Source organism: Kitasatospora sp. NPDC058046 (assembly GCF_042885595.1).
Classification (GTDB): domain Bacteria; phylum Actinomycetota; class Actinomycetes; order Streptomycetales; family Streptomycetaceae; genus Kitasatospora.
In genome coordinates, this window is sequence record NZ_JBHVRS010000002.1 from 333,773 (window position 1) to 416,647 (window position 82,875).

General features: G+C 73.1%; 74 protein-coding genes and 2 pseudogenes (1 of these 76 running past the window's edge). 47 read left to right on the plus strand and 29 right to left on the minus strand.

What is annotated here, in order from left to right; all coding sequences use genetic code 11:
- A protein-coding gene (ppgK, locus tag ACFVU7_RS05730) for a polyphosphate--glucose phosphotransferase (RefSeq protein WP_074001336.1) crosses the window boundary here: on the plus strand, positions 1-61 show its 3' portion. Its footprint begins 686 nt before the window's first position; only the last 61 of its 747 coding nucleotides appear in the window; the start codon falls outside the window, past its left edge; its stop codon occupies positions 59-61.
- A 24-nt stretch (positions 62-85) separates the two neighbouring features.
- Here the strand turns inward: ppgK and ACFVU7_RS05735 are convergent, their stop codons facing one another.
- Positions 86-751: a DUF6542 domain-containing protein gene (locus ACFVU7_RS05735; protein WP_388044468.1), complete on the minus strand. Its 666-nt coding sequence runs from the start codon at positions 749-751 to the stop codon at positions 86-88.
- Between the two features lie 164 nt (positions 752-915).
- Between ACFVU7_RS05735 and ACFVU7_RS05740 the strand changes: the two genes are divergently transcribed.
- From ACFVU7_RS05740 to ACFVU7_RS05765, 6 genes are all read left to right on the plus strand, one after another.
- Positions 916-1,305: a VOC family protein gene (locus ACFVU7_RS05740; protein WP_375874162.1), complete on the plus strand. Its 390-nt coding sequence runs from the start codon at positions 916-918 to the stop codon at positions 1,303-1,305.
- Between the two features lie 84 nt (positions 1,306-1,389).
- Positions 1,390-2,463 (plus strand): redox-regulated ATPase YchF, encoded by a 1,074-nt coding sequence (gene ychF / locus ACFVU7_RS05745; protein ID WP_049658400.1) that lies wholly within the window; start codon positions 1,390-1,392, stop codon positions 2,461-2,463.
- A 541-nt stretch (positions 2,464-3,004) separates the two neighbouring features.
- Entirely contained in the window at positions 3,005-5,011 is a 2,007-nt protein-coding gene (locus ACFVU7_RS05750) for a hypothetical protein (protein ID WP_388044469.1), read from the plus strand.
- Positions 5,012-5,352: 341 nt separating this feature from the next.
- Positions 5,353-5,736: a helix-turn-helix domain-containing protein gene (locus ACFVU7_RS05755; protein ID WP_388044470.1), complete on the plus strand. Its 384-nt coding sequence runs from the start codon at positions 5,353-5,355 to the stop codon at positions 5,734-5,736.
- A gap of 496 nt (positions 5,737-6,232) precedes the next feature.
- Positions 6,233-6,700: a DUF4241 domain-containing protein gene (locus ACFVU7_RS05760; protein WP_388044471.1), complete on the plus strand. Its 468-nt coding sequence runs from the start codon at positions 6,233-6,235 to the stop codon at positions 6,698-6,700.
- Positions 6,701-7,350: 650 nt separating this feature from the next.
- Entirely contained in the window at positions 7,351-8,589 is a 1,239-nt protein-coding gene (locus tag ACFVU7_RS05765) for an IS110 family transposase (RefSeq protein ID WP_388044472.1), read from the plus strand.
- Positions 8,590-8,624: 35 nt separating this feature from the next.
- Here ACFVU7_RS05765 and ACFVU7_RS05770 read toward each other — a convergent pair whose 3' ends face one another.
- Together ACFVU7_RS05770 and ACFVU7_RS05775 are read right to left on the minus strand one after the other, a co-directional pair.
- Positions 8,625-9,287 (minus strand): HAD-IA family hydrolase, encoded by a 663-nt coding sequence (locus ACFVU7_RS05770; protein WP_388044473.1) that lies wholly within the window; start codon positions 9,285-9,287, stop codon positions 8,625-8,627.
- Between the two features lie 76 nt (positions 9,288-9,363).
- Positions 9,364-10,505, minus strand: a pseudogene (locus tag ACFVU7_RS05775) (dihydrofolate reductase family protein).
- Between the two features lie 165 nt (positions 10,506-10,670).
- On the opposite strand from ACFVU7_RS05775, the gene ACFVU7_RS05780 reads away from it, so the two are divergent.
- The 19 genes from ACFVU7_RS05780 to ACFVU7_RS05870 all read left to right on the plus strand — a co-directional run bounded on the left by ACFVU7_RS05780 (position 10,671) and on the right by ACFVU7_RS05870 (position 37,423).
- Complete coding sequence (locus tag ACFVU7_RS05780; protein ID WP_388044474.1) at positions 10,671-11,489, plus strand: methyltransferase domain-containing protein; 819 nt, start codon at positions 10,671-10,673, stop codon at positions 11,487-11,489.
- A gap of 318 nt (positions 11,490-11,807) precedes the next feature.
- Positions 11,808-13,202: a DUF4190 domain-containing protein gene (locus ACFVU7_RS05785; RefSeq protein ID WP_388044475.1), complete on the plus strand. Its 1,395-nt coding sequence runs from the start codon at positions 11,808-11,810 to the stop codon at positions 13,200-13,202.
- Between the two features lie 168 nt (positions 13,203-13,370).
- Positions 13,371-13,565, plus strand: coding sequence for a hypothetical protein (locus ACFVU7_RS05790; RefSeq protein WP_049660479.1), 195 nt, complete (start codon positions 13,371-13,373; stop codon positions 13,563-13,565).
- Positions 13,566-13,648: 83 nt separating this feature from the next.
- A complete protein-coding gene (locus tag ACFVU7_RS05795; protein WP_375874156.1) occupies positions 13,649-14,140 on the plus strand; it encodes an NUDIX domain-containing protein in 492 nt (163 codons plus the stop codon).
- Positions 14,141-14,279: 139 nt separating this feature from the next.
- Positions 14,280-17,039 carry a SpoIIE family protein phosphatase gene (locus ACFVU7_RS05800; protein ID WP_388044476.1) on the plus strand — a complete coding sequence of 920 codons (2,760 nt, stop codon included), beginning with the start codon at positions 14,280-14,282 and terminating at the stop codon, positions 17,037-17,039.
- A 228-nt stretch (positions 17,040-17,267) separates the two neighbouring features.
- Entirely contained in the window at positions 17,268-19,868 is a 2,601-nt protein-coding gene (locus ACFVU7_RS05805) for a SpoIIE family protein phosphatase (protein WP_375874154.1), read from the plus strand.
- A 93-nt stretch (positions 19,869-19,961) separates the two neighbouring features.
- Complete coding sequence (locus ACFVU7_RS05810; RefSeq protein ID WP_388044477.1) at positions 19,962-21,785, plus strand: ABC transporter family substrate-binding protein; 1,824 nt, start codon at positions 19,962-19,964, stop codon at positions 21,783-21,785.
- 353 nt (positions 21,786-22,138) lie between these two features.
- Entirely contained in the window at positions 22,139-24,043 is a 1,905-nt protein-coding gene (gene typA, locus ACFVU7_RS05815; RefSeq protein ID WP_117489405.1) for a translational GTPase TypA, read from the plus strand.
- Positions 24,044-24,474: 431 nt separating this feature from the next.
- Positions 24,475-26,118 carry an ABC transporter substrate-binding protein gene (locus ACFVU7_RS05820; RefSeq protein ID WP_380777417.1) on the plus strand — a complete coding sequence of 548 codons (1,644 nt, stop codon included), beginning with the start codon at positions 24,475-24,477 and terminating at the stop codon, positions 26,116-26,118.
- A 140-nt stretch (positions 26,119-26,258) separates the two neighbouring features.
- Positions 26,259-27,185: an ABC transporter permease gene (locus ACFVU7_RS05825; RefSeq protein WP_049654878.1), complete on the plus strand. Its 927-nt coding sequence runs from the start codon at positions 26,259-26,261 to the stop codon at positions 27,183-27,185.
- Entirely contained in the window at positions 27,178-28,122 is a 945-nt protein-coding gene (locus tag ACFVU7_RS05830; RefSeq protein WP_117489407.1) for an ABC transporter permease, read from the plus strand. Before ACFVU7_RS05825 ends, ACFVU7_RS05830 begins: the two co-directional genes overlap by 8 nt.
- A 20-nt stretch (positions 28,123-28,142) precedes the next feature.
- On the plus strand, positions 28,143-29,192 hold the full coding sequence (locus tag ACFVU7_RS05835; RefSeq protein WP_380777418.1) for an ABC transporter ATP-binding protein: 1,050 nt from the start codon (positions 28,143-28,145) through the stop codon (positions 29,190-29,192).
- Positions 29,185-30,201 carry an ABC transporter ATP-binding protein gene (locus ACFVU7_RS05840; protein ID WP_074001353.1) on the plus strand — a complete coding sequence of 339 codons (1,017 nt, stop codon included), beginning with the start codon at positions 29,185-29,187 and terminating at the stop codon, positions 30,199-30,201. The genes ACFVU7_RS05835 and ACFVU7_RS05840 overlap by 8 nt, the downstream gene beginning before the upstream one ends.
- A 203-nt stretch (positions 30,202-30,404) precedes the next feature.
- Positions 30,405-32,030, plus strand: coding sequence for an ABC transporter substrate-binding protein (locus ACFVU7_RS05845; protein WP_049654867.1), 1,626 nt, complete (start codon positions 30,405-30,407; stop codon positions 32,028-32,030).
- A gap of 115 nt (positions 32,031-32,145) precedes the next feature.
- Positions 32,146-33,072 (plus strand): ABC transporter permease, encoded by a 927-nt coding sequence (locus tag ACFVU7_RS05850; RefSeq protein WP_049654864.1) that lies wholly within the window; start codon positions 32,146-32,148, stop codon positions 33,070-33,072.
- A 76-nt stretch (positions 33,073-33,148) separates the two neighbouring features.
- Positions 33,149-34,063, plus strand: coding sequence for an ABC transporter permease (locus ACFVU7_RS05855; protein ID WP_074001556.1), 915 nt, complete (start codon positions 33,149-33,151; stop codon positions 34,061-34,063).
- A gap of 16 nt (positions 34,064-34,079) precedes the next feature.
- Positions 34,080-35,132: an ABC transporter ATP-binding protein gene (locus ACFVU7_RS05860; RefSeq protein WP_388044478.1), complete on the plus strand. Its 1,053-nt coding sequence runs from the start codon at positions 34,080-34,082 to the stop codon at positions 35,130-35,132.
- Positions 35,122-36,216 carry an ABC transporter ATP-binding protein gene (locus tag ACFVU7_RS05865; protein WP_074001356.1) on the plus strand — a complete coding sequence of 365 codons (1,095 nt, stop codon included), beginning with the start codon at positions 35,122-35,124 and terminating at the stop codon, positions 36,214-36,216. The genes ACFVU7_RS05860 and ACFVU7_RS05865 overlap by 11 nt, the downstream gene beginning before the upstream one ends.
- Before the next feature lie 157 nt (positions 36,217-36,373).
- Positions 36,374-37,423: an ABC transporter ATP-binding protein gene (locus tag ACFVU7_RS05870; RefSeq protein ID WP_388044479.1), complete on the plus strand. Its 1,050-nt coding sequence runs from the start codon at positions 36,374-36,376 to the stop codon at positions 37,421-37,423.
- A 13-nt stretch (positions 37,424-37,436) separates the two neighbouring features.
- On the opposite strand, the gene ACFVU7_RS05875 is transcribed toward ACFVU7_RS05870, so the two are convergent.
- From ACFVU7_RS05875 to ACFVU7_RS05895, 5 genes are all read right to left on the minus strand, one after another.
- A complete protein-coding gene (locus ACFVU7_RS05875; protein WP_117489416.1) occupies positions 37,437-39,149 on the minus strand; it encodes an ABC transporter family substrate-binding protein in 1,713 nt (570 codons plus the stop codon).
- Between the two features lie 165 nt (positions 39,150-39,314).
- Positions 39,315-41,774 carry a peptidoglycan binding domain-containing protein gene (locus ACFVU7_RS05880; RefSeq protein ID WP_388044480.1) on the minus strand — a complete coding sequence of 820 codons (2,460 nt, stop codon included), beginning with the start codon at positions 41,772-41,774 and terminating at the stop codon, positions 39,315-39,317.
- A 244-nt stretch (positions 41,775-42,018) separates the two neighbouring features.
- On the minus strand, positions 42,019-42,477 hold the full coding sequence (locus ACFVU7_RS05885; protein ID WP_220450057.1) for a DUF6113 family protein: 459 nt from the start codon (positions 42,475-42,477) through the stop codon (positions 42,019-42,021).
- Positions 42,474-43,382 (minus strand): N-acetyl-1-D-myo-inositol-2-amino-2-deoxy-alpha-D-glucopyranoside deacetylase, encoded by a 909-nt coding sequence (gene mshB, locus ACFVU7_RS05890; RefSeq protein WP_380741176.1) that lies wholly within the window; start codon positions 43,380-43,382, stop codon positions 42,474-42,476. The genes ACFVU7_RS05885 and mshB overlap by 4 nt, the downstream gene beginning before the upstream one ends.
- Before the next feature lie 31 nt (positions 43,383-43,413).
- Positions 43,414-43,608 (minus strand): DUF2304 family protein, encoded by a 195-nt coding sequence (locus ACFVU7_RS05895; protein ID WP_049658010.1) that lies wholly within the window; start codon positions 43,606-43,608, stop codon positions 43,414-43,416.
- A gap of 313 nt (positions 43,609-43,921) precedes the next feature.
- Here ACFVU7_RS05895 and ACFVU7_RS05900 point away from each other — a divergent pair, with 313 nt between their 5' ends.
- The 4 genes from ACFVU7_RS05900 to ACFVU7_RS05915 all read left to right on the plus strand — a co-directional run bounded on the left by ACFVU7_RS05900 (position 43,922) and on the right by ACFVU7_RS05915 (position 49,250).
- Positions 43,922-46,075: a prolyl oligopeptidase family serine peptidase gene (locus ACFVU7_RS05900; protein ID WP_388044481.1), complete on the plus strand. Its 2,154-nt coding sequence runs from the start codon at positions 43,922-43,924 to the stop codon at positions 46,073-46,075.
- A gap of 195 nt (positions 46,076-46,270) precedes the next feature.
- A complete protein-coding gene (locus ACFVU7_RS05905) occupies positions 46,271-47,260 on the plus strand; it encodes an ABC transporter ATP-binding protein (protein WP_380741174.1) in 990 nt (329 codons plus the stop codon).
- The gene (locus tag ACFVU7_RS05910; RefSeq protein ID WP_049658004.1) at positions 47,257-47,979 is read left to right on the plus strand and encodes an ABC transporter permease; all 723 of its coding nucleotides are present in this window, start codon (positions 47,257-47,259) and stop codon (positions 47,977-47,979) included. Before ACFVU7_RS05905 ends, ACFVU7_RS05910 begins: the two co-directional genes overlap by 4 nt.
- A gap of 8 nt (positions 47,980-47,987) precedes the next feature.
- Positions 47,988-49,250 (plus strand): sensor histidine kinase, encoded by a 1,263-nt coding sequence (locus ACFVU7_RS05915; protein ID WP_380741173.1) that lies wholly within the window; start codon positions 47,988-47,990, stop codon positions 49,248-49,250.
- A gap of 17 nt (positions 49,251-49,267) precedes the next feature.
- Here the strand turns inward: ACFVU7_RS05915 and ACFVU7_RS05920 are convergent, their stop codons facing one another.
- A complete protein-coding gene (locus ACFVU7_RS05920) occupies positions 49,268-50,686 on the minus strand; it encodes a cell wall metabolism sensor histidine kinase WalK (RefSeq protein ID WP_117489424.1) in 1,419 nt (472 codons plus the stop codon).
- Positions 50,687-50,689: 3 nt separating this feature from the next.
- Entirely contained in the window at positions 50,690-51,355 is a 666-nt protein-coding gene (locus tag ACFVU7_RS05925; protein WP_049657347.1) for a response regulator transcription factor, read from the minus strand.
- A gap of 143 nt (positions 51,356-51,498) precedes the next feature.
- On the opposite strand from ACFVU7_RS05925, the gene murJ reads away from it, so the two are divergent.
- Genes murJ through ACFVU7_RS05940 form a run of 3 tightly spaced genes read left to right on the plus strand, consistent with a single transcriptional unit; the run spans position 51,499 to position 53,788 of the window.
- The gene (murJ, locus tag ACFVU7_RS05930; RefSeq protein ID WP_387821820.1) at positions 51,499-53,103 is read left to right on the plus strand and encodes a murein biosynthesis integral membrane protein MurJ; all 1,605 of its coding nucleotides are present in this window, start codon (positions 51,499-51,501) and stop codon (positions 53,101-53,103) included.
- Entirely contained in the window at positions 53,100-53,420 is a 321-nt protein-coding gene (locus ACFVU7_RS05935; protein ID WP_049657348.1) for a hypothetical protein, read from the plus strand. The genes murJ and ACFVU7_RS05935 overlap by 4 nt, the downstream gene beginning before the upstream one ends.
- Positions 53,421-53,434: 14 nt before the next feature.
- On the plus strand, positions 53,435-53,788 hold the full coding sequence (locus ACFVU7_RS05940) for a hypothetical protein (RefSeq protein WP_117489428.1): 354 nt from the start codon (positions 53,435-53,437) through the stop codon (positions 53,786-53,788).
- A gap of 30 nt (positions 53,789-53,818) precedes the next feature.
- Here ACFVU7_RS05940 and ACFVU7_RS05945 read toward each other — a convergent pair whose 3' ends face one another.
- Together ACFVU7_RS05945 and ACFVU7_RS05950 are read right to left on the minus strand one after the other, a co-directional pair.
- On the minus strand, positions 53,819-54,310 hold the full coding sequence (locus ACFVU7_RS05945; RefSeq protein WP_388044482.1) for a GNAT family N-acetyltransferase: 492 nt from the start codon (positions 54,308-54,310) through the stop codon (positions 53,819-53,821).
- A complete protein-coding gene (locus ACFVU7_RS05950) occupies positions 54,307-55,248 on the minus strand; it encodes a MerR family transcriptional regulator (protein ID WP_388044483.1) in 942 nt (313 codons plus the stop codon). Before ACFVU7_RS05950 ends, ACFVU7_RS05945 begins: the two co-directional genes overlap by 4 nt.
- Positions 55,249-55,312: 64 nt before the next feature.
- Between ACFVU7_RS05950 and ACFVU7_RS05955 the strand changes: the two genes are divergently transcribed.
- A complete protein-coding gene (locus ACFVU7_RS05955; protein WP_074001368.1) occupies positions 55,313-55,942 on the plus strand; it encodes a response regulator transcription factor in 630 nt (209 codons plus the stop codon).
- A 41-nt stretch (positions 55,943-55,983) separates the two neighbouring features.
- Here the strand turns inward: ACFVU7_RS05955 and ACFVU7_RS05960 are convergent, their stop codons facing one another.
- Together ACFVU7_RS05960 and ACFVU7_RS05965 are read right to left on the minus strand one after the other, a co-directional pair.
- Positions 55,984-56,856 carry a transglutaminase family protein gene (locus ACFVU7_RS05960; protein WP_388044484.1) on the minus strand — a complete coding sequence of 291 codons (873 nt, stop codon included), beginning with the start codon at positions 56,854-56,856 and terminating at the stop codon, positions 55,984-55,986.
- A 98-nt stretch (positions 56,857-56,954) separates the two neighbouring features.
- On the minus strand, positions 56,955-57,809 hold the full coding sequence (locus ACFVU7_RS05965; protein WP_375874140.1) for a GNAT family N-acetyltransferase: 855 nt from the start codon (positions 57,807-57,809) through the stop codon (positions 56,955-56,957).
- 289 nt (positions 57,810-58,098) lie between these two features.
- Between ACFVU7_RS05965 and fdxA the strand changes: the two genes are divergently transcribed.
- A complete protein-coding gene (fdxA, locus tag ACFVU7_RS05970; RefSeq protein WP_030061559.1) occupies positions 58,099-58,425 on the plus strand; it encodes a ferredoxin in 327 nt (108 codons plus the stop codon).
- Between the two features lie 20 nt (positions 58,426-58,445).
- Positions 58,446-59,594 carry a succinyldiaminopimelate transaminase gene (gene dapC / locus ACFVU7_RS05975; RefSeq protein WP_074001371.1) on the plus strand — a complete coding sequence of 383 codons (1,149 nt, stop codon included), beginning with the start codon at positions 58,446-58,448 and terminating at the stop codon, positions 59,592-59,594.
- 125 nt (positions 59,595-59,719) lie between these two features.
- Here dapC and ACFVU7_RS05980 read toward each other — a convergent pair whose 3' ends face one another.
- Both ACFVU7_RS05980 and ACFVU7_RS05985 read right to left on the minus strand, forming a co-directional pair.
- Positions 59,720-60,538, minus strand: coding sequence for a hypothetical protein (locus ACFVU7_RS05980; protein WP_380745404.1), 819 nt, complete (start codon positions 60,536-60,538; stop codon positions 59,720-59,722).
- A gap of 302 nt (positions 60,539-60,840) precedes the next feature.
- Entirely contained in the window at positions 60,841-61,914 is a 1,074-nt protein-coding gene (locus ACFVU7_RS05985) for a hypothetical protein (protein WP_181970669.1), read from the minus strand.
- A 122-nt stretch (positions 61,915-62,036) separates the two neighbouring features.
- Between ACFVU7_RS05985 and dapE the strand changes: the two genes are divergently transcribed.
- Positions 62,037-63,113: a succinyl-diaminopimelate desuccinylase gene (dapE, locus tag ACFVU7_RS05990; protein ID WP_388044485.1), complete on the plus strand. Its 1,077-nt coding sequence runs from the start codon at positions 62,037-62,039 to the stop codon at positions 63,111-63,113.
- A 111-nt stretch (positions 63,114-63,224) separates the two neighbouring features.
- A complete protein-coding gene (locus ACFVU7_RS05995; protein ID WP_049655631.1) occupies positions 63,225-64,034 on the plus strand; it encodes a TIGR00730 family Rossman fold protein in 810 nt (269 codons plus the stop codon).
- Between the two features lie 130 nt (positions 64,035-64,164).
- Here the strand turns inward: ACFVU7_RS05995 and folP are convergent, their stop codons facing one another.
- A complete protein-coding gene (gene folP, locus ACFVU7_RS06000) occupies positions 64,165-64,977 on the minus strand; it encodes a dihydropteroate synthase (RefSeq protein WP_074001558.1) in 813 nt (270 codons plus the stop codon).
- A gap of 181 nt (positions 64,978-65,158) precedes the next feature.
- Between folP and ACFVU7_RS06005 the strand changes: the two genes are divergently transcribed.
- Positions 65,159-65,599 carry a DivIVA domain-containing protein gene (locus ACFVU7_RS06005; RefSeq protein ID WP_388044486.1) on the plus strand — a complete coding sequence of 147 codons (441 nt, stop codon included), beginning with the start codon at positions 65,159-65,161 and terminating at the stop codon, positions 65,597-65,599.
- A complete protein-coding gene (locus ACFVU7_RS06010; RefSeq protein WP_380745398.1) occupies positions 65,596-66,189 on the plus strand; it encodes a DNA-3-methyladenine glycosylase I in 594 nt (197 codons plus the stop codon). Before ACFVU7_RS06005 ends, ACFVU7_RS06010 begins: the two co-directional genes overlap by 4 nt.
- Positions 66,190-66,227: 38 nt before the next feature.
- Here ACFVU7_RS06010 and ACFVU7_RS06015 read toward each other — a convergent pair whose 3' ends face one another.
- A complete protein-coding gene (locus tag ACFVU7_RS06015) occupies positions 66,228-67,028 on the minus strand; it encodes an enoyl-CoA hydratase-related protein (RefSeq protein WP_388044487.1) in 801 nt (266 codons plus the stop codon).
- A 297-nt stretch (positions 67,029-67,325) separates the two neighbouring features.
- Between ACFVU7_RS06015 and ACFVU7_RS06020 the strand changes: the two genes are divergently transcribed.
- A complete protein-coding gene (locus ACFVU7_RS06020) occupies positions 67,326-67,493 on the plus strand; it encodes a DUF3117 domain-containing protein (protein WP_074001376.1) in 168 nt (55 codons plus the stop codon).
- Positions 67,494-67,619: 126 nt separating this feature from the next.
- On the opposite strand, the gene ACFVU7_RS06025 is transcribed toward ACFVU7_RS06020, so the two are convergent.
- Positions 67,620-68,252 (minus strand): O-methyltransferase, encoded by a 633-nt coding sequence (locus ACFVU7_RS06025; RefSeq protein WP_049655642.1) that lies wholly within the window; start codon positions 68,250-68,252, stop codon positions 67,620-67,622.
- A 287-nt stretch (positions 68,253-68,539) separates the two neighbouring features.
- On the opposite strand from ACFVU7_RS06025, the gene sigE reads away from it, so the two are divergent.
- From sigE to ACFVU7_RS06045, 4 genes are all read left to right on the plus strand, one after another.
- The gene (gene sigE / locus ACFVU7_RS06030; protein WP_049655634.1) at positions 68,540-69,271 is read left to right on the plus strand and encodes an RNA polymerase sigma factor SigE; all 732 of its coding nucleotides are present in this window, start codon (positions 68,540-68,542) and stop codon (positions 69,269-69,271) included.
- 122 nt (positions 69,272-69,393) lie between these two features.
- Positions 69,394-70,275 (plus strand): zf-HC2 domain-containing protein, encoded by an 882-nt coding sequence (locus tag ACFVU7_RS06035; protein WP_375874135.1) that lies wholly within the window; start codon positions 69,394-69,396, stop codon positions 70,273-70,275.
- A 160-nt stretch (positions 70,276-70,435) separates the two neighbouring features.
- Positions 70,436-70,876, plus strand: a complete 441-nt coding sequence (locus ACFVU7_RS06040; protein WP_375874134.1) for a sec-independent translocase — start codon at positions 70,436-70,438, stop codon at positions 70,874-70,876.
- Positions 70,877-71,098: 222 nt separating this feature from the next.
- The gene (locus ACFVU7_RS06045; protein WP_049654115.1) at positions 71,099-71,767 is read left to right on the plus strand and encodes a hypothetical protein; all 669 of its coding nucleotides are present in this window, start codon (positions 71,099-71,101) and stop codon (positions 71,765-71,767) included.
- A gap of 68 nt (positions 71,768-71,835) precedes the next feature.
- Here ACFVU7_RS06045 and ACFVU7_RS06050 read toward each other — a convergent pair whose 3' ends face one another.
- From ACFVU7_RS06050 to ACFVU7_RS06065, 4 genes are all read right to left on the minus strand, one after another.
- A complete protein-coding gene (locus ACFVU7_RS06050; protein ID WP_049654113.1) occupies positions 71,836-72,996 on the minus strand; it encodes an Mrp/NBP35 family ATP-binding protein in 1,161 nt (386 codons plus the stop codon).
- Between the two features lie 56 nt (positions 72,997-73,052).
- Complete coding sequence (locus tag ACFVU7_RS06055) at positions 73,053-73,709, minus strand: DUF1003 domain-containing protein (protein WP_079271870.1); 657 nt, start codon at positions 73,707-73,709, stop codon at positions 73,053-73,055.
- Positions 73,699-74,997 (minus strand): magnesium transporter MgtE N-terminal domain-containing protein, encoded by a 1,299-nt coding sequence (locus ACFVU7_RS06060; protein WP_049654112.1) that lies wholly within the window; start codon positions 74,995-74,997, stop codon positions 73,699-73,701. The genes ACFVU7_RS06055 and ACFVU7_RS06060 overlap by 11 nt, the downstream gene beginning before the upstream one ends.
- 128 nt (positions 74,998-75,125) lie before the next feature.
- Positions 75,126-75,665: a hypothetical protein gene (locus tag ACFVU7_RS06065; RefSeq protein ID WP_049654123.1), complete on the minus strand. Its 540-nt coding sequence runs from the start codon at positions 75,663-75,665 to the stop codon at positions 75,126-75,128.
- An 85-nt stretch (positions 75,666-75,750) separates the two neighbouring features.
- Between ACFVU7_RS06065 and ACFVU7_RS06070 the strand changes: the two genes are divergently transcribed.
- Complete coding sequence (locus ACFVU7_RS06070) at positions 75,751-76,719, plus strand: DMT family transporter (RefSeq protein WP_388044488.1); 969 nt, start codon at positions 75,751-75,753, stop codon at positions 76,717-76,719.
- Positions 76,720-76,779: 60 nt separating this feature from the next.
- Here ACFVU7_RS06070 and corA read toward each other — a convergent pair whose 3' ends face one another.
- A complete protein-coding gene (gene corA / locus ACFVU7_RS06075; RefSeq protein WP_049654109.1) occupies positions 76,780-77,901 on the minus strand; it encodes a magnesium/cobalt transporter CorA in 1,122 nt (373 codons plus the stop codon).
- Between the two features lie 484 nt (positions 77,902-78,385).
- Between corA and ACFVU7_RS06080 the strand changes: the two genes are divergently transcribed.
- Positions 78,386-79,027 carry a suppressor of fused domain protein gene (locus tag ACFVU7_RS06080; protein ID WP_079271871.1) on the plus strand — a complete coding sequence of 214 codons (642 nt, stop codon included), beginning with the start codon at positions 78,386-78,388 and terminating at the stop codon, positions 79,025-79,027.
- Between the two features lie 90 nt (positions 79,028-79,117).
- Here the strand turns inward: ACFVU7_RS06080 and ACFVU7_RS06085 are convergent, their stop codons facing one another.
- From ACFVU7_RS06085 to ACFVU7_RS06105, 5 genes and pseudogenes are all read right to left on the minus strand, one after another.
- Entirely contained in the window at positions 79,118-79,978 is an 861-nt protein-coding gene (locus ACFVU7_RS06085; protein WP_388044489.1) for a PHP domain-containing protein, read from the minus strand.
- Positions 79,979-80,028: 50 nt separating this feature from the next.
- Positions 80,029-80,667, minus strand: coding sequence for a DUF6758 family protein (locus tag ACFVU7_RS06090; RefSeq protein ID WP_063780222.1), 639 nt, complete (start codon positions 80,665-80,667; stop codon positions 80,029-80,031).
- A 308-nt stretch (positions 80,668-80,975) separates the two neighbouring features.
- The gene (locus ACFVU7_RS06095; RefSeq protein WP_158077673.1) at positions 80,976-81,134 is read right to left on the minus strand and encodes a hypothetical protein; all 159 of its coding nucleotides are present in this window, start codon (positions 81,132-81,134) and stop codon (positions 80,976-80,978) included.
- 396 nt (positions 81,135-81,530) lie between these two features.
- Positions 81,531-82,412, minus strand: coding sequence for an alpha/beta fold hydrolase (locus ACFVU7_RS06100; RefSeq protein ID WP_388044490.1), 882 nt, complete (start codon positions 82,410-82,412; stop codon positions 81,531-81,533).
- Between the two features lie 128 nt (positions 82,413-82,540).
- Positions 82,541-82,875 (minus strand): annotated as a pseudogene (locus ACFVU7_RS06105) (hypothetical protein); the annotation flags it as partial.

The window sequence follows — 82,875 nt, forward strand, 5'->3', positions numbered from 1 at the left end:
GCTGCGCAACGACGCGGGCATCGTCGGGGCCGCCATGGCGGCGGCCCGGGCCGAGGGCTGAGGGGCGCTCGCGCGGCGCCGCCGCTCAGCGGGAGCGCTGGATCCGGCGCTGGGCGACGAACCGGGCGAGCACGATCAGCGCGGCCAGCCCGGTGCCGGAGAACAGCCAGCCGGCCCGCAGCGCCAGCCCGGTCGCCAGCGAGACCACCTGGGCGGTGACGCCCGGGGAGCCCACCGGTTCGAGCAGCAGCAGCGCGAGGGCGAAGGCGATCGGCCCGCTGATCGGTGCGGCCAGCAGGTCGGCGTAGCGCACCCGGACGGCGAGCTGGAAGCAGACCACCAGGTAGCCGAGGCCGAACAGCCAGCCCAGGCCGTCGAACAGCAGCCGGTCCACGCCCGCCACCGCGAGCGTCGCCAGGACGGCGACCAGCCCGGTGCCGATGGCCGTCAGCCGGGTCGGCCGGCCGGTGCGCCGCCGCCCGTACAGCGGCTCGTCGCCGCGCCCGCGCAGCGGCAGGCGCAGGCGCGGCCGGGGGGCGGCCGGGCGCGCGGCCGGGCGCGCGGCGGACGGGCCGGCCGAAGGGCGCGGGCGGGAGCCGGGGGCGGGTCCGGAGGGGGCTCCGGCGGTCTCGGGAGCCCGGCCTGGACCGGGGACGGCGGCTGCGGCCGCGCCGGTCGGCGGACGGCGTCTGGGCCCTGGCGGCTGGGTACGGATGCTCTGCTCCACCCGCCCAACGTACGGTCCGATCATCGCCACACTGTGTAATGGACCGTTCAGGTCTTGTCCCGTGTCTCCGGACGGAGTACTGATGTGATCGTCACTCAGGTCGTCGCGCAGGTCGGCTGACCTGCCCGATCGAGTCGGCACACGACGACCACCGGATCCGTTCACGGGTCTCTCCACGGGGGAACAGCATGACCGATTTCACCTTCGAACGGCTCGACCACGTCCAGCTCGACATCCCGGCCGGCGCCGAGGACGAGTGCCGCGCCTTCTGGTCCGGAGTGCTCGGCATGACCGAGCTGGCGAAGCCGCCGGTGCTGGCCGCCCGCGGCGGCTGCTGGTTCCGCGGCGGCGGGGTCGAGGTGCACCTGGGCGTGGCCCCGGACTTCCGTCCGTCCCGCAAGGGGCACCCGGGCATCCTGGTCCGTTCGCTGGACGCCCTCGCCGACCGCCTCGCCGCGCACGGCCACCCGGTGACCTGGGACGACAACCTGCCCGGCCACCGGCGCTTCTACGCCGACGACAAGCTGGGCAACCGGCTGGAGTTCCTGGAGCCCCGGGCGGCGCCGACCGAGGAGTGAGGCGGAGCGGGGGCTGCCCGTAGACTTGGGGGTCGGCCCGTACGGTGCCGACCCAACTCCTCCAAGCCCACGGGACTGCGCTTCATGTCGCTCACGATCGGAATCGTCGGCCTGCCGAACGTCGGCAAGTCGACCCTGTTCAACGCCCTGACCAAGAACGACGTGCTGGCGGCCAACTACCCGTTCGCCACCATCGAGCCGAACGTCGGCGTGGTGGGCGTCCCGGACGCGCGGCTGGCCAAGCTCGCCGAGATCTTCGGCTCCCAGCGCATCCTCCCGGCCACCGTCGACTTCGTCGACATCGCCGGCATCGTGCGCGGCGCCAGCGAGGGCGAGGGCCTGGGCAACAAGTTCCTCGCCAACATCCGCGAGTCCGACGCGATCTGCCAGGTCGTGCGCGCCTTCACCGACCCGGACGTGGTGCACGTGGACGGCAAGGTGTCGCCCAAGGACGACATCGAGACCATCCACACCGAGCTGATCCTGGCCGACCTCCAGACCATCGAGAAGGTCCTGCCGCGGCTCCAGAAGGAGGCGCGCCTCAAGAAGGACACCGCCCCCGTGCTGGCCGCCGCCGAGGCCGCGCAGGCGATCCTGGAGACCGGCAAGACCCTCTTCGAGGCCGGCTTCGACACCGCCCCGATCCGCGACCTCCACCTGCTGACCGCCAAGCCCTTCCTCTACGTCTTCAACGTGGACGAGGCCGAGCTGGCCGACGAGGACTTCAAGGACGCCCAGCGCGAGCTGGTCGCCCCGGCCGAGGCGATCTTCCTGAACGCCAAGATCGAGTCCGAGCTGATCGAGCTGGACGACGCCGAGGCCCTGGAGCTGCTCCAGTCCATGGGCCAGGAGGAGCCCGGCCTCGCCACCCTCGCCCGGGTCGGCTTCAACACCCTCGGCCTCCAGACCTACCTGACGGCCGGCCCCAAGGAAACCCGCGCCTGGACCATCAAGAAGGGCGCCACCGCCCCCGAGGCCGCCGGAGTCATCCACACCGACTTCCAGAAGGGCTTCATCAAGGCCGAGGTGATCTCCTTCGCCGACCTGGTCGAGACCGGCTCCATCGCCGAGGCCCGCGCCAAGGGCAAGGCCCGCATCGAGGGCAAGGAGTACGTCATGCAGGACGGCGACGTCGTGGAGTTCCGCTTCAACGTCTAGTCGAAGTGCGGAAAGGCCGCCTGACCTGCGACGGAGCGGGGTGGGCGGCCTTTCGGTCCGCAGGGGGTCCGCAACTTTGCCAACTCCAGCCAATGCGACACCGGTGCAGCGCTCGCTCTCCCCGGCGATGGGAGCCTTCCTGGTGCGGCGAGGCTGGCCTATCGGCGCCGGGGAGTCGTGAGGCCCGCCGCCCATGGAGCTGTGTCGCTGATAGGTGGCAGGGGGCGACATTATCCTGCTCAACTACTCGCCTGGCAAACTTTTCTGAGTATGTGTCACCCCTGCTGCTAGCGTCTTCGGTCAGCGACAGCAGCAGGCTCCAACTCCCCACCTCGTCCTAAGCGATGGGCGGCAACGCTGGCGGGTCACGTCGGTACGTCTTGGGGGTGCGACCCGAGTGGGCTGATGCCGCCTCGGACACACCGGGCCTATGCCCGGGCGAGCCGAGGGGGAGAGCGGGGAACAGCGGGACCGATCTCCTCAGATGGCCAGAGCGTCCGGGCCACTGTCCGGACATGGAGACGGAGATCGGAGACCACTGATGGAATCGCCGATTGCAGCGGGCGAGACCGTACTTCCCCGCCCGGTTGAGGTGTTGCCGACGCCTGCGCTGGCGTCCGCGACACGGAAGCTCGCCGACAAGCTCATCGAGCGCTTCAAGATGCAAGATCCTGCCGCCCTCGCTCTTGCGCAGGCCGCAGTCGATCCTTCGGCAGCCCGCCAGGCAGCGGAATCTCCTGAGCGCTTGCCGGTGCCGGGTGGGGTCATCCTGGCTATTCGCACTGAGGTATGGGCGCGCAATATTCTCCCCGATCCGCGGAATCCCCGGACGGGGCCGTCGCGACGGCATCCAGTGTCGGACCTGGTCGGCAAGGGTGAGGGCACGCGCTTCCGCCCACTGGCGGAGTCGATCGCAGCGCCGGGCAGCCGGCCCGAGCTCTTCCAGAAGCTCGCGAACCAGGAACACCTCGCGTGGGCGGCGCAGCAGGCCAAGGAGTATGTCCTTGATCGGAATGACTGGCGAGATTCCATCCGCAACCAGGGTGTGATGACCGAAGTGTGGCTCGCTGCCACGACGTTCCAGCACGAGGACGGTACGCCTGATGTGACCGTGCCGGTCACCGCCGAAGGGTCGAGCCGGGTGACGTCTGTCCATGACCTGCTCGACCTCAGGTCTGCCGACGTCCCATATACCCGGGACACGACGAAGTTGCGCTCCCACATCCGTAAGCTCAACGAGCAGATTTTCGCGGCGGATGATCCGGAGCAGGTCGACTCCGAGGCGGCGGTCAGGGCGCGCTGTCAGAAGCTGCCTGCCCTGCTCCTGGTCGGCTTCGAGCCGAACAACGGGACCACGGCTGACTTCGGCGTCGCCGTGAAGTCGCTGGTGGCCCTGCGGCATGTGGACTACCCCAAGCCGTGGGGGGAGGCCGCGGAGAACGAGGCCCTCGCCGATGCCGTGGTGGACGAGATTGAGCGACGGGGACTGATCACTCCGGGCAAGGCCGAATGGCTCCGAGGAGCCCTGACGCCCGACCAGGCGAAGGCCGCAGGCTTCAGCGCCGACGCGGCCGTGCGGGCGGCCGCGATCGTGCGGCTGTTCGCCGAGCATGATCAGGGCGTCCACTCGGCTGTCCGGGTTGCCATCACTGGTCAGAGCACGCGTAAGAACATCACGACGAAGCTGCTGCTTGATGTCTCCTCGTCGCTGGTCATGCGCTCGGTTGCCGAAGAGGACGACCGTAAGCGGGAGCGCATGCGGAAGTACCTGAAGTCGGCGTTCTCTGGTGAATTGGCAAGGGAATGGGAGGCCACCTTCCGGGAGGCAGACGCGCTATCCGCAGCAGCCCTCGTGGAGGTGCAGAAGGGGGAGCCCGGTGCAGCCACCCGAGAGCTTGCGGCGCGGAGCGCCTATCCGCTTGTGGTCAATGGGCAGCTCGCCGGGGACCGTGGCACCCGCAGCAACGATCAGCCCGACCGCCGCCACCCCGGAGAGGTGATCGACCGGATGCGCAGCAGTACTCACGGCGTTCACCAGCTGACGCAGACGCTGTACGACTTCTCTGCGGGACGTAGGACCCGCAAGGTTGATGAGGACGGACAGGTCGTCTGTAACGCCGATGGCCGGGACATCCTCGTCACCGATGCGGACCTGCGACGCACATTCCCGCCTGCCGGCGCGGGGCCGTCGCTCCTTCCTGCCCCGGAGAACCCGGCAGAGCTTCTCGGCAATGCTTTGCACGGCCTGGCAACGGCGGTTCAGGCACTGGCCACCGCCGTCAAGAAGGTCGAGGCGGTCCAGTCCGATGACGGAACCCGGGTGATCGACTCGCTGGGCGCCGACAAGGGCGACTGTGAGGCGTGGCGGAATGTTCTACAGGACGTCCTGTTCAAACTTCCGGTCTGGCAGCAGCGGAGCATTCAGAGGCACGGTACGAATGCCGATGATTCCAACGATCCGGATGACGATTTTGAGGACGACGAACTCGTCGACGACTCCGACGATGGGGTGTTCGACGAGGAAGCATTGGCTGACGTCGACGACTAGCGGTCGCGTGGTGCCGCTCGGATCACGAGGGCGGCACCACCCCGTACACCTGATGCGACACGGGTGATCTGTGCAGCACACCTTCCCAGTGGGATAGGGCGGCAACGCCGACTCTGCGGGCTACCAGCTCCACGGTCGGTACGTCTTGGTGCTGGCCGTTGCTCCGATGCCGCTTGCAGTCACGCCGGGCACAGTCCGGAAGGCATCAAGTGGGTGCGCTGGGCGCTTTCCTGCTCACCCTGGTCAATTTCTCGTGGTCGGATGCGGCCGCGGGCTGAACGCTTGGGTGAGGCACCGCCTTGCAATTCCTTCACGGCCGTGAGCGAGATCTTCTGGCCCTGATGCAGTCGCGCAACAAGTTGGACATTTCCCAGGCCGCGTGCAGGGACTCGGACGTCGACATCTACCACCCATCGGACCAGCAGATGCCCGATGCGGGCGTTCTGGATGAATGCTCCCGCTGCATGGTTCGCCTGGAGTGTCTTGCGCTTGCGCTGCGCACGGAGGACCCGGAAGTGCGTTCCGGGTGGTACGGCGGATTCGGCCCAGAAGACCGGGACGCAATTGCTTTGTCGCTGACGGTGCCTGGCGGTGGCCAGGCACCGTCGGAACCTGTCCTTACGGCCAGGCGCCTGGTCAATGACGGCTGGCGCATCAGCGACGTCGCGGAACTGCTCGGCTGTTCGCGTCGAACCGTGCAGCGCTATCTGCACTCGGTTGCATGAGGAGGGGGCCTGCGTCCGAGGATGCCACCGCATGCCAACCAAGAATTGCCTGTTCAGGGTCTTGGGCTCAACGTCTGGCGGTGACGTGTCGGTGCCGGAGGCTAGCGTCCAGCTACATGGTCGGCGTCCTGGGGAACAGCCTGGGCGAGTGGCTGTTGCCTGATCGACTACTGCGAGAGTGGGGCCTCCCATGCCGCTTCCTGCTCCTGGCGTGGCGCGCCTGTTCACGGTTGGAAGTTCGTACGACTGTGGCCGTGGACTGACGGCCGCTGTGACCGCGCTGCCTGAGGCCGCATTGTCTCTGCCCTCGGGCCAGGTCGCGGCCTGCGACCCGTTCATCGAGTTGGGCCGGGATGTGGGCAGTTCACCGCCGAGGTGGATCCGGGCACCTACCCGGTCGCGCTCGCGGTGGTCGAGGTGACCCGCGCTGATGCTCCCGAGTTCAGGGATGAGCGGGTCGCTGCCGCATGGCTGCGGATCAGCGACCAGCGGACGGGTGGAGCGGACGCTTGCACTAACCGATGGTCAGGCCGTCGCCGACCTGGGTGTCACGGAGTTCTTCGGATACGGTGTCGACGCCGGAACGGGTTGTTTCGTCGATGCCGCGGTCACCATCCCGCTCGGTGACCTGCTCGGTGAGGACGGCGACCTGCCGGTCGACGCCCTCTTCGGTGACGCCGATTCCATGGCACTCAGCCCGGTCGTGCTTGCTGATCCCGCGACCGGCCACAACTGCGTTGCGCCCCCGTCGGGTTGGAGCGACGGGACCTACCCGACCAGGGCCGGTCGGAGTGCTGGCGGCGAGGTCACCGGCTTCGTGACGGAGTTCTTCGTGGTGCCGCAGCCGGGCCGTGGGTCGGCCAGGTTCCCTCTGAACTGGAGCAGCGGCTGTTCGAACGCGCTGAGAGCCGAGAGCCCTATACGGAGCTCTTCTACCTGCCCGGAGCGGAGGCCGGATCACTGACTCTCGGAATGGCGCTGTGCGTGCAGCGGGCCGGCGATTGCTTGCTGACGCGACCGGTCTTCCTGCCCGCCGATGCCATGGACGACGTCTATCACCAACTGCCGGCGGAAGCGTGGGCCATTTTCTGATCACGGACGGCCCCACGTGGGGCGATGCCCACGCCCACGTTGATCGCATCGGGCGAGGTGCCCGGTTCGCAGACAGTCCGCAGGACACCCGATTGCGACCGTCGCGGGTCATCGCTGGCCAACCAAGAAGCACCTGGTCAGAGGGGTGATCGGCGTCCCGTCGCGGGTCAGGATCAGCCTTCAAGCATTCCGCTTCAACGTCTGACGGCCGACCGCCGCCGCGTACCCGGACCGCCCGGGCCCCGTGTTCGTACGGGGCCCGGGCGGTCCGGTGTTTCCGGGGTCAGTAATCCGAAGCCCTTTCGGGCTCACCCCGATGGGTGAAAATCTGGTTGGGACCGTCCGGTGGACGTCGTGTCGCCTTGGCGCGTTCCGAGCCCGGGGGTCAGTAGGACGGTGGGAGCCCCATCGACAGGCACCCGGAAGTGTTGCTCCGAGCACGCGTATCAGACTCTCCAGCCTGCCAGGCTCCCCCGGGCGGTCCCGCCTGCGCGGCCTGGACCTGGAGGGGACGGCGAGACGATGGACGTGATCCACGAGCGATGCGCCGGGATCGATGTCAGCAAGACGGACGTGAAGGTGTGCCTGCGGCTGCCGACCACCGGCAAGCGGCGTCGCAGCGAGGTACGGGTGTTCTCGACCATGACCCGTGACTTGCTCGCCATGATGGACTGGCTGCTGGCCGAGGGGGTGACCCTGGTCGGCATGGAGGCCACCGGCGTGTACTGGAAGCCGGTGTTCTACGTGCTGGAGCACGAGGTCGAGTGCTGGCTGCTGAACGCCCGCCACATGAAGGGCGTCCCCGGCCGAAAGACCGACGTCGCCGATTCCGAGTGGATCGCCAAGCTCCTGGAGCACGGCCTGGTGCGGCCCTCGTTCGTGCCGCCGCAGCCGATCCGCGAGCTGCGGGACACCACCCGCTACCGCACCGAGGTCGTGCGCGAGCGCACCCGGGAGATCCAGCGCCTGGAGAAGCCGTTGGAGGACTCCGGGATCAAGCTCTCCTCGGTCGTCTCCGACATCGTCGGAAAGTCCGGGCGGGCCATGCTGGAGGCACTCATCGCCGGCGAGCGCGACCCGCTGGTCCTGGCCGAGATGGCCATGGGCAGCATGCGCGGCAAGCGCGAGATCCTCGCCGAGGCCCTGCGGGGCCGGTTCACCGACCACCACGCGTTCATGGTCCGCGCGATGCTCGACCGCATTGACGGCTGTATCGAGGTGGAGGCCCGGCTCAGTGAGCGCGTCGACGCTCAGGTGCGGCCCTTTCGCCGCCGGATCGAGCTCCTGATCACCATCCCGGGCATGAGCACCCGGGCTGCGGAGGTGGTCCTCGCCGAGATCGGCGCGGACATCGCGCGCTTCCCCAGTGCCGCCGACCTGGCCTCCTGGGCCGGCGTCTGCCCGGGCAACCACGAGTCGGCCGGCCGAAGCAGCAGCGGCAAGACCCGTCACGGCGATCCCTGGCTCAAGGGCGTCCTCGGACAGGTCGCCTCCGCGGCCTCCCGCTCGAAGGACACCTACCTGGCTGCCCGCTTCAAGCGCATCGCCTCCCGGCGCGGAAAGAAGCGGGCGCTGGTGGCGCTGGAGCACTCCGTCCTGGTCGCCGTCTGGCACATGTTCACCAGCGACGCCGAGTACCACGACCCCGGTGGCGACTACTTCCTCGAACGCACCGGCAAGACCAGGCAGACCCGACGGCTGGTGAGCCAGCTCAACCAACTCGGCTATCAAGTGACTCTCCAATCCGTCGAGGCTGCCTGACCTTCAAGAGAGGCCGGGAGAGGGGGATTTTCGTATCAGCCGATGGTGACGGTGAGGAGGCCGTCGGGGGCGGCGGTGACGGTGACGGTGGTGAGGGTGTCGGCGTGGGCGTCCGGGTGGTGGGGGAGGGCGCGCGGGCCGACGCCGACGACGCGGACGCCGGCGGCCTTGGCGGCGGCGATGCCGGCGCCGGAGTCCTCGAAGGCGAGGCAGTCGGCGGGGGCGAAGCCGAGGTCGGCGGCGCCCTTGAGGAAGCCCTCGGGGTCGGGCTTGCTGGCGCCGACGGACTCGGCGGTGACCAGGACGGACGGCAGCGGGAGGCCGGCGGCGGTCATCCGGATCCGGGCGAGCGCCAGGTCGGCGGAGGTGACCAGGGCGTGCGGGAGGCCGGTCAGCGAGGCGAGGAAGGCGGCGGCGCCGGGCACCGGGACGACGCCCTCGGTGTCGGCGCGCTCCTCGGCGAGGATCCGCTCGTTGTCGGCCAGGTTGAGCTCGGCCGGGCGGTCGGGCAGCAGGAGGGCCATGGTCGCGTGGCCCTGGCGGCCGTGGGCGACGGCGAGCACCTCGGCGGGGTCCAGGCCGTTCCGCTCGGCCCAGCGGCTGAAGCAGCGCTCGACCACGGCGTCGGAGTTGACGAGGGTGCCGTCCATGTCCAGGAGGAGGGCGCGGGCGGTCAGCCGGACGGGGGCAGTGGTCATGGGGCGGCTCCTCGGGGAGTGTGGCGACGGGAGAGCCGGAGAATGCGAGCTCTTTGTTTCTCGATGATACAAAAGATCATCCGAGCAGGTGGGCATTGACCGCCCGGGCCTCCTCGGCCAGCTCCGACAGCTCCACCACCTCGACCCCGGCCGCCGTCAGCAGCGCGGTGCCCTGGCAGTCGGTGACGAACAGGTCCGGCTCGCGCCAGGCGACCACCACCCGCGGCACGCCCGCCGCGAGGAGCAGCCGGGCGCACGGCATCGGCCGCGAGGCGCGCTGCCCGCAGGGCTCCAGCGAGCTGTAGACCGTCGCCCCGCGCAGCCGCGGGTCGCCCGCCGGGAGCTTGGCCAGCGCCGTCTCCTCGGCGTGGTCGTGCGGGTCCGCCTCCCGGCTGTAGCCCTCCGCCAGCACCGTGCCGTCGGCGCCGACGATCACCGCGCCGACCGAGAAGGCCGTCTCGGACGGCGGGCAGCGGCGGGAGAGCTCGACGGCCCGGCGCAGGTGGTCGAGGTCGGTGGAGGCGGACTGGGTCACGGCGCGGGCTCCTTCGGGGCGTACCTGAGCAGGACGACGTCGCCCACGGTACGTGCCTCCAGCAGCCGCATCCGCCGGGCCGGACCGCCCGGGAACGCGGCCGGGCGGACGAACCGGGGCGCGTCGGCCTGGCCGACCAGCAGCGGGGCGACGGCCAGTTGGAGCTCGTCCGCCAGGCCCTGGGCCAGGAACTGGGTGTGCACGCCCCCGCCGCCCTCGACCATCAGCCGGCGCACCCCGCGGGTGCCCAGGTCGTCCAGCACCGCGCCGAGGTCCACCGCGTCGCCCAGCGCGACCACTTCGGCCAGCCCGTCCAGCCGGGGGCGCAGCACCGCCGCCCCGGCCTCCGTGGTGTAGGCGAGCCGGGTGCCGCCGGTGTGCCAGAACCGCAGGCCGGCGTCGAGTTCGCCGCTCGCGCTGAGCGTCACCTTCAGCGGGTACTCGGGCCGGCCGGCCGCCAGCCGGGCGGCCCGGCGCCCGGGGTCGTTGACCAGCAGCCGGGGGTTGTCGGCGCGCAGCGTGTTGCCGCCGACCAGGATGGCGTCGGCGGCGGCGCGCTCCTCGTCGACCCGGTCGAAGTCGGCGGCGTTGGAGAGCAGCAGCCGGTCGGGGGAGGCGTCGTCGAGGTGGCCGTCGAGCGAGACGGCGGCGCTCAGCAGGACGTAGGGGCGCGGGCCGGGCATGGGTGGGGACCGTTCTGTCGGGGGCGCCTCCACGGTACGGCGGCCGGGTGCGGCCCCGGCCCATAGCGACCGGAATGCGAGACGGATCTTCTCGCCATCCGGGACGAGGAGTAGCGTCGGGGGTGTCGCGGAGCACCGCGGCCGACCGCGCCCAGGGGGGACCTCATGACCGGACCGCAGCCCGCCGTCGTCTACACCCACGGCCATCAGGAGGCCGTGCTGCGCTCGCACCGCTCCCGCACCGCCGCCGACTCGGCCGGCTACCTGCTGCCCGAACTGCGGCCCGGCCAGGCCCTGTTGGACGTCGGCTGCGGTCCCGGCACGATCACCGCGGACCTGGCCGCGCTGGTCGGCCCGCAGGGGCGGGTGGTCGCGGTGGACGCCTCCGCCGAGGTGCTGGAGCAGGCCGCCGGACACGTCGCCGGGCGGGGGCTGTCCAACGTCGCCTTCGAGTGCGCCGACGTGCACCGGCTGCCGTACCGGGACGGCGAGTTCGACGTGGTGCACGCCCACCAGGTGCTCCAGCACGTGGCCGACCCGGTGGCCGCGCTGCGCGAGCTGCGGAGGGTGACGGCGCCGGGCGGCGTGGTCGCGGTCCGCGATGTCGACTACGCCTCCATGACCTGGTTCCCGGAGGCGCCCGCGCTGGACCGGTGGCTGGAGCTGTACCGGCGGACCGCCCGCGCCAACGGCGGCGAGCCGGACGCCGGCCGGCGGCTGCTGTCCTGGGCCCGCGCCGCCGGTTTCACCGAGGTCACCGCGAGCTCCTCCACCTGGACGTTCGCGACGCCCGAGCAGCGCGCCTGGTGGGGCGGGATGTGGGCGGACCGGGTGACGGGCACCGCGCTGGGCCGGACGGCGGTCGGGCTGGGCTTCGCGGAGCAGGACGAGCCGGAGCTGATCGCGGACGGCTGGCGGGAGTGGAGCGCCGCCGGGGACGGCTGGTTCTCGATGCTGCACGGGGAGGTCCTGGCCCGCGGCTGAGCGGGCGGAGGGCGGCCCGGAAAGGTCGGGCAGGTGTTCGGAAAGATCGGGTAAAGTCGCGCGACCGTTCAGATCGGGCCCGTGAGGGTCCGTTCGGGTCCGAGCCGTGGCGCGGAGCCATGGTGCCGAGCGCCGAGCCGATGCCCGCCCCGGTGGGTTGGGGGAGTCCACGTGTCCAAGCCTGAGTCCGAGCCGCCCGTCCCGGGGCCGGAGCCGGAGCCGTCCGCGGCCACGGGAACCGACGCGGGCACGGGCGCGGATGCTGGCGCGGGGGGTACGGACGCGACGGAGGCGCCGGCGGCCGGTCAGGACCCCCGGGTGGACTTCCGCAAGGCCGCCGCCGAGCCAACGGGGCCGGCCGAGCCGACGAACCCGGCCGAGCCCGCGAGCGCCGCCGAGCCGGCGGGCCCCACCGCCCCCGCCGCCCCCGCCGACCCCTGGGCCGCCCCCGACCTCTCCGCCGGCCCGTCCGCCGCCCCGGCCCCGGCCCCGCAGGCCGTCCCGCCGTCGGCCGCCCCGCCCCAGCCGCCGCACCCGCTGCCCGCCGGGGGCTGGGCCTCCGTCACCCCCGCCGCCCAGTCCGGCTTCCAGCCCGGCCACCCGTACGCCCCGGCCCCCGGCCAGGGCCCGGCCGGCGCGCCCGGCCCCGGGTTCGTCGGCCCCGGGTTCGTCCCCGGCCCCGCCCCGACCAACGGCTTCGCCGTCGGCTCCCTGGTCACCGGCCTGCTCCTGGTGGCCCCGGTGGCCCTGGTGTTCGGCGTCCTCGCGCTGGTCCAGATCAACCGCCGCAAGGAGCGCGGCTCCGGCATGGCGGTGACCGGCCTGGTGCTCGGCACGATCGGCACGGTGCTGATGGCCCTGCTGCTCGGCGCGGCCGACTTCAGCTCGGCGCGGGCCGGCCGCTCCGGCCTGCCCCCGAAAGCGCCGGCCGGTTCGGTGCACTGGTCCGACCTCAAGGCGGGCGACTGCTACGACTCCCCCCAGGGCGGGTCGACGGCGGACGGGGGCGGCGACGAGACGGTGTACTGGGTGCACCGGGTGGCCTGCACCGAGCCGCACCACGGCGAGGTGGCGGGCACCGCCGACCTCCTGCTCGGCGCCGGCGCCTACCCGGGCGAGCGCGCGGCCCGCGAGTCGGCCGGCCGGCTGTGCCGCCAGGTGCTGAGCGGCTACGCGCTCGACCAGTGGGCCGTCCCCGACGGCATGGAGGACGTCTACCTCTACCCGACCGAGAAGAACTGGGCGTCCGGCTCGCGGTACGTGACCTGCGCCTACGAGGACCGCGAGGACCGGCACCGGGGCACCGTCCGCACCGACCGCAGCCACCTGACCGCGCCCCAGCTGGCCTACCTGGAGGCCGCCCGGACCTTCAACGACGACTACCTGGACCAGCCGGAGCGGGAGGTCGCCGAGGCCGAGGCAGACTACCGGGCCTGGGCGCGCCGGGTGGCCTCCGCCTCCCGGACCCAGGCGGCGGTGCTGGCCAGGACGGGGGTGGCCTGGCCGGCCGACGTCCAGCCGAGGATCGCCAAGCTGGCCGAGGCCAAGTCGCAGGCGGCCGCCGCCTGGGACGCCGCGGCCTCCGGCACCGACCTGGCGGGCGACCTCCGCAAGGCCAGGGCGCTGGAGGCCAGGACGACGCCGACGGCCCTGGAGATCCGCCGGGGGCTGGACCTGTCGACCGGGGAGCAGGCGCCCGACCTGCGGGTCTGAGCCGTCCGGAGGCGCGGTTACCGGCCGTTGACCGGGCCCGTACCTGCCGGTAACCCGCTGGCCGTACGGTCGTGGGCACGTCCCCGGCCCGACCCCCACGCGAGCCGGGGACCAGCCCGTCCGCCCCGGGGCGGGCCGGCCCGGGGGAGCCCCCGGTACCCTCCGGCCATGGGTACCCACCGGGTGATGCGGCAGGACGACAACGGCAACCGCTTCCTGGTCGCCAAGGACCTCGACCGGGCGGAGGCCCGGCGGCTGGCCGCCGAGTTCGAGGCCCGCGGCCACAAGCAGCTGTACTGGGTCGAGGAGGACGGGGAGGCGGCCCGGCCCGAACCGGCGGACGGGACGGTCCGCAACGCCTGAGCCCTCCGCGGCCCCGAACCCTCCGCAGCACCTGGGCCCTCCGCGAACGCCCGGGCCCGACCGCAGACCGTAGGGTCGGGCCCATGGACGCGACCCACGACCCCGCCCCCGCCGCCCCCGCCGCCGCTCCGCCCCGGATCGTGGTCGGCGGTGCGCTGGTCCACCGCGGCCGGGTGCTCGCCGCCCGGCGCAGCGCGCCCGAGGCGGTGGCCGGCCGGTGGGAGTTCCCCGGCGGGAAGGCCGAGCCGGGGGAGACCGAAGCGCAGGCGCTGGAGCGGGAGCTGCTGGAGGAGCTCGGCGTCCGGGCGCGTGCGCTGGTCCGGCTGCCGGGCGCGTGGGCCGTGCGCCCCGGCCTGGAGCTGCGCTTCTGGGCCGCCGAATTGCTGTCCGGCGAGCCGCGCGCACTGCAGGACCACGACGCGCTGCGCTGGCTGGGCCCGGACGAGCTGGACGCCGTGGACTGGATCGACCACGACCGTGACGTGCTGCCGCACGTCGCCCGGCTGCTCGCGGGCGCCCCGGCGGGCGCCGCCGACAGCGCGTCGGCGGTGGGCGACGCGCAGTCCGCCGGGTAGGTCAATCGGACAAGACGACCCGGGGGCCGGGATAGCCTGGATGCTGCTGGGTATGTCACTTTTCGGCACTATTCGTCACCATCGGTGAGCCGTCCCCAGCCGGCGACGCCGATCCCGACCAGAGCCGGAGGCCCCGTCGGTGTCGAGTACCGGGAACGGCGGCGGGGGAGAGCGGCGGGCAGGCTCCGCGGGGAGCGCCGCCGCCCGCGCCCGACTGCGCCGCGCCGCCCGTCCGGCCGCCCCCCAGTCGCCGGCCGCCCGCCGCCGGGGCACCGTCGAGGCCCCCGACACCGCGCGGCCCGACACCGGACGGCCCGACCAGCCGGCGCCGACCCTGGCGGTGGCCGAGCCGGGTACCCGGGGCGGCCTGCGCGGACGCCCCGCCCGGCCGTTCCCCGGCGGTCCGGCCGATGCCACGGGCACCCCCGGCACGCCCGCCGGCGGCAGCCTGCTGGACATGCTCAAGGTCGCCATCGCGATCCTGGACACCGCGGGCCGGGTGGTGCTCTGGAGCCCCGCCGCCGAGGAGCTGCTCGGCTGGCCGAACGAGCTGCTGGTCGGCCGCCGGATCGACGAGCTGATCCCCGACCGGGAGCAGGTCGCCCGGATCCGGGGCGCGATCCAGGACACCCTGCGGCACGGCCGCTGGGCCGGCTACGCCGAGCTGCGCGACCGGGACGGCGCCCCGGTCGCCGTGGACGCCCGGATCTCCCTCCTGGTGGACGGCGACGGCACCCCGTTCCTCCAGGTCAACATGGCCGAGGCGGCCGCCGTCCAGGCCGTCGAACGGGACCTCGCGGTGCGCGACGCGCTGTTCGAGCAGTCCCCGCTGGGCATCGCCATCATGGACACCGGCCTGCGCTACACGGCCGTCAACCGGACCCTCGCCGAGATGAACGGCGTCGCTCCGGACGACCACGTCGGCCGCACCACCGGCGAGACCCTGCCGGAGCGGGCCGCCGACGAGATCACCGCCATCCAGCGCCAGGTGCTGGCCACCGGCGAGCCGGTCATCGACGTCACCCTGGCCTCCCCGGTCACCACCCGGGCCGGCTACCGCTCGATCTCCTACAGCCGGATGACGGACCGCTCCGGCCGGGTGCTCGGCATCTCCGGCACCGTGATGGACGTGACCGAGCGCTACCGGGCGGTCGCCAAGGTCGAGCACGCCCGGCGCCGGCTCTCGCTGCTCAACGAGTTCGGCTCCCGGGTCGGCGACCTGCTGGACGCCTCCCGGATCGCCCAGGAGCTGGCCGGCTCGGTCGTCCCCCGGCTGACCGACCACTCGGCGGTGGTCCTGCTCCAGGCCGTCGCGCACGGTGACGACCTGCCCCGGCACGGCCACGACCGGCGCACCTCGCTGCTCCAGCTCGGCACCGCCTCCGTCCAGGACGGCCCCGAGGTGGACGTGATGCTGCGCCGCGGCGCCCGGATCACCTTCGCCGAGGAGTCGGTCTGCGGCCGGGTGCTGCGCACCGGCGTGCCCGAGCTGCTGTCCGGCGCCGACCAGCTGGACGACGTCACCTACCCCGGCGACCCGAAGATGCAGGCCGCCCGGGACCTGGGCGTGCACTCGATGCTGGTCGTGCCGCTGCGCGCCCGCGGCATCGTGATCGGCCTGCTGCTGGTCAGCCGGGCCGGCTACCGCGAGGGCTTCGACCGGGACGACCTGGCCTTCACCGTCGAACTGGCCGACCGGGCCGGCAGCTCGCTGGACAACGCCCGCCTCTACGCCCGCGAGCGCACCGCCGCGCTCACCCTCCAGCGCACCCTGCTCCCGCAGCAGGTCCCGCAGCCCACCGGCGTCGAGGTCGCCTACCGGTACGTGCCCGGCAGCAGCGGCACCGAGGTCGGCGGCGACTGGTTCGACGTCATCCCGCTGCCCGGCGACCGCACCGCGCTGGTGGTCGGCGACGTGATGGGCCACGGCCTGCGGGCCGCCGCCACGATGGGGCGGCTGCGCACCGCCGTCCGGGTGCTGGCCGCCCTCGACCTGCCGCCGGACGTCCTGCTGCGGCACGTCCACGAGCTGGCCGACGACCTCGCCCAGGGCCCGGACGAGGCGCTGCTGGCCACCTGCGTCTACGCGGTCTTCGACCCGGCGACGGCCCGGCTCACCGTCGCCAAGGCCGGGCACATCCCGCCGGTGCTGGTGGTGCCGGGCGAGGACGCCGCGGAGCCGACCCGCACCGGCGGCCCGCTGCCCGGCGGCGCCGGCCGCATCCTCGACCTGCCCTCCGGTGCCCCGCTCGGGGTGGGCGGAGTCCCGTTCGAGTCGGTCGAACTGAAGATCCCCGAGGGCAGCCTGCTGGCGCTGTGCACCGACGGCCTGGTCGAGTCCCGGGACAAGGACCTGGACGTCGGCCTCGGCCGGCTGGTCACCGTGCTCCAGGGGCCGCACGCCTCCATCCAGGCCGCCTGCGAGGCGGTGCTGGACACCATGGAGCAGGGCCGGGAGCCGGACGACGTCGCGCTGCTGCTGGCCCGGCTCGGCCACGGCCAGGCCGGCACCCCGACGGCGGGCTGGACCCTGCCGGCCGAGCCCACCGCCGTCTCCCGGGCCCGCCGGCTGGTCCGCGCCACCCTCGTCGAGTGGGGCGTCGAGGAGCTCACCGACACCGCCGAACTGCTGGTCAGCGAGCTGGTCACGAACGCCGTCCGGTACGCCAGCGCCCCCATCGGGGTGCGGCTGACGCTCGGTGAGACGCTGCTGGTCGAGATCTCCGACCCGCTGCCCGATCCGCCCCGGGAGCGGCACGCGGCCGAGGCCGACGAGGGCGGGCGCGGTCTGGAGCTGGTCCACCGGCTGGCACTGCGCTGGGGTGCCCGGGCCGAGGGCATCGGCAAGGTGGTCTGGTTCGAGCAGGCGCTGCCGGGTAGTGAGCCCGATGGATCGTGAGCGGAACGAACAGCAGGGGAGCGGGGTCGCATATGCCATCGGGCGCTCAGGGGGAGCGCGCGCTCCGGAAGGGGGCGCGAGCGTGGCATTGTGGTTGCGCGGGCGGTAGGACAAAAACCTTCGCCCGATCTGATGTTGTGATGTTGAGGGCGTGTGAACGTACCCCTCGATGATGAATACTCGGTCTTCTCGACATCCGGACGGTCGCGGGTTGGAGGGGTCGGTCCGTTGAACAGCACTCCGGCGCGGAGCGTGTCGCCGAGCAGCAGCGGTCATGCCGCTGTACCCGGGCAGGCCGGTTCCGCGCACCTGTCCGTACCGGACGGCGCGGTCGCCGGGCGCGGCCACCACCCCGTCGCCGAGGATCGCGCCTGGGGCGCCGGCGACCCCGGCTCGATCTACGACTACATCCGGGTCGCCACCTTCGCGATCGGCCCCGACGGGCGGATCAGCCAGTGGAGCGAGCGCGCCGCCGAGTTCTTCGGCATCCCGGCCGCCGAGGCCGTCGGCGCCGACCCGGTCACCACCTTCGTCCCCCGCGAGCTCTGGCAGCGCGGCCGGGCCCGGCTGGAGCGCACCCTGGCGGGCGAGGAGTGGGTCGGCACCACCCCGTACCGGGACGCCGACGGCGGCGAGGGCCTCGCCGAGCTCTACCTGATGCCCGACAGCGCCCTGCCCACCGCGGGCGCCACCTGCCTGGCCGTCGACCTCGGGCGGCTGCGCCGGATCGAGACCGACCTGGCCGCCTCCGAAGCCGTCTTCGGGCAGACGCCCACCGGCTTCGTGCTGTTCGACGACCGGCTGCGGCTGCAGCGGGTCAACGACGCCTTCGCCTCCGGGATGGGACTGGTCCCCACCGACCTGGAGGGCCTCACCCCGCACGACCTCTTCCCGCCGTCCGAGGCGGACCGGCTCACCGCCGCCCTGCGCAAGGTCGTGGCCACCGGCGAGCCCGTCTTCGACCTGCGCTTCCACGGCGCCGTCCCGACCCGCGAGGGCAACCGGCTCTGGGCCGTCTCGCTGTACCGCCTGAACGGCTCCGCCGGGCAGACCATGGGCGTGGCCGGGCAGGTCTCCGACGTCACCAGCCGGCACGTCGCCGAGCGCGAGGCCGACGGGGTGCGCCGCAACCTGGCCCTGCTCAACGAGGCCAGCGCGCACATCGGCTCCACGCTCGACCTGGAGACCACCGCCAAGGAACTGCTGGACGTCGTCGTCCCGCCGTTCTGCGACCTCGCGACCGTCGACCTCTACACCGCGCTGCTCTCCGGCGAGACCGTGCCCAGCGCCGGCCGGCTCGGCGACACCGTGCTCACCGACGGCAGCGGCGAACTGCGCCGGGTCGCCGTCTCCAGCGTGGTCGGCGGCGCCTCCTCGGTGCTCGGCTCGGTCACCGGCCTGCCGATCGCCGAGGCCGGCGGCACCCTCTGCTACCCGCGCCGCTCCCCGCACGCCCGGGCGCTGCGCACCGGCCGCAGCGTCGTCCCCGAGCCCGGGCGCGACCCGCTGCTGCGCTCCACCCTGATCGTCCCGCTGGTCGCCCGCGACCAGGTGCTCGGCCTCGTCCAGCTCTCCCGGGCGATCGGCAGCGAGCCCTTCGACGCCCGCGACGTCGCGATCGCCGAGGAACTGGTCGCCCGCGCCGCCGTCTGCATCGACAACGCCCGGCTCTACCGGCGCGAGCACGAGCGGGCGCTGATCCTCCAGCGCAGCCTGCTGCCCCCGGGCAACCCGGCCGCCAGCGGCCTGGAGATCGCCTGCCGCTACCTGCCCAGCAACAACAACACCGAGGTCGGCGGCGACTGGTTCGACGTCATCCCGCTGCCCGGCAACCGCACCGCGCTGGTCATCGGCGACGTGATGGGCCGCGGACTGCGCGCCGCCGTCGCGATGGGCCAGCTGCGCACCGCCGTCCGCACCCTGGCGATGCTCGACCTCGACCCCGCCGAGGTGCTCGGCGCCCTGGACGAGATCGCCCGCGGCCTCGGCGACGACTCGGTGCCGGCCGGCCCGCCCACCCCGTACGGGCGGCTCACCTCGACGGCCGACGAGGAGGCCCGCGAGGTCTACCTGGCGACCTGCGTCTACGCGGTCTACGACGCCGTCACCCGCCGCTGCGTCTTCGCCAACGCCGGCCACCTGCCGCCCGTCCTGCTCAGCCCCGGCGAGAGCTCCCGGATGCTCGACGTGCCGCCCGGTCTGCCGCTCGGCGTCGGCGGCGAGCCCTTCGAGGAGGTCGAGCTGACCCTCCCGGACGGCGCCGTGCTCGCGCTCTACACCGACGGCCTGGTGGAGAGCCGCAAGCACCAGCTGGACGAGGGCCTGCGGGCCTTCCGCTCCGCGCTCTCCGACGGGGGCAAGGGGCTGGAGGACCTCTGCGACCACGTGCTCGGCGAGCTCAACCCGCACCACGGCGAGGACGACATCGCCCTGCTGATGGCCAAGGTGCACGCCTTCCCCGAGGACGCCGTCGGCAACTGGTTCCTGCCGCCCGAGCCCACCTCGGTGGCCAAGGCCCGTGAGCTGGCGTGCAGCTGGCTGCTGGCCCGGGGGCTGGACGAGCTGGTCGACACCACCGAGCTGCTGGTCAGCGAGCTGGTCACCAACGCGCTCAAGCACGGGCGGGGCGAGATCCGGCTGCGGCTGCTGCGCGAGCGCGGCCTGGTCTGCGAGGTCTGGGACGACGGCTACGCGCAGCCCCGGCAGCGGCGCGCGCAGGAGACCGACGAGGGCGGGCGCGGTCTGCAGCTGGTCAGCCTGCTGGCCGAGCGCTGGGGCAGCCGGCGCACGCCCAAGGGCAAGATCGTCTGGTTCGAGCTCGGGCTGTAACGGCCCGGAGCGGTGGGCCGGACGGGTGCAGTCGCCCGGCCGCCCGCCGTGTCGGCACGGGCCGGGCGCCCGGGGCGGCGTTCGATGGCCGCCATGCGCGTCCGCCAGCTCACCGCCGCAGCCGCCGCGCTGCTGCTCGCCGCCGGTCTCGGCGGCTGCTCCGACGACCCGGGCCCCGCCCGCACCCCCGCCGCCGTGCCCGCCCCGGCCGAGCCCACCGCCACCACCGGGGACGTCGGGCCGGTCGACCGCGCCGCCGTCCGGGACGGCGGCACGCTGCGCTGGGCCCTCGACCGCGTCCCGGCCACGCTGAACGTCTACCAGGGCGCGGCGACCGCCGACTCGGCGCTGCTCGCCCACGCGCTGTACCCCTCGCTGTTCCGGCCCGACGAGCACGGCCGGCTCGCCCCCGACCCGGACTACCTGGAGGGCGCCGAGTCCACCCCGCCCGGGCAGTCGCCGCAGGTGGTGACGTACCGGCTGAACCCGCGCGCCGTCTGGAGCGACGGCACCCCGGTCTCGGCCGCCGACCTCGACGCCCAGCGGACCGCGCTGTCCGGCCTGGACCCCGCGTACCGGGGCGGGCGGGCGGCCGGGTACGACGCCGTCGAGTCGGTCGCCCCGGGCGCCGACCCGCACGAGGTGCGGGTGACCTTCCGGCGGCCGTACGCGGAGTGGCGCTCGCTGTTCGGGCCGCTCTACCCGGCCGCCGAGACGGCCACCCCGGCCGACTTCGACCGGGCGCTGACCGGCGGCGACCGGCCGAGCGCCGGGCCGTACACCCTCTCCCGGTACGACGCCGAGCGCGGGACGGTCACCGTGGTGCGCAACCCGCTCTGGTGGGGCGAGCCGGCGAAGGCCGACCGGATCGACTTCCTCGCCTCGCCGCCCGAGCAGCGGCTGGACGCGCTGGACCAGGACCGGCTGGACGTCGCCCCGCTCACCGCGGCGGTGGACCGGGCGGTGCCGGCCCCGGCCGCCGATGCCTCCACCGCTCCCGCCTCCGCTCCCGCCTCCGCCTCACCCTCTGTCGCGCCGCCGCCCGAGGCCGCGCCCGAGTCGGCGGCGCTGGCGCTGCGGCGGGCCGAGTCGCTGCCCGGCGTCACCGTGCACCGGGCCGCCGCGGCCTCGCTCACCCAGCTCACCCTCAACGCCGAGCGCGCCCCGCTGACCGACCCGCTGGTGCGCCGGGCCCTCACCCGGGCCGTCGACCGGCAGCGGATCGCCGCCGCCGCGCTCACCCCGCTCGGCCTGCCCGCCGCACCGCTGGGCAGCCACCTGCTCGCCGGCGACCAGGAGGGCTACCGGGACAACAGCGGCGCGGTCGACCAGGCGGACCCGGGCCTGCTGCTGGACGAGGCGGGCTGGATGCGGCCCACCGGCGGGGGCGTCCGGAGCAGGGGCGGCAAGCCGCTCTCCCTCTCGCTGCTGCTCCCGGCCGGTTCGGCGACCGCCAAGCGCACCGCCGACGCGCTCACCGCCGGCCTCGGGGACGCCGGGATCGCGGTGCGACAGGTGCCCGTGCCCGCCGAGTCCTTCGTCGGGGAGCACCTGGCGGCCGGGGACTACGACCTCGCGCTCTTCTCCCGGCCGGTCGGCGCCAGCCCGGCGAGCGAACAGCGCCCCGCCTACGCCAAGCCCCGGCCGGACCCCGACGGCGTGCCGGACCCGGGCGGCAACTTCGGCCGCGGCGGCACCGAGGAGATCGACCGGCTGTTCGACCGGGCGGCCGCCGAACCGGACCCGGCGGCCCGGCTCGACCTGCTCCAGGAGGCGGACGTACGGATCTGGCAGCTCGGGCACTCGGTGCCGCTCTACCAGCGGCCGGAGCTGGTCGGGGTCCGGACCGGGGTGGTCGGCGCCGGCGCGTACGGCTTCGGGTGGCCGCGCTTCCAGGACGTGGGCTGGGGCGGGTAGGGCTTCCCCGGCGGGGCGGCGCACGGCGTCGGCGGACGCCTCCCGGAGACCGCTCCGGGGGCGTCCGCCCGGTGCGTGGGCCGGGCCGTCGGAGCACGAACGGAAGGGGGCCGGAGCCCGGTCGCCGGGTGGGCGCCGTGTGATCCGCCTGTGATCTTGATCCCCTGCGACCTGCTCGTTTCTGCTCACCTGGGCGCTTCCCCGTACGATAGGAGGAAGCCGAGGCATGTCGATATGCCCGGCGGGTGGACCGGTAGTAGCAGGCGGAACGGGTGGCAGCGGCCGAAAGGGCCGCAAGTGCGCGTCTCGCGGCCGGGCGCCGTAACCCACGATTCCGGGAGAATCCGCTAGGCATGCCCACGCGCAACGACATCCGTAACGTCGCCATCGTCGCCCACGTCGACCACGGCAAGACCACGCTGGTCGACGCCATGCTCAAGCAGGCCGGCGCCTTCGCAGCCCACCAGCAGCTCGATGACCGGATGATGGACTCCAACGACCTGGAGCGCGAGAAGGGCATCACCATTCTCGCGAAGAACACCGCGGTCAAGTACCACCCCAAGGATGGTGGCGCGCCGATCACCATCAACATCATCGACACCCCGGGCCACGCCGACTTCGGTGGCGAGGTCGAGCGCGGTCTGTCGATGGTGGACGCGGTCGTCCTCCTGGTCGACGCCTCCGAAGGCCCGCTGCCGCAGACCCGGTTCGTGCTCCGCAAGGCGCTCACCGCCCGCCTGCCCGTCATCCTCTGCATCAACAAGACCGACCGTCCGGACTCCCGGATCGACGAGGTCATCAACGAGACCTACGACCTGTTCCTGGACCTGGACGCGGACGAGGACCAGATCGAGTTCCCGATCGTCTACGCCTGCGCCCGTGACGGCGTCGCCTCGCTGACCAAGCCGGAGAACGGCACCGTCCCGGCCGACAGCACCAGCCTGGAGCCGTTCTTCTCCACCCTGCTGGAGCACGTCCCGGCCCCCGGCTACGACGAGGACGCCCCGCTCCAGGCCCACGTCACCAACCTGGACGCCGACAACTTCCTCGGCCGCATCGCGCTGCTCCGCGTCGAGCAGGGCGAGCTGCGCAAGGGCCAGACCGTGGCCTGGATCAAGCGTGACGGCTCGATCCAGAACGTCCGCATCTCCGAGCTGCTGATGACCGAGGCGCTCACCCGCAAGCCGGCCGAGGTGGCCGGCCCCGGTGACATCTGCGCCGTCGCCGGCATCGGCGAGATCATGATCGGCGAGACCCTGGCCGACCCGGAGAACCCGATCGCGCTGCCGCTGATCACGGTGGACGAGCCGGCCATCTCGATGACCATCGGCACCAACACCTCGCCGCTGGTCGGCCGCGGCGGCAGCGGCAAGGGCGCGGACGCCAAGGCCGGCGTCAAGGTGGACCGCAAGGTCACCGCCCGCCAGGTGAAGGACCGCCTGGACCGCGAGCTGATCGGTAACGTCTCGCTGCGCGTGCTCGACACCGAGCGTCCGGACGCCTGGGAGGTGCAGGGCCGCGGTGAGCTGGCGCTGGCCATCCTGATCGAGACCATGCGCCGCGAGGGCTTCGAGCTGACCGTCGGCAAGCCGCAGGTGGTCACCAAGCAGGTCAACGGCAAGACCCACGAGCCCGTCGAGCGCCTCACGGTGGACGTGCCCGAGGAGCACATGGGTGCCGTCACCCAGCTCATGGGCATCCGCAAGGGCCGGATGGACAACATGTCCAACCACGGCTCGGGCTGGGTCCGGATGGAGTTCGTCGTGCCGTCCCGCGGCCTGATCGGCTTCCGTACCGAGTTCCTCACCAACACCCGCGGCACCGGCATCGCGCACTCGATCCACGAGGGTCACGAGCCGTGGTTCGGCAACCTGACCACCCGCAACAACGGTTCGCTGGTCGCCGACCGGGCCGGTGTGGTCACCGCCTTCGCGATGACCAACCTGCAGGAGCGCGGCGTGCTCTTCTGCGAGCCGGGCACCGAGGTGTACGAGGGCATGATCGTCGGTGAGAACTCGCGTGCCGACGACATGGACGTGAACATCACCAAGGAGAAGAAGCTCACCAACATGCGCTCGGCGAACGCCGACGTGGCCGAGTCGATCGTCCCGCCGCGCAAGCTCTCGCTGGAGCAGTCGCTGGAGTTCTGCCGCGAGGACGAGTGCATCGAGGTGACCCCGGAGACGGTTCGCATCCGTAAGGTCGTCCTCGACCAGAAGGACCGCGGTCGCACCGCCTCGCGCGCCAAGAAGGCGTGATCCGGACGCACTGAACGGCCATTGGCCGGAATGATTCGCCCCCCTTTCCCATGGAGAGGGGGGCGAACTTTTTCAACTACTCCAAGTTGTCGGGGCCGCTATTCACGGAATAGCGCTCATCACACCCAGGTGTCCGCTGAGCGGACGTGACAGTTCGTCATCCGTGACGACTGTCCGTTTGGTGCCTGTCTGGCTATGTCTCAAATGTCCGGTTTTCGAAACTTACCGACTGTTCATGTGACCTAATTGAGATCGTCACTGGTCACTTTCGTGTCCGTGCGTGACGGATAGTGGGTGCAGTCAGGCTCGGGTCAAGGGTGAACGCGCAGGGGTGCGCGCCGAAACCACGAGCGCGGACGGCACAGCGGGTCCGGTGGGAACCGTTCCGCAGTGCCCTCCTCGTTGCAACGTCGAATTCAGGAGGCACACCGATGCGCGGTGCGAGCCAGGCCAAGTGGGTTGTCGCAGCTGTTGCTGTCGCCCTCGCTGCGACTGCGTGCAGCAGCAGCGACTCCTCCGGGGGCAGCTCCGACAGCGCTGCGGTCGACCCGGGCGCCAGCTTCAGCTACCAGAGCGCGGAGCCGCAGCGCCCGCTCCAGCCGGCCAACGCCATGGAGAACCAGGGCGGCCGTATCGTCAAGCAGCTCTTCAAGGGCCTCGTCGACTACGACCCCGCGACCGGTGCGCTGCGCAACCAGGTGGCCGACAAGATCGAGACCACCGACGCCAAGAACTACACCGTCACGCTGAAGTCCGGCTGGACCTTCCACGACGGCACCCCGGTCACCGCCAAGTCCTTCGTGAGCTCCTGGAACTGGTCGGCCAACCCGAAGAACAACCAGATCAACTCGGACTGGTTCTCCGACATCGTCGGCTACGACGCGGTCCACCCGGACAAGGACAAGGGTGACCCGACGGCCACCGAGATGTCCGGTCTGAAGGTCGTCGACGACACCCACTTCACGATCGAACTGTCCACCCCGGTCTCGTACTTCACGTACAAGCTCGGCTACTCGGCCTTCTTCCCGCTGCCCGAGGGCTTCTTCACCGACCCGGCCGGCTACGGCCAGAAGCCGGTCGGCAACGGCCCCTACAAGTTCGTCTCGTGGGAGCACAACAAGGCCATCACGCTGGCCGCCTACGACAAGTACACGGGCATCGACAAGCCGAAGAACGGCGGCGTCGTCTTCCGGAACTACACCGCCGGTGAGGCCGCGTACAAGGACCTGATGTCCGACACCCTGGACGTCCTGGACCAGGTCGACTCGACCGACCTGCCGAAGTACAAGGACGACCTGGGCAAGCGCGCGGTCGACCAGCCGCAGGGCGCCATCCAGAACATCTCCTTCGCGCTGTACCAGGGCGACTGGAACGCCCCGGGCAAGGAGAAGGTCCGTCAGGGCCTCTCGATGGCGATCGACCGCGACACCATCACCAAGACCGTGCTGAACGGCAACCGCATCCCCGCCGACTCGTTCGTGGCGCCCGGCGTCATGGGCTACAAGGCCGGCACCTGCGGCGACGCCTGCAAGTTCAACCCGGAGAAGGCGAAGCAGCTCATCACCGAGGGCGGCGGCGTTCCCGGCGGCAAGATCACCATCCTGTACAACTCCGACGGCAGCCACAAGGAGTGGGTGGACGCGGTCTGCAACTCGATCCGCCAGTCGGTCGGCGTCGAGTGCCTCGGTGACCCGAAGCCGGACTTCAAGACCTCGCGTGACCTGGTCACCAGCAAGCAGGTCCAGAGCATGATGCGTACCGGCTGGGTGCAGGACTACCCGCTGAACGCCAACTTCCTGCGCGACGTCTACGGCACCGGTGCCGCGGCCAACGACGGCAGCTACTCCAGCTCCGAGTTCGACAAGCTGTCGAAGGAGGCGGACGCCGCCACCACGGTCGAGAAGACCGCGGAGTACTACCAGCAGGCCGAGGCCGTTCTGGCCAAGGACATGCCGGCCATCCCGCTCTGGTACTACAAGACCAGCTCCGGCTACTCCAAGAACGTCCAGAACGTGAAGTTCAACTCCTTCGGCGACCCGGTCTACACCGACGTCGAGGTCAAGAAGAAGAAGTAATCGGTCGGCACCGCCTGACCCGGTGACAACGGCCGGTGCCCGTCCATCCCCACAAGGGCGAGGACTGGCACCGGCCGTTGGCACGCCGACTTATCTCTTGCCGGGTTGACGGGCCCGGCAGAGTCATACATGGAGGCACGATGGGGCGCTTTGTCGCAAGGCGACTGCTCCAGATGATCCCGGTGTTCCTCGGAACGACCGCACTCATCTTTTTCATGGTGCACTTGCTGCCCGGTGACCCGCTGGCAGCGCTGTGGGGCGACAAGGCGCCGGACCCGGTGCAGCTCGCCGCGCTGAGGCACCAGCAAGGCTTCGACAAGCCGCTGGTCCAGCAGTACCTCGACTACATGGGGAAGCTGTTCACCGGTGACTTCGGCACCGGCCTGGACGGACGCCCGGTGCTCGACAAGATCACCGAGGCGCTGCCGGTCACGGTCCAGCTGGCGCTGTTCGCGTTCGCCATCGAGATCGTGCTCGGCATCGGGATCGGCCTGTACGCCGGTCTGCGCCGCGGCAAGCTCTTCGACAAGGGCGCCCTGGTCATGACCCTGCTGCTGATCTCGATCCCGGTCCCGGTGCTGGGCTTCATCGTTCAGACGGTCTTCGGGCAGAACCTGAAGTGGGTCACCCCGACCGTCCAGGACAGCAACGACATCACCCAGATGGTGCTGCCGGCCGTCGTGCTCGGCTCGCTCTCGCTGGCCTACGTCGCGCGCCTCACCCGCACCTCCATCGCCGAGAACATCAAGGCCGACTACGTCCGCACCGCGGTGGCCAAGGGCCTGCCGCGGCGCAAGGTGATCGGCACCCACCTGCTGCGCAACTCGATGATCCCGGTGGTCACCTTCCTCGGTACCGACCTCGGCGCCCTGATGGGCGGCGCCATCGTCACCGAGGGCATCTTCAACGTCCAGGGTGTGGGCCACGCGCTCTACCAAGCGATCAACATGAAGGAGGGCTCGACGGTCTCCGGCTTCGTGGCCTTCCTCGTGATCGTCTACCTGGCCGCCGGCCTGATCGTCGACCTGCTTTACGCGGTCCTGGACCCGAGGATCCGTTATGCCTGACCTGACCGAGAAGAAGACCGCCGGGAAGATCCCGGCCCAGGGCGGCGCCGCCACCGCGGCCGCCAAGCCCGAGAAGCCCCGCAGCCTCGGCTCCGACGCCTGGCACGACCTGCGGCGCAAGCCGATCTTCGTGATCTCCGCGCTGCTGATCCTGCTGCTGATCGTCATCGCGATCGCCCCCGGTCTGTTCACCTCGGTGGACCCGCGGGCCGGCGACCTGCGCAACCACTACCTGACGAAGCCGAACTACGGCCACCTCTTCCAGGCGGACTGGTTCGGCTACGACCTCCAGGGCCGCAGCATCTACGCCCGCGTCGTCCACGGCGCCCGCGCCTCGATCATCGTCGGCATCTGCGTCACCGCCGGTGTGACCATCATCGGCGGCCTCACCGGCATGCTGGCCGGCTACTTCGGCGGCTGGGTCGACACGATCATCTCCCGGATCACCGACATCTTCTTCGGCATCCCGCTGCTGCTCGGCTCGCTGGTGGTCCTGAACGCCTTCACCTCGCGCACCGTCTGGAGCGTGGTCTTCGCGCTGGTCGCCCTGGGCTGGACCCAGATGACCCGTGTCATGCGCGGTTCGGTGATCACGGTCAAGCAGGCCGACTTCGTGACGGCCGCCAAGGCGCTCGGCGCCGGCACCTGGCGGATCATGTTCAAGCACATCCTGCCGAACGCGGTCGCCCCGGTGATCGTCGTCGCCACCATCGCGCTCGGCGGCTACATCGCCGCCGAGGCGACGCTGAGCTTCCTCGGCATCGGTCTGCAGGACCCGACCATCTCCTGGGGCATCGACATCTCCTCCGCCCAGAAGGTGATCCGGACGGCGCCGTTCGCGCTGTTCTTCCCCGCCGGAATGCTGAGCCTCACCGTTCTGGCGTTCATCATGCTCGGCGACGCGGTGCGCGACGCCCTCGACCCGAAGCTCCGTTGAGAGAAGAGGTGACGACCCCGATGACCACCGTGATCGAGAACGACCAGAAGAACGACCGTCTCGAAGTTGGCACTCCTCTTCTCGAGGTGAAGGACCTCCACGTGGAGTTCCACACCCGGGACGGTGTCGCCAAGGCCGTGAACGGCGTCAACTACTCCGTCGCGGCCGGCGAGACGCTCGCCGTGCTCGGCGAGTCCGGCTCCGGCAAGTCCGTGACGGCGCAGACCATCATGGGCATCCTGGACATGCCCCCGGGCAAGGTGACCCAGGGCCAGATCCTGTACCGCGGCCAGGACATGCTCACGATGAGCAACGAGGAGCGGCGCCGGATCCGCGGCCGGAAGATCGCGATGATCTTCCAGGACGCGCTGTCCGCGCTGAACCCGGTGCTCTCCGTCGGCTACCAGCTCGGCGAGATGTTCCGCGTGCACCAGGGCGCCTCCCGCAAGGAGGCGAAGGAGAAGGCCATCGAGCTGATGGACCGGGTGCGCATCCCCGCCGCCCGGGAGCGGGTGAACGACTACCCGCACCAGTTCTCCGGCGGTATGCGCCAGCGCATCATGATCGCGATGGCGCTGTCGCTCCAGCCCGACCTGATCATCGCGGACGAGCCCACCACCGCCCTGGACGTGACCGTCCAGGCCCAGGTGATGGACCTGCTCGCCGAGCTGCAGGCCGAGTACAACATGGGTCTGATCCTGATCACCCACGACCTCGGCGTGGTCGCCGACGTCGCGGACAAGATCGCCGTGATGTACGCGGGCCGGATCGTGGAGACCGCCCCGGTGCACGAGCTGTACGCGAACCCCGCGCACCCGTACACCAAGGGCCTGCTCCGCTCCATCCCGCGCCTGGACCAGAAGGGCCAGGAGCTGTACGCGATCAAGGGCCTGCCCCCGAACCTGCTGAAGGTTCCGACCGGCTGCGCGTTCAACCCCCGCTGCGACGTCGCCACCGACCTGTGCCGCACCGAGATCCCGGCGCTGCACCACGTCACGGACAAGGACGGCAAGGAGCTCACCGGCCGCCGCAGCGCGTGCCACCTCTGGAAGGAGACCCTCCATGGCTGAGAACATCCTGGAGGTCAAGGACCTGGTCAAGCACTACCCGCTGACCCAGGGCATCCTCTTCAAGAAGCAGGTCGGCGCGGTCAAGGCGGTCGACGGCATCTCCTTCGAGCTGAAGAAGGGCGAGACGCTCGGGATCGTCGGCGAGTCCGGCTGTGGCAAGTCCACGCTGGCCAAGGTGCTGATGAACCTGGAGCGGGCCACCTCCGGCCAGGTGCTGTTCAAGGGCGAGGACATCTCCACCCTGCAGGGCGCCGCCCTGAAGGCCGTCCGCCGGAACATCCAGATGGTGTTCCAGGACCCCTACACCTCGCTCAACCCGCGCATGACGGTCGGCGACATCATCGGCGAGCCGTTCGAGATCCACCCCGAGGTGGCGCCCAAGGGCGACCGCCGCAAGGCCGTCCAGGACCTGCTGGACGTCGTGGGTCTGAACCCGGAGTACATCAACCGGTACCCGCACCAGTTCTCCGGCGGCCAGCGCCAGCGCATCGGCATCGCCCGCGGCCTCGCGCTCAAGCCCGAGATCATCATCTGCGACGAGCCGGTCTCCGCGCTGGACGTGTCCGTCCAGGCGCAGGTGATCAACCTGCTGGAGCAGCTGCAGGGCGAGTTCGGCCTCTCCTACATGTTCATCGCGCACGACCTCTCCATCGTCCGGCACATCTCCGACCGCGTCGGCGTGATGTACCTGGGCAAGATGGTCGAGATCGGCTCGGACGAGGAGATCTACGAGAACGCCACCCACCCGTACACCCAGGCGCTGCTCTCCGCGGTGCCGGTGCCGGACCCGACGGCGCGCGAGTCCCGCGAGCGGATCATCCTCACCGGGGACATCCCCTCGCCGGCCAACCCGCCGTCCGGCTGCCGCTTCCGCACCCGCTGCTGGAAGGCGGAGGAGCGGTGCTCCGAGGAGGTCCCGCTGCTCGCGGTCCCCTCGCTGCTGGAGGGCGCGGCCGCCCACGAGTCGGCCTGCCACTTCCCCGAGGTCCGGGAGCAGGCCGCGGCCTGATCCCCCGGTAGTCGCAGGAAGGGCTCGTGGCGTTCGCGCCGCGGGCCCTTCCTGCGTTCCGCCGGTCCCACGCCGCGTCGTCCGGCGCCGCGTCAACTCGGCAGGGGGTCACCGCACCCGTCCGGGTGCACCTGACGCGCGCCGTCGCCGGGGCGCGCTTCTCATGGGGTGTGATGCGAAACACACCCTGAGGAGGGACCTCCATGCCCGTAGCCGCCCGTGCTCGTTGGGTCCTCGCCGTTGCGACCTCCGTGGCCCTGGTGGCCACCGGCTGCAGCAGCAGTAGCGGCGGAGGGGGCAGCGGTTCGTCGGACGCCGGCAAGTCCTTCAGCTACCAGAGCAACGAGCCGCAGAACCCGTTGCAGCCGGCCAACGCGAACGAGGTCGGCGGCGGTCGCATCATCCAGAACCTCTTCAAGGGGCTGGTCGACTACGACCCGAGCAACGCCAAGATCCGGATGCAGGTCGCCGACAAGATCGACACCAGTGACTCGCAGACCTTCGACATCACGCTGAAGGACGGCTGGAAGTTCCACGACGGCACCCCGGTGCACGCCCAGAACTTCGTCGACGCCTGGAACTGGGGCGCCAGCCCGGCCAACAACCAGATCAACAGCTCCTGGTTCTCCGACATCGAGGGCTACCAGGACGTCCACCCGACCTCCGGCCAGCCCACCGCGGACAAGATGTCCGGGCTGACCGTCACCGACGAGCTGCACTTCACCGTCAAGCTGAGCCACAAGGTCTCGTACTTCGAGTACAAGCTCGGCTACATCGCCTTCTCCCCGCTGCCCGAGGGCTTCTTCAAGGACCCGGCCGGGTACGGGCAGAAGCCGGTGGGCAACGGCCCGTACCAGTTCGTCAGCTGGTCGCACAACAACAACGTGGTGACCAAGTCCTTCCCGGACTACCAGGGCGTGGACAAGCCGAAGAACGGCGGCATCGTCTTCAAGATGTACACCACGTCCGAGGCCGCCTACGCGGACCTCCAGTCCAACAACCTGGACGTGATGGACCAGGTGCCGCCGTCCGCGCTGGCCACCTACAAGAGCGACCTCGGGGACCGGGCGGTGGACGCGCCGCAGGGCGCCATCCAGAACATCGGCTTCACGCTCTACCAGGCCGACTGGGCGTCGCCGGACAAGGCGAAGGTGCGCCAGGGCCTGTCGATGGCGATCGACCGCGCCACCATCACCAAGACGGTGCTCCAGGGCTCCCGCAAGCCCGCCACCGCCTGGGTGGCCGAGGGCGTCGAGGGCTACAAGGACGGCGCCTGCGGCGAGTTCTGCACGTTCGACGCGGCCAAGGCCAAGCAGCTGATCCAGGAGGGCGGCGGCGTCCCCGGCAACAAGCTGCTGATCACCTACAACGCGGACGGCGGCCACAAGGAGTGGGTCGACGCGGTCTGCAACTCGATCCGGCAGAACACCGGGGTCGACTGCCTGGGCGACCCGAAGCCCGACTTCAAGACCGCGCGGGCCGCGATCACCGGGCACACCCTCAACGGCGCCTTCCGCACCGGCTGGGTGCAGGACTACCCGTTGAACGCCAACTTCCTGGCCGACGTCTACCGCACCGGTGCCGCGTCCAACGACTTCGGCTACAGCAACCCGCAGTTCGACGACGCGGCCACCAGGGCCGACGAGGCCGCCAGCGTCGCCGACACGGTGACCGGCTACCAGCAGGCCGAGGCCGTGCTGCCGAGCGGGATGCCCGCCATCCCGCTCTGGTACTACCGCACCAACTCGGGCTACTCGACCAAGGTGCAGAACGTGAAGTTCGACTCCTTCGGCAACCCGGCCTGGACCCAGGTCGAGGTCAAGGGCTGAGCCCCGAGCCCTCGCGCCGGCCCCGCCCTCCCCGCACGGAGGGCGGGGCGCGGTCTCTCGGCCGACCGGTCCGGTCGGCCGGGCACCCAGTCGGACACCTAGGAAGGAGGCTCGGATGGGCAGTTACGTGCTGCGTCGGGTGCTGCAGATGATCCCGGTGTTCTTCGGCACCACGCTGCTGATCTTCCTGATGGTCTACACGCTGCCCGGCGACCCGGTGGCGGCGCTGTTCGGGGAGAAGGCCGCCGACCCGGCCGTGGTCGCCAGCATCAAGCACACGTACTACCTGGACCAGCCGCTCTGGAAGCAGTACCTGCACTACATGGGGAACCTCTTCCAGGGGGACTTCGGCACCAGCTTCACCGGCCGTCCGGTCACCGACATCATGGCGGACGCCTTCCCGGTCACCATCCGGCTCGCCCTGATGGCCTTCGTCTTCGAGATGATCGCGGGCCTGGCCCTCGGCCTGGTCTCCGGCCTGCGGCGCGGCAGCGTCGCGGACACCCTGGTGCTGGTCTTCACCCTGGTGGTGATCTCGATCCCGGTCTTCGTGCTGGCCTACATCGCCCAGACGGTGTTCGCCACCAACCTGGGCTGGGTCACCCCGACGGTGCAGGACAGCTACGACCTGACCCAACTGGTGCTGCCGGCCGTCGTCCTGGGCTCGCTCTCGCTCGCGTACGTGGCCCGGCTCACCCGGACGTCGATCGGCGAGAACCTGCGGGCCGACTACATGCGCACCGCGGTCGCCAAGGGCCTGCCCCGGCGCACCATCATCTCCCGCCACCTGCTGCGCAACTCGCTGATCCCGGTGATCACCTTCCTCGGCACCGACCTCGGCGCGCTGATGGGCGGGGCGATCGTCACCGAGGGCGTCTTCAACGTGCAGGGCATCGGCAACGTCCTGTACCGGGCGGTCAACCAGAAGGAGGGCCCCACCGTGGTCGGCATCGTGACCGTCCTGGTGATCATCTACCTGGTCGCCAGCCTGCTCGTCGACCTGCTCTACGCGGTCCTGGACCCGAGGATCCGCTATGCCTGACATCCACGACGAGGACTCGTACGAGCCGCACCCCAAGCCCGGGGTCTCGCGCCTCGACTACGCGGGCGAGCAGGGCATGGCGGTCGAGCAGGAGACGTTAGTCGAACCGGACGTGGTGAAGCGGGAGGAGGCCCGCAGCCTGTGGGCCGACGCCTGGCGGGACCTGCGCCGGCGGCCGATCTTCCTGATCTCGGCGGTGCTGATCGTGCTGCTGGTGGTGATGGCGGTCTTCCCCTGGGCGTTCACCTCCGCGGACCCGCGCAAGGCCGACCTGGTGAACGACTACCTCAGGCGGCCGAACTGGGGCGACGTCTTCGGGGCCGGCTGGTTCGGGTACGACGCCCAGGGCCGGTCCATCTACGCCCGGGTGGTGTACGGCGCCCGCGCCTCGATCACCGTCGGCATCTTCGTGACCGCCGCCGTCACCCTGCTCGGCGGGCTGACCGGGATGGTGGCCGGCTTCTTCGGCGGCTGGGTCGACGCGCTGCTCTCCCGGATCACCGACATCTTCTTCGGCATCCCGCTGCTGCTCGGCGCGCTGGTGCTGCTGAACGCCTTCGCCACCCGCACGGTGTGGAGCGTGGTCATCGCGCTGGGCGTGCTCGGCTGGACCCAGATCGCCCGCGTGATGCGCGGGGCGGTGCTGACCGTCAAGCAGGCCGACTACGTGGTGGCCGGCCGGGCGCTCGGCGCCGGGACGGGCCGGCTGATGTTCCGGCACATCCTGCCGAACGCGATCGCCCCGGTGATCGTGGTGGCGACGATCGCGCTCGGCGGTTACATCGCCACCGAGGCGACGCTCAGCTTCCTCGGCATCGGTCTGCAGGACCCGACCATCTCCTGGGGCATCGACATCTCCTCCGCCCAGAAGGTGATCCGGACGGCGCCGTACGTGCTGTTCTTCCCGGCCGCGGCGCTCTCGATCACCGTGCTGGCCTTCATCATGCTGGGCGACGCGGTGCGCGACGCCCTCGATCCGAAGCTTCGCTGAGCGAGGGGAGCGCATCGTGAGTACAGCGGTGGACACCACCGGGCACGAGCGGAAGGCGCCGTACCAGGGGCCGCTGCTCGACGTCCGGGACCTGCACGTCGAGTTCGCCACCCGGGACGGGGTCGCCAAGGCGGTGAACGGGGTGAGCTACTCCGTCGCGGCGGGGGAGACGCTGGCGGTGCTGGGGGAGTCCGGCTCGGGCAAGTCGGTGACGGCGCAGGCGGTCATGGGCATCCTGGACATGCCGCCGGCCCGGATCCCGCGCGGCGAGATCCTCTACCGGGGCCAGGACATGCTCAGGATGGGCAAGGAGGAGCGGCGCAGAATCCGCGGTCAGAAGATCGCGATGATCTTCCAGGACGCGCTGTCGGCGCTGAACCCGGTGCTCAGCGTGGGCTACCAGCTCGGCGAGATGTTCCGGGCGCACCGGGGGGTGTCCCGCAAGGAGGCGCGGGACAAGGCCGTCGAGCTGATGGACCGGGTGCGCATCCCGGCCGCCAAGGAGCGGGTGAACGACTATCCGCACCAGTTCTCCGGGGGCATGCGGCAGCGGATCATGATCGCGATGGCGCTGGCGCTGGAGCCGGACCTGATCATCGCGGACGAGCCGACCACGGCGCTGGACGTGACGGTGCAGGCGCAGGTGATGGACCTGCTCGCCGAGCTGCAGGCCGAGTACAACATGGGGCTCATCCTGATCACCCACGACCTCGGTGTGGTCGCGGACGTCGCGGACAAGATCGCGGTGATGTACGCGGGCCGGATCGTGGAGACCGCCCCGGTGCACGAGCTGTACGCCCGGCCCGCGCACCCGTACACCCGGGGCCTGCTGGACTCGATCCCCCGGCTCGACCAGAAGGGCCAGGAGCTCTACGCGATCAAGGGCCTGCCGCCCAACCTGCTGCACATCCCCCCGGGCTGCGCCTTCAACCCGCGCTGCCCGCGCGCCCAGGACGTCTGCCGGGCCGAGGTGCCGGAGCTGTTCCCGGTCGCCGAGGAGGACGGGACGCCGTTGGAGGGGCGCGGCAGCGCCTGCTTCTTCTGGAAGGAGACCCTCCATGACCGTTAACGGGTCCAGCGCACTGGGCGCGGTGGTGCCGGAGGAGGTCGCCCTCGCGCGGGAGGTGCCGCGCGGCGAGCCGATCCTCGAAGTCCGGGACCTGGTCAAGCACTTCCCGCTCACCAAGGGCATCATCCTCCGGCGGCAGGTCGGGGCGGTGAAGGCGGTCGACGGGGTCACCTTCGACCTGATGCACGGTGAGACGCTCGGGATCGTCGGCGAGTCCGGCTGTGGGAAGTCCACGCTGGCCAAGGTGCTGATGAACCTGGAGCCGGCTACCTCGGGATCGGTCCGCTACAAGGGGGAGGAGATCTCCCGGCTCTCCGGGGCGGGGCTGAAGGCCGTCCGGCGGAACATCCAGATGGTGTTCCAGGACCCGTACACCTCGCTCAACCCGCGCATGACGGTCGGCGACATCATCGGCGAACCGTTCGAGATCCACCCCGAGGTGGCGCCCAAGGGGGACCGCCGCAAGGCCGTCCAGGACCTGCTGGACGTGGTCGGGCTCAACCCCGAGTACATCAACCGCTACCCGCACCAGTTCTCCGGCGGGCAGCGCCAACGCATCGGCATCGCCCGGGGGTTGGCGCTCAAGCCGGAGGTCATCATCTGCGACGAGCCGGTCTCCGCGCTGGACGTCTCGGTGCAGGCGCAGGTGATCAACCTGCTGGAGCAGCTGCAGGGCGACTTCAACCTGTCGTACATGTTCATCGCGCACGACCTCTCCATCGTCCGGCACATCTCCGACCGGGTCGGGGTGATGTACCTGGGGAAGATGGTCGAGATCGGCAGCGACGCGGAGATCTACGACCACGCCACCCACCCGTACACCCAGGCGCTGCTCTCGGCGGTGCCGGTGCCGGACCCGACGGCGCGGGAAACGCGGGACCGGATCGTGCTCACCGGCGACGTGCCCTCGCCGGCCAACCCGCCGTCCGGCTGCCGCTTCCGCACCCGCTGCTGGAAGGCGCAGCAGCGGTGCGAGGTCGAGGAGCCGCTGCTGGTCGCGCCGTCCTGGCTGGGCGACGCGGCGCGGCACGACTCGGCGTGCCACTTCGCCGCGGAGCGGGGCGTCGAGCGGGAGTCCGGCTGACACCGGCCCCTTACCAGGGCGCGTCCTCGCAGGTGGAGGCGCGCCCTTTCCCGTGACGGAAAAGAGATCTGCCGCGGGCTCGCCAAGTACCCTCCCTTCCCTGATAGTTGCTCTGCGCCCAGCGGTGGGTGCCGCGGTGCTGAGGAGGGCGGCTCTGATGGACGCGGTGGAGGTGATCGGCGGTGGCCGGGGGAGCGTGGAGCCCGGGACGCCGCTGCTGGAGGTCGACGACCTGCACGTGGAGTTCCACACCCGGGACGGGGTCGCCAAGGCGGTGAACGGGGTGAGCTACTCCGTCGCGGCGGGGGAGACGCTGGCGGTGCTGGGGGAGTCCGGCTCGGGCAAGTCGGTGACGGCTCAGGCGGTCATGGGCATCCTGGACATGCCGCCGGGGCGGATCACCGCGGGGCGGATCCTGTTCCGCGGCGAGGACCTGCTGACCATGGGCACGGCCGCCCGGCGGTCCATCCGGGGCGGGCACATCGCGATGATCTTCCAGGACGCGCTGTCGGCGCTGAACCCGGTGCTCAGCGTGGGCTACCAGCTCGGCGAGATGTTCCGGGCGCACCGGGGGGTGTCCCGCAAGGAGGCGAAGGAGAAGGCCGTCGAGCTGATGGACCGGGTGCGCATCCCGGCCGCCAGGCAGCGCGTCGGGGACTTCCCGCACCAGTTCTCCGGCGGGATGCGGCAGCGGATCATGATCGCGATGGCGTTGGCGCTGGAGCCGGACCTGATCATCGCGGACGAGCCGACCACGGCGCTGGACGTGACGGTGCAGGCCCAGGTGATGGACCTGCTCGCCGACTTGCAGGCCGAGTACAACATGGGACTGATCCTGATCACCCACGACCTGGGCGTGGTCGCCGACGTCGCGGACAAGATCGCCGTGATGTACGCGGGCCGGATCGTGGAGACCGCCCCGGTGCACGAGCTGTACGCCCGGCCCGCGCACCCGTACACCCGGGGCCTGCTGGACTCGATCCCCCGGCTCGACCAGAAGGGCCAGAACCTGCACGCCATCAAGGGCCTGCCGCCGAGCCTGCTGGGCCTGCCGGAGGGCTGCGCCTTCAACCCGCGCTGCGACCGGGCGCAGGACCGCTGCCGCACCGAACTCCCGGCGCTGACGCCGGTCACCAGCGAGTACGGGACGGAGCTGGCGGGCCGCCGCAGCGCCTGCCACTACTGGCGCGAGACGCTGCACGGCTGAGTCCGTCCACCCGCTACTTCACGAAGCCGACGTTCTCCCAGACGATGTCGGACAGGCCCTGCGCGCCGATGTTGGCGAGGTCGGCGCGGGCCCCGTACAGCTGCGGGCGCTGGTAGAGCGGCAGGACGCCGGCCACCTTCCAGAGCTCGCCGTCGGCCTGGTTGATCGCCTCGGAGGCGGTGCCCGCGTCGGCCGCGGCGGCGGCCCGGTCGAGCGCGGCGTCCACCGCCGGGCTGCCCGCGCCGACGTGGTTGGTGCCGCCGCTCTGGACGAAGTTGGCGCGGTTGCCGCTGGCCGGGAAGGGGGTGCCGATCAGCGAGTAGGCGGCGATGTCGAAGTCGTCGCGGTTGACGTACCGGTCGAAGAACTCGTTGGCGGGGGCGGTCACCGTGGTCACCTTGATGCCGACGTCCTTGAGCATGGCGGTGGCGTTGGCGGCCTCGCTCTGGGCCGGGGTGACGCCGGCCGGGACGACCATCCGCAGGTTCAGCTCGCGGCCGTCCTTCTTCCGTACGTCGCCGTCCAGCTTCCAGCCGGCCGCGTCCAGCTTGCGGGCGGCCTCGGCGGGGTCGTAGCGGGCCAGGCCCAGGGAGTTGTCGCGGTAGCCGTTCTGGTTGGTGACCAGCAGGTGGTTGTTGAGCGGGACGGCGGGCCAGTCCAGGCCGTTGAGGTCGGCGCGGATCACCACGTCCCGGTTGATCGCCTGGAAGACGGCCTGGCGCACGGTCGCGTCGCTGAGCGCCGGGGTGCGGGCGTTCAGGGTGAGCTGGCGGAAGTCCGGGCCGCCGGCCCGGCGCACCACGGCGCCCTTGGTGTTCCTGATGACCTGGTAACCGGCCACGTCCGGGCCGTTGTTGACGAGGTCGATCCGGCCCTGGGCGAAGGCGGCGGGCATCGCGTCGGGCAGCATCGCGTGGAAGACGATCCGGTCCAGCACGGGCTTGTCGCCCCACCAGGAGGGGTCGGCGACCAGCGTGACGGTCTGGGTGGCGCGGTCCAGCTGTTCGACCTTGAACGGGCCGGCGCTGACCGGGAACCCGTCCAGGTAGGAGCTGTTGAACAGCTCCGGGGTGGAGACCCTACTGGCCGGCAGCAGCGGGGCGTTGCCGGCGCTGTTGAACATCGACTGCCACTCGGAGAACGGGCGGTCGAAGGTCATCACGGCCTGGTAGTCGTCCTTGCCGCGCTCGACCGCCGAGACCAGCTCGAAGCCGGTGCTGCTGGAGGCCTTGTAGGCCGGGTCCTTCCCGTTCAGGGCGCGCCAGTTGGCCTCGATGTCGCGCCAGGTGATCGGGGTGCCGTCGGACCAGTGGGCCTTCGGGTTGAGCGTCCAGGTGACCACCTGCCGGCCGTCCCTGAGCTCGGCGTGCGCCTCCTGCAGGTAGGCGGGGTTGGGCGTCTGGGTGCCGGCGGCGTCCGAGCGGAAGAAGGTCGGCAGCAGCGGCTTGCTGACCATGACGGTCGAGGACTCGCTGCCGTCGGCGTGGATCGGCGACCACTGGCGGGAGAACTGGGCGATCGCCAGGTTCAGGGTGCCGCCCTGGCGCAGTCGGGCCCGGTCGTGCGGGTTGATGTCGATCGCGGTCAGCTTGGGCGCTGTGGTGCCGGAGGGCAGCGCGTCGCCGCCGCCCTGGCCGGCGGTGCAGGAGCAGAGCGCCAGCGAGAGCGTGAGGGCGGTGAGACCGGCGAGCAGGGCCGTCCCGTGGCGCTGGAGGCGGCGGTGCATCGGCGTGCTCCCGGGGTGGATGTGGCGGATGGTGTGGCGTCACATCTTGCTGACCGGGAGGGGGCGTTGTCGAGGGGCGGGCCCGGATGCGGGCCCGCCCCCTGTGGGCGCGGGTTCGTCGGGAGCGGACGCGCCCGACCGTGCGGGTGTCCGACCGTGGACGGGTCAGACCACGAACTTGAAGGTGCGGTCCTTGTCGCCGGTCTTGTCGAACACCGAGGTGATGCCGTCCGCGACGTCCTGCGGGGTGATCGCGGCGACCTGGCCGTTCTTCTTGACCTTCACCTTGTCGAACGCGGTGCCCAGCTGGGCGGCGAGCGCGTCGAGGTCCCACTTGGGCACGATCTTGCCGGAGGCGTCCGGGACGAGCGTGAGCGCCTTGGCCGCGGTCTTGGGGCCGAAGTCCCAGGTCTTCGCGCCGGCCACGACGTGCACCTTGCCCGCGGCGATCTGCTTGCCGAGGCTGTCGGCGGCGGCCTGGAGGGCCTGGGTGGAGATCTTCGGCTGGGCGGCCGTGACGGCGAGGGCGATCGGCTGGTCGGGCTTGCCGTCGGCGCGGTCGCGGTAGGCCTGCTCGATCGCCTCCAGGGCGCTCGCCGACTCCACCGCCTGCCCGGCCCGGCCGGGCACGACGATCGGCTCGCCGTTGACGTCGCCGAACTTGATGTAGCCCTCCTGGAGGCCCTGGCCGGAGCCGGCCGCGAGGGTGTCCAGGGCGGCCCGGAGCTTGGCCTTGTCGACCTTGACCTCCGGGGCGACGGCCTTGGTGCCGCCCTGGAGCGACTTGATGACGTCGACCGGGTTGTAGCTGTGCTGGGCCAGGCCGTCCACGGTGGCGGTGGTGTCGAAGCTCAGCCCGGCGACCGCTGGGTCGAGGTCCACGGCCTGGTCGCCGATCTTCAGCTTGAGCGGCTGCTGGCCGGCCTTGCCGACCGACTCGTCCAGCTGGTGGATCGCCTGGTCGCGGCTGCTGCCGCCGATCTCGGCGCCGAGCACCACGGTGCCCTTGGGGACGTCGGACTGGTTGAGCATCAGGCCGGTGCCGTACGCGGCCGCGCCGAGGAACAGCACCGCGACGCCGCCGTAGACGCCCAGCTTGACCAGCTTCTTGCCGGCTCCGCCGCGCTTGGCCTTGGCGGGGGCGGCGGGCTCGGCCTTCGCCTTGGCGGGGGCCGGAGCGGGGGCGCCCTTGGCGTCCTTGGTGCCCTTTCCACCCTTGCCGCCCTTGCCCTTGCCGCCCTTGGTGTCCGTGGCGGCCTCGGGCCGGGGGCCGGGGGCCGGGGCCGGCAGCGGGGTGACCGCGGTGGCCTCCGGGTCGCCGGGCTGCGGGGCGCCGCCGGGAGCGCCCGGGAAGAGGGCGCCGGGGCCCGCCGGGGTGGCGGGGGCGTCCTGGCCGGGAGCGGTCGGGCGCTGGGCCGCGAACGGGTCGGTGCCGGTCGGTGCCGAGGCGAACAGGCCCGGCTGCGGACGGCCGTCGGCGCCGTGCGGGGCGCCGTTCCGGGGCAGGCCGGGTATCGCGGCGGGCGGCGGGGTGGTGTCGCGGATCGGCGCGAAGCCGTCGACCGAGGTGTCCTCCGGGCCCGGCTCGCCGGCCGGTCCGGCCTGCGGGTGCGGTGCGGGGGCCGGGTGGCCGTTCGCCTGGAAGTCGTTGCGCGGACCGGACTGGCGCGGGCCGCCCGCCCGGTCGTCGAGCTGCTGCCCGCCCGGCTGCTGACGGTTCCGCTGGCCGCCGCCCCGCCGGGGGAGGCCGCCCTGCTGGCCGGCGTCGGGGACGGAGGTGCCGAACGGGTCGGCGACCGGTGCGCCGAACGGGTCGGCGGTCGGCGCGAACGGGTCGGCGACCGGGGCGAAGGGATCGGCGACCGGCGTGAAGGGGGCGGCGGCCTCGTACACGCCGGGCTCCTCCACCGGGGCCTCGGCCTGGAACGGCGCGGCGGGCGCGGCCGGGCGCGGCTGCTTGCCCTGGGCGGGCACCGGGCGGCCGTTCGGGGCGCCGTTGGAGCGGGCGGCCTGGCCTGCGGCCGGGTGGGCACCCTGAGGGCGCGGCTCGGCGACGGCGCCCGGCACGGCCAGGGCCTCCGCCGCTCCGGCGGCACCGGCCGGCACGGCCTCGGGCACGGCGGCCGGGGCGGGCTCGGCGACCGGGGCCTTCTTCTGACGCGGCCGGAACCAGGCGCCGGTGGACTCCGACTCGGAGGTGGCCGGCGGGATCGGCGGGATCTGCCACTCCGGCGGCAGGTTCGGCGGGGCGGCCTGGCGGCCGCCGTCCTCCATCACACCGAGGACGGGCGAGGTCGGCGCGGACCGGTGCCGCGGGCCGCCCGGTTCGGCGGCGGCCGCCGCCGGGGCGTCATCGCCGGGGCCGTCCTCGTTCTTGACGGCGCTGCGGACGACGACCGGCGGGATCGGACGCGAGCCGGGGATGTTGATCCGGACCCGGGTGGTCAGGGTGGTCTCGGTCTTCGGACCGTCGTCCTCGCCGCCCGACGCGGCGCCCGGTCCGGCGTCCGCCCGGTCGCCGCCGGGGAGCCCCGGTGTGCCGTAGGGCGGGGTGCCCGACGGGTAGGCGTCCGGACCCGTGCGCCGGGGCGTCGGGTGGGCGTTGTCAGATTCGCGGCTGCTCAATGCTGCTCTGCTCCGGGTTCGCGGGCGGGCCGTGCGGCGCGACCGCGGTTCGTGGTCGCCGGGCCTTGACGGGGGCGGGCGGCGGTCGGGTACGGCGTTCTGCGGGACCACCATACTGGGAAGAACAGAGCGGCGAACGGCTTCGGACAGATCCTGATACGTCCGGTTCCTCCGGTATGAGAGTAAGGCCGTACGCTCCTGACTGCGCGTCGTACGCGGTACGGTACGCCGTGCACGACCGGGGTCAGCGCGGGGGGCCGGGCACCCCGGGGAACCAGCTGGTGCGGGTGGGCAGGGTGGCGCAGATCACGCCCAGCACCGAGCCGGCGAACAGCCAGGCCAGCGAGGTGGCGTTGGACCACAGCACGTTGTCGCCCTCGGGCCGGGGCACCATCAGCAGCAGCATCGCCAGGAACCAGCCGGCCGCGGGCGCGCCCGCGCCGAGCCGGGTGCCGGTGACCCGCAGGCCGGCGTAGAAGGTGGCCGCGGTCGCGGCGAGCGCCAACAGGACCCCCACCGGCGGCCACAGGGCCTGCACAAAGGATCCGCAGACCGACACCGCGACGCCCAGCAGGAAGAACAGGGCGTAGGCGGCGATCCGGGCGGCGCGCGGGGGCTGGGGCTCGGCCAGCCGCTCCTCGCGGGTGCCGAGCACGGCGGCGGCGAGCGGGCGGCGGGTCGGCCGGGCGGCGGGCTTGCTCATCGGGTGCCCTCCTCGGCGGGCGCGGCGTCGGGCGCGAGGCCGGCGAACAGGTCGTCCTCCGGCTCGCCCGGCCCGGCCTGGCCGCGCACCAACTGGTAGTACTCGGTGGTGAACAGCGGCTGGGCCAGGTCGTTGGAGAGCGCGAAGAAGGCGCCGTCCACGGTGATCTGGGTGGCGTGGGCGGTCATCGCGGCGGTCTTGCGCCCCGCCTGCGCGGCGCCGTCCAGCACGGTGGTGACCACCTCGTCGTCGACCACGCCGGGGACGTCGGCGGGCTGCGCGACACCCGGGAAGGACGCCTTGGCGGCGGCCTCGGCGAGCCCGGCCTCGATCACCGAGCGGGGCATCCGGTTCCAGTACACCTTGGCGATCCGCCAGGCCGGGCCCAGCTCCGGCCGGTGCGCCGGGTCGGCGGCCAGCTCGTACGCGCGCATCGCGACCCGGTGCGCCTGGATGTGGTCCGGGTGCCCGTAGCCGCCGTCCGGGTCGTACGTGACCAGCACCTGCGGGCGCACCTCGCGGACCACCGCGACCAGGTGGCCGGCCGCCTCGTCGACGTCCGCCTGCCAGAAGCAGCCGGGCACGTCGTTCTCGGGCACGCCCATCATCCCGGAGTCGCGGTAGCGCCCCGGGCCGCCGAGGAAGCGGAAGTCGGACACGCCGAGGGCGCTCATCGCCTCGGTCAGCTCGCCGATCCGGTACGCGCCGAGGGTGTCGTCCCGATCGGCCGTCAGGTGGGCCAGCTCCGGGGGGATCACCTCGCCGCCCTCGCCGAGGGTGCAGGTCACCAGCGTGACCCGGGCGCCCTCGGCGGCGTACCGGGCCATGGTGGCCCCGTTGCCGATCGACTCGTCGTCGGGGTGCGCGTGGACCAGGAGGAGGCGGCGGCCGGTAGTCGCGGTCATGGGAGGAAGCCTAACCACCGGCCGGTGGGGGTTAGAGCCTCAGGCCGTTGATCATTCCGGCGAGGTTGCTGGTGACCTGGCTGATCGACGGGGCGATCGAGCTGGAGGCCAGGTAGAAGCCGAGCAGCGCGCAGACGATCGCGTGCGCCAGCTTCAGGCCGGACCGGCGGATCAGGATCACCACGATGACCAGCATCAGCACGGCGGCGGAGATGTTCATGGCCATGTCGGCTCACACCCCTTCTCGGGCACGCCGCCTCCGGGGAGGCGGCGAGGGACGGTGCGGGACTGGGGGCTGCGGGCGACCGCGGTCCGGGACGGGGCCGGACGGCCGCTCGCGCGACAAGTCATACCCGATGGGTAAGGGTGGCATTACCCTCGGTGAGGCCACGCGCGCCGGGGCATCGTGGCATCCGAGGGGCGCATGGGCCGGTCGGAGGCGGTTTGGACCCCTTTGGGGCGTACTTGCCGACGATGCTCCGAACGAGTGATCAGTGCACGCCCGGGGGTGGTGGTCCGGCGTCATAAGGTCTGGTGCCATGACCTCCCACACCCCTGCCGACACCTTCCCACGGCAGTACGCGCGGACCCTGCGCTACACCGTCGGCGCGCCCCGCTCCTTCTCCGTCGCGCCCGACGGCTCGCGGGTCGTCTTCCTCCGCTCCGGCTCGGGCCGCGACCGGGCCAACCTGCTCTGGACCCTCGACACCGCCACCGGCGAGGAGCGGGTCGCCGCCGACCCGGCCGCGCTGCTCGGCGGCGACGGGGAGGACCTGTCGCCGGCCGAGAAGGCCCGCCGCGAGCGCAGCCGCGAGGGCTCGGCCGGCATCGTCGGCTACGCCCTGGACGCGTCCGGCGCGCTGGCCGCCTTCGCCCTCTCCGGCCGACTGTTCACCGCCGACCTCGGCACCGGCGCCACCGCCGAACTGCCCGCCGAGGGGCCGCTGTTGGACCCGCGCCCGTCGCCTGACGGCGCCCACGTCGCGTACGCCAACGCCGCCGGCGAGCTGCGGCTGACCCGCACCGACGGCGGCGGCGACCGGGTGCTCGCCGAGCCGGACGGCCCGAACGTCACCTGGGGCCAGGCCGAGTTCATCGCCCAGGAGGAGATGGACCGCGACCGCGGCTTCTGGTGGTCCCCGGACAGCGACCGGCTGCTGGTCGAGCGCGCCGACGACAGCCCGGTGCGCCGCTGGTGGATCGCCGACCCGGCGAACCCGGACCGCGAGCCCGCCGAGGTCGCCTACCCGGCGGCCGGCGGCGCCAACGCCGAGGTCGGGCTCTGGCTGCTCGACCTGTACGGCGGGCGCACCGAGGTGGTCTGGGACCGCGAGGCCTACCCGTACCTGGGCCGGGTGCACTGGTCGAAGGGCGGCGTGCCGCTGCTCCTGGTCCAGACCCGCGACCAGCGCGGCCAGCGGATCCTCGGCCTGGACACGGCCACCGGCACCACCGAGGTGCTGCACGAGGAGAAGGACGGCGCCTGGCTGGAGCTGTTCCAGGGCGCACCGGCCTGGACCCCGGACGGCAAGCTGGTCCGGATCTCCGACGAGGGGGGAGTGCGGGCGCTGGTGATCGGCGACCGTGCCGTGACCGGGGCCGACCTGCACGTCCGCTCGGTCGTCGCGGTCACCGAGCGGGAGGTGTTCTTCAGCGCCGCCGGCGGCGCCGAGGAGACCGACCCCGAGCCGGGCTGGATCGGCGTCGGCCGGATCAGCCACGACGGCACGCGGCTGGGCTGGGAGTCCGCCAACGGCCGGCCGTTCACCTCCGTCACCAGCGCGGTGCACGGCGGCGGGATCACCGTCCGGGCCACCGCCGAGCCCGACCTGCCCGGCACCCTGGTCACCGTCGCCCGGGACCTGCCCGAGGGCCTGGCGGTCGACGACGTCGCCACCATCGCCTCGTACGCCGAGACCCCGGCCATCACCGCCCGCCCGGTCTTCCGCTTCGCCGGCGAGCGCCGCATCCCGTCCGCCGTCTTCCTGCCCACCGGCTACGACCGCGAGCGGGACGGCCTGCTGCCCGTCCTGATGGACCCGTACGGCGGCCCGCACGGCCAGCGCGTCCTCCAGGCGCACAACCCGCACCTCAACTCGCAGTGGTTCGCCGACCAGGGCTTCGCGGTGGTGGTCGCCGACGGGCGCGGCACCCCCGGGCGCGGGCCGGCCTGGGAGAAGTCGATCGCCTTCGACTTCGCCGGGGCCACCCTGGACGACCAGGTGGAGGCGCTGCGGGCGCTCGCCGAGGAGTTCCCGCTGGACCTCGACCGGGTCGCCGTCCGCGGCTGGTCGTACGGCGGCTACCTCTCCGCGCTCGCCGTGCTGCGCCGCCCGGACGTCTTCCACGCGGCGGTGGCCGGGGCGCCGGTGACCGACTGGGAGCTGTACGACACCCACTACACCGAGCGCTACCTGGGCGACCCGGCCGAGCGGCCCGAGGTGTACGCCGCCAACTCGCTGAGCGGGTACGCGGCCGGGCTGGAGCGCCCGCTGATGATCATCCACGGGCTGGCGGACGACAACGTGGTGGCCGCGCACACCCTGCGGCTGTCTTCGGCGCTGCTCGCCGCCGGGCGTCCGCACACCGTGCTGCCGCTGTCCGGCGTCACCCACATGACCCCGCAGGAGGAGGTCGCGGAGAACCTGCTGCTGCTCCAGGTCGACTTCGTGAAGCGCTCGCTGGGCGTGTGACACCCGTCTGACCAGCGCTTTCGGCGGCCGGTGCCCCTGACGGGGGTACCGGCCGCCGGCATGACATCCGTCATGCCGAAGGCACGACGGCGGACACTGCCGCCGCCACCCGCCCGCGCGGGACTCTGAGGTGGTGCGAACAGCACCGGTCGTGACACCACGAGCGTGACACCAGCAGGGAAGAGGAGCCGGGCAATGGTTACCGAGGTGGCCGCCTTCCGCGGCGTGGGCAAGAGCTACGGGCGGGTGCGCGCCGTGGACGGACTGGACCTCGTGCTCCGACCGGGCGAGACCGTCGCCCTGCTCGGGCCGAACGGCGCCGGGAAGTCCACCAGCCTGGACCTGCTGCTCGGCCTGCGCGAGCCCGACCGGGGCAGCGTGACCCTGTTCGGCGGCGCCCCGCGGGCCGCGATCGAGGACGGCCGGGTCGGCGCGATGCTGCAGAGCGGCGGGCTGATGTCCGACGTCAAGGTGCGCGAGCTGGTGCAGCTCGCCTGTGACGTGCACCCGCGCGGCCGGTCGGTCACGGAGGTGCTGACCGACGCCGGGATCACCGAGTTCGCGGAGCGCCGGGTCGACAAGCTGTCCGGCGGCCAGGAGCAGCGGGTCCGCTTCGCCCTGGCCATCGCGGGCGACAACGACCTGATCGTGCTGGACGAGCCCACCACCGGCATGGACGTCAGCGTGCGGCAGTCGTTCTGGGCGAGCATGCGCGCCCAGGCCGACGCCGGGCGCACGGTGCTGTTCGCCACCCACTACCTGGAGGAGGCCGACTCGATCGCCGACCGCGTCCTGGTACTGCACCGCGGCCGGCTGATCGCCGACGGCAGCTCGGCGGAGATCAAGGCACGGGCCGGCGCCCGCCGGATCGCCTTCGAACTCCACGACGCGGACGGCGGGTTCGAGGAGTCCGTGCTGCGCACCCTGCCCGGCGTGCAGTCGCTGGACGTCACCGCGCGGGTCCCGGGGGTGCGGACGGTGCGGATCCGGACCGCGGACGCCGACGCCACCGCGGCCGGGATCTACCGGGCGGGGCTGTACCCGCGCGGGCTGGAGGTGGCCGGCGTGGGCCTGGAGCAGGCCTTCCTGACCATCACCGGCGAACTGGACCGCCAGGACGGCGCCCGGCGCGCCGACGAGCAGAGCACCGACGAGCCGAGCGCCGACAAGGAGAGCGTGCGATGACCACCCTGATCAAGCTGGAGATCCTGCGGACCCTGCGCAACCGGCGCTACCTGCTCTTCACCATCGCCTACCCGGCGCTGATGTACTTCTTCTTCATCAACGCCTACGGCTCCACCCAGCTGGCCGGCGGCCTGCCGGTGAAGACCTACTTCATGGTCTCGATGGCCACCTTCGGCGCCGTCGGCGCGGTGCTGACCGGCAGCGCGCAGCGGATCTCGCTGGAGCGCAAGAGCGGCTGGGTGCGCCAGCTGCGGCTGACCGCGCTGCCCGGCCGGGCGTACACCGTCGGCAAGATCGCGGCGACCGCGGTCACCACGCTGCCGGCGATCCTGGTGGTCTTCGCGGTCGGCGCGAGCCAGGGGGTCTCGCTGACCGTGCCGCAGTGGGCCGGACTGACGGCCGCGCTCTGGCTGGGCAGCTTCGTCTTCGCCGCGCTCGGGGTGGCGCTCGGGTACGCGGCCGCGCCGGACGCGGTGCAGCCGATCGTGATGATCACCTACATGGCGATGGCCCTGCTCGGCGGCACCTGGTTCCCGGTGAGCGGCTCGCTGGAGAAGTTCGCCCGGTTCAACCCGGTGTACCTGTACAACCAACTGGCCGGCTTCACCCGGCCCGGGCACTCCCTGGACACCGTCGCGGTCGCCGGGCTGGCCGGCTTCCTCGTGGTGTTCGCCGCCGCCGCGGCGGCGCTGTACCGCCGCGACACCCGCCAGGCATGATGACCGGCATGAGTGACGCGCGCCGGACCCACCGCACCGACGAACCGCCGGAGGCGGGAGCGGCGCGCGCCTCCTTCATGAACGTGCCCGGCTCCCCGGTGGAGACCAGGCGGCAGCTGCTGGTCAAGGTCGCCTGGATGCTGCTGTGGATGCTCTACCTGGCCTACCCGGCCGGCGACCTGCTGAGCGGCGCCCACACCACGGCCGGGACGGTGCTCGGCTGGTGCTGCCTGGCCGGGTTCGTGGGCGCCTACGTGCTGCTGGTGATCTTCCGCTCGCAGGCCGGGATGCGGCCGCGGGCCTGCCTGGCGATCGTCACGACGATGGTCGCGCTGGCCGTCGCCACCTCGGTCGTCCTCGGCTCCGCCTTCCTGACGCTGTTCATCTACGCCTCGGTGTGCGTCGCCATCATCACGCCGGCCCGGTACGCGCTGCGGGTGCTGATCGCCATGGCCGTGCTCACCGCCGTGGTCGGGGCGGCGATCGGGGCGGGCAACGACAACATCACCACCTTCGCGCTCAGCGCCTTCCTCTCCGGCGTCGCGATGACCGGGCTGCAGCGGCTGGTCGCCACCATGAAGGAGCTGCGCGAGGCCCGGGCCGCCGTCGCGCACCTGGCCGCCTCCGAGGAGCGGCTGCGGATGGCCCGCGACCTGCACGACCTGCTCGGGCACTCGCTGTCGCTGATCACCCTGAAGAGCGAGCTGGCCGGGCGGTTCATGGACGCGGGCAAGGACGAGGCGGCGCGGGCGCAGGTCGCCGACATCGAGCAGGTCGCCCGGCAGTCGCTGATCGACGTCCGGGAGGCGGTGACCGGCTTCCGCCGGCCGACCCTGCCGGTCGAACTGGCCGCCGCCCGTACCGCGCTGGCCGCCGCGCAGGTCCGGCTGGAGGCCGCGCCGGAGCTGGTGGACGCCTGGCCGTCGCTGGCCGAGGAGGAGACGGGCGCGCTGGCCTGGGCGCTGCGCGAGGCCGTGACCAACGTCGTCCGGCACGGCGAGGGCGCCACCGTCTGCACGGTCACGGCGGACGAGAGCTGGGAGGCGAGCGGCGAGCGCTACGCCGTCCTGGAGATCGTCGACAACGGGCGCGGGCCGGGCAAGTCCCAGCCGGGCAACGGGCTGTCCGGGCTGGAGGAGCGGCTGGCGCTGGTCGGCGGGCGGCTGGAGACCGGGCCGGGGGAGCGCGGGCGGGGCTTCCGGCTGCGGGCCTCGGTGCCGCTGCGGACGGCGCCCACTGCGGCGCCGGCGCCCGTGTCGAAGCCTCTTTAGGGCTGCCGCGCAGGCCGTCAGGCCGGGGGGAGCTCCAGGACGAAGCGGGCGCCGCGCGGGGCGTGGGCGACCCGCAGGGTGCCGCCGTGCCGCGTGGCGATGTCCGCGGCGATGGCCAGGCCCAGGCCGCTGCCGCCGGAGTCCCGGCTGCGGGCCTCGTCGAGCCGGGTGAACGGCTCGAAGATCCGCTCGCGGTCCTCCGGCGGCACGCCCGGGCCGTCGTCCCGGACCTCCAGGACGCAGCCGTGCGCGGTCCGCCGCGCGGACAGCACCACCTCGGCGGACGCGTGCCGCCGGGCGTTGTCCAGCAGGTTGCGCACCAGCCGGTGCAGCCGGATGCGGCTGCCGCGCACCGGCACCGCCTCGGGCGCGTCCACCCGCAGGGCGAGCCGGGCGCCGAGGCCGGGGCGGTACTGGTCGGCGAGCTCGCGCAGCACGGCGGACAGGTCGACGGTGGTGAGCCGGCCGGCCGTCGCCGGGTGCGCGCCCCGGGCCAGGAACAGCAGGTCCTCGGTGAGCTGCTGGAGCCGCTCGACCGAGGTGAGCGCCTCCCGGGTGGTGGCCGGCCAGTCGGTGCGGTCGGGATGCGCCAGCGACACCTCCAGATTGGTGCGCAGCGCGGCGATCGGGCTGCGCAGCTCGTGCGAGGCGTCCGCGACGAAGCGCTGCTGCTGCACGGCCGAGCGCTCCAGCCGGTCCAGGGTGGCGTTGGTGGTCCGGGCCATCCGGGTGAGCTCGTCGCCGGCGGGCGGCACCGGGACGCGGCGGTCCAGCCGGTGCTCGCCGATCTCGGCCAGTTCGGCGCGGATCGCCTCCACCGGGCGCAGCGCCCGGCTGGTCGCCGCCCAGGCCGTCAGCGCGACCAGCAGCGCGGCGGCCGGCACGCCCACCTGCAGCACCGGGTCGATGGTGTGCAGCGAGGCCTCGGCGGCGAACGGGGTGGCCAGCACGTACACCGTGAACGGGCCGACCACCGGCTTGACCGGCTGGCCGTTCTCGTCGTTCTGCCGCAGCAGCGGGCTCCAGCTGCCCAGCGCGGTGAAGGTGCGCCCCGAGTAGCGGTTGGCGGCGGCCTCCCCGGCCGGGCCGATGGCGACCCGCTGGACCGACTGCCAGTCGTCCGGCGCGAGCTTCGGTACGGCGGCGGGCGGGTCCCCGGCCAGGTGCTGGGTGGTCAGCGGGCCGCCCATGGTCAGCACCCGGCCGTCGCTGTCCAGCACGAGGTACGGCAGCCGCCCGTAGTCCGCGAGCTGCTGGCCGTGCTTGTAGCCGCTGCTGATCTCGCGGGCCTGGGCCTGGGCGTCCGCCTCGGCCGCCTCCAGCTGGGCGTCGTACATGTGGCCGCGCAGCCACCAGGCGCCGACGCCGAGCAGCAGCAGCGCGGCCAGGCCGGCCGCCAGCGAGGTGCGCAGCCGGGTGGAGAGCCTGCCGGGCACCGGTCAGGCCTCCAGCCGGTAGCCGACGCCGCGCACGGTGGTGATCGAACGGACGCCGAACGGCGCGTCCACCTTGCGGCGCAGCATGCTGACGTACACCTCGACGATGGACTCCTCGCCGTCGAAGGCGATGTCCCACACCTCGTCGACGATCCGGCGCTTGGACAGCACCTCGCCGGGGTGCTCGGCCAGGCAGCGCAGGACGGCGAACTCCCGCTCGGTGAGGGTGATCTCGGCGCCGCCCCGGCCGCAGCGGCGGCCCGCCGGGTCCAGCCACAGGTCCCCGACCCGCAGCAGCGGGCCCGGCGTCTGGCTGCGGCGGATCAGCGCGCGTAGCCGGGCCAGGAAGACCAGGTAGGAGAACGGCTTGGTGAGGTAGTCGTCGGCGCCGGTGTCCAGGCCCTCGGCCTCGTCGTACTCGCCGTCCTTGGCGGTCAGCATCAGGATCGGGGTGGTGACGCCGTCGGCGCGCAGTGCCTCGCACACCTTGTAGCCGTTCAGGCCGGGCAGCATGATGTCGAGCACGATCGCCCGGTAGGCGTGCCGCTGGGCCAGCCGCAGGCCGGTGAGGCCGTCCGGGGCGAGGTCGACGGTGTAGCCCTCGACCTCCAGGCCGCGCCGTACGGCCGCCGCGACCTGGGCGTCGTCCTCCACCACCAGAATCTCCATGCGGATCAGGATGCCACCGGCGCCGGATCCGTTCCTTAAGCCGTCTTCAGCTTTCTCAGCCCCGCTTCAGGGGCGCGGGTGCATGCTCTCGCCGTTTCCGCCGATCAGTTCGAGTCGGTGCCTGACACGGGAGGTGCCGGCGGATGACCGTACTGGAGGGTCCTCCGTTGCCCCGCCCTCCGCTGCCCGGTCCGCCGCGGCCCGCCCGGCACCGGCGGCCGCGCCGCACGCCGCCGCCCAGCCTGGTGATGGCGGCCGGGACGGTGGTCTCCCGGGCCACCGGCTTCGTCCGCTCGGCACTGCTGGTGGCGGTCCTCGGCTCGGGGCTGCTCGCGGACGGGTACAACGTGGCCAACACGGTGCCCAACCTGCTGTTCGTGCTGCTGATCGGCGGCGCCCTGAACACCGCGCTGGTGCCCCACCTGGTGCGTGCCGCCAAGGAGTCGGCGGACGGCGGGGCGGCGCACGTCGACCGGCTGGTGACGGTGCTGGTGGTCACCCTGCTGGTGCTGACGGCGGTGGTGGTGCCGGGCGCGCCGTACCTCGTGCGGGCCTACACCGCTTACGGCGGTGCGCAGTTGGACCGGACGGTGCTGCTGGCGTACCTGTGCCTGCCGCAGGTGTTCTTCTACGGGCTGTTCACGGTGCTCGGCCAACTCCTCAACGCCCGGCAGCGGTTCGCGCCGATGGCCTGGGCGCCGGTGCTCAACAACCTGGTGGTGATCGGGGTGTTCGCCGGGTACCTCGGCCAACGGTCCTTCTCCACGGCCGACGTGACCGTGCTCGGGGCCGGCACCACGGCCGGGGTGGTGGCGCAGAGCCTGGTGCTGCTGCCCTGCCTGCGGGCCGCCGGGGTGCGGCCCCGGCCGCGCTGGGACTGGCGGCAGGCCGGGCTCGGCGAGCCGCTGCGGGCCGCCGGGTGGACGCTGCTGCTGGTGCTCGGCGACCAGGTGGGCTACTGGGTGGTGACCCGGCTGTCGACCTCCGTCGGCTCGCGGGCCGCCGAGGCCGGGCTGCCGGGCGTCGGGTACACCGCGTACAGCAGCGCGTACCTGCTGTGGATCGTGCCGCACGGGGTGGTCACGGTGTCGGTGGTGACGGCGGTCGTCCCCGCGCTCACCGCCGCCGCCGACTCCCCGCGGGCCGTCCGCGCGCTGCTCGCCCGCACCGTCCGCACCATCGCGGTGGTCACCGTCCCGGCGGCCTGCGCGTTCGCGGTCCTCGCACCGCAGCTGTGCGCGCTCGCCTTCGGGCACGGGAGCACCGGCGCCGACGACGTACGGGCCATCGCCGGGATGCTGACCGCCTTCGCGCCCGGCCTGGTCCTGTACTCCGCCGGCTACGCGCTGACCCGCGTCTTCTACGCGCTCGGCGACAGCCGTACGCCCTTCCTGCTCAACCTGCTGCCGGTCGCCGCCACGGCGCTGGGGGCGGTGCTCTGCCACCGGCTGCTGCCGCTGCGCTGGGCCGTCACCGGGATGGCCGGCTGCTACGGGGCGTCGTTCCTGCTCACCTGCGCGGCCGCCGCCCTGCTGCTGCGCCGGCGGCTCGGGCCGCTGCGGGTCCTGGGAGCCCACGGGAAGCCGCTGCTGGCGGCCCTGCCGGCCGCCGCGGGCGCCTGGTGGGCCACCCGGTACGGCCTCCTGCCGGCCGCCGCCGCCCTCGCCGTCGGCTACCTCCTGCTCGCCCACCTCCTCCGGATCGAAGAACTGTCCGTCCTCACCACACGATTGCGCAGGCGCCCATGACCCTCCTCCCCAGCGACGTCGCCCGGGTCCTCGACTTCCTCCTCCCCGAGGGCCACCCCCTGCGCGCCCAGGTCCCGCACCTGCGCGTCGAGTCCCGCTGCCGGTGCGGCTGCAGCACCGCCCTGTTCGCCGGCGTCCAGGACGGCGCCCGCTCGGAGGTGGTCGCCGAGGCGGCGATCGGCTCCGACGGCGAGATCCTGCTCTTCGCCGAGGACGGCCGGCTCTCCTGGCTGGAGGTCTGCTCCTGGACCGACCCCAAGCTCACCCTCGTCGACGCCGCCCGCTACCTCGGCGGGGAACCCGGGCGGCCGGAGTGAGCGTCGTACCGGGCATGCCCACCGTTCTCATCCTCGGCTTCGACCCGCACACCGTCCCCGGCGTGGACGGAGACGCGGTGCGGGCCCTCCTCGACGCCGAACTCGCCCGCTTCACCGAGCACGGCATCGACGCCGCCGTGACCCTGGTCGCCCCCGACGACACCGCCGAACCCGCCGTCGTGGCGGCCCTCGCCGGGCGCCGCTGGGACGTCGTCGTCATCGGCGGCGGCATCCGCAAGCCCGAACCGGCGCTGCCGTTCTTCGAGGCGGTCGTCAACCTGGTCCGCCGTCACGCCCCGCAGGCGGCCGTCGCCTTCAACACCAGCCCCGCCGACAGCGTCGAGGCCGCCCGCCGCTGGCTGCCGTAGCGGGACGCCGGCCCGGCCTTCAGCCCGCGCTCAGCCGAGGTCGCCCAGGGGGCGGCGGTAGGCGAGGGCGGGGCGGTCGGCGAAGAGGAACCGGTGGCTGAGCGCGAAGCCGTTGCGGGCGAGGACGGCCTGGGAGGCGGGGTTGTCGACGGTGGTGACGGCGGTCAGGACGGTCAGCCCGTAGGCGGTGGCCGCGAGGCGGCAGGCCTCGGCGACGGCGGCCTTCGCGACGCCGCGGCCGGCGGCCGACTCGGCGATCCGGTAGCCGAGTTCGGCGCTGCCGTCGGCGAGGTCGACGAGGTTGGCGCGGCCGACCAGCCCGCCGGCCGCGTCGAGCACCACGTGGAACCGGCAGGTGCCCTCGGCCTGTTCGGCGAGGAGGGCGGCGTGGCGGTCCGCGAAGCCGGCGAAGTAGGCGTCGCCGCGGTCCGGGATGCTGCGGGCGAAGTACGCGCGGTTGGCGCGTTCGAAGGCCAGCAGGGCCTCGGCGTGGTCGGGGCGCAGGGGTTCCAGGGTGATCATCGCGCCAGTCTGGCCCGCAGCGCCCCGGTGAACCACCGGAATACCCCGGTGAGGCTCTCCGGGACGGGCCAGCCGTTGATCACCGCCAGCAGCTGCCAGTAGCGCTCGGCGCGCGGGTCGTCGGCGGTCTCCAGGCGGTCGAGCAACCAGCGCCGCAACCCGGCGTCGTCGGGGCGGCCGAAGGTCTCGGCGTAGGCGGCGGTGAGGGCGTCGAGGACGGGGTCGGCCGCGGGGGAGGCGGGGTCGGTGCCGGCGGCCAGCGCCGCACCGACCAGGGACCGTACGGTCTCGGTGAGCGCGTGGTGCAGCCCGCCGCGGTCGCCCTCGGCCCGTTCGGCGGCCTGCTGTTCGGCCATCTGCCGGACGGCCGCGCGGAAGTCCGGGTCCTGGACGAGTTCGCCGAGTTCGACCCAGGCCTCGACCTGCTCCGCCCTTGGCTCGTCCGGCAGTTCGGGCATGGCGGAGCGCATCATGGCGACGAACTCCGGGTTGGCGTCCAGGCCGCCGAAGGCCTCGTCGACGAAGTCCTGGACCAGGCGCCGGCGTTCGGCGTCGGAGAGTTTGGCGAGCTTGTGCATGAGTCCCATCTCCTCGGGTGTGGAAGCGCGTTGGGCGACGGCGAGCAGCACCGCCCGGCGCAGCCGGAGGGTGCGGATCTGCACCTCCAGCGCCTCGGCGTGTGCGGCGGCCACCTCGTGCAGCGGGGCCTCCCGTTCCAGCACCCGGCGGATCGCGGGCAGGTCGAGCCCGAGTTCGCGCAGGGTGCGGACGAGGTCCAGCCGGGCGAGGGCGTGCACGTCGTACAGCCGGTAGCCGGCGGCGCTGCGCCCGGTGGGCGGGACGAGGCCGGTGTCGGCGTAGAACCGGATGGTCTTGACGGTGAGTCCGGTGCGCCGGGCGAGGTCGCCGATCGGGTAGAGCGTTTCGCTGCCGTCCATGGGGACCACTCTGGACTCTCCCCTTACCGGAGACGCAAGCCCGCGGCCCTCTAAGGTCGTGGCCATGAACGACACTGACAGCGGGGCCTCGATCCGCGTGCTGCTCGCCGAGGACCAGGGGATGGTCCGGGAGGCGCTGGCCGCGCTGCTCGGGCTGGAGGGGGACATCGACGTCGTCGCGCAGGTCGGCCGCGGGGACGAGGTGGTGGCGGCGGTGCTCGCGAACGACGTGCAGGTCGCCGTGCTGGACATCGAGATGCCGGGGATGACGGGCATCGAGGCGGCCGCCGAGCTGCGCGACCGGGCGCCCCGGACCAAGGTGGTCATCGCGACGACCTTCGGCCGGCCCGGCTACCTGCGCCGGGCGATGGAGTCGGGCGCGGACGCGTTCCTGGTGAAGGACGCGCCGGCCGCCGAGCTGGCGGAGGCGATCCGCCGGGTGCTGCGCGGCGAGCGGGTGATCGACCCGGTGCTGGCCGCCGCCGCGCTGGCCGAGGGCGCCAACCCGCTGACCCCGCGCGAGCGGGACGTGCTGGGCGCGGCCGCCGACGGCGCGGTGAACGCGGACATCGCCCGGCGGCTGCACCTCTCCGAGGGGACGGTGCGCAACTACCTGTCGATGGCGATCCAGAAGACCGAGGCCCGCAACCGCACCGAGGCGGTCCGGATCGCCCGGGAGAAGGGCTGGCTGTAGGGCCCGTCTTCAAGCCCCCGGCGTCGGTCCGCAGACGGGGGTCAGTTGAGCCGGTGCCGGGCCGCCCGGGCCTCCTGCCGGACCTTGGCGGCGGTGTCCGGGTCGAAGGCGTCGAGGATCTGCGCGTAGGCGTCCATCTCCGCCGAGCCGCCGAGGAAGTCCCCGGTGCGGACGAGGAGTTCGGCCCGTTCCAGGCGCAGCTGGGCGGGGTGCCGGGGCAGCAGCAGGGCGAGTTCGGTGGCCCAGAGCTGGGTGCGGGCGTGCTCGGGGCGGTCGGCGGCCCAGAGCCGGATGTTGCCGAGCACCCGCAGCACGACCTCCAGCGGCTGGGCCGGGGTGAGCAGGGCGGGGGTGAACTCCGCCCCGGCGGCGGCGACCAGTCGTTCGACGTCCGCCGGGTCGAGCAGCCGCCCGCCGTGGAACGGGTCGGCCAGGACGTAGTCCTCGCCGCCGGCCGGGCCGCCCACCGCGACGATGAAGTGGCCGGGCAGCGCGATGCCGTGGACGGTCAGCCCGGCCCGCCGGCCGACCGCCATCCACACCAGGGAGAGCGTGATCGGCAGCCCGCGCCGGCGCCGCAGCACGTCGGGCAGCAGCGAGGACTCCAGCCGCCGGTAGTCCGACTGCCGCCCGTGGAAGCGCTCCCGCCCGCCGAGCACCGCGGCGAGCAGGGCGGCGGTCTCCTCCGGCCCGGTGGGCGCCCGCTCGGCGACGGCCGTCCGGACCGCCGCCGCGTGCCGCTCGAACGCGGCCTCGCAGGCGGCGAGCAGCGCGTCCACGCCCGGCGGTTCGCCGGGGTCGCCGGGGTCGGGCACCATGCCGTGCTCGGCGGCGGCGAGCAGGCACAGCAGCACCGGGTCGGGCTGCTCGGCGCGGGCGGCGGTCCGGAAGCGGTCTCTGCTCTGCTCGGTCACGGTGACGGCGACGGCTTTCGTACGGCGGACGGACAAGGCGGCGGACGGACGATCGGGCGGGGCGATCGGACGAACGGACGGACGGTACGGCCTGGCGGCTACCCCTGGGGGAGGAGCGCGTAGTGGTAAGTGTGACTGGTCGTGAAGCCGAGTCCGTCATAGAGCGCGATCGCCCCCGCGTTCTCCGCCTCGACCTGGAGGTAGCCGCCGCTCGCCCCCTCCTCGGCCGCGCGCGAGGCGAGCACCGCCATGACCGTCGTCGCCAGTCCGGCCCGCCGGGCGTACGGCTGGACCTCGATCGCGCCGAAGCAGGCCCAGGCGCCCTCGATGACGCAGCGTCCGATCGCCAGCGGCGGCTGCCCGGGGGCGCCCGGCACGGTGGCGAACCAGACCGAGGGCCCGCCGTGCAGCACCCGCCGGGCCGCCTCCTCCACCGCCGGGTCGCCGCTCACCCGCCGGTACACCGACAGCCACCGGTCGTCCGCGGTCCGCGCGAGGCGCACCCTGTCGTGCCCGGCGCCGGCCCGGGCGAGCCCGGCCAGCGGGGCGGTGCGGACCAGGGTGGGCGCGTACCCGGCGCCGAGCCGGTCGAGTTCGGCGACCAGCGCCGGGGGCGAGCCGGGGGAGATCACCTCGACGTACGCGGGCAGTCCGCGCGCCGCGTACCAGGCGCGGACGGCCGCCAGCGCCCGGGGCAGCGGCAGTCCCGGGTCCCCGAGCGCCTGGACGGAGTTGGCCCGCCGGGTGAACCCGGCGGCGGCGCGCAGCGTCCACTCGCCGAGCGGCTCCTGCTCGACGGCCGGCCAGCCGCGGCCCGCGATCCGCTGCAGTTCGACCGGCGCGGTGACCGGCAACGGGACGCGCCGGGCCGGGAACGGCGGCACGGTCTTGCCTGCGACCAGCAGCTTCTCCGGCAAGAACACCGGATCGCCGGTTCGAGGGGCGATCGTCAACCCATGATCGTCCCACGATGTGAGCACGCCGATCGAATCCCGGAACACCGGCCGGTCGTCCACGAACTCCGCGAGGCGGCGGACGGACACGCGTCGTCCCACGTCAGAGCGGTCTATCCGGACTTCCGGACGGTCGCCGACCGGGTCGTGCGTCGCCATCTGGCCACCTCCTGTGCATTTGCGGTCTCCGACCCGCGATACTAGGGGCGGGCATCGACGACGCCGCGCTCACCGCGCACGGCAGCAGAACAGAACGGGCCACCAGGCCCTTCCGAGGAGGAACGACAGCGTGACCTACGTCATCGCGCAGCCTTGTGTCGACGTGAAGGACAAGGCGTGCATCGAAGAGTGCCCGGTTGACTGCATCTACGAGGGCGAGCGATCGCTCTACATCCACCCGGATGAGTGTGTCGACTGTGGCGCGTGCGAGCCGGTCTGCCCGGTCGAGGCGATCTTCTACGAGGACGACACTCCGGAGGAGTGGAAGGACTACTACAAGGCGAACGTCGAGTTCTTCGACGACCTGGGTTCCCCCGGCGGCGCCTCCAAGCTCGGTCTGATCGAGCGTGACCACCCGTTCATCGCCGCTCTGCCGCCGCAGAACGCCGACCACTGACGATCGGTGGCACAACAGCTGTGAGTACCAACAGCACGCGCGCGCCGTTCCCGGGTCACCCGGGGGCGGCGCGCCGCGTTTCGGACAAGCTCCCCGTCTTCCCCTGGGACAAGCTGGAGCCGTACAAGGCGACCGCCCTGGCCCACCCCGGCGGGCTCTGCGACTTCTCCGTCGGCACCCCGGTGGACCCGGTCCCCGAGGTGATCCAGAAGGCGCTGGCCGCGCACACCGACACCCCCGGCTACCCGACCGTCTGGGGCCCGCTGGAGCTGCGCGAGGCGATCGCCGGCTGGCTGCACCGCCGCCTCGGCGCGGAGACCGGCCCGCAGGCCGTGCTCCCGACCGTCGGCTCCAAGGAGCTGGTGGCCTGGCTGCCGACCCAGCTCGGCCTCGGCCCCGGCGACCAGGTCGCCTACCCGCGCCTGGCCTACCCGACCTACGAGGTGGGCGCCCGGCTGTGCGGCGCCGAGCCGGTCGAGTACGACTCGGTGGACGAGCTGGACGGCTCCCGGGTGCGCCTGCTCTGGGTGAACTCGCCGTCCAACCCGACCGGCCGGGTGCTGGGCGCGGACGAGCTGCGCCGGGCCGTCGAGTGGGCCAGGGAGCACGGGGCGCTGCTGGTCAGCGACGAGTGCTACCTGGAGCTGGGCTGGGAGGCCGAGCCGGTCTCCGTCCTGCACCCGGACGTCTGCGGCGACGGCCACGAGGGCCTGCTGGCCGTCCACTCGCTCTCCAAGCGCTCCAACCTGGCCGGCTACCGCGCCTCCTTCGTGGCGGGCGACCCGGTGGTGGTCAGGGAGCTGCTGGAGGTGCGCAAGCACGGCGGCATGATCGTGCCGGCGCCGGTCCAGGCGGCGACGGTCGCCGCGCTCGCGGACGACGCCCACGTGGCCGAGCAGCGCGAGCGGTACGCGGCCCGGCGCTCGGCGCTGCGGGCGGCGCTGGAGGCGTACGGCTTCCGGATCGAGCACTCCGAGGCGAGCCTCTACCTGTGGGCGACCCAGGACCGCCCGTGCTGGGAGACCGTGGCCGAACTGGCCGGGCTGGGCATCCTGGTGGCGCCCGGCGACTTCTACGGGCCGGCCGGCGACCGCTTCGTGCGGGTCGCGTTCACGGCGACCGACGAGCGGGTCGCCGCGGCCGTGGAGCGGCTGGGCGCGGCGAGCTGACCGCGATCGCGCCGAGCTCGGCGCGCCGACCGTAGCGGGCGACCGTACGGCGAAGGGGGCCGGTGTCACGGACACCGGCCCCCTTCGGGGTTCTCCCCGAGCCGGGGGTTGTGCGGCGGCGGGGGTTACAGCGGCAGGCCGCTGAGGCTGCCGCCGCTCAGGTTGCCGCCGCCCAGGCCGCCCAGCAGGCCGCCGAGCGGGCCGAGCGCGCCGGTGAGGCCGGACAGCGGGCTGTTCGCGCCGAGGTCGGCACCGCCGAGGCGGTTGGCCGACCCGTGCTCGGCCAGGCCGAGCACGTCGGTGGCGGGCAGCTCGGCGGGCAGGGCGTGCTCGACCGAGCCGAGCGGCAGCGCGCGCTGCACCGCGCCGACCGGCAGCGCGTCGGCGACGGCGGTGCCGCCGGGGACGGCGCCGGTGAGCGTCTCGGCGCCGGGCACGGCCTGGGTGACCGAGCCCGCCTGGGTGAGTCCGCCGAGCGGGCCGGTGCCGGCGGTGGCGCTGCGGGTCTCCGCGCTCTTGCCGGTGACGGCCTCGCCGAGCTTGCCGGCCAGGGACGAGGCGACCTTCGGGGTGACCGAGGAGAGCTGGCCCGCGGTCGCCGCGGTCTGGTCGACCGGGGCGGTCAGCGAGCCGGCCTTCTCGTTGGCCTCGGGCAGCTGCTGGGCGACGATGTTTCCGGCGGCGTCGGCGGAGGCCGGTACGCCGGCGGCGACGGTGGCCGCACCCGTGGTCCCGGCGGCCTGGCCGAGCTGGTGGGTGGTGTGCTGGAGGGTGGAACCGGTGTCGGTGTTGGCCAGCTGGCCCAGCGGTGCCGCGAGGTCGCTCTTGGGCAGCAGGGCGTCCCCGCCCAGGGCGGACGCGGAGCCGGCCGCGAGAAGCGGGGTCGCTCCGGCGGCCACGACGAGCGCGGCCTGGGCGATCCGGCGCGTGAGGGGGTGAGACATGGGGCTCCTCGAAGGGGTCTGGGTCCGTCCCGTCCGCCAAAGGACCGGGCGTGGACGACCGGGCGGACGACGTTGTTACCGCTTGAGAAGCCAGAAGGTTTCGGCCGACGCAAGGAATCTTCCTGGCCGACCATCGGATCGTACGACCACAACAGCGCTGCCCGACCGGCCCGGTCGGACGCCGTCGAACCGCCCCGGTCAAGGGGAGTGACGGTTCTCCAACCGGGTTCGCCGGAGCGGGCGGCCGGTCCACCGGGGTTGACCGGAATCACCCGTCCGGCGGCAACCCGAACACCAGTGCGTCAACTCTTGTCGGCCGGGGCCAGCGTGACCTGGACGAGCTTGGTCGAGGTGCCCGAGGTCTGGTTCTGCCAGCCGTCCTCGGACTTGGACTTGCGCCAGATCTTCCCGTCGTAGGCGACCGTCGCGATGCCCAGCTGCTGGGCCTGGGCGACCGCCCAGTGGGCGACCTCCCAGCCGCTCGCCCGCTCGGCGCTCACCCCGCCGTCCGCCGCCCCCGCGTCCGGCGAGGAGGTCAGGGCGGCGGTGGCCGGGTCCGGGGTCAGCGAGACGGCGTTCTCGGCGCCCTTGATGGTCGAGGTGTAGCCGGTCGCCGGGGTCACCGTGCGGCCGAACTCCCGGCGCACCCGGTCGGACAGCACCTGGGCCCGGTCCGGCGCGGCGGCCGGGGCCGCGGTGGCGCCCGGGGTGGCGCCCGGCGCGGCCGAGGCGGAGTCCGCCGGGTCCGGCTTGGCGTAGTCGTGCACCACGCAGGAGAACGAGGCGGGCTCCCGGCCGGCCAGCGCCGAGGTGAGCAGGGTCGCCTTGGTCTCGTGCTTGGCGTAGGCCTGCGGGTAGCCGCTCTTCTGCACCGTCTGCGCGGCGTCGGTCAGCGGCATCCGGGTGTAGCCCGGGACCTTGACCAGGCCGTCCAGGAACTTGTTGGTCGCGTACACCGGGTCCGAGATCTGCGCCGGGGTGCCCCAGCCCATCGACGGCCGCTGCTGGAAGAGGCCGATCGAGTCCCGGTCGCCGCCCGCGAGGTTGCGCAGCTTGGACTCCTGCATGGCGGTCGCCAGCGAGATCGTGGTGGCCCGGTCCGGCAGCCCGCGCGAACGCGCCACCGCGGCGATCGTCGCGGCGTTGGCGGCCTGCGGCAGCTCCAGCGTGCCGTTCCCGGCCGCCGTCTTCACCGAGCACTCCTCGGACGCGCCGGGCTTGAAACCGAACCACCAGATCCCGACCACGGCCAGGCCGGCGACCATGGCCAGGCCGAGCAGCCCGACGATCACCATCAGCAGGGCGCGAAGCGGCCCGCGGCGGCGAGTGGGCTCCTCTTCGTCGCCCAGCTCTTCGCTGCTCCTTCTCCTGGCCACCGTCGCCCCTCTCGCGCCTGCACCTTGATCCGACACCGTACCCACTCGGACGGATGTGCGGCGCCTTCCGGTTGCCGTCACCCGCCTCCGACCGGACCGGGCCGCGGATTAGGCTGGCTCCCATGAGCAGCTCGAACCCGACGCCCCTGGACCTCACTCTCGACGGCGGCACGCTGACCGCCCGGCTCGTCGACATCCCCTCGGTGAGCGGCGACGAGCAGGCGCTCGCCGACGCCATCGAGACCGCGCTGCGCGGCTACCCGCACCTCACCGTGGACCGCCACGGCAACAACGTGGTGGCCCGGACGAACCTGGGCCGGGCCGAGCGCGTCGTCCTGGCCGGCCACCTGGACACCGTGCCGATCGCCGACAACCTCCCCTCGTGGGTCGAGGGCGACCTGCTCCACGGCTGCGGCACCACGGACATGAAGTCCGGCGTGGCCGTGCAGCTGCGCCTCGCCGCCACGGTGCCCGAGCCCAACCGCGACCTCACCTTCGTCTTCTACGACTGCGAGGAGGTGGAGGCCTCCCGCAACGGCCTCGGCCACCTGGCCAAGGACCACCCGGAGTGGCTGGCCGGCGACTTCGCGGTGCTGATGGAGCCCAGCGGCGGCATGGTCGAGGGCGGCTGCCAGGGCACCCTGCGGGCGCAGGTGCGGCTCACCGGCGTGCGCGCCCACTCGGCCCGCAGCTGGCTCGGGGACAACGCCATCCACCACGCCGCCGAGGTGCTCACCCGGCTGGAGAACTACCAGCCGCGCCGGGTGGAGATCGACGGCCTGGAGTACCGCGAGGGCCTGAACGCGGTCCGGATCGACGGCGGCGTGGCCGGCAACGTGATCCCGGACGAGTGCGTCGTCACGGTCAACTTCCGCTACGCGCCGGACCGCGACGAGGTGGACGCGGAGAAGCACGTGCGCGAGGTCTTCGACGGCTTCGAGCTGACCGTCACCGACTTCGCCGTGGGCGCCCTGCCCGGGCTCTCCCAGCCGGCCGCCCGGGCCTTCCTGGAGGCCACCGGCGGCCAGGCCCGGGCCAAGTTCGGCTGGACCGACGTCGCCCGGTTCAGCGCGCTCGGCGTCCCGGCGGTCAACTACGGCCCCGGCGACCCGAACCTGGCGCACAAGCGCGAGGAGTACTGCTCGCTGAGCGCCATCGCCGAGGTCGAGGACCGGATGCGCGCCTGGCTGACCAGCTGAGCCGCTGCCGGCGACGCTCGTCCGATCAGCAGTCGAACGCCACCTTCCGGATGCTCAACCGACCTTCCCCCGTTGCCTGAAAACGGGGGAGGGCGGGCGTAGGGTTTCGTCATGACAGGCACAGGAGACGAGAAGCACTACGGCCACGGCCCCGAGCAGGTCGGTGCGCCGCGGAAGAAGAAGGCCTGGCCCGAGAAGCAGAAGGGCCCGGTGCTGGTGCGCCGGGACCAGGTCGGTACGAGCACCACGGACCAGCGCCTGCTGGACACCACCGGTCCGACCGACTGGCTGCACACCGACCCGTGGCGGGTCCTGCGGATCACCTCGGAGTTCGTCGAGGGCTTCGGCGCCCTCGCCGAACTCCCGCCCGCGATCAGTGTCTTCGGCTCCGCCCGGACCCCGGTCGACTCGCCCGAGTACCAGGCGGGCGTGGCCATCGGCCGGGCCCTCGCCGAGGCCGGCTACGCGGTGATCACCGGCGGCGGCCCGGGCGCGATGGAGGCCGCCAACCGCGGCGCCTCCGAGGCGGGCGGCCTCAGCGTCGGGCTCGGCATCGAGCTGCCCTTCGAGCAGGGCCTCAACGAGTTCGTCGACCTCGGGCTGAACTTCCGCTACTTCTTCGTCCGCAAGACGATGTTCGTGAAGTACGCGCAGGGCTTCGTGGTCCTGCCCGGCGGCCTCGGCACGCTGGACGAGCTGTTCGAGGCGCTCACCCTGGTGCAGACGAAGAAGGTCACCCGCTTCCCGGTGATCCTCTACGGCAGCGCCTACTGGGGCGGCCTGTACGAGTGGCTGAAGGACACCCTGGTCGCGCAGGGCAAGGCGGCCCCGCACGACCTGGAGCTGTTCCACATCACCGACGAGATCGACGAGGTCATGAAGATCCTCGCCGACGCCCGCCGGCCCGCGAACGAGATCTAGCGCGAGCGAGCCGAAGGGTCGCGCCGGTGCCGAAAGCGAGGAGCGACAAGCGAGGGACGAGCGCCGGAGCGACGACCGTCGGCACCGGGTCCGAGCGCCCCGGAGGCGAGCCGAGCGCCGACAGGAGGGTTCACGCCAGCCCCCGGCGGGCGACCGCCGGGGGGCGGGTGCCCCGGATCGAGGCGACCATGTCCAGCACCTGGCGGGTCTCCGCGACCTGGTGCACCCGGTAGACCCGCGCGCCCAGCCAGGCCGAGACCGCGGTGGTGGCCAGGGTGCCGAGCAGCCGCTCGTTCACCGGCCGGTCCAGGGTCTCGCCGACGAAGTCCTTGTTGGAGAGCGAGACCAGCACCGGGAAGCCGGTCGCGGTCATCTCCGGCAGCCGCCGGGTGGCCTCCAGCGAGTGCCGGGTGTTCTTGCCGAAGTCGTGCCCCGGGTCGATGACCACCGCGTCCCGCCGCACGCCCAGCTCCACCGCGCGCTCGGCGAGCCCCACGGTCACCCGCAGGATGTCCGCCATCACGTCCTCGTACCCGACCCGGTGCGGCCGGGTACGGGGCTCGGCGCCGCCCGCGTGGGTGCAGACCAGCCCGGCGTCGTACCGGGCGGCCACCTCGGCGAGCCTCGGGTCCACGCCGCCCCAGGCGTCATTCAGCAGGTCCGCGCCCACCTCGCAGACCGCCTCGCCGACCTCGTGCCGCCAGGTGTCCACGCTGATCACCGCCTCGGGGTGGCGCTTGCGCAGCTCGGCCACGAAGGGCACGGTGCGCCGCAGCTCCTCCTCGACCGTGACCTCGTCGCCGGGCCCGGCCTTCACCCCGCCGATGTCCAGGATCGCCGCGCCCTCGGCCATCGCGCGGTCCGCGGCGGCGAAGGCGGCCTCGTCGGCGAAGGTCGCGCCCTTGTCGAAGAACGAGTCCGGCGTCCGGTTGACGATCGCCATGATCACCAGCTCGTCGTCACCGAATTCCCGCGGTCCCAGGCGCAGTGCCACCGATGTCTCCTCCAGAGCTCCTGCGGGTGCGATGATGGCCCCCGGCCTCACTAAGGGACCATGCTGTCATGATCAGTGTGGTTGCCTGCCACCACATAGCGGACCGGCCGGGAGTTCGGGAGGACAGCTCGTGTTCTGGGTGATCGTGGTCGCCATGGCCGTGGTGGTCGGCGGTGCCGCCCTGGTGGCGCTCGGCGGGGGCGGCTCGATGCCGGAGGCGGCACCGGACCGGATCTCCGCGCGGCTGCCGCAGGACCGCCCGCTGGGTCGGGCGGACGTGGACGAGCTGCGCCTGCCGATGGCGCTGCGCGGCTACCGGATGGACGAGGTGGACGACGTCCTGGACCGCCTCGGCGCCGAACTCGCCTACCGCGACGCGCGGATCGCCGAGCTGGAGGCCGCCGCCCACCTGCGCGGCGCGGTCGAGGCGACCAGCGCCCCCGACCCGGCGGCCGAACCGCTGCCCGGCCTGGAGCAGTTCGCCCAGGTGGTCGAGCCGGCCGTGGTGCTCGCCAAGCAGCCGGCCGGGGAGCACGCCCCCGAGGACGCGAAGCCGGAGACGGAGAAGTGACCGACCCGGCCGGGGGCGCGGTTCTCGGCGCGGACGGCCTGCGCCGCTGCGGCTGGGGCGACTCCACCGACGACTACCGGGTCTACCACGACACCGAGTGGGGCCGCCCGGTGCACGGCGACGACGCGCTGTTCGAGCGGGTCTGCCTGGAGGCCTTCCAGTCCGGCCTGTCCTGGCTGACCATCCTGCGCCGCCGCGAGGGCTTCCGGGCCGCGTTCGCGGGCTTCCGGATCGCCGAGGTCGCCGAGTTCGGCGAGGCGGACAAGGAGCGCCTGCTCGCCGACGCCGGCATCATCCGCAACCGGGCCAAGATCGAGGCGGCGATCGCCAACGCGCGGGTCGCCCGCGACCTGGCGGGCGGCCTGGACGCGCTGATCTGGCAGTTCGCCGCCGAACCGGGCCGGCCGGCCCCCCGCACGATGGGCGAGGTGCCGGCCGTCACGCCGGAGTCGACGGCGCTGGCGAAGGCGCTGAAGAAGGCGGGCTTCCGCTTCGTCGGCCCGACCACCGCGTACGCCCTGATGCAGGCCTGCGGGCTGGTCGACGACCACCTGGCGGACTGCCACGTCCGCACCGGCGCCAAGGGCTGACCGGCGGGGCCGGCCCGGCCCGGCCCCGGACACCGGCCCTAGCGGCCCAGGTACGTCGGCTTCTCCTTGGCGATGAAGGCGCGCACCGCGATCCGGTGGTCCTCGCTGTTGCCGGCCAGCGTCTGCAACTCGTCCTCCTTGTCGAGGAGTTCGTCCAGCGAGTGGGAGGCGCCGTACGCCAGCGACTCCTTGATGGCGCCGTAGGCGACGGTCGGGCCCTCGGCCAGCTCACGGGCGAAGGCCCGTGCGGTGGCGGCGAGTTCCCTGGCCGGCACCACCCTGGTGGCCAGGCCCAGCTCGGCGGCCTCGGCGGCCTTGACCGTGCGGGGCAGCATCAGCAGCTCGGTGGCCCTGGCGTGCCCGACCAGCCGGGGCAGCGTCCAGGAGGCGCCCGAGTCGGCCGTCAGCCCGATCCCGGCGAAGGCGGTGTTGAAGCCGGCCCGGTCGGACAGGACGCGGAAGTCGCAGGCGAAGGCGAGCGAGGCGCCGGCCCCGGCCGCGACCCCGCCGACCGCGGCGACGGTCGGCTTGCGCATCCCGGCCAGTGCCCGCACCAGCGGGTTGTAGTGCTCGCCGACGGTCCGCAGCGCGCCCTCGCCGGTCTCCTCGGCCCGCTTCAGCATGGCCAGGTGCTCGTTCAGGTCCTGCCCGACGCAGAACGCCCGCTCGCCCGCTCCGGTGAGCAGGACGGCCCGCACCGCCGGGTCCGCGGCCGCGGCGGTCACGGCGTCGCGCAGCGCGACCTTGGTGGCGACGTCGAGCGCGTTCATCGCCTCCGGGCGGTTGATGGTGATGACGGCCAGGCCGCCGTCCAGCTCGTACAGCACGGAATCGGACATGGGTGAGGGCTCCCGGGATCGAGGCGTTGTCGGTCGTGTGTGTCAGGATGCCGGAGCACACGGGGGCCTGGGGAGTGTGAGGTATCGCACCTTCGGGCGGTGTCCGCACCACCGCCACGCCGGGGCTTATGACGTGGTTTGCGGCGGTTGGGGGCGGTCCGGTCGTGGTTGCACCGAGAGTGATGTTGGTCATCAGCCCGTGGCATGCGGGATAATGGCTTCCGATCAATGCGTTCGATACCGGCGGTGGACGGACTGCCGGTGCGTAGCTGAGCGGTTGCAGGAAGGGGAACGAGCATGGCGGCCATGAAGCCGCGGACGGGTGACGGCCCGCTCGAAGTCACCAAAGAGGGACGGGGCATCATCATGCGCGTTCCGCTCGAAGGCGGCGGACGCCTTGTGGTGGAGCTCACGCCGGACGAGGCCCAGGCCCTCGGCGAGGCCCTGAAGAAGGCCTGCGGCTGACCGCAGCAGGTGCTCGCCATCTCCTGGAGATGTGCTGCCGGGCCCGGGTTCGACGTCATGTCGGCCCGGGTCCGCACGTTTTCCCGGGCCCGGGCCCGAAGGGGCGCCGGGCTCGGCGCCCGACGCTCAGCGCTTGACGGCGCAGAGCAGCCCGTCCGACACCGGCAGCAGCGCCGGCAGCAGGGCCTCGCTCTCCCGCACGTCCCGGACCAGGTCCCGGACCGCGCCGGTCTGCGGGTCCTGGAGCTCCGGCTCGGCCAGCCGGCCCTCCTGGAAGACGCCCTCGAAGCAGACCATCCCGCCCGGCCGCAGCAGCCGCAGCGCCTCCCGCAGGTACTCGCAGGACTCGACCGGGTCGCCGTCGCAGAACACCAGGTCGTACTGGCCGTCGGCGAGCCGGGGCAGCACCTCCAGCGCCCGGCCCGGTATGAACCGGGAGCGGTTGGCCGCGAACCCGGCCGCCTGGTACGCCTCGCGGGCCAGCTGCTGGCGCACCGGCTCGGAGTCGACCGTGGTGAGCACGCCGTCCGGCCGCATTCCGCGCAGCAGGTAGACCCCGGACACCCCGGTGCCGGTGCCGATCTCGGCCACCGCCTTGGCGTCCAGCGCGGCGGCCAGCAGCCGCAGGCAGGCCCCGCCGCTCGGTCCGATCGCCCGTATCCCGGTCCGCGCGGACTGCGCCCGGGCGTAGGTCAGCACGGCGTCCTCGCTCACGTAGGTGTCGGCGAGGGCCGCGTGCGCGGGCCCGAACTCGCTGATGGCTGCCTCTTTCGGAGCCCCGGGCGAGGCCCGGTGCCGAAGGATGTCGATATTTCCTGGCACAGATTACTGGCCGACCGGGAACCGCGTACGGCGGCGGGCCGTTGTCAGGACGGACCGGGTGCGGAAGACCTCCCGGGCACTTTTATCCGGGCTTGACGGGTGAGGTGGATATGGTGGTGGCCCTGCTGGGCAGAAGAGCCGACCGAGGAGGTGTGGCCGAGGGCGACGTCCCTGTGCGGCGGCACTCCCGCGGCACCGCGTCAGCCCGTACGCCGAAGCCCGTGATGAACCAGCCTGCGCACTCCGACCTGGACCAGCCCGTGGCCGCGACGCCGGCCGGCGGCGCCACCGAGGCCCCCGCCCTCGCGACCTTCACCGAGGGTCCCGACGCGCAGACCTGGACTCCGCCCAGCTGGGAGGAGATCGTCGAGGCGCACAGCGCCCGCGTCTACCGGCTCGCCTACCGCCTGACGGGCAACCAGCACGACGCCGAGGACCTCACCCAGGAGGTCTTCGTCCGGGTGTTCCGTTCGCTGTCCACGTACACCCCCGGCACGTTCGAGGGCTGGCTGCACCGGATCACCACCAACCTCTTCCTGGACATGGTCCGCCGCCGCCAGCGCATCCGCTTCGACGCGCTCGGCGAGGACGCGGCCGAGCGGCTCGCCTCCCGCGAGCCGAGCCCGGCCCAGCACTTCAGCGACACTCACTTCGACGCCGACGTGCAGCAGGCGCTGGACACCCTGGCGCCGGAGTTCCGCGCCGCGGTGGTGCTCTGCGACATCGAGGGCCTGTCCTACGAGGAGATCGCCGCCACGCTGGGCGTCAAGCTCGGCACCGTCCGCAGCCGCATCCACCGCGGCCGCTCGCACCTGCGCGCCGCGCTCAAGCACCGCGCCCCCGGCTCGGCCCCCGGCCGGGAGCGCCGCGGCGGCTCGGAGGAGCCGGTGCCGGTCGGCGTCGGAGCGGTCGAGGCCGCGGTCGCGCCCGGTGGGCGCGGACGGAGGCGGTCGTGAGCGGAACCAGCCGGTCCGGTTCGGGTCGGTCGGACGCCTCCGACCGGTCCCCGAACCGACGGGGCTGGGCCCTGCCGGGCCGTCGCGGAGGCGACGAACCCGGTGAGCCCGTGCTGCCCGCGGTGGCACTGCCCGCGGACACGGCGCTGCACGCGCTTCCCGTCCGCCCCGCCGCACCCGCCGAGGACCACCACCTCGGCGAGCGCCTCTCCGCCTTCCTGGACGGCGAGCTCGGCCACGACTCGCGCGACCGCGTCCAGGCCCACCTGGCGACCTGCCCGCACTGCCTCGCCGAGGTCGACGAGGCCCGCGCCGTCAAGCACATGCTGACCCGCACCGGCACGCCCGGCCCGTCCTCCGCGCTGATGGCCCGCCTGATGGCCGTCGGCGGCCTTCCCGAGGACGCCCCGGCGGACGGCGACTGGCCGGCCGGCCGCGGCCGCCGCGATGACGACGACGACCTGCCCGGCGGCGGGGTCGCCGCCGCCGGGACGCTCGGCGGCAGCCGGCTCGACGGCGGCTCCTTCGGCCGTGGTGCCGGGGCCTCCTTCGGCGCCGGCGCGCTCGGCGCGGACACGCCGCTGCCCGGGGTGGACCCGCGCGCCTTCGGGCGCGGCGCGGTGCTGCGGCCGCTGATGGGCCGGCGCTCCGCCCGCCCCGAGCCCACCGCCGCCCCCGCCCGTCCGCAGTCCTCCGCGGCCGTCGTCCGCCCGCCCGCGCGGGGCCGCCGGCTGGTGTTCGCCGCCGCGGGCGCCTTCTCCGTCGCCGCGGTGACGCTCGGCGGTGTCGGCGGGCTCAGCACGCAGGGCGAGGAGCGCCACGGCACCACCGTCAGCCCGCCCGGCTCCGGCACCGGACGCGGCGGCGGCCTCGTCCCGATGAACGCCCAGGTCCCGGTGGACTTCCCCGGCCGCCCGGTCGCCGCGACCCGCGACGCGACCCCGCCGGGCTCCCCGGAGCGCTACCCCGGGGGCGCCGTGGCACAGCGCCAGCAGACCCGCTAGAACAACCCTCGACGGACCCGGGACGCGCGCTCGATCCCCCGTCCGGACGGCCTCGGCCACCGGCAGGTCTTTACCACGGCTTCATCCCAGCGTGGACCAGGGACTCGCCGGTGGCCATTACCCTGTAGGAACCGTCGTCCGACGAGCTAGGGAGCCAAAGGTGTTCAGCGACGTGAGCGGGCTGGAGGTGCTGACCCTCGTCGTGATGGCCATCATCATCTTCGGTCCGGACAAACTGCCGAAGCTGATCCAGGACACCATGAACGTCGTCCGGAAGATCCGTTCCTTCGCCGACAACGCGAAGGAGGACATCCGCAGCGAGCTGGGCCCCGACTTCCAGGACTTCGAGTTCGAGGACCTGAACCCCAAGACCTTCGTCCGCAAGCAGCTCATGGGCGGCGAGGAGGACCCGCTGGGCCTCAAGGGGATGAAGGACTCGCTGGACATCCGCTCCGTCCTGGACGACAAGCCCGCGGCCCCGGTCAACGGCCGCAGCGGCAGCGTCAGCTTCGAGAAGTCCGCGCCGGCCTCCGCCCCCGCCTCCGCCGGCGCCCCGCTGGCCCCCGGCGAGCGCCCCCCGTTCGACCCCGACGCCACCTGACCGACCCCGCGTACGGCGCCCCGGCGCCGCGCCACCGCCCCGCCCGGCCACCCGGCTGAGCGGGGCGGTGGCGTGTGCGCCGCTATTGTGCTGATTGCTCCCGCTGAGCCGTCCGTCACACCGCGCCCCGTCGCGGACCGGTAACGGCCCCGGGGAGCGCCGCGGTACGCCACCATGGGAGCGCGCCACGGCAGGCAAACGTGTGTTTGAGGAGGCCCGGGGATGGACGCGACGAGTCAGGCGGGAGGGGCGACGGCCACGGCCGGCGGCCCGGTGGTCGGCGGACAGGCGGGCCCGGCGGACCCGCTGGTGCCCTACCTGTCCGCAGACTTCCCCTGGTACGGGCTGGACGAGGGCTGGACCGGCCGTCGCTTCCTGGTGCAGGCCGGCGCCGGCCCCCGCACCGCGGGCAGCGTCGACTACGGCTCGCTCGGCCACGGCGAGGAGCCGGCCCAGCGGTACGAGCCGCGCGACGTGCGGAAGTTCGCCGTCGTGGTCACCGTGGCCCGCCGGGACAGCCGCCGCAGCGCCGACAACACCGGCACCCTGGAGGCGACCTCCGCCTCCTCCGCCGCCTGGCTGGCCGGCTCCGGCCTGCTCGCCGGCACCTGGCCCGGGCAGCTGGACCGGGCGCTGCGCCAGGACTGGCTGGACCAGCAGAGCAGCCTCGCCTGGGACCTCGCCGACGACCTGGCCGGCCCGGGCTGGTCCACCCTCAGCCTGCCGGTCAACGGCCTGCCGCAGCCCTTCCGCTACCGCGAGTCCGAGTACGGCTGGGTGCTGGCCGGCGAGGCCCCCGGCGTCCTGCTCGGCGCCTACGGCCGCGGCGTCAGCGCGTACGGCCTCGGCTTCTCCACCGTCCCGGACCTGACCGCCTACACCCGGCCGTAGGGCCCGCGGCGGTACGGCGAAGGGCCGGGTGGTCTGGTCCGACCACCCGGCCCTTCGTCGTCACCGTCTCAGAACTTGTTCCTGGGCGTCAGGCCCAGCGACATCCCGGACAGCCCGCGCTGGCGGCCACCGAGCTTGCCGGCCACCGCGCGCAGGGCGACGCCGGCCGGGGAGTCGGGCGCGGCGAGCACGACCGGGCGGCCGTCGTCGCCGCCCTCGCGCAGCCGCACGTCGATCGGGATCGAGCCGAGCACCGGGACGGTCGCGCCGACGGTGCGGGTGAGCGCGTCCGCGACGGTCTGGCCGCCGCCGGTGCCGAAGACGTCGATCATCTCGTCGCAGTGCGGGCACGGCATGCCGGACATGTTCTCGATCACGCCGACGATCTTCTGGTGGGTCTGCACCGCGATGGTGCCGGCCCGCTCGGCCACCTCGGCGGCGGCCATCTGCGGGGTGGTGACGATCAGGATCTCCGCGTTGGGGACCAGCTGGGCCACCGAGATGGCGATGTCGCCGGTGCCGGGCGGCAGGTCCAGCAGCAGCACGTCCAGGTCGCCCCAGTACACGTCGGCGAGGAACTGCTGGAGCGCGCGGTGCAGCATCGGGCCGCGCCAGACCACCGGGGCGTTGCCCGGGGTGAACATGCCGATCGAGATGACCTTCACGCCGTTCGCCTGCGGCGGCATGATCATGTCCTGGACCTGGGTCGGCCGGCCCTCGACGCCCAGCATGCGCGGCACGCTGTGGCCGTAGATGTCGGCGTCCACCACGGCGACCTTCAGGCCGTCGGCGGCCATCGCGGCCGCCAGGTTGACGGTCACCGAGGACTTGCCGACGCCGCCCTTGCCGGAGGCGACGGCGTAGACCCGGGTCAGCGTGCCCGGCTTGGCGAACGGGATCTCCCGCTCGGGGGCGCCGCCGCGCAGCAGCTGGGACAGCTCCTTGCGCTGCTCGTCGCTCATCACGTCGAGCTCGACCTCGACGCCGGTCACGCCGGGGACCTTCCCGACCGCCTCGCGCACCCGGGTGACGATGGTGTCGCGCATCGGGCAGCCGGAGACCGTCAGGTAGACCGCGACGCTCACCACGCCGCCCTCGGCGATCCCGACCGATTTCACCATGCCGATCTCGGTGATCGGGCGGTTGATCTCCGGGTCGTTGACGGTCGCCAGCGCCTGGCGTACGGACTCCTCCGTGACGCCGGCCGCGACCTCTGTCTCGTTGGCCATGCCTTGATGGTACGGCGCCCGGCGAAGTCGTTAACCGGTCGGTAGCGTGCCGCGGGTCACAGCGGCTCGGGGGCCTCCCGGCGTTCGTCGATCTCCTTGAGCAGGGACTGGAGTTCGGACCGGATGCTGCCCAGTTCAGAAGTGATGAAGGCCCGGGTGGCGACCTCGCCGAGCCCGTGCCGGAGGGCCGCGACCTCGCGGGTCAGGTACTCGGTGTCGGCGATGTTGCGGTCGCTGCGGGCGCGGTCCTGCTCCATGTTGACGCGGTCCCGGTTGTCCTGCCGGTTCTGCGCCAGCAGGATCAGCGGGGCCGCGTACGAGGCCTGCAGGGACAGCGCCAGGGTCAGGAAGATGAACGGGTACTCGTCGAAGCGCACGGACATCGGCAGCAGGGTGTTCCACGCTATCCAGACGACGACCACCACCGTCATCCAGACGATGAACCGCCCGGTGCCGAGGAAGCGGGCGATCCGCTCGGACAGGACGCCGAAGGCCTCCGGGTCGTAGGAGGGCAGCGTGAGCAGGCCGGGCCGGGCGGTGCGCGGCTGGTCGAGCCGGGCGCGGCCGGTGCCGGTGATCGGCGCGGTCTCCGCGCGCCGGTCCCGGGCGCCCTCGCGGGTGCGCAGCTCGCGCAGCTGTCGCAGCTGGCGCAGTTCGCCCTGGAGGCGCCGGCGTGCGGAGTCGTCCGACCGTCCGCTGCGGTCACCGTCCATCGGTCACCCCTTCCGTCTCGTCGTCGCGGACCTCGTCGTGGGCGTGCAGCGCGGCGTCGCGCCAGTCGTCCGGCAGCAGGTGGTCGAGCACGTCGTCGACGGTCACCGCGCCGAGCAGGTGGTCCGCGTCGTCGACGACCGGCGCGGCGACCAGGTTGTAGGTCGCCAGGTAGCTGGTGATCAGCGACAGCGGGGTGTCCGGCGGCAGCGGGTCCAGGTCGTCGTCGACCAGCGAGCCGACCAGGACGTACGGGGGCTCGCGCAGCAGCCGCTGGAAGTGCACGGTGCCCAGGTAGCGGCCGGTCGGGGTCTCGTTCGGCGGGCGGCAGACGAAGACCTGCGCGGCCAGCGCGGGCTTGTGGTCGCTGACCCGGACCCGGGCCAGCGCCTCGGCGACCGTCGCGTCCGGCTCCAGCACGATCGGCTCGGTGGTCATCAGACCGCCGGCGGTGTCCTCCTCGTACGTCAGCAGGCGGCGCACCGGCGCGGCCTCGTCCGGCTCCATCAGCTGGAGCAGCCGCTCGGCCTCGTCGCCGGGCAGCTCGGAGAGCAGGTCGGCGGCGTCGTCCGGGTCCATCGCCTCCAGGACGTCGGCGGCGCGCTCCTCCTGGAGCTTGCCGATGATCTCGACCTGGTCGTCCTCGGGCAGCTCCTCCAGGACGTCGGCCAGCCGCTCGTCGTCGAGGGCGGCGGCGACCTCGGCCCGGCGCTTGGCGGACAGGTGGTGCAGCACGCTGGCGAGGTCGGCGGGGCGCAGCTGCTCGAAGGTGGCGAGCAGGTTGGCCGCGCCCTGGTCCTGCTCGGGCAGCGAGAAGCCGGTGACGTCCTGCCAGTCCAGGGTGAGCCGCTCGCCCTTGCCCTTGCGCAGCCGGCCGGCCCGGCCGACCTGGACGAAGACCTTGCTGATCTCCCACTCGCGCAGCCGGGTCTGCACCATGCCGACGTCCAGCACGGTGACGTCCTCGGCGGTCTTGGACCAGGTGACGGTGCGGTCCAGCAGCTCGGCGAGCACCAGGGTCTCGGACGGGCGCTGCTCGAAGCGGCGCAGGTTGATCACGCCGGTGGTGAGCACCTGGCCGGACTCCAGGCTGGTCACCCGGGTCATCGGCAGGAAGATCCGGCGCCGGCCGACCACCTCGACCACCAGGCCGAGCACGCGCGGCGGGCGGCCGCCGAGCCGCAGCGACACGACCACGTCCCGGACCCGCCCGACCTGGTCGCCGTTCGGGTCGAACACCGCGATGGCGGACAGATGGGAGATGAAGACCCGGGTGCCTGGCCCTGCCATGGACTCCCTCGACTCGCTCGACGCCGTACCGGGTGCGCCGGGGGCGCACTCGCGGCCAAGGCTACCCGCGTGCTCCGGGCCCGGCCGGGAGGCACGGTAGCCGCCGGACACGTCCTGGGCGTGAACCTTTAACGGCGCTTGAACAGCAGTTTGGGCAGGCCGGCCGGGATCGGCAGCCGGGTGGTGGCCGGGGTGGGCATCGGCTGGGCGGCGTGCGAGCCGTCCGGCATCGCCCCGGGGTGCTCGGTGAGCGGGCCGGTCGGCTCCAGCCGCAGCACCCGGCACTCGCGGGCCCAGCGCTCGGTGATGGCGTCGGTGTCGGGCGCGTTCAGCCGCTTGCCCTTGAGCTCCTCGACGGCGCCCAGCCAGGCCTCGCTGCCCGGGGCGGGTTCGACCACCCGGGCGCTCCAGCCGGTCAGCCGACCGCCCTTGTCCTTGCTGCGGACGGTGACCACGGCCCCGGCGCCGGGCTCCAGGCCGTGCAGCGGCTGCTCGGCGCCCCCGCCGACCACCACGACCGCGCCGTCGTGCCACGCGTGCCACAGCGGCCGGGCCTGCTCCTGCCCGTCCGCGCGCACCCAGAGCAGGCCGGACTTCTTCGCGGCCTCCTCCAGCAGGGCCCGGTCGAGGAAGTCGTCGGCGGTCGCGGCGGCGGGCGTACGGTCCATGGCGGACAGCGTACGGCTTTCGGCGTCCACCGGGCGTCTCAGCCTCCGGGCGACAGTTCCATTGCGCCGCCACGGGCCTTACCGTATGACCGCCCCACCCCCGCGACCAGCAAGGAGCGCCGTGCCCGCCGCCCGGCCCGCGACCGCCCCCTCCGCCGCCCCCGCGACCGCCGACCCGGGGCCGGCGCACCCGCTGCCCACCCTCGACCTGCTGCTGCTCGCCGTCTCGATCGGCGGCATCTCGCTGTCCGGCCCGCTGATCAGCGCCACCGCCGCGCCCGCGCTGGCGATCGCCCTCTGGCGCAACGTCATGTCGGTCGGCGTCCTCGGCCCGTACGCGCTGCTGCGCCACCGCGCCGAACTGCGCGGGATCGGCCGGCGGGCGCTGCTGCTCGCGGTGGCCGCCGGGGCGCTGCTCGCCGTGCACTTCGCGCTCTGGATGCCCAGCCTGCGGATGACCTCGGTGGCCTCGGCCACCGCCCTGGTCACCACCACCCCGCTGTGGACCATCCTGCTGATGCGGCTGATGGGCGTCCGGGCGCCGCGGCTGGTCTGGCTCGGCACGGTCGTCGCCTTCGCCGGGGTGCTGGTGCTGACCGGCGTCGACCTCTCGCTCTCCCCGCGCGCGCTGCTCGGCGACGCGCTCGCGCTCGCCGCCGGCCTGGCCGCGGCCGGGTACATGCTGCTGGGCGCCGAGGTCCGCAAGACCGTCAGCACCACCGCGTACACCCTGGTCTGCTACGCCACCACGGCGGCGGTGCTGCTGGGGATCTGCCTGGTCGCCGGCACGCCGCTGGCCGGGTGGCCGGCCGGGGTGTGGTGGCAGATCGTGCTGCTGATGGTCGCCGCCCAGTTGCTCGGCCACTCGCTGAGCAACCGCGTGGTGCGCAGCCTCGGGCCGTCCGTCACCTCGACCGCGATCCTGCTGGAGACGCCGGGCGCGGCGCTGATCGCCGCCCTCTGGCTGGGCCAGTGGCCGCCGGCGGCCGCCTACCCGGCGGTGGTGCTGATCCTGCTCGGGCTGGTCCTGGTGGCCCGCGGCGGGCGGCGCTGACCGCCGGCCCCGGCCGGGGGTACCGCCCTCAGCGGGGCCCGGGTGCCGACGCCGGCGCGGTCAGAGCCAGCCGTTGCGGCGGAAGCCCCGGTACATCCCGAAGCAGATCAGCACGATCGCGCCGAGCACCGTCGGGTAGCCGTACTTGTGGTGCAGCTCCGGCATGTACTCGAAGTTCATGCCGTAGACGCCGGTGATCATGGTGGGCACCGCGAAGATCGCCGCCCAGGCGGTGATCTTGCGCATGTCCTCGTTCTGCGCCACCGAGACCTGCGCCAGGTTCGCCTGGAGCAGCGAGTTCAGCAGCTCGTCGAAGCCGTGCACCTGCTCGGCGACCCGGGCCAGGTGGTCGGCGACGTCCCGGAAGTACTTCTGGATGTCCGGGTCGACCAGCCGCTGGAGCGGCTCGGACAGCTGCTGCATCGGGCGCAGCAGCGGCGCCACGGCGCGCTTGAACTCCAGGACCTCGCGCTTGAGTTGGTAGACCCGGCCGACGTCGGCGCTGCGCCCGCCCTTGGCCGAGAAGACGCCGTACTCGATCTCGTCCACGTCGTTCTGGAGCCGCTCGGCGACCAGCAGGTAGTTGTCCACGACGTGGTCGGCGATCGCGTGCAGCACCGCCGCCGGGCCCTTGGAGAGCAGCCCGGCCTCGTCCGCGTCGGCCTCCAGCCGGTGGCGCAGCTCCTGCAACGAGCCGTGGCCGCCGTGCCGGACGGTGATCACGAAGTCCCGGCCGGCGAAGACCATCAGCTCGCCGGTCTCCACCACCTCGCTGGTGGGCGTGAGCTGGTCGTGCTCGACGTAGCGGATGGTCTTGAAGACGGCGAACAGCACGTCGTCGTAGCGCTCGACCTTGGGCCGCTGGTGCGCGTGCACCGCGTCCTCGACCGCGAGCGGGTGCAGGCCGAAGCGCTGGGCGATCCCCTCGAACTCGGCCTCGGTCGGCTCGTGCAGCCCGATCCAGCTGAACGAGCCCTCGCCCTCGGGGAGTTGGTGGGCGGCCTTGACCCGGTGGGCGGCCTCGCGCGGGCTGCACGTCTCGCCCCTGCGCTTGCCGTGCTGGTAGACCGCGCAGTCCACGACCGCCGAACCGGCGTCCTCGGGCAGGACGGCGTAGACGCCGGCCGCGCCCCGGCGGCGGTTGGTGCGGACGGCGGCGCGCAGGCTGTTGATCATCGACATGGCAGGCTCCCAGAGGCAGGAACCGTCGCGCGGCCGCGCGGAAGGAAAAACGTTCGGCCGCGGTACGACGGCGGAGAACACCGGTGAAACGGGGGATGAAAGTGCTCTCCCGGCCGGTCCGTCCGCCGTGGGGCCTGTGCCCGGGGCTACCGCGGCTGATTCAGCCGGTTGGGCCTGCGGGGCGCGGGGTACGGGGAAGTCGGGGCCGGGCAGAGCTGCCGGTACTGCATGGTCGGCCGGTATCCACCGCAACCACCTCCTTCGCGCCGCCGCCCCGGGACGAACGATCCCGGTGGCCAGTCGCTCACCCTAACATCTGACCGGGCGTCGAGGCCGAGGGGTTCCCGGAGGTTTCCGAAGGCTTTACGGGATCCTTGCCCCGCCCGGCCGTTGCCCCGCCACGGCGCCCCGCCGCACCGCCGTCACACCGCCTCCGGCCCGCCCGCACGCGGCCCGCGAACCCCCGGGGGTTACGCTCACCGGCATGGCGCACGACTTCCCGCTCTTCGGCGACCCCCACGGCGGCAGCTCCCCGGAGCTCACCCGGGAGGCGGTGCTGGCCGCCGTCGAGGCCCGGCTGATCTCCACCTTCGGCGAACCGGGCGGCCGCGCCGCGGTCACCTTCCTCGGCGCCGACCGGATCGAGGTGCTGCGCTTCGGCCCGGACGCCGAGGGCCTGGTGCGGTACGCGACGCTCGGCATGTCCGCCGCACCGATGGCCGACCCGACCGCGCCCGTCGCCGACCAGGTCCGCGGCCCGCGCGTCGAACTGGTACTGACGGTCCGGGGCGGGCGCGACAGCGTGCTGCGCACCCTGGCCACCTTCGCCGCCACCCCGCAGGTCGAGGGCCTGGTGGTGGCCCCGGGCGGCTCGCTGGACCTCGGCTCGCCGCTCTGGGACGGCGCGCCCTTCACCTCGGTGCTCGCGGCCGAACCGGGCGGCCTGGTCGAGGACCTGGAGCTGGCCGAGCCGGCCGACCCGGTCCGCTTCCTGCCGCTGCTGCCGATGACGCCCAACGAGGCGGGCTGGAAGCGGGTGCACGGCGCGGCCGCGCTCCAGGAGCGCTGGCTCGACCAGGGCGCCGACCTGCGCGACCCGGGCCGACGCGGCGTCCGGCTGGACTGACCGCCGCCCGGCCGTACTCCGAAACTCCGAACGCCGGGCCAAGGGACTCGTAATCCCCTTGGCCCGGCGTTCGCGTTCGTTCGCGTCCGCTCAGCGCTCGATCGGCTTCGCGCCGGTCGCCTGCGCCAGCAGCGCCCCGTACACCTCCGGGTCGGTGGTGTGCTCGCCGAGCCGTACGGTCTTGCGGGTGCCGTGGTAGTCGCTGGAGCCGGTGACCAGCAGGCCGAGCTCGCCGGCCAGGCCGCGCAGCCGCCCCCTGGTCTCCTCGTCGTGGTCGGTGTGGTCGACCTCCAGCCCGGCCAGTCCGGCCGCCGCGAGGTCGGCGATCACCTGGTCGGAGACCGTCCGGCCGCGCTTGACCGCGCCCGGGTGGGCGAACACCGGCACCCCGCCGGCCGCCCGGACCAGCCGGACCGCCGTGACCGGGTCGGTCTCGTGCTTGCGGACGTCCGCCCGCCCGCCGTTGGCCAGCCAGTCGGCGGTGAAGGCGTCCGAGACGGTGGCGACCACGCCGGCCTCGACCAGCGCGCTGGCGATGTGCGGCCGGCCGACCGAGCCGGCCCCGGCGATCCGCCGCACCTGCTCCCAGCTGATCTCCGCGCCGAGCTCCCGGCAGCGCTCCACGATGGCCCGCCCGCGCCGGAACCGGTCGGTGCGCACCAGGTCCCGCTCGCGCGCGAACTCCGGCTCCTCCGGGTCGAACAGGTACGCCAGCAGGTGCAGGCTGATGCCGTCCACGGCGCAGGACAGCTCGGCGCCCGGGACGACGGTCAGCCGGCTGTCCGCGGGCAGTGCGCGCACCGCCCCGGCGGCCTCGGCGTGGCCGGCCACGGTGTCGTGGTCGGTCAGCGCCACCACGTCGAGGCCCGCGGCGACGGCCGCCGCGACCAGCTCGGCCGGGCTGTCGGTGCCGTCGGAGGCGTTGCTGTGGGCGTGCAGGTCGATGCGCACGGATCGGTCTCCTGGAGGCTCGTGGGTGCCGCCCAGGATAGGCGTAGCCGTCAGCCGAGGAGCCGGGGGGAGAGCGCCCCGCAGGGCAGCAGGTCCAGTTCGGCGCCGGCCTCGCGCAGGTCGGTCAGCACCAGCTCGTCGTACATCACCAGCGCGGACTGCTCGGGCCAGGCGACCGCCCAGAGCCAGAGCCCGCGGGCCTCGCCGACGAACACCGCGCGGTCGGCCGGGGCGTCCGGGACGTGGAACATCGGGGTGGGCCGCCCGGCGGCCAGCAGCTTGGCGTCGGCGGGCTTGTAGAGGCCGACGGAGTCGCCCGGGTCCGGCCCGGACAGGCCCGCGTAGCGGGCGCCGAGGCCGACCCCCAGCTCCTCGGCGACCAGCACCAGCTCGCCGAAGCCGCCGAGCGGCGCGGGCCCGGAGCAGGCGACGGCGGTGGCCCGGGCGCCCGAGACGTCGTCGCCGACGTGGGCGATGCCGGTGTAGAGCCAGCCGACCGGGAGCGGCCAGGGCAGCCAGACCGGGACCTGGGAGCGGGCGACGGCGACGCCGAGGGCCTCCACACTCGGGGGCAGCACGGGCTGCATCGGGTGCACGGCTCCGTGCCGGTCGCACTGCCAGGTGTCTGAGAACAGACCGGGGGCGCGGACCCGACCGGCGCACCTCGGGCAGCTGGGCTCGCCCCTCATAGCCGTCAACGCTCCTCCCTCCGGACCGCCGCGTCAAGGACGATCACCCGTACGGAGGGCTCGGCGGCACCTGTCGGTGGCGGGCGCCCGGGCCGGCGCCGGGTGGGCGTGGCACGGGCGGTTCCCGTTGGGGGATGTCCCGTCCCGGGCGGCGGCAAACGTCCGGGGTGCCGACCCCGGAAACACTGACGCCCCGTCATCGGCGAATGCGGTGACAGGGCGTCAGTCGGGTATCGGAACGTCCGGATCGGACGCTCCCGGCTCGTCGGCGGCGGGTGAGGCCTCCCGGTCGGAGGCGCCGCGCCGGGTCAGACGGTCGGGCACGGACGGATGAGCAGGCGCTCGCCGGTGCGGGCGGCGGCCTGGACGACCTCGCGCACGGTGGCGGCGTCGGCGATCTGGCGGTCGGCGGCGGAGCCGTTGGTCTCGTCGAGTCGGACGATCTCGAAGCGCATGGTCTTCGTCATGGGCGTCTCCTTTCCTGGCCCCGCGGGGCGGGGCGGGGGCGGCTGAGTCGGTATCAGCTCTCTCGGGGTCTTGCGGATCCGGAGGTGAGGCCGGATCGGGCGGGTCGTCGCGCGTGTGGCGGTCTGCTGCGGCAAGGGCTCCCCCTGCTTGCCTGGTGCGTCCAGTGCCTCGTGCACCACGGTGTCGTGGCGGTGCTACCGGGCCGTTGCCCGTCCGTGAAGTCCAGGTTTCGGGTGATCGGTGCCGCGGTGGAGGCCGGCGATGATTCCCGGACAGAATCAAAGATTACCGTAACTAACGAATTTTGTCCTGTGTTGAAGCCGATCGAACTTGAAGAAGTGGTACAGACCACTTTCGGCGGACCGGGGGAACCGGCGCGGCCCCGACGGCGTCGGTCAGGCCCAGAACGCGGCCAGCGCCCCGGCCGTGGCGGCCGGCTGCTCGGCGTTGGGGGAGTGGCCGGCGTCCGCGACCACCACCCGGCGGGCGCCCAGGCGCTCGGCCATCGCGGTCTGCTCCGGGACCGGCCAGGCGTGGTCCCGCACCCCGGACAGCACCAGCACCGGCAGCCCGGCGGTGGCGGCGGCCAGCTCCGCCACCCGGTCCGGCGCGGCCACCAGGTGGGCGCCGGTGACGGACAGCGCCCGCGGCACGTTGGCCAGCCAGCGGCGGTGCAGGAACTCCGCGACGGCCGGCTCCAGGCTCGGCCGCGGCTGCCCGCTCTCCGCCTCCAGCTGCCGCATGACCTGCCAGATCTGCTCCAGGTCCATCCCCCGCAGGGCGTCCAGCAGCAGCCCGGTGCGGACCGCCTCGGCCGGGTCGATCGCGCCCGGGCCGGTGGACACCAGGGTCAGCGACCGCCAGGGCAGCGGGCCCTCCGCGGCCGCGGCGAGCACCGCCTCGCGCACCACCTGGCCGCCGAAGGAGTGCCCCAGCAGGTGCGGCGGGGCGCCCCCGGCCTCGGCCGCCAGCACCCCGGTGAGCGCCCGTACGTCCGCGCCGAGCGCCCCGACGGCGTACGCCGCAGGATCGTCCGGACCGCCGGTCTGGTACTGCCCGCGCTGGTCCACGGCCGTCACCCGGTACCCGGCGGCCGCCAGCGGCTCCAGCAGCGCGATGAAGTCCTCCTTGCTGCCGGTGAACCCCGGCACCAGCAGCGCCGAGCCGCGCACCGGCCCGGACGGCTCCGCCCGCAGCGCCGCGAACTCCCCGCGGCCGGTCACCAGCCGCTCGGCCCGCGCGCACCCGGGCAGCGTCAGAAACGGCGGCGTGCTCATGGGCTGTTCTCCCTGCTGTCCTGTCGGCGCTCCCCGACGCCCCCGAGCTTAGGAGGCGGGCGGAACGCCCGAGGGGGCGGGCCGGGCCGGGTGGCCTGGCCCGCCCCCTCGGGGGAGACACGGGGGTGTCAGCTCTCCGGGGTGGCCTCCGCGGGCGCGGCCGCCTTGCGGGTGCGGGTGCGCTTGCGCGGGGCGGGAGCCTCGGTGGCCTCGGCGGCCGGGGCGGCGGCCTCGACGGCCTCCGCCTTCGGCTTGCGGGCCCGGGTGGCCTTCTTGGCCGGGGCGGGAGCCTCGGCGGCGGCCTCGGCGACCGGAGCCGCCTCGACGGCCTCGGCCTTCGGCTTCCGGGCGCGGGTGGCCTTCTTCACCGGGGCGGGAGCCTCGGTGGCCTCGGCGGCCGGGGCGGCGGCCTCGACGGCCTCCGCCTTCGGCTTGCGGGCCCGGGTGGCCTTCTTGGCCGGGG

Bases quoted from the DNA above. Each gene is read 5' to 3' on its own strand.
- ACFVU7_RS05735 (WP_388044468.1), bottom strand. From the start codon at position 751: ATGATCGGACCGTACGTTGGGCGGGTGGAGCAGAGCATCCGTACCCAG.
- ACFVU7_RS05740 (WP_375874162.1), top strand. From the start codon at position 916: ATGACCGATTTCACCTTCGAACGGCTCGACCACGTCCAGCTCGACATC.
- ychF (WP_049658400.1), top strand. From the start codon at position 1,390: ATGTCGCTCACGATCGGAATCGTCGGCCTGCCGAACGTCGGCAAGTCG.
- ACFVU7_RS05750 (WP_388044469.1), top strand. From the start codon at position 3,005: ATGGAATCGCCGATTGCAGCGGGCGAGACCGTACTTCCCCGCCCGGTT.
- ACFVU7_RS05755 (WP_388044470.1), top strand. From the start codon at position 5,353: ATGCAGTCGCGCAACAAGTTGGACATTTCCCAGGCCGCGTGCAGGGAC.
- ACFVU7_RS05765 (WP_388044472.1), top strand. From the start codon at position 7,351: ATGGACGTGATCCACGAGCGATGCGCCGGGATCGATGTCAGCAAGACG.
- ACFVU7_RS05770 (WP_388044473.1), bottom strand. From the start codon at position 9,287: ATGACCACTGCCCCCGTCCGGCTGACCGCCCGCGCCCTCCTCCTGGAC.
- ACFVU7_RS05780 (WP_388044474.1), top strand. From the start codon at position 10,671: ATGACCGGACCGCAGCCCGCCGTCGTCTACACCCACGGCCATCAGGAG.
- ACFVU7_RS05790 (WP_049660479.1), top strand. From the start codon at position 13,371: ATGGGTACCCACCGGGTGATGCGGCAGGACGACAACGGCAACCGCTTC.
- ACFVU7_RS05795 (WP_375874156.1), top strand. From the start codon at position 13,649: ATGGACGCGACCCACGACCCCGCCCCCGCCGCCCCCGCCGCCGCTCCG.
- ACFVU7_RS05810 (WP_388044477.1), top strand. From the start codon at position 19,962: ATGCGCGTCCGCCAGCTCACCGCCGCAGCCGCCGCGCTGCTGCTCGCC.
- typA (WP_117489405.1), top strand. From the start codon at position 22,139: ATGCCCACGCGCAACGACATCCGTAACGTCGCCATCGTCGCCCACGTC.
- ACFVU7_RS05820 (WP_380777417.1), top strand. From the start codon at position 24,475: ATGCGCGGTGCGAGCCAGGCCAAGTGGGTTGTCGCAGCTGTTGCTGTC.
- ACFVU7_RS05825 (WP_049654878.1), top strand. From the start codon at position 26,259: ATGGGGCGCTTTGTCGCAAGGCGACTGCTCCAGATGATCCCGGTGTTC.
- ACFVU7_RS05830 (WP_117489407.1), top strand. From the start codon at position 27,178: ATGCCTGACCTGACCGAGAAGAAGACCGCCGGGAAGATCCCGGCCCAG.
- ACFVU7_RS05835 (WP_380777418.1), top strand. From the start codon at position 28,143: ATGACCACCGTGATCGAGAACGACCAGAAGAACGACCGTCTCGAAGTT.
- ACFVU7_RS05840 (WP_074001353.1), top strand. From the start codon at position 29,185: ATGGCTGAGAACATCCTGGAGGTCAAGGACCTGGTCAAGCACTACCCG.
- ACFVU7_RS05845 (WP_049654867.1), top strand. From the start codon at position 30,405: ATGCCCGTAGCCGCCCGTGCTCGTTGGGTCCTCGCCGTTGCGACCTCC.
- ACFVU7_RS05850 (WP_049654864.1), top strand. From the start codon at position 32,146: ATGGGCAGTTACGTGCTGCGTCGGGTGCTGCAGATGATCCCGGTGTTC.
- ACFVU7_RS05855 (WP_074001556.1), top strand. From the start codon at position 33,149: ATGGCGGTCGAGCAGGAGACGTTAGTCGAACCGGACGTGGTGAAGCGG.
- ACFVU7_RS05865 (WP_074001356.1), top strand. From the start codon at position 35,122: ATGACCGTTAACGGGTCCAGCGCACTGGGCGCGGTGGTGCCGGAGGAG.
- ACFVU7_RS05870 (WP_388044479.1), top strand. From the start codon at position 36,374: ATGGACGCGGTGGAGGTGATCGGCGGTGGCCGGGGGAGCGTGGAGCCC.
- ACFVU7_RS05875 (WP_117489416.1), bottom strand. From the start codon at position 39,149: ATGCACCGCCGCCTCCAGCGCCACGGGACGGCCCTGCTCGCCGGTCTC.
- ACFVU7_RS05885 (WP_220450057.1), bottom strand. From the start codon at position 42,477: ATGAGCAAGCCCGCCGCCCGGCCGACCCGCCGCCCGCTCGCCGCCGCC.
- mshB (WP_380741176.1), bottom strand. From the start codon at position 43,382: ATGACCGCGACTACCGGCCGCCGCCTCCTCCTGGTCCACGCGCACCCC.
- ACFVU7_RS05895 (WP_049658010.1), bottom strand. From the start codon at position 43,608: ATGGCCATGAACATCTCCGCCGCCGTGCTGATGCTGGTCATCGTGGTG.
- ACFVU7_RS05900 (WP_388044481.1), top strand. From the start codon at position 43,922: ATGACCTCCCACACCCCTGCCGACACCTTCCCACGGCAGTACGCGCGG.
- ACFVU7_RS05905 (WP_380741174.1), top strand. From the start codon at position 46,271: ATGGTTACCGAGGTGGCCGCCTTCCGCGGCGTGGGCAAGAGCTACGGG.
- ACFVU7_RS05910 (WP_049658004.1), top strand. From the start codon at position 47,257: ATGACCACCCTGATCAAGCTGGAGATCCTGCGGACCCTGCGCAACCGG.
- ACFVU7_RS05915 (WP_380741173.1), top strand. From the start codon at position 47,988: ATGAGTGACGCGCGCCGGACCCACCGCACCGACGAACCGCCGGAGGCG.
- ACFVU7_RS05925 (WP_049657347.1), bottom strand. From the start codon at position 51,355: ATGGAGATTCTGGTGGTGGAGGACGACGCCCAGGTCGCGGCGGCCGTA.
- murJ (WP_387821820.1), top strand. From the start codon at position 51,499: ATGACCGTACTGGAGGGTCCTCCGTTGCCCCGCCCTCCGCTGCCCGGT.
- ACFVU7_RS05935 (WP_049657348.1), top strand. From the start codon at position 53,100: ATGACCCTCCTCCCCAGCGACGTCGCCCGGGTCCTCGACTTCCTCCTC.
- ACFVU7_RS05940 (WP_117489428.1), top strand. From the start codon at position 53,435: ATGCCCACCGTTCTCATCCTCGGCTTCGACCCGCACACCGTCCCCGGC.
- ACFVU7_RS05945 (WP_388044482.1), bottom strand. From the start codon at position 54,310: ATGATCACCCTGGAACCCCTGCGCCCCGACCACGCCGAGGCCCTGCTG.
- ACFVU7_RS05950 (WP_388044483.1), bottom strand. From the start codon at position 55,248: ATGGACGGCAGCGAAACGCTCTACCCGATCGGCGACCTCGCCCGGCGC.
- ACFVU7_RS05955 (WP_074001368.1), top strand. From the start codon at position 55,313: ATGAACGACACTGACAGCGGGGCCTCGATCCGCGTGCTGCTCGCCGAG.
- ACFVU7_RS05980 (WP_380745404.1), bottom strand. From the start codon at position 60,538: ATGTCTCACCCCCTCACGCGCCGGATCGCCCAGGCCGCGCTCGTCGTG.
- dapE (WP_388044485.1), top strand. From the start codon at position 62,037: ATGAGCAGCTCGAACCCGACGCCCCTGGACCTCACTCTCGACGGCGGC.
- ACFVU7_RS05995 (WP_049655631.1), top strand. From the start codon at position 63,225: ATGACAGGCACAGGAGACGAGAAGCACTACGGCCACGGCCCCGAGCAG.
- folP (WP_074001558.1), bottom strand. From the start codon at position 64,977: ATGGCGATCGTCAACCGGACGCCGGACTCGTTCTTCGACAAGGGCGCG.
- ACFVU7_RS06015 (WP_388044487.1), bottom strand. From the start codon at position 67,028: ATGTCCGATTCCGTGCTGTACGAGCTGGACGGCGGCCTGGCCGTCATC.
- ACFVU7_RS06020 (WP_074001376.1), top strand. From the start codon at position 67,326: ATGGCGGCCATGAAGCCGCGGACGGGTGACGGCCCGCTCGAAGTCACC.
- sigE (WP_049655634.1), top strand. From the start codon at position 68,540: ATGAACCAGCCTGCGCACTCCGACCTGGACCAGCCCGTGGCCGCGACG.
- ACFVU7_RS06045 (WP_049654115.1), top strand. From the start codon at position 71,099: ATGGACGCGACGAGTCAGGCGGGAGGGGCGACGGCCACGGCCGGCGGC.
- ACFVU7_RS06050 (WP_049654113.1), bottom strand. From the start codon at position 72,996: ATGGCCAACGAGACAGAGGTCGCGGCCGGCGTCACGGAGGAGTCCGTA.
- ACFVU7_RS06055 (WP_079271870.1), bottom strand. From the start codon at position 73,709: ATGGACGGTGACCGCAGCGGACGGTCGGACGACTCCGCACGCCGGCGC.
- ACFVU7_RS06060 (WP_049654112.1), bottom strand. From the start codon at position 74,997: ATGGCAGGGCCAGGCACCCGGGTCTTCATCTCCCATCTGTCCGCCATC.
- ACFVU7_RS06065 (WP_049654123.1), bottom strand. From the start codon at position 75,665: ATGGACCGTACGCCCGCCGCCGCGACCGCCGACGACTTCCTCGACCGG.
- ACFVU7_RS06070 (WP_388044488.1), top strand. From the start codon at position 75,751: ATGACCGCCCCACCCCCGCGACCAGCAAGGAGCGCCGTGCCCGCCGCC.
- corA (WP_049654109.1), bottom strand. From the start codon at position 77,901: ATGTCGATGATCAACAGCCTGCGCGCCGCCGTCCGCACCAACCGCCGC.
- ACFVU7_RS06080 (WP_079271871.1), top strand. From the start codon at position 78,386: ATGGCGCACGACTTCCCGCTCTTCGGCGACCCCCACGGCGGCAGCTCC.
- ACFVU7_RS06090 (WP_063780222.1), bottom strand. From the start codon at position 80,667: ATGAGGGGCGAGCCCAGCTGCCCGAGGTGCGCCGGTCGGGTCCGCGCC.
- ACFVU7_RS06095 (WP_158077673.1), bottom strand. From the start codon at position 81,134: ATGACGAAGACCATGCGCTTCGAGATCGTCCGACTCGACGAGACCAAC.
- ACFVU7_RS06100 (WP_388044490.1), bottom strand. From the start codon at position 82,412: ATGAGCACGCCGCCGTTTCTGACGCTGCCCGGGTGCGCGCGGGCCGAG.